102 protein-coding genes, 1 pseudogene and 1 other annotated feature (2 of these 104 running past the window's edge) are annotated in these 115,343 nt (G+C 43.1%); of the genes and pseudogenes, 91 read left to right on the top strand and 12 right to left on the bottom strand.

Annotated elements, in window-relative coordinates:
• From flhF to NST34_RS19680, 74 genes and pseudogenes are all read left to right on the top strand, one after another.
• On the top strand, nt 1-885 hold the 3' portion of the coding sequence (flhF, locus tag NST34_RS20045) for a flagellar biosynthesis protein FlhF (RefSeq protein ID WP_076299239.1). It extends 477 nt beyond the left edge of the window; 885 of the gene's 1,362 nt are visible here — the last part of the coding sequence; the start codon falls outside the window, past its left edge; it ends in the stop codon at nt 883-885.
• Nucleotides 882-1,763: a MinD/ParA family protein gene (locus NST34_RS20040; protein ID WP_341128638.1), complete on the top strand. Its 882-nt coding sequence runs from the start codon at nt 882-884 to the stop codon at nt 1,761-1,763. Before flhF ends, NST34_RS20040 begins: the two co-directional genes overlap by 4 nt.
• 33 nt (nt 1,764-1,796) lie before the next feature.
• Nucleotides 1,797-3,128: a protein-glutamate methylesterase/protein-glutamine glutaminase gene (locus NST34_RS20035; RefSeq protein ID WP_341128637.1), complete on the top strand. Its 1,332-nt coding sequence runs from the start codon at nt 1,797-1,799 to the stop codon at nt 3,126-3,128.
• 34 nt (nt 3,129-3,162) lie between these two features.
• The gene (locus NST34_RS20030; RefSeq protein ID WP_076285424.1) at nt 3,163-5,235 is read left to right on the top strand and encodes a chemotaxis protein CheA; all 2,073 of its coding nucleotides are present in this window, start codon (nt 3,163-3,165) and stop codon (nt 5,233-5,235) included.
• A gap of 27 nt (nt 5,236-5,262) precedes the next feature.
• Complete coding sequence (locus NST34_RS20025; protein ID WP_076285425.1) at nt 5,263-5,724, top strand: chemotaxis protein CheW; 462 nt, start codon at nt 5,263-5,265, stop codon at nt 5,722-5,724.
• Between the two features lie 36 nt (nt 5,725-5,760).
• Nucleotides 5,761-6,354 (top strand): chemotaxis protein CheC, encoded by a 594-nt coding sequence (locus NST34_RS20020; protein ID WP_371915738.1) that lies wholly within the window; start codon nt 5,761-5,763, stop codon nt 6,352-6,354.
• Nucleotides 6,347-6,844 (top strand): chemotaxis protein CheD, encoded by a 498-nt coding sequence (locus tag NST34_RS20015; protein ID WP_076285426.1) that lies wholly within the window; start codon nt 6,347-6,349, stop codon nt 6,842-6,844. Before NST34_RS20020 ends, NST34_RS20015 begins: the two co-directional genes overlap by 8 nt.
• Before the next feature lie 2 nt (nt 6,845-6,846).
• Nucleotides 6,847-7,257: a hypothetical protein gene (locus NST34_RS20010; RefSeq protein ID WP_052404338.1), complete on the top strand. Its 411-nt coding sequence runs from the start codon at nt 6,847-6,849 to the stop codon at nt 7,255-7,257.
• Between the two features lie 188 nt (nt 7,258-7,445).
• A complete protein-coding gene (locus tag NST34_RS20005) occupies nt 7,446-8,234 on the top strand; it encodes a FliA/WhiG family RNA polymerase sigma factor (RefSeq protein WP_042189430.1) in 789 nt (262 codons plus the stop codon).
• A 28-nt stretch (nt 8,235-8,262) separates the two neighbouring features.
• Nucleotides 8,263-9,666: a DUF342 domain-containing protein gene (locus NST34_RS20000; protein ID WP_076299235.1), complete on the top strand. Its 1,404-nt coding sequence runs from the start codon at nt 8,263-8,265 to the stop codon at nt 9,664-9,666.
• A 149-nt stretch (nt 9,667-9,815) separates the two neighbouring features.
• Nucleotides 9,816-10,127 (top strand): hypothetical protein, encoded by a 312-nt coding sequence (locus NST34_RS19995; RefSeq protein ID WP_042189428.1) that lies wholly within the window; start codon nt 9,816-9,818, stop codon nt 10,125-10,127.
• A 39-nt stretch (nt 10,128-10,166) separates the two neighbouring features.
• Nucleotides 10,167-10,745 carry a hypothetical protein gene (locus tag NST34_RS19990; protein ID WP_076285428.1) on the top strand — a complete coding sequence of 193 codons (579 nt, stop codon included), beginning with the start codon at nt 10,167-10,169 and terminating at the stop codon, nt 10,743-10,745.
• On the top strand, nt 10,742-11,386 hold the full coding sequence (locus tag NST34_RS19985) for an endolytic transglycosylase MltG (RefSeq protein ID WP_341128636.1): 645 nt from the start codon (nt 10,742-10,744) through the stop codon (nt 11,384-11,386). The genes NST34_RS19990 and NST34_RS19985 overlap by 4 nt, the downstream gene beginning before the upstream one ends.
• Nucleotides 11,387-11,547: 161 nt before the next feature.
• Nucleotides 11,548-12,249: a 30S ribosomal protein S2 gene (gene rpsB / locus NST34_RS19980; RefSeq protein ID WP_036688493.1), complete on the top strand. Its 702-nt coding sequence runs from the start codon at nt 11,548-11,550 to the stop codon at nt 12,247-12,249.
• Nucleotides 12,250-12,381: 132 nt separating this feature from the next.
• A complete protein-coding gene (gene tsf, locus NST34_RS19975; protein WP_042189425.1) occupies nt 12,382-13,032 on the top strand; it encodes a translation elongation factor Ts in 651 nt (216 codons plus the stop codon).
• Nucleotides 13,033-13,137: 105 nt separating this feature from the next.
• Entirely contained in the window at nt 13,138-13,866 is a 729-nt protein-coding gene (gene pyrH / locus NST34_RS19970) for a UMP kinase (protein WP_036688491.1), read from the top strand.
• On the top strand, nt 13,866-14,420 hold the full coding sequence (frr, locus tag NST34_RS19965; RefSeq protein WP_042189424.1) for a ribosome recycling factor: 555 nt from the start codon (nt 13,866-13,868) through the stop codon (nt 14,418-14,420). The genes pyrH and frr overlap by 1 nt, the downstream gene beginning before the upstream one ends.
• Before the next feature lie 78 nt (nt 14,421-14,498).
• Complete coding sequence (locus NST34_RS19960; protein WP_042189423.1) at nt 14,499-15,266, top strand: isoprenyl transferase; 768 nt, start codon at nt 14,499-14,501, stop codon at nt 15,264-15,266.
• 21 nt (nt 15,267-15,287) lie between these two features.
• Nucleotides 15,288-16,091, top strand: a complete 804-nt coding sequence (locus tag NST34_RS19955; protein ID WP_042189422.1) for a phosphatidate cytidylyltransferase — start codon at nt 15,288-15,290, stop codon at nt 16,089-16,091.
• Nucleotides 16,092-16,111: 20 nt separating this feature from the next.
• Nucleotides 16,112-17,251, top strand: coding sequence for a 1-deoxy-D-xylulose-5-phosphate reductoisomerase (locus NST34_RS19950; RefSeq protein ID WP_042189421.1), 1,140 nt, complete (start codon nt 16,112-16,114; stop codon nt 17,249-17,251).
• 247 nt (nt 17,252-17,498) lie between these two features.
• On the top strand, nt 17,499-18,773 hold the full coding sequence (gene rseP, locus NST34_RS19945) for an RIP metalloprotease RseP (protein ID WP_341128635.1): 1,275 nt from the start codon (nt 17,499-17,501) through the stop codon (nt 18,771-18,773).
• Nucleotides 18,774-18,798: 25 nt separating this feature from the next.
• On the top strand, nt 18,799-20,247 hold the full coding sequence (gene proS / locus NST34_RS19940) for a proline--tRNA ligase (protein ID WP_341128634.1): 1,449 nt from the start codon (nt 18,799-18,801) through the stop codon (nt 20,245-20,247).
• Between the two features lie 369 nt (nt 20,248-20,616).
• The gene (locus NST34_RS19935) at nt 20,617-24,945 is read left to right on the top strand and encodes a PolC-type DNA polymerase III (protein ID WP_339242107.1); all 4,329 of its coding nucleotides are present in this window, start codon (nt 20,617-20,619) and stop codon (nt 24,943-24,945) included.
• Between the two features lie 299 nt (nt 24,946-25,244).
• Entirely contained in the window at nt 25,245-25,712 is a 468-nt protein-coding gene (rimP, locus tag NST34_RS19930; RefSeq protein WP_042128863.1) for a ribosome maturation factor RimP, read from the top strand.
• 26 nt (nt 25,713-25,738) lie between these two features.
• Entirely contained in the window at nt 25,739-26,836 is a 1,098-nt protein-coding gene (gene nusA / locus NST34_RS19925) for a transcription termination factor NusA (RefSeq protein ID WP_042189417.1), read from the top strand.
• A gap of 27 nt (nt 26,837-26,863) precedes the next feature.
• Nucleotides 26,864-27,172: an RNase P modulator RnpM gene (gene rnpM, locus NST34_RS19920; RefSeq protein WP_042189416.1), complete on the top strand. Its 309-nt coding sequence runs from the start codon at nt 26,864-26,866 to the stop codon at nt 27,170-27,172.
• Nucleotides 27,165-27,486: pseudogene (locus tag NST34_RS19915) on the top strand (YlxQ family RNA-binding protein); the annotation flags it as partial. The gene rnpM and the pseudogene NST34_RS19915, both read left to right, overlap by 8 nt.
• Nucleotides 27,481-30,126, top strand: coding sequence for a translation initiation factor IF-2 (gene infB / locus NST34_RS19910; protein WP_042189415.1), 2,646 nt, complete (start codon nt 27,481-27,483; stop codon nt 30,124-30,126). The pseudogene NST34_RS19915 and the gene infB, both read left to right, overlap by 6 nt.
• 18 nt (nt 30,127-30,144) lie before the next feature.
• On the top strand, nt 30,145-30,492 hold the full coding sequence (gene rbfA / locus NST34_RS19905; protein ID WP_042128856.1) for a 30S ribosome-binding factor RbfA: 348 nt from the start codon (nt 30,145-30,147) through the stop codon (nt 30,490-30,492).
• Nucleotides 30,493-30,562: 70 nt separating this feature from the next.
• Complete coding sequence (locus NST34_RS19900; RefSeq protein ID WP_341128633.1) at nt 30,563-31,540, top strand: DHH family phosphoesterase; 978 nt, start codon at nt 30,563-30,565, stop codon at nt 31,538-31,540.
• On the top strand, nt 31,537-32,451 hold the full coding sequence (gene truB, locus NST34_RS19895) for a tRNA pseudouridine(55) synthase TruB (protein WP_042189413.1): 915 nt from the start codon (nt 31,537-31,539) through the stop codon (nt 32,449-32,451). Before NST34_RS19900 ends, truB begins: the two co-directional genes overlap by 4 nt.
• A gap of 37 nt (nt 32,452-32,488) precedes the next feature.
• On the top strand, nt 32,489-33,436 hold the full coding sequence (locus NST34_RS19890) for a bifunctional riboflavin kinase/FAD synthetase (RefSeq protein ID WP_340970902.1): 948 nt from the start codon (nt 32,489-32,491) through the stop codon (nt 33,434-33,436).
• Nucleotides 33,437-33,584: 148 nt separating this feature from the next.
• Nucleotides 33,585-33,854: a 30S ribosomal protein S15 gene (gene rpsO / locus NST34_RS19885; RefSeq protein ID WP_036656390.1), complete on the top strand. Its 270-nt coding sequence runs from the start codon at nt 33,585-33,587 to the stop codon at nt 33,852-33,854.
• Nucleotides 33,855-34,246: 392 nt separating this feature from the next.
• On the top strand, nt 34,247-36,349 hold the full coding sequence (gene pnp / locus NST34_RS19880; protein ID WP_042189411.1) for a polyribonucleotide nucleotidyltransferase: 2,103 nt from the start codon (nt 34,247-34,249) through the stop codon (nt 36,347-36,349).
• A gap of 247 nt (nt 36,350-36,596) precedes the next feature.
• Complete coding sequence (locus NST34_RS19875) at nt 36,597-37,580, top strand: polysaccharide deacetylase family protein (RefSeq protein WP_341128632.1); 984 nt, start codon at nt 36,597-36,599, stop codon at nt 37,578-37,580.
• A 76-nt stretch (nt 37,581-37,656) separates the two neighbouring features.
• Nucleotides 37,657-38,925 carry a M16 family metallopeptidase gene (locus NST34_RS19870; protein ID WP_042189409.1) on the top strand — a complete coding sequence of 423 codons (1,269 nt, stop codon included), beginning with the start codon at nt 37,657-37,659 and terminating at the stop codon, nt 38,923-38,925.
• Complete coding sequence (gene dut, locus NST34_RS19865) at nt 38,900-39,346, top strand: dUTP diphosphatase (protein WP_341128631.1); 447 nt, start codon at nt 38,900-38,902, stop codon at nt 39,344-39,346. The genes NST34_RS19870 and dut overlap by 26 nt, the downstream gene beginning before the upstream one ends.
• A gap of 195 nt (nt 39,347-39,541) precedes the next feature.
• A complete protein-coding gene (gene dpsA / locus NST34_RS19860) occupies nt 39,542-40,438 on the top strand; it encodes a dipicolinate synthase subunit DpsA (RefSeq protein ID WP_341128630.1) in 897 nt (298 codons plus the stop codon).
• A 1-nt stretch (nt 40,439) separates the two neighbouring features.
• Complete coding sequence (locus NST34_RS19855) at nt 40,440-41,036, top strand: dipicolinate synthase subunit B (RefSeq protein WP_042189406.1); 597 nt, start codon at nt 40,440-40,442, stop codon at nt 41,034-41,036.
• A 355-nt stretch (nt 41,037-41,391) separates the two neighbouring features.
• Nucleotides 41,392-42,615: an aspartate kinase gene (dapG, locus tag NST34_RS19850; protein WP_341128629.1), complete on the top strand. Its 1,224-nt coding sequence runs from the start codon at nt 41,392-41,394 to the stop codon at nt 42,613-42,615.
• A gap of 13 nt (nt 42,616-42,628) precedes the next feature.
• Complete coding sequence (dapA, locus tag NST34_RS19845; protein ID WP_341128628.1) at nt 42,629-43,504, top strand: 4-hydroxy-tetrahydrodipicolinate synthase; 876 nt, start codon at nt 42,629-42,631, stop codon at nt 43,502-43,504.
• A 510-nt stretch (nt 43,505-44,014) separates the two neighbouring features.
• Nucleotides 44,015-45,694 (top strand): ribonuclease J, encoded by a 1,680-nt coding sequence (locus NST34_RS19840; protein WP_042189403.1) that lies wholly within the window; start codon nt 44,015-44,017, stop codon nt 45,692-45,694.
• 215 nt (nt 45,695-45,909) lie between these two features.
• Complete coding sequence (locus NST34_RS19835) at nt 45,910-46,689, top strand: ClpP family protease (protein ID WP_445667697.1); 780 nt, start codon at nt 45,910-45,912, stop codon at nt 46,687-46,689.
• Complete coding sequence (locus NST34_RS19830; protein ID WP_042128829.1) at nt 46,686-46,898, top strand: YlzJ-like family protein; 213 nt, start codon at nt 46,686-46,688, stop codon at nt 46,896-46,898. Before NST34_RS19835 ends, NST34_RS19830 begins: the two co-directional genes overlap by 4 nt.
• 78 nt (nt 46,899-46,976) lie before the next feature.
• The gene (locus NST34_RS19825; protein WP_341128626.1) at nt 46,977-49,637 is read left to right on the top strand and encodes an FtsK/SpoIIIE family DNA translocase; all 2,661 of its coding nucleotides are present in this window, start codon (nt 46,977-46,979) and stop codon (nt 49,635-49,637) included.
• A 650-nt stretch (nt 49,638-50,287) separates the two neighbouring features.
• The gene (gene sleB, locus NST34_RS19820; protein ID WP_076299350.1) at nt 50,288-51,154 is read left to right on the top strand and encodes a spore cortex-lytic enzyme; all 867 of its coding nucleotides are present in this window, start codon (nt 50,288-50,290) and stop codon (nt 51,152-51,154) included.
• Nucleotides 51,155-51,290: 136 nt separating this feature from the next.
• The gene (gene yfmF / locus NST34_RS19815) at nt 51,291-52,568 is read left to right on the top strand and encodes an EF-P 5-aminopentanol modification-associated protein YfmF (RefSeq protein WP_405174472.1); all 1,278 of its coding nucleotides are present in this window, start codon (nt 51,291-51,293) and stop codon (nt 52,566-52,568) included.
• Nucleotides 52,569-52,570: 2 nt separating this feature from the next.
• Nucleotides 52,571-53,851: an EF-P 5-aminopentanol modification-associated protein YfmH gene (gene yfmH / locus NST34_RS19810; protein ID WP_076285440.1), complete on the top strand. Its 1,281-nt coding sequence runs from the start codon at nt 52,571-52,573 to the stop codon at nt 53,849-53,851.
• A gap of 39 nt (nt 53,852-53,890) precedes the next feature.
• On the top strand, nt 53,891-54,619 hold the full coding sequence (gene ymfI, locus NST34_RS19805; protein WP_076299349.1) for an elongation factor P 5-aminopentanone reductase: 729 nt from the start codon (nt 53,891-53,893) through the stop codon (nt 54,617-54,619).
• A gap of 136 nt (nt 54,620-54,755) precedes the next feature.
• Nucleotides 54,756-55,019 carry a DUF3243 domain-containing protein gene (locus tag NST34_RS19800; RefSeq protein ID WP_042189396.1) on the top strand — a complete coding sequence of 88 codons (264 nt, stop codon included), beginning with the start codon at nt 54,756-54,758 and terminating at the stop codon, nt 55,017-55,019.
• Between the two features lie 176 nt (nt 55,020-55,195).
• Nucleotides 55,196-55,963: a DUF3388 domain-containing protein gene (locus NST34_RS19795; protein ID WP_042128818.1), complete on the top strand. Its 768-nt coding sequence runs from the start codon at nt 55,196-55,198 to the stop codon at nt 55,961-55,963.
• Between the two features lie 48 nt (nt 55,964-56,011).
• Nucleotides 56,012-56,974: a helix-turn-helix domain-containing protein gene (locus tag NST34_RS19790; RefSeq protein ID WP_076285441.1), complete on the top strand. Its 963-nt coding sequence runs from the start codon at nt 56,012-56,014 to the stop codon at nt 56,972-56,974.
• Between the two features lie 79 nt (nt 56,975-57,053).
• Entirely contained in the window at nt 57,054-57,215 is a 162-nt protein-coding gene (locus NST34_RS19785) for a hypothetical protein (RefSeq protein ID WP_179085813.1), read from the top strand.
• A 201-nt stretch (nt 57,216-57,416) separates the two neighbouring features.
• Entirely contained in the window at nt 57,417-57,908 is a 492-nt protein-coding gene (locus NST34_RS19780; RefSeq protein ID WP_042128814.1) for a YajQ family cyclic di-GMP-binding protein, read from the top strand.
• 153 nt (nt 57,909-58,061) lie between these two features.
• A complete protein-coding gene (pgsA, locus tag NST34_RS19775; protein WP_036688397.1) occupies nt 58,062-58,649 on the top strand; it encodes a CDP-diacylglycerol--glycerol-3-phosphate 3-phosphatidyltransferase in 588 nt (195 codons plus the stop codon).
• Nucleotides 58,650-58,758: 109 nt separating this feature from the next.
• Entirely contained in the window at nt 58,759-60,045 is a 1,287-nt protein-coding gene (locus NST34_RS19770; RefSeq protein WP_341128625.1) for a competence/damage-inducible protein A, read from the top strand.
• Between the two features lie 299 nt (nt 60,046-60,344).
• The gene (recA, locus tag NST34_RS19765) at nt 60,345-61,412 is read left to right on the top strand and encodes a recombinase RecA (RefSeq protein ID WP_042128809.1); all 1,068 of its coding nucleotides are present in this window, start codon (nt 60,345-60,347) and stop codon (nt 61,410-61,412) included.
• 165 nt (nt 61,413-61,577) lie between these two features.
• On the top strand, nt 61,578-62,309 hold the full coding sequence (locus tag NST34_RS19760) for a regulatory protein RecX (RefSeq protein ID WP_341128624.1): 732 nt from the start codon (nt 61,578-61,580) through the stop codon (nt 62,307-62,309).
• 316 nt (nt 62,310-62,625) lie between these two features.
• Entirely contained in the window at nt 62,626-64,167 is a 1,542-nt protein-coding gene (gene rny / locus NST34_RS19755) for a ribonuclease Y (protein ID WP_042128807.1), read from the top strand.
• 142 nt (nt 64,168-64,309) lie between these two features.
• Complete coding sequence (locus NST34_RS19750; protein WP_042189389.1) at nt 64,310-65,104, top strand: TIGR00282 family metallophosphoesterase; 795 nt, start codon at nt 64,310-64,312, stop codon at nt 65,102-65,104.
• Between the two features lie 200 nt (nt 65,105-65,304).
• Nucleotides 65,305-65,565 (top strand): stage V sporulation protein S, encoded by a 261-nt coding sequence (locus NST34_RS19745; RefSeq protein WP_019910496.1) that lies wholly within the window; start codon nt 65,305-65,307, stop codon nt 65,563-65,565.
• Nucleotides 65,566-65,713: 148 nt separating this feature from the next.
• Nucleotides 65,714-66,679: a dipeptidase gene (locus NST34_RS19740; RefSeq protein ID WP_341128623.1), complete on the top strand. Its 966-nt coding sequence runs from the start codon at nt 65,714-65,716 to the stop codon at nt 66,677-66,679.
• Between the two features lie 138 nt (nt 66,680-66,817).
• Entirely contained in the window at nt 66,818-67,390 is a 573-nt protein-coding gene (gene pduL / locus NST34_RS19735; RefSeq protein ID WP_042128797.1) for a phosphate propanoyltransferase, read from the top strand.
• A gap of 333 nt (nt 67,391-67,723) precedes the next feature.
• Nucleotides 67,724-69,079: a DEAD/DEAH box helicase gene (locus NST34_RS19730; protein ID WP_341128622.1), complete on the top strand. Its 1,356-nt coding sequence runs from the start codon at nt 67,724-67,726 to the stop codon at nt 69,077-69,079.
• Between the two features lie 138 nt (nt 69,080-69,217).
• Nucleotides 69,218-69,403, top strand: a complete 186-nt coding sequence (locus NST34_RS19725) for a hypothetical protein (protein ID WP_341128621.1) — start codon at nt 69,218-69,220, stop codon at nt 69,401-69,403.
• 319 nt (nt 69,404-69,722) lie between these two features.
• Entirely contained in the window at nt 69,723-70,037 is a 315-nt protein-coding gene (locus NST34_RS19720; RefSeq protein ID WP_341128620.1) for a hypothetical protein, read from the top strand.
• A gap of 151 nt (nt 70,038-70,188) precedes the next feature.
• The gene (locus tag NST34_RS19715; RefSeq protein WP_341128619.1) at nt 70,189-70,464 is read left to right on the top strand and encodes a hypothetical protein; all 276 of its coding nucleotides are present in this window, start codon (nt 70,189-70,191) and stop codon (nt 70,462-70,464) included.
• Nucleotides 70,465-71,392: 928 nt separating this feature from the next.
• A complete protein-coding gene (locus NST34_RS19710; RefSeq protein ID WP_042189378.1) occupies nt 71,393-71,902 on the top strand; it encodes an endonuclease V in 510 nt (169 codons plus the stop codon).
• 19 nt (nt 71,903-71,921) lie between these two features.
• Entirely contained in the window at nt 71,922-73,250 is a 1,329-nt protein-coding gene (locus NST34_RS19705; protein ID WP_339796738.1) for an SMI1/KNR4 family protein, read from the top strand.
• A 732-nt stretch (nt 73,251-73,982) separates the two neighbouring features.
• Entirely contained in the window at nt 73,983-74,540 is a 558-nt protein-coding gene (locus tag NST34_RS19700; protein WP_341128618.1) for a hypothetical protein, read from the top strand.
• 413 nt (nt 74,541-74,953) lie between these two features.
• Nucleotides 74,954-75,592 (top strand): hypothetical protein, encoded by a 639-nt coding sequence (locus NST34_RS19695; protein ID WP_340970833.1) that lies wholly within the window; start codon nt 74,954-74,956, stop codon nt 75,590-75,592.
• Nucleotides 75,593-75,701: 109 nt separating this feature from the next.
• Entirely contained in the window at nt 75,702-75,875 is a 174-nt protein-coding gene (locus tag NST34_RS19690; protein WP_341060256.1) for a hypothetical protein, read from the top strand.
• A gap of 125 nt (nt 75,876-76,000) precedes the next feature.
• Nucleotides 76,001-76,915 carry a phosphotransferase gene (locus NST34_RS19685; RefSeq protein WP_341128617.1) on the top strand — a complete coding sequence of 305 codons (915 nt, stop codon included), beginning with the start codon at nt 76,001-76,003 and terminating at the stop codon, nt 76,913-76,915.
• Nucleotides 76,916-77,197: 282 nt separating this feature from the next.
• Nucleotides 77,198-77,683 (top strand): CDI toxin immunity protein, encoded by a 486-nt coding sequence (locus NST34_RS19680; RefSeq protein ID WP_341128616.1) that lies wholly within the window; start codon nt 77,198-77,200, stop codon nt 77,681-77,683.
• Between the two features lie 313 nt (nt 77,684-77,996).
• Here NST34_RS19680 and dapA (NST34_RS19675) read toward each other — a convergent pair whose 3' ends face one another.
• A complete protein-coding gene (gene dapA / locus NST34_RS19675; RefSeq protein ID WP_076300560.1) occupies nt 77,997-78,893 on the bottom strand; it encodes a 4-hydroxy-tetrahydrodipicolinate synthase in 897 nt (298 codons plus the stop codon).
• 121 nt (nt 78,894-79,014) lie between these two features.
• Between dapA (NST34_RS19675) and NST34_RS19670 the strand changes: the two genes are divergently transcribed.
• Nucleotides 79,015-79,890: a LysR family transcriptional regulator gene (locus NST34_RS19670; RefSeq protein WP_042189369.1), complete on the top strand. Its 876-nt coding sequence runs from the start codon at nt 79,015-79,017 to the stop codon at nt 79,888-79,890.
• On the opposite strand, the gene NST34_RS19665 is transcribed toward NST34_RS19670, so the two are convergent.
• Nucleotides 79,873-80,283 (bottom strand): VOC family protein, encoded by a 411-nt coding sequence (locus tag NST34_RS19665; RefSeq protein ID WP_341128615.1) that lies wholly within the window; start codon nt 80,281-80,283, stop codon nt 79,873-79,875. The two genes, NST34_RS19670 and NST34_RS19665, sit on opposite strands and share 18 nt — an antisense overlap.
• A 283-nt stretch (nt 80,284-80,566) precedes the next feature.
• Here NST34_RS19665 and htpG point away from each other — a divergent pair, with 283 nt between their 5' ends.
• Nucleotides 80,567-82,447, top strand: a complete 1,881-nt coding sequence (gene htpG, locus NST34_RS19660; protein ID WP_076286274.1) for a molecular chaperone HtpG — start codon at nt 80,567-80,569, stop codon at nt 82,445-82,447.
• Nucleotides 82,448-82,472: 25 nt separating this feature from the next.
• On the opposite strand, the gene NST34_RS19655 is transcribed toward htpG, so the two are convergent.
• Nucleotides 82,473-82,949 carry a DUF4362 domain-containing protein gene (locus NST34_RS19655; RefSeq protein WP_076286273.1) on the bottom strand — a complete coding sequence of 159 codons (477 nt, stop codon included), beginning with the start codon at nt 82,947-82,949 and terminating at the stop codon, nt 82,473-82,475.
• A 128-nt stretch (nt 82,950-83,077) separates the two neighbouring features.
• Nucleotides 83,078-83,339, top strand: a binding site (T-box leader).
• A 44-nt stretch (nt 83,340-83,383) separates the two neighbouring features.
• Between NST34_RS19655 and metG the strand changes: the two genes are divergently transcribed.
• Both metG and NST34_RS19645 read left to right on the top strand, forming a co-directional pair.
• Nucleotides 83,384-85,030 carry a methionine--tRNA ligase gene (gene metG / locus NST34_RS19650; protein WP_341128614.1) on the top strand — a complete coding sequence of 549 codons (1,647 nt, stop codon included), beginning with the start codon at nt 83,384-83,386 and terminating at the stop codon, nt 85,028-85,030.
• Between the two features lie 70 nt (nt 85,031-85,100).
• The gene (locus tag NST34_RS19645) at nt 85,101-85,247 is read left to right on the top strand and encodes a hypothetical protein (RefSeq protein ID WP_179085846.1); all 147 of its coding nucleotides are present in this window, start codon (nt 85,101-85,103) and stop codon (nt 85,245-85,247) included.
• Between the two features lie 257 nt (nt 85,248-85,504).
• Here the strand turns inward: NST34_RS19645 and NST34_RS19640 are convergent, their stop codons facing one another.
• Together NST34_RS19640 and NST34_RS19635 are read right to left on the bottom strand one after the other, a co-directional pair.
• Nucleotides 85,505-87,952, bottom strand: a complete 2,448-nt coding sequence (locus NST34_RS19640) for a glycoside hydrolase family 38 N-terminal domain-containing protein (protein ID WP_341128613.1) — start codon at nt 87,950-87,952, stop codon at nt 85,505-85,507.
• A gap of 28 nt (nt 87,953-87,980) precedes the next feature.
• Nucleotides 87,981-90,104, bottom strand: a complete 2,124-nt coding sequence (locus NST34_RS19635; protein WP_341128612.1) for a DUF5054 domain-containing protein — start codon at nt 90,102-90,104, stop codon at nt 87,981-87,983.
• Nucleotides 90,105-90,259: 155 nt separating this feature from the next.
• On the opposite strand from NST34_RS19635, the gene NST34_RS19630 reads away from it, so the two are divergent.
• From NST34_RS19630 to NST34_RS19605, 6 genes are all read left to right on the top strand, one after another.
• Nucleotides 90,260-91,144, top strand: coding sequence for an AraC family transcriptional regulator (locus NST34_RS19630; protein ID WP_076300565.1), 885 nt, complete (start codon nt 90,260-90,262; stop codon nt 91,142-91,144).
• Nucleotides 91,145-91,234: 90 nt separating this feature from the next.
• Nucleotides 91,235-91,909 carry a GntR family transcriptional regulator gene (locus NST34_RS19625; protein WP_076286268.1) on the top strand — a complete coding sequence of 225 codons (675 nt, stop codon included), beginning with the start codon at nt 91,235-91,237 and terminating at the stop codon, nt 91,907-91,909.
• Between the two features lie 130 nt (nt 91,910-92,039).
• Nucleotides 92,040-93,116: a mannonate dehydratase gene (locus NST34_RS19620; protein ID WP_076300566.1), complete on the top strand. Its 1,077-nt coding sequence runs from the start codon at nt 92,040-92,042 to the stop codon at nt 93,114-93,116.
• A 33-nt stretch (nt 93,117-93,149) separates the two neighbouring features.
• Nucleotides 93,150-93,806 carry an RraA family protein gene (locus NST34_RS19615; RefSeq protein ID WP_341128611.1) on the top strand — a complete coding sequence of 219 codons (657 nt, stop codon included), beginning with the start codon at nt 93,150-93,152 and terminating at the stop codon, nt 93,804-93,806.
• Between the two features lies 1 nt (nt 93,807).
• Nucleotides 93,808-94,803 (top strand): DUF4432 family protein, encoded by a 996-nt coding sequence (locus NST34_RS19610; protein WP_341128610.1) that lies wholly within the window; start codon nt 93,808-93,810, stop codon nt 94,801-94,803.
• Between the two features lie 17 nt (nt 94,804-94,820).
• A complete protein-coding gene (locus NST34_RS19605) occupies nt 94,821-95,591 on the top strand; it encodes a glucose 1-dehydrogenase (RefSeq protein ID WP_076286264.1) in 771 nt (256 codons plus the stop codon).
• Nucleotides 95,592-95,798: 207 nt separating this feature from the next.
• Here NST34_RS19605 and NST34_RS19600 read toward each other — a convergent pair whose 3' ends face one another.
• The 6 genes from NST34_RS19600 to NST34_RS19575 form a co-directional block, all read right to left on the bottom strand.
• Nucleotides 95,799-97,259 carry an ABC transporter substrate-binding protein gene (locus NST34_RS19600; RefSeq protein WP_341128609.1) on the bottom strand — a complete coding sequence of 487 codons (1,461 nt, stop codon included), beginning with the start codon at nt 97,257-97,259 and terminating at the stop codon, nt 95,799-95,801.
• Between the two features lie 51 nt (nt 97,260-97,310).
• Nucleotides 97,311-98,063 (bottom strand): response regulator transcription factor, encoded by a 753-nt coding sequence (locus tag NST34_RS19595; RefSeq protein WP_076286262.1) that lies wholly within the window; start codon nt 98,061-98,063, stop codon nt 97,311-97,313.
• Complete coding sequence (locus tag NST34_RS19590) at nt 98,041-99,792, bottom strand: sensor histidine kinase (RefSeq protein ID WP_076286261.1); 1,752 nt, start codon at nt 99,790-99,792, stop codon at nt 98,041-98,043. The genes NST34_RS19595 and NST34_RS19590 overlap by 23 nt, the downstream gene beginning before the upstream one ends.
• A 138-nt stretch (nt 99,793-99,930) precedes the next feature.
• The gene (locus NST34_RS19585) at nt 99,931-101,430 is read right to left on the bottom strand and encodes an ABC transporter substrate-binding protein (RefSeq protein WP_076286260.1); all 1,500 of its coding nucleotides are present in this window, start codon (nt 101,428-101,430) and stop codon (nt 99,931-99,933) included.
• 69 nt (nt 101,431-101,499) lie between these two features.
• A complete protein-coding gene (locus NST34_RS19580) occupies nt 101,500-102,426 on the bottom strand; it encodes a carbohydrate ABC transporter permease (RefSeq protein ID WP_076286259.1) in 927 nt (308 codons plus the stop codon).
• Between the two features lie 11 nt (nt 102,427-102,437).
• Nucleotides 102,438-103,388 (bottom strand): ABC transporter permease, encoded by a 951-nt coding sequence (locus tag NST34_RS19575; protein WP_076286258.1) that lies wholly within the window; start codon nt 103,386-103,388, stop codon nt 102,438-102,440.
• Nucleotides 103,389-103,891: 503 nt separating this feature from the next.
• Between NST34_RS19575 and NST34_RS19570 the strand changes: the two genes are divergently transcribed.
• Genes NST34_RS19570 through NST34_RS19560 form a run of 3 tightly spaced genes read left to right on the top strand, consistent with a single transcriptional unit; the run spans nt 103,892 to nt 107,413 of the window.
• A complete protein-coding gene (locus NST34_RS19570) occupies nt 103,892-104,839 on the top strand; it encodes an ABC transporter permease (protein ID WP_341129575.1) in 948 nt (315 codons plus the stop codon).
• Nucleotides 104,840-104,855: 16 nt separating this feature from the next.
• Nucleotides 104,856-105,764, top strand: coding sequence for a carbohydrate ABC transporter permease (locus tag NST34_RS19565; RefSeq protein WP_076286257.1), 909 nt, complete (start codon nt 104,856-104,858; stop codon nt 105,762-105,764).
• 35 nt (nt 105,765-105,799) lie between these two features.
• On the top strand, nt 105,800-107,413 hold the full coding sequence (locus NST34_RS19560) for an extracellular solute-binding protein (RefSeq protein ID WP_076286256.1): 1,614 nt from the start codon (nt 105,800-105,802) through the stop codon (nt 107,411-107,413).
• Nucleotides 107,414-107,506: 93 nt separating this feature from the next.
• Here the strand turns inward: NST34_RS19560 and NST34_RS19555 are convergent, their stop codons facing one another.
• On the bottom strand, nt 107,507-109,768 hold the full coding sequence (locus NST34_RS19555) for a helix-turn-helix domain-containing protein (protein WP_341062034.1): 2,262 nt from the start codon (nt 109,766-109,768) through the stop codon (nt 107,507-107,509).
• A gap of 215 nt (nt 109,769-109,983) precedes the next feature.
• Here NST34_RS19555 and NST34_RS19550 point away from each other — a divergent pair, with 215 nt between their 5' ends.
• The 4 genes in view from NST34_RS19550 to NST34_RS19535 are tightly spaced (at most 29 nt apart) and all read left to right on the top strand, a layout consistent with a single transcriptional unit that may run on beyond the window.
• Entirely contained in the window at nt 109,984-111,372 is a 1,389-nt protein-coding gene (locus tag NST34_RS19550; RefSeq protein ID WP_341128608.1) for an alpha-L-fucosidase, read from the top strand.
• A gap of 27 nt (nt 111,373-111,399) precedes the next feature.
• The gene (locus NST34_RS19545) at nt 111,400-112,686 is read left to right on the top strand and encodes an alpha-L-fucosidase (protein WP_341128607.1); all 1,287 of its coding nucleotides are present in this window, start codon (nt 111,400-111,402) and stop codon (nt 112,684-112,686) included.
• A gap of 29 nt (nt 112,687-112,715) precedes the next feature.
• The gene (locus NST34_RS19540; protein WP_076300649.1) at nt 112,716-113,741 is read left to right on the top strand and encodes a carbohydrate-binding family 9-like protein; all 1,026 of its coding nucleotides are present in this window, start codon (nt 112,716-112,718) and stop codon (nt 113,739-113,741) included.
• A 6-nt stretch (nt 113,742-113,747) separates the two neighbouring features.
• Nucleotides 113,748-115,343: the 5' portion of a transglutaminase domain-containing protein gene (locus tag NST34_RS19535; RefSeq protein ID WP_341128606.1), read on the top strand. Its footprint extends 1,020 nt past the window's final position; only the first 1,596 of its 2,616 coding nucleotides appear in the window; its start codon is at nt 113,748-113,750; its stop codon lies off the right edge, out of view.

Below are 115,343 nucleotides of genomic sequence, written 5' to 3'. Positions count from 1 at the left end.
TCGGCGCTGGAGAATGATGTTTTTCGTGAAATTAGAGATATGAAGCTTTGGATGGAACGAATCGCGAGGCAGTCTTCAGGGGCAAGAGAATTACCGGATAGTCTCCAGCAGCTTAGAGATCTTTTGATTGAGCAGGAGATGGATACTGTACTTGTTGAGGAGTGGATCAGTAATATCTCCGAACGTTGGGCGGATGAAGGGCGTACTTGGGGACCTGAGAAATTTCAGGAGTCCTTAAAAGAACAGCTCGATGGATTCCTGTCAGGGCGAATCGCTGATGGAATTGCACCTGATACCCAAATCGTATATATTGCAGGGCCCACAGGAGTAGGAAAAACTACTACCATAGCCAAGCTTGCGGCTGAACAGCTATTCAAAAACGGACGCAAGGTTGGTTTTATCACCTCTGATACGTATCGAATTTCAGCTGTGGAGCAGTTGCGTACATACGCAGCTATCCTGAATGTTCCGCTAGAGGTTGTACAATCTCCCGGAGATTTACAAAGAGCACTCTTTCGATTGGAGAGTTGTGATCTTGTAATTATGGATACAGCTGGACGGAATTATCGTAATGATATGCTTGTAGCAGAACTGCAAAGCTTGCTAGCGAAGGAATTAAGAAGTGAGACCTATCTTGTACTCAGCTTAACTTCGAAAAGCCGTGATATGAAATTGATTGCAGAGCATTTCGGCAGGTACAAGCTGGATAAAGTTATTTTTACCAAGCTAGATGAGACAGGAAGTTATGGACCACTCTTTAACGTCCTGAATGATTTCCCTCTCACATTATCTTATATGACCAATGGTCAAAATGTACCTGACGATTTATTGATGGCTTCCAAAGAACAACTTAGTGAGATGCTTCTTGGAACAGGTGAATCATGATGGATCAGGCACAATCCTTGAGACAGCTTGTATCCAGTCAGGAGCCTAAACTAGCTGAAAAAGGGGAAACATCCGCCCGTATCATTACTGTTTGTAGTGGTAAAGGTGGCGTAGGGAAATCGAATTTTACACTTAATTTCGCTTTAACTTTAAAAGCAATGGGAAAGAGAGTATTGCTGTTCGATGCAGATATTGGCATGGCTAACATAGACGTGTTAATGGGCGTGTCGGCGAAGTATAACCTATATCATCTGTTAAAAAGAGAAGCGGATATTGAGCAGATTATTCAGTTAGGACCGAACGGGCTTCCTTTTATAGCTGGTGGATCGGGCATGGATGAGTTATTTTCTCTTTCGGAATCGGACCTTAATTATTTCACAGCCCAGATAGCCCTTATTACGGACAGCATGGATTATATTTTGTTCGATACAGGTGCTGGATTATCTAAGGAAACGATGAAGTTTATAACCTCTGCGGACGATTGCCTAGTAGTTACAACACCAGAGCCAACTGCTATAACAGACGCTTACGCATTAATGAAGGTTGTGAATCGGACGTATCCGGAGATTTCTTTTAAACTGATTGTGAATCAAGCGGGTGATGAGAGAGAAGCATCAGTGACAAGTGATAAGATCCGTATGGCGGCCAGTCGTTTTTTGCAATTAGATGTTTCCTATCTTGGTCATATAAGCTCAGATGCCCATGTAGTGCAGGCTGTCAAAAGGCAGACGCCATTTTCATTGGCTTTTCCAAACAGTGTTGCTGCAAAAGATATACATCGGCTAGCCCTAAGTTATTTGACCATAGGTGGTAAAAAAGAAACAAAAGTTCAAGGTATTAAAGGCTTTATCCATAAATGGTTAAAGCGAAGTAAATAATTGTTCTGAATCTGGAACAGAGGTGGAAATGATATGAAGCCATATAAAGTTTTGGTTGTTGATGATTCTGCATTTATGCGCAAGATCATTTCCGATTTAATTGAAAATGACGCTGACTTTCAGGTGACGGCAACAGCCACAAATGGTCGCGAGGCTATCGAGAAAATAAATAAACTTCGGCCGGATCTTGTTACTATGGATGTGGAAATGCCGGAGATGAACGGCCTGGAAGCGCTGAAAATAATAATGGCGTCAGATCCGCTGCCAGTGATTATGCTGTCAGGCATCAATGAAGAGGGCATGAAGGAAACCATTCTTGCACTGGAATGGGGCGCTTTTGATTTCATTCGTAAACCTTCAATATCAAATTCCCAGGATATAACGGGCGTAGGGGAATCCCTAAGAGAGCAAATGAAAGAAGCTATGTTGGCTCGAGAGCAACGTGAAGCGCGAGCATCTGCTTTTAGGATGCCTGACATCACGCCTTTAGAGCCATTACTGCCGACTGCACCGAGATTGTTACCGGACAAATCCAAGGCAGCACTTAAATCTTCTCTCAAAGATGAAGAAATGAGAAAACCTCGGGGGAAACAGCCAGTAGATAGTACTATCCCTAAAAAAGCAATCAAACCAATCATCTCTGCTAAAACACCGTTAATCGAAAAGTCTAAACCAAAGACTAAAGTAGAGAATAAACCCATTCCGCCCAAACCGGTGATAGAGTCTTTAGTGGAGGTATCTACTGAGTCTCTGGGACTTTCTCCGGATCGAATGGTTGGTAGCAAGAATTTGCACAAATTAGTTGCTGTCGGTTGTTCTACAGGCGGACCTCGTGCTCTGAAGGTACTCCTGGAGAAAATTCCAGCGGATTTTCCAGCTCCTATTGTCATTGTGCAGCATATGCCGCCTAACTTTACGAAATCACTAGCCCAGCGTCTGAATACATTCAGTCCGCTAGAAGTGTTAGAAGCAGAGCAGGGGATGATATTACGAAAAGGAGCAGCCTACATTGCGCCTGGAGGCTATCATTTACAAGTTACACCCACATCTAAAGGGCAATATGCAGTTGTACTCACGAAGGAGGAGGCGCGAAATGGCCACCGACCTTCAGTGGATGTTTTATTCGAATCATTGCTTCCACTCACATCTCTAGATCGGCACGTGTTGCTGATGACAGGGATGGGTAGTGATGGTGCTAGGATGATGAAATCTCTCTATGACTCAGGGGTTACCTCAACATTTGCTGAAAGTGAAGAGACCTGTGTCGTTTACGGGATGCCGCGATCTGCGGTGGAATTGCAGTGCGTCAAATATGTACTGCCTTTGCAAGAAATTGCTCCAAGGCTAGTGCAAGCCGTTAAATAACGGAAAAGCGAACTCGAAGGGGAGGTGCTCTACTATGGACATGAACCAATATTTATCCATGTTTATTGATGAGTCGAATGATCATCTGCAGTCATTGAACGAGAGCATGATGGGGCTGGAAGCGAATCCTGAGGATCTTAGTATCGTACAGGTCATATTCCGCTCTGCGCACACTTTAAAAGGTATGGCAGCGACTATGGGCTTTGAAGATTTGGCTTCACTTACACACCAAATGGAGAATGTGTTAGATCTTGTACGTAATAACAAGCTGCGCATGCAGGATTTCATTTTTGATACGTTATTCAAAAGTTTGGATGCCTTAGAGTCTATGGTTGAGGATATTACTAGCGGTGGCGAAGGTAAAGCAGATGTATCAGCCATTGTCTCATCCCTACAGGCTATCGTACGGGGTGAGATTCCTGTTGAAGGCGGTACAGCATCTGCTGCTAATATGCCTGCTGCACAAGCAGCTGAAACTCCGATTCATTTAGATGAGTTCCAATTTTCTGTTCTAGAACAATCGATTCAGGAAGGGCATCATGCATTGTATGTGGACGTAACGATCCGTAAGGATTGTCAACTTAAGGCTGTACGTGCATACATGGTGTTTGATCTGCTCGAACGTTCGGGGGAAGTAGTTAAATCCTTCCCATCCGTTCAAGATATAGAACAAGAGAAATTTGACCAAAGCTTCTCACTCTATTACATAACCCAAAAAAACGCTGATCAGATTCAGGCAATGATTATGAATTTGTCTGAGATTGATAAAGTAACAGCAGTAGCACTAGATCAAGAATCCTTGAAAATGCTTGGTCAAGAAACGGCAGCTGCCGTGTCAGAGGTTGCCGCAACAGCCACTGTAGAGGAAACAGCTCCAGCTGCTTCAGTAGCATCTAAACCATTGCCTACCAAAGATGAAGCTAATAAGCCGGGAGCAACTAAAACAGGAGGGGCGCCTTCACGTACGATTCGTGTAGATATCGAACGCTTAGATGTGCTCATGAATCTATTTAGTGAACTTCTGATTGACAGAGTTCGTTTAGAACAGCTGGCTTCTGAGGTTCAGAATGGTGATCTTACGGAAACTGTCGAGCATATGGGCAGAGTAAGCGGAGATCTCCAGAATATTGTGATGAAGCTTCGTATGGTTCCAGTAGATACCGTATTTAACCGGTTCCCACGTATGCTTCGTGATCTAGCTAAGTCGCTGGACAAGAAAGTAGATCTAATTGTAACGGGTGCCGAAACAGAGCTTGACCGGACGGTAATTGATGAAATTGGTGATCCACTTGTACATTTATTGCGTAATGCGGTTGATCACGGAATTGAATCCATTGCTGACCGTATTGCTGCTGGTAAACCAGAGACTGGGACAGTTCATCTACGTGCTTTCCACAGCGGAAATCATGTCTTCATTGAAATTGAGGAAGATGGAACAGGCATTTATCCAGAGAAGGTTTTGAAATCTGCTGTGAAAAAAGGCGTGATCACGCAAGAGCAAGCGAAGAATATGACGGATGATGAAGCTTATCAATTACTATTTGCACCAGGTTTCAGCACGGCAGAAGTTATTTCTGATGTCTCAGGTCGTGGCGTAGGACTGGATGTAGTAAAATCTAAGATTTCTTCCCTGGGTGGTAATGTAACGATCTATTCTTCACCAGGCAAAGGTACGAATTTTTCAGTTCAGTTGCCACTTACTCTATCTATTATTGCAGCCATGCTTATTCGATTGGGTTCTGAGAAGTATGCCATTCCTTTATCCTCTATTGTGGAAACTGGAATCGTGCAGAACACTCAAATCCGTACGATTCATGGCAACAAAATGATAGAGTTCAGGAATTCTCATATTCCACTAGTTTCTCTAAGTCGTCTATTTTCGGTACCTGATTATGATGAGAGTACTGAAGAAGAGACAGAGATCGTAGTTGTACGTAAGGGAGAACGTCTTGTAGCCTTAGCTGTACAGGATTTTATTGGTCAGAACGAGATCGTTATCAAGAATCTGGGTAAATATTTACCTGAAATTCAAGGGATATCTGGCGCAACGATACTTGGAGATGGCCAAGTCGCACTTATTATTGATCCGAACGCTTTTATTAAATAACTAGGATAGAACAGGGAGGTTCGTTCCATGGCTGAAGATATTAAAGTGATAGTGTTCAAATTAGGTTCAGAGGAATACGGTATCGAAGTTGAGAAGGTACAAACCATTGAGCGCATGATGCCAATAACTCGTGTGCCTAAAACGTATTCGTTTATCAAGGGTGTAATTAATTTACGTGGTGTTGTTATCCCTGTGATTGACCTTCGAGGCCGCTTTGGGATCGAAGAGGCGGAGCAAACAGATCAGTCACGTGTAATTATCGTATCTGTTAATGAAATGGAAGTAGGTTTCATTGTAGATTCAGCAAATGATGTAATAGATTTGAACAGGGATTCTATCGATACACCTCCAGATGTTGTTGGCGGCATCAAAGCGAAGTATCTAGATGGGGTGGCCAAGATAGGTGAAGAGCGCTTGCTGATCATGCTTAATCTGTCAGAAGTGCTTAACAAAGGCGAAATCGTTCAATTAGAAAGCCTAGAGGGCTAACCTGTGGAATTATTTAAGCACTATAAGGATTTTAAAATGGATGTGCTTAAGGAAGTCGGGAATATTGGAGCTGGGAATGCAGCCACCGCATTATCACAGCTCTTGAATAAGCCGATTGATATGGCTGTTCCCAAGGTACAGCTTCTCAACTTTGAAGAGATTACGGACAAAGTTGGTGGAGCTGAAGAACTAGTATATGCAGTTTTCTTACGTGTGGAGGGAGAAGCTCCGGGCAACCTGTTTTTCATACTTTCCCCGGAAGCCGCTTTGAACTTACTCAGTCGCATTGCAGGCATCGAGATTTTGAGTGACCAAGAACTTGGAGAAATGGAACTTTCCGCGCTGAGTGAAATTGGAAATATATTAGCAGGATCGTACTTATCTTCTCTTGCAGACTTTACCTCACTTTCTATGTATCCAACAGTTCCTGCACTTGCTATGGATATGGCTGGAGCCATCCTAAGCTACGGTTTGCTGCAATTTGGGCAAATGGGTGACGATGCATTGTTGATCGATACTACCTTTTTTGAGGGGAAAAACGAAATTGAAGGGCAATTTTTCCTTATTCCCGATCCGGAATCATTCCCGAAAATCTTCAAATCGCTAGGAGTTCCGTTTGAAAATGATTGAAGAACAAAGCATCATTAAAGTAGGGATGGCAGATCTTAACATTGGAAGCCAGGATAGTTTGATTCGTACAACGGGTCTTGGCTCCTGCGTGGGATTGACATTGTTTGACCCTGGAAAAAAACTCGCGGGAATGGCGCATGTGATGCTCCCTACTTCTGAGATTGCTAGGGAAGGGCAATTAAACATCGCTAAGTTTGCAGATACTGCAGTGCCGGAGCTCTTATCCCGTTTGCTGGAGCTTGGTGCGGTTCGGAGTCGGATCGTAGCCAAGATGGCAGGAGGATCACAAATGTTTGCCTTTGCCGGGGGGAGCGACACCATGAGGATCGGGCCTCGTAATGTTGAATCTTGTAAACTTGCTCTTGAGCATTTGAAAATTCCGTTAATTGCGGAAGATACGGGCGGTAATTATGGCCGTACGATAGAAATTGCCTGCAACACTGGTGTATTGTTCATCCGCAGTGTGCAAAAAGGCGCTAAGGAAATATAAATATGAAGATGATAGGAAACATTTTTATAAACTTGCTGTTTGGTTTGATAGGTTTTGTATTCACTTTTTTTGTAACCTACAGTAATAATGTTCTCGGTACTAGTTTATTACGAAGCCTATTAGGATTTATCATCTGGTTTCTGCTTGCTTTCCTCCTAAGATGGGTATTGGGTTTTATCGTGTATCAATCATCACCTCCGGATGAACAGGATGTTGAGGGAGAAGAACTTGGTGCAAAGTTAGACATCAGTACCCCTAATGAGGATGAAGAGTTAATTAATCTACTCAAACCGAAGCCAGGACAAGGGAGTGGGAACAGTGAGGGGTTCAAGCCGCTCACACCCCCAAAACTAGTCTCTATGAAAGATCCTGAAGAATTGGCCAAGGCCGTTCGTCACCTGAAAGAAGAATAAGCGAGCGCTGTGGCGGAATCGGTTATCTTAAATATAAGAAAGTATAAGTTTCACTTTATACATTATCCTTATATTTCTCGCTTAAACGCTACCGTCCTCATAAGGATGCCGAAGGCGTTTATGCTTGTGACTAGGCAGGTTTCGCCGCGACAAGCTCTCTGACTAAACTTTGGGAAGGGTGAAAGCTATTGAACGAGCGTAAAGCTTCTCAATTGGAAACTGACGAGCTATGGGAACAGTGGAAAGAACACAGTGACCCTGAAGCCAAAAAGAAGCTGATAGAGAGTTATCTCCATATTGTTGATTATGTATCCAGCCGTTTGGCTGTGGGATTGCCCAAAAATGTATCTAAAGATGATTTAGCCAGCAATGGAGTAATGGGATTAATTGATGCGATTGAAAAATTCGACTACAAACGGGGATTGCAGTTTCAAACCTATGCTTCCTGGCGCGTACGTGGTGCGATTTTAGATTCCTTACGTCAAAGTGATTGGGTCCCTAGATCTGTGCGAGAAAAAGCTAAAAAAATTGAGGACGCTTATCAGCAGTTGGAACAGAAGTATTTGAGATCCGTTAGTGATGAGGAAATGAGTCTATACCTGAATATTAGTGTAACTGAATTTCAAAATATGTTGCAGGATGTGGCTGTAATGTCACTATGTTCACTGGAAGACCCGATTCGTGAAGAGGAATCAGAGACCCGAATGTCCATACTGGTGGACGATAAAGCTAAGAATCCGGATAGCAAGGTAAATGAGTTCTACTTACGCGAAGCCCTCACCAAAGGTATTGAGAAATTAACGGTGAAAGAACGGACCGTTGTGTCCCTTTTATATTATGAAGATTTATCATTGAGCGAAATCGCAGAGGTCATGTCACTATCTCCTTCACGGATTTCGCAGCTTCATTCCAAGGCTATTTTGCGGCTGAGGGGAACGCTTGAGAAGAATCGCGATCTACTTATGCAGAACGATTAACCGTTAGTGGTGACAAGGGGGAGCAAAATTGATCGGTCAAAATGCTTTGGATCAGTACTTAAGTATTACTTTTTCGGATGACAAAGGGATCGCGTATTTGCAGTTCTCCAAAAAGGATGAGAATTTTTCCTGCTCTCCTACAGAATTGGAAAGCTTCCTGCACAGTCACAATATTCGCTACGGGGTCCAGCGTGATATTGTTGGACGTATTTGTAGTCATCCGGAGGAGTTTTTTTGGAGTAAAGTCGCTATTGCTACAGGTGAACCTGCAGTAAATGGAGTCGACGGAAGTATTATGCTTACTGTTGATCTGGAAGAGGATCGCAAGCCGCTTGAAAAAGCGGATGGTAAGGTGGATTATAAAGATTTAGTTCGGCTTCGTAACGTCCTCAAAGGAAAGCTGATAGCTAGAATTATCCCTGCTCAGCCTGGTAAGCATGGTAAGACTGTAACTGGTGATGAGCTTGCTTTCAGAGCTGGAAGGGAAGCTCATTTTAAAGTGGGTAAGAACGTACTCGTTGATAACAATGGAACCTCGATGTATGCCGCAATTGACGGTCTTGTTACTTTAACCGATAGCGGTAAAATCAATGTATTTCCTGTCTATGAAGTGAATGGTGATGTGGACTACAGTACTGGGAATATTGATTTTGTAGGTACCGTTGTTATTCGAGGAAACGTACTTTCAGGATTTTCTGTAAAGTCCGCCGGTGATATTCGTGTGGTTGGTGGAGTTGAAGGAGCGGAATTAATCTCTGGAGGATCCATCGAAATTACGGGTGGAATTATCGGCTATAACAAAGGACATGTAACTGCTGGGAAAAATGTTAAGGTCTCTTTCATTCAAGATGGTAATGTAACAGCTGGTGAAGATGTCATTGTATCCCAGAGCATTATGCATTCCAATATACGTGCGGGCAGAGACGTTCTTTGTAATGGGGCTAAGGGATTGATAGTTGGCGGAACTGTACAGTCTGGGGAAAGAGTCGTAGCACGTACCATAGGCAATACCATGTCCACAGCGACTTCTATTGAGGTAGGAGTAGTACCTGAGCTCAGAAATGAGATTAACGAGCTGCGTCAATCACTGCGTCAATTACTTGAAAATGAGGACAAAACGTCTAAAGCGTTGTATCTATTAAATCAATTGGCAACTAATGGTCAACTCCCTGCAGATAAAGTGGCACTTCGCGTTAAATTGAATGCTACTAAACAGTCTCATCAACGTGAGGAAAAAAGAATTAAAGAACGTGTACTTGAGATTGAAAGAATGCTAGAAGATACAGGCAGAGCTAGAGTTGAAGTGATCAAAACGATCTATGGTGGATCCAAAATTATGATCGGTAGATATACACGATTTGTAAAGGACCCCACAGAACGAGTTGTGTTTGTTTATAGTGAAGGTGATATATCCTTAACGCCATACAATTAATCGGGCGGGCAGCAATAGCGGCCGGCCATTCTTGAAATATAAGAAAGTATAAGTTTCACGTTATACATTATCCTTATATTTTTACGAGAAACGGTTATCGTCTTCATAAAGACGACAACATCGTTTCTTCTTATGAGAAGAGGGTTATGATGAGCCTAAAACCAGTGGAACTGCAAATTGCACTACCTCGGACTACGGAAGCGGGTAAGGTTCAGAATGAATCTCAGCAGCGCCCCGCTATTGATCAGCATCAACTGGCCGGACAAAATGTGAAACAAAGTCAGGAAATGACCATGCGAAGCGCTGAAGTGGATGAATCTTCTGAGTCTGCTTTACGCGATGGCGGAGATAAAGGCAATCATCATTCCGGAGGGAATCCTTCCTCGGAGAAACGTTCGAAGTCAGGTACTCGTGATGCGGAACATCCTTACAAAGGACAGCGCATTGATCTGAGTCTTTAATAAGTAATTATATTTGATATGTTAAAGGAGATAAGGCACTTGCAACCATGGGTGTATATTGTGCTAGTAGGTGTCGCCGCTATTCTTTATGCCCTTTTACTTCCGGCGCGGATGAAGGAAGGAAAAGCAGAGCAGCAAAGCCTCAAAGAAACGGAGGCAGCACTTGAGCTATATATGGCTGACATAGAGCGCGAGAATGAAGAGCTAGCACAGTTGGTCAGCAGTATTAAACAGCAATCACAAACTAATCATGTAGCAATGCAAGGGCAGATTAGTGATTTGCAGCATCAATTGACAGAATTACAGCAAAGCTCTTTATTACTAGAGGGCCGAGTAACTAACGAAGAAAAGCGGTTAAGAGAGTTGGAAGTTTCGGTTGAGAAGGGTTCGTATGTTAAGGTTGCGGCGATCGGAGACCCGTCTGCCGGAGCTGAATTGAGTTCAATACAACCAGAAGTGAAAGCGAAACCCATTAGTTCTATTAAATTGCGGTATCCAAGATTATTTGAACTACATGAGCAGGGGAAATCGATAGACTCCATTGCCAAGACGGCTGGACTTCAGCGGGGAGAAGTGCAACTGATTCTGCAACTCGCCAAACAGGAGGAATCGGTATGATGAAGAACCGTTCTTTTTTGTTCGGTCTTGGCACAGGGCTAATTGCAGGTGCACTATTACTTCAGTTAATGATATCCGGTGGAGCGGCTCCACTCACCAAGGAACAGGTAATACAAGGTGCTGAGAAATTGAACTTGAAGGTTATCGACGAATCTACTGAACCTCCTTCTGATGAGTCTGCTTTGGAGGACGCTGTTCAAGGTGAGAAGACAGACGGCGTTAATGAGGGAAGTACGGAGAACGTGGAACCTTCTAAGCCTACAGTAGCGGCTTCTCCCGCTCCTGTAGTGTCTCCTACAGTATCTGATAACCCCAATAAGGTTGTCCCTCCTAAAGAGCCCTCAACGCCTAAAGAAGGCACTATTGAGAAGCCAGAGGTCACTACTGCACCATCTGCTGTTGCACCTGATAAGCCTAAAGCCACTACGAATGCAGGGGTTGTTGTTCGTATACCTTCAGGTAGCACACTGACAAAAACAGCAGATATTTTGGAGAAGGCTGAAGTCATTAAGGACAAGGCTAGTTTTCTTAAAGCCGCCAATCAACGTCAGATCAATACGAAGATTCAATCGGGTTCTTACACCTTTAATAAAGACGAGAGTCTAGATTCTATACTAGAAAAATTAATAAGTTTTCAATGATCGTTGCATACACTAATAAAATATGGTATAGTAATTGACGGTGTTAAAACACACGCCGGTTGATTTCGACAAGGGGTGCTTTCTTCTGAAGAAAGTCTTGCTGAAAGATGACGCACGGCGGAGGAGACACACAATAAACCAAACTTAGGAGGTGTGTGAAGATGGCAGTAATCTCCATGAAACAGCTTCTAGAAGCTGGGGTACACTTCGGTCACCAGACTCGTCGTTGGAACCCAAAGATGGATCGTTATATCTTCACTGAAAGAAACGGAATTTACATTATTGACTTGCAAAAAACAGTCAAGAAGGTAGAAGAAGCTTACAACTTTGTAAAAAGCGTCGCTGGTGACAACGGCACAATCCTATTCGTAGGAACAAAGAAACAAGCACAAGATTCCGTAAAAGAAGAAGCAGAACGTTCCGGTATGTTCTTCATTAACCAACGTTGGTTGGGCGGAACTCTTACTAACTTCCAAACTATCCAAAAACGTATTGATCGTTTGAAGAAATTGGAATCTTGGGAAGAGGACGGCACTTTCGAAGTTCTACCTAAGAAAGAAGTTATCCTTCTTCGCAAAGAGAAAGATCGTCTTGAAAAATTCTTGGGCGGTATCAAGAACATGAAAGGTCTACCAAGCGCGTTGTTCATCATTGACCCGCGTAAAGAGCGTATTGCAGTTGCAGAAGCTCGCAAATTGGGTATTCCAATCGTAGCTATCGTTGATACTAACTGTGATCCAGACGAAATCGACTACGTAATTCCAGGTAACGACGACGCTATCCGCGCCGTGAAATTGTTGACTGGTAAAATGGCAGACGCTGTTGTTGAAGCTCACCAAGGCGAAGACACAACTACTGCTTAAGTAGCGACTAACACATACAAGAACTTAAATGAAAAGGGTGGTTGGCAGGTGGATAACCTCTCACTGCCCTTTTTTTAGGATAAAAGCCTTGAATAATGTAAGAAAACGACAATTACCTGGAGGGAATAAACAATGGCAGTTGATGCAAAAGCAGTAAAAGAACTTCGTGAAAGAACAGGCGCTGGTATGCTTGATTGTAAAAAAGCGCTTGAAGAAGCTAATAACGATATCACTAAAGCGGCTGAATTGCTTCGTGAAAAAGGTTTGTCCGCAGCAGCAAACAAAGCAGGACGTATTGCTACTGAAGGCGTTGTAGAATCTTACATCCACGCTGGCGGCCGTATTGGTGTACTTGTAGAAATCAACTGCGAAACTGACTTTGTAGGTAAAACAGATTCCTTCAAGGATTTTGCTCGCGATATCGCTATGCAAATCGCTGCAGCAAACCCACGTTATGTTCGTCGTGAAGAAGTTCCACAAGAAGATGTAGAAAAAGAAAAAGAAATCCTGAAAGCTCAAGCTTTGAATGAAGGTAAGCCTGAGAAAATCATTGAAAAAATGGTTGAAGGACGTATTGGTAAATATTACGAAGAATATTGCTTGCTTGAGCAAACCTTCGTTAAAGACCCAGACAAAACGATCTCCCAATTGCTGAACGAAAAAATCAGCACAATCGGAGAAAACATCTCGATCCGTCGTTTTGCTCGTTTTGAACTAGGCGAAGGTTTGGAAAAGAAAGTGGATAACTTTGTTGAAGAAGTTATGGCACAAGTGAATAATTAATATCAGCTTCATCATAAATGTGAAGAATTGAATAAAGGCAAGCATCAGAAGAGCGGAACACGTACACGTAGTGTTCCGTCTTTTGCAGAAAGTGAGGGTATACATTTGGAACAGCCGGTATTTAAGAGAGTAGTCCTTAAGGTAAGTGGAGAGTCTTTGGCAGGACAAAACGGATATGGTATTGATGCCGACATGATTATTTCCATCGCTGAACAGATCAAGGAAGTTGTAGAGCTTGGCGTTCAGGTTGCGATTGTTTGTGGTGGAGGTAACATTTGGCGCGGGATCGCTGGTAGTGCAAGTGGCATAGATCGCGCTACTGCAGATTATATGGGCATGCTGGCAACAGTAATGAATTCACTTGCTCTGCAGGATGCATTAGAACAAATCGATGTGCCAACAAGAGTGCAGACTTCGATCTCAATGCAGCAAATTGCTGAACCATACATTCGTCGTCGTGCGATTCGCCACTTGGAGAAGGGCCGTGTTGTTATTTTTGCAGCAGGCACAGGTAACCCTTTCTTCTCTACAGATACTACTGCAGCACTTAGAGCAGCAGAAATCGAAGCAGAAGTTATTCTGATGGCGAAGAACAAGGTTGATGGTGTATATTCAGCAGATCCGTTTAAAGACAGCACAGCCGAGAAATTTGAACAGCTCACTTACATGGATGTTCTGAACAAAAACCTTGGTGTTATGGATTCCACAGCTTCATCTCTATGCATGGATAATAATATACCGCTCATTGTATTTGCCATTACTGAACAAGGCAATATCAAACGTGTCGTTCTCGGTGAGAAGATCGGAACGATTGTTAAAGGGAGTGTAGATTAATGCCACAATCGGTCAAAAAAAATGCCGAAGAGCGTATGGAAAAAGCGATTTCATCGCTGAAACGTGACTTGGCAACATTGCGTGCAGGACGTGCAACAACATCACTGCTAGATCGCATTCAAGTTGAATATTATGGTTCCCCAACTCCAATCAATCAGCTGGCGAACATCAGTACTCCGGATTCCCGGACACTGTTAATCCAGCCGTGGGACAAAACATCGATGTCTGACATTGAACGGGCGATTATGAAATCGGATATCGGTTTGACGCCTGCTAATGACGGCACAATCATTCGTCTTTCTATCCCTCCGCTGACTGAAGAACGTCGGACGGATTTGGTGAAATTGACGAAGAAATTTGGTGAAGAAGCGAAAGTAGCGATCCGCAACATTCGCCGTGATGCCAATGATGATATTAAGAAGATGGAGAAAAACGGTATCTCGGAAGATGAGTCCCGTGGCCATCAGGAAGACATTCAAAAGACAACGGATAAGTTCATAGCCGAGGTCGACAAAGTGCTTGTATCCAAAGAAAAAGAGATTATGGAAGTATAAAGATATTCTAGAGACTTAAGGCCCCTCCGTTAATGGTGGGGTTTGTCTCTTTCTGATAAGAGCTTGGAGGAAACGGAAATGATCAAACGGGTTCAAGCGTGGCTGAGCCGTAAAGACAGGCAACAGCCAGTCGAGATTTCACCGGATAACATTCCCCGGCACGTGGCTGTTATTATGGACGGCAATGGGCGTTGGGCTAAGCGTCGCGGGTTGCCGCGCGTTGTGGGTCATCAGAATGGCATGAAGGCTGTTAAACGTGCTACAATCGCTGCAGACGAACTGGGTGTTGAGTTTTTGACGATGTATGCGTTCTCGACAGAAAATTGGAAACGACCAAAGGAAGAAGTCGATTATCTGATGCGCTTGCCAGTGGAGTTTCTAGCCATTGAGCTTGATGAACTGATTGAGAAGAATGTCCAAGTACGTATGATGGGGGATACTGATGCACTACCTTCATATACACGCAAGGCTATGGAAGAAGCGGTTTCCCGAACACAGGGCAATACTGGACTTATATTGAATTTTGCTCTTAATTATGGGGGACGTAAAGAAATTGAGGACTGCATGCGCAGCATTGGTAAGGACATCCAATCAGGGGCTTTGTCACCGGAAGATATTACGACTGATCTAATCGATAGCCGAATGTTATCTGGTGGGTTACCAGATCCGGATTTGCTTATACGTACAAGCGGAGAAATGCGACTTAGCAATTTCATGCTATGGCAGCTTGCTTATAGTGAGCTGTGGTTTACTGATGTGTATTGGCCTGAATTTGATAAGGAGCATTTGCATCAGGCAGTTGCTGAATATCAACGCCGTACACGCCGTTATGGTGGACTGAAGTAGCTTGATAGGAGATGGAAACCTTTGAAGCAGCGATTGATTACCGGAATTGTTGCCGGAGCACTATTTTTAGGCTTATGCGTGTTGGGAAACTGGCCATACCAGTTGTTACTTACTGCCATGGCTTTTATCGGGTTTTATGAATTTGTGAAAATGATAGGGATACCTGCGCTTTCCGGTTCTACCGTTCTTGGTTATGCAGCCATTCTAAGTTTTATGATCCCTTGGAATTTGCTTGGGATCTCTGCACCCTTATCGTGGGAACAAGGAATTTGGATTCTGCTGCTGTTGTTCCTTTTAGTTACAGTTTTTACTAAAAATAAATTAGATATTCGAGTAACAGCCTTGCTGTTTACTGGTATAGTATACATTGGAATGGGTTTTTCTTATATGGCCATGGCTCGTGCATCGGATGACGGACATGGTTTGTTCTGGACTTTTTTACTCCTTTTCTGCATTTGGGGTAGTGATGCCGGGGCTTACTTTGTTGGAAGAAGCATGGGGAAGAACAAACTTTGGCCAGCCATCAGTCCCAACAAAACGGTGGAAGGTGCAGTAGGTGGGGTACTGATCTCGATGCTAATCGCGATCGTGTTTGCAATATTTGCTCCTGAACATCTAGCGATAGGACGAGCGCTACTTATAGGGCTTTCTTGTGCGGTCTTGGGTCAGCTTGGTGATCTTGTGCAATCTGCCTATAAACGTGCGTATGGTATCAAAGATTCAGGCACACTTCTGCCAGGTCACGGTGGTATTCTTGATCGATGTGACAGCTGGATTATCGTATTTCCATTCGTACATATCCTAACGCTCATGCCTTACTATTAACGGAAGGAGAGGGTATAACTATGAAAAAAATAAGTGTTCTTGGTTCCACAGGTTCGATCGGCACTCAGACTCTAGATGTCATCGCTATGCACCCAGACTCTTTTCAAGTAGATGGCTTGGCAGCTGGAACGAATACAGCGTTATTGCTGGAACAAGTTCGTCGGTTTAATCCTCGTCGTGTTTCTGTTGCAACAAAGGAGTTGGCAGATGAGATTAGATCCAGTCTGCCTTCTGGCATACAGCTATACAGCGGGAATGAAGGTCTTGTTGAGGTGGCAGCTGGTGGAGATGCCGAAATGGTCGTAACGGCTGTTATGGGTAGTGTAGGTCTCCAATCCACGTTAGCTGCGATCGAAGCAGGCAAACATATTGGACTAGCTAATAAAGAGACTTTGGTAACGGCAGGACACCTCGTCACTGATCTAGCTAATCGTAAGGGTGTTAAGTTGTTACCTATTGATAGCGAGCATTCTGCTATTTTTCAGTGCTTAAATGGTGAGAATCTCGCGGATATTGCTTGCATCACTTTAACGGCTTCTGGTGGATCCTTCCGGGATTTCACTCGTGATCAACTCAAGAATGTAACAGTAGAAGATGCACTTCGTCATCCGAATTGGAGCATGGGCGCGAAAATCACGATTGATTCTGCTACAATGGTGAATAAAGGGCTTGAGGTGATTGAAGCGCATTGGTTATTTGGTCTACCTTATGAACAAGTAAATGTACTTTTGCATCCAGAGAGTATCATTCACTCATATGTGGAGTTCCGCGATAGCAGTATTATTGCTCAGCTTGGTAATCCCGATATGCGTGTCCCGATTCAATATGCGCTCACGTATCCCGAACGCTGGGAATCGCCGGCACAGCGTTTGTCGTTAGCTGAAGTTGGACGTTTGACTTTCCGAGAAATGGACTATGAACGATTCCCTGCGCTTAAGCTAGCCATGGATTGTGGAAAAGCTGGAGGGACAGCTACTACTGCTTTTAATGCTGCGAATGAAATTGCTGTTGCTCGTTTCTTGAGTCATGAGATCCCATTCCTGCGCATTGAGGAGATCATCGGGGAAGTGCTGCATCGTCATATTAACGAGGACAATCCGAATTTGGAACAAATTGAATCCTGTGATAAGCGTGTTCGTGAGCTGGCAGCAACGCTGTAGAAGGTAGAAAGATCTCTTTTTAAAAATATAAGAAAGTATAAGTTTCACTTTATACATTATCCTTATATTTCTCGCGTAAACGCGTACCGTCTCCTTAAGGGACGCCGATGGCGTTATTGCTTGACTGGAAATACTTACTTTGCCCTAAAAATAGGTTGGGACAGTTGATTCTCTTGTGCCTGATCGGAGAATAATGATAAATTAAGAGGACATACTTCGGTCTTACACCTAAAGGGGGATGATACGTTTGGAAATGGTTCAAGTCGTTTTATTAACGGTGCTCATGTTTTTTGTCCTGGTGACTGTACATGAATGGGGTCACTATTATTTTGCCAAACGCGCCGGTATTCTCGTGAGGGAATTTGCTATCGGTTTCGGTCCGAAACTGTTTTCTTATAAACGGAATGAGACACAGTTCACTTTGCGTTTACTGCCTTTTGGCGGTTATGCTCGGATGGCTGGTGAAGATCCAGAAATTATTGAAATTGGCTCAGGACAGACCATTGCAGTAAAACTCGGTCAGGATAACAAAGTGAAAAATATTTATCTGGACGCACTGGATACACGTAAAAATGTAATCCGTGGTGAGGCTTTGCATACTGATCTTGAAAATGATCTGCAAATCCGCTTGGATGTGGATGGCGAAGTTACTACTTATGACGTTCATCCTCAAGCGATGATGATTAAAGGAACGCAACAGACTCAAATTGCGCCTAAAGATCGCCAATTCGGTAGTAAAACCGTGGGTCAGCGTGCATTGGCTATTGTTGCGGGTCCTGTGATGAACTTCCTGTTAGCCTTTGTTCTGTTTGCCATCCACTTGCAAATGGTTGGAATTCCGGTGGAGAATCCTACTTATGTTAAGATCGGTGATGTCTCTGAAGGAATGCCTGCACAAGAGGCGGGATTGCAGAAGGGTGACATTATTGTCTCCATCAACGGTGAGAAGATTGGTGCCGATTACCAAAAAATGATTGACTTAACCTCGGAGTCCAAAGGGAAAGAAATGAAATGGATGCTGCAACGTGGTGATGAGACACTTAATGTGACTCTCGTTCCTCGTAGCATGGAGGGACAAGAAGGCGGTAAAATCGGGATTACACCTGAGCTTCCTACCCGCAAAGCAGGAGTTGGAGAGACGTTGACAGGTTCAGGTAAAGCTATGGTCGATACGACGGAAGCTATCTTTCTGGGCTTTAAACAATTGATCAATAAATTCAATATGGATGATATTGGAGGTCCGGTTCGTACCTTTGAAGTAACCGGTCAAATTGCCCAACAAGGCATTCAGTATCTTACCTATTGGGCTGCTATCCTAAGCTTGTATCTGGGGATTTTCAACCTATTACCGATTCCAGCACTCGATGGAAGCCGTCTGGCGTTCCTAGGTGTGGAGGCATTACGCGGTAAACCTGTAGATCCGAGTCGTGAAGGTATGGTTCACTTTGTCGGATTTGCACTGTTATTTTTATTAATGATTGCTGTTACGTATAATGATATTTTACGTTTGATCAGCGGCTAATTTTCTTCGGGAGGCATTCCATTACATGGCAAAAGATAAGCAATTCGTTACGGAAATCACGCCGCAAAGCGAGGATTTCTCACGCTGGTATATTGATGTTATAAAAAAAGGAGACTTGATGGACTACTCTCCTGTTCGTGGCTGTATCGTATTTAAGCCAGAGGGCTATGAAATATGGGAGCATATTCAGGAGGAAATGAACCGTCGCCTCAAGGAAACTGGGCATCGTAATGCTTATTTTCCAGTGTTCATTCCAGAGAGTTTCTTTCAAAAGGAAAAGGATCATATTGAAGGCTTTAATCCCGAACTGCCATGGGTAACTGAGGCTGGTGGAGACGTGCTTGAAGAACGTCTGGCTGTCCGTCCTACTTCTGAGACCATGTTCGGGCACATGTATTCCAAATGGATTCAGTCCTATCGTGACCTTCCTGTACTTATCAATCAATGGGCGAACGTGGTTCGTTGGGAGAAGCGTACTTTACCATTTATCCGAACTACTGAGTTTCTTTGGCAAGAAGGGCATACTGCGCATGAGAATGAAGCCGAAGCTCGTGAAGAAACCATGAAGATGCTGGATAACTACCGTGATTTTGCCGAGACATTCCTTGCCATTCCGGTGATCACTGGACAAAAGACACCTTCCGAGCGTTTTGCTGGTGCAGTAGATACGTATTCTATTGAAGCGATGATGAAAGATGGACGTGCTGTTCAGGCTGCTACCTCACATTACTTGGGTACCAAGTTTGCAACAGCATTTGAGATCCAGTATTTGAGCCGCGACAATAATTTAGAATATGTGCATACGACCTCATGGGGATCCACTACACGCTTGATTGGTTCGCTGATTATGGTGCATGGCGATGACCGTGGTCTTGTTCTGCCACCTAAGGTAGCGCCAACTCAAGTGATTATGATTCCGATCGGACCTCCTAAAACTCGTGAAGCCGTGATTGGACGGACAGACGAGCTGTTCAAGGAGCTGAAGAACGCAGGTGTTCGTGTACGTGTGGATGATCGTTCGGATGTAACGCCAGGTTGGAAGTTCAATGAATATGAAATGCGCGGTATACCTGTGCGCTTGGAGCTTGGACCACGCGATATGGAGAATGGCGTTTGCGTTATCGTATCCCGTGTCACAGGTGAGAAGAAGATAATTCAGCAGGAGAACCTTGTTGAAGAGGTACAAGCAATGCTCGAGCAGGTTCATAATGAAATGTTCGAACGTGCCCTGAAATTCCGTGAGGACCATTTCTATTCTGTAGATTCCTTGGAAGAAATGAAAGCTTCAATGGAAGAAAAACGCGGCTTTGCACTAGCTGGCTGGTGTGGTTCCGAAGAATGCGAGTCCAAAGTTAAGGAAGAGACAGGTGCGGGTAGCCGTAACATTCCTTTCGATCCGGCGGAGAAGAAACAAGTCTGCATTTGCTGTGGTAAACCAGCTGAGCATACTGTGGTTTTTGCAAAGGCATATTAATCTTTTGGTACCGATCAACAGTCTTGTAGTATTTTAATCTAGCTTCTGGAGAGAGGAGTCAGCGGGCCGAAAAAACCCAATGCTTTTTGAATCCAGAAGCTTTTTAAAATATAAGAATTTATAGGCTTACGTAATAAATTATCCTTTTATTTCTCGCATAAACACTTACCGTCCTCATAAGGACGCCGAAGGCGTTTATGCTTGAAATATAAGAAAGTATAAGTTTCACACTATACTTTATCCTTATATTTTTACGAGAAACAGTTATCGTCTTTAAAAGACGACAACGTCGTTTCTTCTTATCATATTGTACTTTCACTGAATATCATTGATTGTGTTTTACGGAGTTATCAAAGGTGGGAGGAAAGCATGGAACAAAACCAGGAGAGAAGAAAAAGATTCGAGCTCTTGATGAAGCAAGGTGAAATTCCACCTGCAATTATGGATCCCTACTTTTTAGATGGATATATAGAGCGTGTAGAGATCAGCCGTGGTAACCGAGACTGGCAAATTGTGATTGCGAAAGAAAGTCTGGTTCCAGCGCAGGTATACCGGACATTTTGCCTCAGAATGCGCGAGAAGCTACAGCATATAGCCAAAGTAAGCTTTTTATTCGTATATGATCAAAAAGTTAGTAGAGCAGAGCTAGTCCAAGAATATTGGGGATTGTTTCTGGAGTGGGTGACTCGCGAGATCCCTTCGGTTAATGGCTGGCTGACACGTTCTACCCAAGAGCTTAAAGATGACACTTTAATGCTGACGATGAGTGACTCCACTTCTATGGAGCTGGCTCGTAAAAAAGGCATCGATGGGGCAATTATTAAATTTTATGATAAGTATTTCGGTCTCTCCTTAAAAGTTAAAGTGCTAATGGCAGAGAACGAAAATAATAATGTTGAAGCATACGAAGAATTTCAGCAAAAGCTTCAGCAAGAACAACGCGAGATCGTTGAGCAGATGATGACTGCTGTAGAAACAGAAGCTCCTGCTGATGATAGCGATCCTAATGAAGTAATTAAGCTTCAAGTGGGGTATGAAATTAAGGAACAGGCCGTGCCGATTCTTGAAATTCAAGATGAAGAGAAGAAAATTACAATTCAGGGTACCATTTTTGGTCTGGATCGTAAGGAACTTCGCAATGGCAGTACTTTGTTCACCTTCAGTTTGACCGATTTCACGGATTCTCTACAAATGAAGATGTTCGCGAAGACTAAAGATGATCTGAAGGTTATGAGTCAGCTAGCAAACGGTAAATGGGTAAGAGCACGCGGAAAAGTTGAATATGACCGTTTTATGCAGATTCCTGAGCTAGTGATGATCCCTTCGGATTTAACGGAAGTTAAGGCACCGCCTGCGCGTAAAGATACGGCTCCTAAGAAACGGGTGGAATTCCACCTTCACACTACGATGAGTACGATGGATGCGGTCACTCCGATCACTACCTATGTCAAAACAGCTGCCCAGTGGGGGCATCCTGCGATTGCTATTTCTGATCATGGAGGAGTTCAGGCTTTTCCTGATGCGAACCATGCAGCTCATAAGCATAAGATAAAAATGATTTATGGCGTGGAAGCCAATGTTGTGAATGACTCTGTGAATATTGTCGAGAATGCTCAGCCTTTGGACTTGAAGACAGCTACCTATGTAGTGTTTGATATAGAGACCACGGGGTTATCGATTACCCGCAATAATATTACGGAGCTGGCGGCCATTAAAATGTGCGAAGGCAAAGAAGTAGACCGTTATTCTACTTTTGTTAATCCGCATGAGAAGATCCCTTATCATATTCAGCAATTGACCAATATTACGGATGAAATGGTTAAGGATGCTCCTGATCTTGAACCAGTGCTGCGTAAGTTTGTTGAATTTGTGGGTGATAGTATCCTTGTTGCTCATAACGCCAGATTTGATATGGGTTTTATTCAGGCCTCGTTACGTAAAATAGGTGAACCTGTGCTTCCGAATCCATCTCTTGATACGCTTGAGCTCGCTCGATTACTATATCCAAGCATGAAGAATCACAGGCTGAACACATTAGCCGATAAATATAAAGTTCTTCTGGAAAGCCATCACCGTGCGATTGATGATACCATAGCGCTCGGCGGTATATTAACAGGATTGCTCGCAGATGCTGAAAAGATGAAGGGCATGACCCGCCTTGATCGACTAAACGATTATGTGGGTAATGATCTTTCGAACACAAGACCGTTCCACTGTAATATTTATGCACTTAATCAAGTAGGCAAAAAAAATCTCTATAAGCTCATTTCCATGTCACATACGGAATATTTCAAACGTGTACCATGTATTCCGAAATCCAAGCTGGAAGAGCATAGAGATGGACTGCTCGTAATTTCCGGTTGTGAACGTGGAGAGTTTTTTGAAGCAGTACTCAACAAAACGACTGAGGAAGCCATGGAGGTTGCTCATTTTTATGATGTGCTGGAGATTCAGCCATTGACCATGTACATGCACTTGGTGGACAAGGGTTTTGTAGCAGGCCCTGATGAGCTTCGCGATGTAGTCCGCAAGGTTTGCGAAATAGGGGAACAGTTGAATAAACCTGTTATCGCAACGGGGAATGTGCATTATCTTGAACCCCGGGACAAGCTGTATCGTGATATTACCATTAATGGGATCACAGGCTTTAGTCCGCTTAAAGACCAACGCAAACCGGATGCACACTTCCGCACAACGGATGAAATGCTGTCTGAATTCGAATTTCTCGGTGCTGAAAAAGCGATGGAAGTCGTGGTTACGAATACAGTTGAGCTGGCAGAACGTTTTGAAGAACTGGAGCTATTTCCAGACAAGCTATTTACACCAATTCTTGAAGGGGCGGACGAAGAAATTCGCGAGACCTGTTATAACACTGCCAAATCCATTTATGGCGAAGAACTACCTGAAGTAGTTATTGCCCGTTTGGAGAAAGAGCTTGCACCGATTATTAAATTCGGGTTCTCTGCCAACTATTTGATTTCTGAACGTCTCGTTAAAAAATCAAATCGAGATGGATATCTCGTAGGCTCGCGGGGATCTGTAGGCTCTTCTGTAGTAGCTACATTTCTTGGAATTTCAGAAGTTAATCCTTTGCCTGCGCATTATATTTGCCTAAACCCTGAGTGTCGCCATAGTGAATGGTTCCTGGACGGTAGTGTGCGGAGCGGATTCGATTTACCAGATAAAGTTTGCCCGGATTGCGGTCAGAAGCTCAAAGGTGAAGGCCAGGATATTCCGTTCGAGACCTTCCTTGGATTTAAAGGGGATAAAGTTCCCGATATCGACTTGAACTTCTCAGGGGAATATCAGCCGAATGCACATAACTTTACCAAAGAAATGTTTGGTGAGAAAAATGTATTCCGTGCCGGAACGATTGGTACCGTAGCCGAGAAGACAGCCTTCGGATTTGCAAAAAAATACGAAGAACTTCACCAGAAACGTTGGCGTGGAGCTGAAGTTGGCCGTCTGGCGGCCGGCTGTACAGGCGTTAAACGTAGTACGGGACAGCATCCGGGTGGTATAGTCGTTGTTCCAGACTATATGGAGGTAGAAGATATTACGCCAGTACAATTCCCGGCGGATGATGTCAATGCCGAATGGAAGACCACACACTTTGATTATCACGCTTTTGACGCGAATCTGCTGAAGCTTGATATTCTGGGTCATGATGATCCGACGATGATGCGGATGCTGCAGGATTTGACAGGTGTTGATCCAACTTCTATCCCGATGAATGATCCGAAAGTAATGAGCATGTTTAACTCTACAGATGCACTTGGAGTGAGACCTGACGAAATCAGATCACCGGTTGCAACCTATGGTGTGCCCGAAATGGGTACTAAGTTCGTACGTCAAATGCTTATTGAGTCGAAACCATCCAGCTTTGCTGACTTACTGCAAATATCAGGTTTGTCTCATGGTACTGGAGTTTGGCTTGGTAACGCGCAAGAGCTTATAAAGAATAACACTTGTAACATTAAGACCGTTATCGGTTGTCGGGATGACATCATGCTCTTCTTAATTTATAAAGCGGGAATGGATGCGAGCTTGGCCTTTAAAATTACCGAGAGTGTTCGTAAAGGTAAAGGTTTATCTGACGAATGGATCGAGGAAATGAAAAAGTGCAAGGTTCCACAATGGTATATTGATTCTTGTCTGAAGATTCAATACATGTTCCCGAAGGCGCATGCTGCTGCATACGTAATTTCTGCAGTACGTACCGCCTACTTCAAGCTGTATCATCCTATTGAATATTATGCGACTTATTTCTCTGTACGTGCAGCAGATTTTGATATTGAACTGTGCTGTAAGGGATATGAAGCGATCAACCGTCAGATCGTAGAAATTGAGCAAAAAGGATTTCAAGCTTTGCCTAAGGAAAAGGCTATGTTGCCTGTCCTTGAGATGGCTTTGGAGATGACGGCACGTGGGTTTACATTCAAAAACATTGATCTTTACCGTTCGGAAGCGAATAAGTTTATTGTTGATGACAAGAGTTTGATTCCTCCGTTTTCCGCATTAGCGGGAATTGGTGAGAATGCTGCTATCAACATTGCCGCTGCGAAAGATGCCGGGGAGTTCCTTTCTATTGAGGATTTCCAGCAAAAATCCAAGGCGAGTAAGACAGTTATTGAGCTGCTAACCAATATGGGCTGCTTCCGCGGCCTACCGGAGAGCAATCAACTTTCCCTATTTTAAAGGCTTTAACAACACTTATTTCATGGTAAGCAGAACCGGCTTTGCCGTCCTTTTAGGGACGGTACCGGTTTCTGCGAAAAATACAAAACGTATAGGATGACGTGAAACTTATACTTTCTTGTATTTCTAGAAAAGAGAGCTCCAAAGGGGGAGTCAAGGGCTAGCACTTGTCAGTCCAGACTCACTATGGTATAATTTCTTTGGTAATAATGAGATAAGTCCGTTGTGTAAAGAGTGGGGAAACCCACTCTTTATCTTTGGTATATAGCAAAAGACAAGTTCGTGGAGGTAATTTTCTTTTGAGCACACCCAAATCTAAAATTAAACAAACGGTAGAGCAGATGCTCGGGCCCTATCTCGACGACAATGGTTTCGAACTGGTGGACGTTGAATACGTGAAGGAAGGCTCCAATTGGTTTCTGCGTATATTCGTAGATAAAGAAGGCGGCATTGATATTGATGACTGCGGAAGCATTAGCGAATATTTCAGTCAGCAGTTGGATGAGAATGATCCTATCCCTGAGGCATATTTCCTTGAGGTTTCCTCACCGGGAGCAGAGCGTCCTCTCAAAAAAGCTGCGGATGTAGCTAAAGCGGTAGGTAAGGACGTGTATGTGACTGTTTATGAGCCGATTCAAGGACTCAAAGAATTTGAAGGTCGTTTGCTCTCGTTCGAGAACGAGGAACTGCTCATCTCCGCGGGCAAAAAAGAACATGTAGTACCGTATGCCAAAGTCGCAAGCGCGAGATTGGCCATTATTTTTTAACGTCTTGAAAGGGGGGCCGGAAATTCATGAGTATGGAGTTTATTGAAGCAATGAATGAGCTGGAAAGGGAGAGAGGCATCAGTAAAGATGTGCTGTTCGAAGCGATCGAAGCGGCGCTGATCTCTAGTTATAAACGTAATTTCAATGCAGCACAGAACGTGCGTGTTGACATGAACCGCAACACAGGTGTCATTAAAGTGTTTGCCCGCAAGCTAATTGTTGAAGAGGTCCTGGATACAAGGACTGAAATCTCATTGCCGGCAGCCAGAGAAATTAACCCGCATTTCCAGCTTGAAGACATTGCTGAGCTTGAAGTAACACCACGTGATTTCGGGCGTATTGCTGCACAGACTGCAAAGCAGGTTGTAACACAACGGATTCGCGAAGCAGAGCGTGGACTCATCTATAATGCCTTTATTGACAAAGAAGATGATATTGTAACAGGACTTGTACAACGCCAAGATATGCGGAACATTTACATTGATCTTGGTAAAATCGAAGCGGTCTTGCCGCTTAGTGAATTGATGCCAGGTGAGAAGTTTAAACAAAGCGAGCGTATCAAGGCTTATATCACTAAAGTTGAGAACACCACTAAAGGACCGCAAATTATGCTGTCCCGCAGTCATCCCGGATTGCTGAAGCGTCTGTTCGAACTAGAAGTTCCGGAAATTTTTGATGGTGTAGTTGAAATTCGTTCCGTAGCTCGTGAAGCTGGCTTCCGTTCGAAGATTGCTGTGTATTCCCGCAATCCGGAAGTGGATCCAGTTGGTTCTTGCGTAGGCCCAAGAGGAACACGCGTTCAAACCATCGTTACTGAGCTTCGTGGCGAGAAGATCGATATCGTCCGTTACTCTGATCTGGTGCAGGAGTATGTCGCTAATGCACTCAGCCCTTCTAAGGTGCTTGAAGTTCAAGTCTTTGAAGCAGAGAAAATGGCACGGGTGATCGTTCCTGATTATCAATTATCACTGGCTATCGGTATTAAAGGGCAAAATGCACGTCTTGCCGCTAAGCTTACCGGCTGGAAAATTGATATCAAGAGTGAAAGTCAAGCGGAGCAGGAATACGGTAGACCGAGAACTTCTATTGATGAAATGCATCAGGATTCCGTCTCCATTGATTAATTAACCTGCTTGACGGGAGGCGTATGTATGAAACAAAGAAAGGTGCCGCTGCGCAAATGCGTTGCTACCCAGGAGATGATGCCGAAAAAAGAGCTGATTCGAGTGGTTAGAACGCCCGAGGGCGAAGTACTGATTGATCTGACAGGTAAGAAGTCAGGCCGTGGTGCTTACATATGCGGCAAGCTTGAATGCTTTAAGCTGGCACAGAAGAATAAAGCACTTGACCGCGCTTTGAAATGTCAAGTGAGTCCTGAAATCTATGACCAGCTTGCCCGGGAGTTTACTTCCGTGGAAGAGCAGTTTCTAGCAGCAAAGGATAGTGAGGATAATGAGTAAGGCGCTTTCTTATTTAGGGCTTGCCATGAGAGCAGGCAAGATAGTCACCGGCGATGAGGCTGTACTCAAAGCTGTACGGTCTTCAGAGGCGAAGCTGGTCGTTCTGGCAGGTGACGCTTCAGATAATACCCAAAAAAAGTTCCGTGATAAATGCGGAACCTACGATATTCCACTAGTAATCGCATTTCACCGAGACAGCCTCGGTGCAAGTATTGGTAAAGACCAGCGTGTAGTACTGGCCATTACGGATAAAGGATTCGCGGAAATGATCTCCAAGCAACTCGGAGATACTGTCGGAGGTGGATTTATTGACTAAAGAAGAGAACAAAGATAAATTGCGCGTGTACGAATACGCCAAGTCACTAAACATGAGCAGTAAAGAAATTATTACAATTCTGAAGCGTTTGAATGTCCCTGTGAATAATCATATGAGTGTCATGGAGAACGGTTCCGTGAACAAAGTAGAGCAATTCTTCAAGGATATCAAGTCGAACGCTGCAGCCAAACGGGATACCAGCTCTAGCAGCCGTCCGGTGACAACCGGTGCGGTAACTGCCGAACCCCAAAGTGCTCAGAATGCCAACAAAAATCAACAGGAAAAGCAGGTAGGTATGAACAGTAACCAAAACAACAACCAATCGACGACGTCCCCAAGGCCCCAAAGCGGACAAGATTCCCGCAGAACAACAACAGGTTCAACGCAGAATGCACGTCCGCAACAAAGCGGAGCTCCACGTACTAACAGTACTAGCGGAAGCCGTCCGCAAGGAAGTAGCACAGGCGGCAATCGTCCACAAGGTAGCAACACTGGTGGCAGCCGTCCGCAAGGAAGTAATACTGGCAGCCGTCCACAAGGTAGCAGTACCGGTGGTAGCCGTCCGCAAGGTAGCAGCACTGGTGGCAGCCGTCCGCAAGGTAGTAATACCGGTGGTAGCCGTCCACAAGGAAGCAATACTGGCAGTCGTCCGCAAGGACAAAGCAGTGCACCTCGCACTGACAGCCGCCCACAAGGTCAATCTGGCACTGGCGGTGGCTTCACACGCGGTGACGACAGAGGTCCTAAGAAGAACACAACTGGTGGTAGACCAAATACGAACAATAGACGGTTTGATGATGGCAAAGGCGGTAACTACCGCGGTCGTGGTGGTAAGAATGGCCGCGGCAAGAATCAGCCAATGGTTCACCGTGAGAAGATCGATAACACACCTAAGAAGATTATCGTTCGTGGTAGCATGACTGTTGGTGAAACAGCAAAATTGCTTCACAAAGACGCTTCTGAAGTAATTAAGAAGCTGATCTCTATGGGTGTTATGGCAACCATCAACCAAGAGCTGGATATCGACACCATCCTGCTACTCGCTGCTGAATTCGGCGTAGAAGTAGAAGTGAAGATTCCTGTTGATGAGGATAGCTTTGAAACTGTGGAAGAGAATGATGCTGAAGAAGAACTTCAGTCACGTCCTCCAGTAGTTACGATCATGGGTCACGTTGACCACGGTAAAACTACTTTGCTGGATGCCATTCGTTCGACGAGTGTATCTCTAGGCGAAGCAGGCGGAATCACACAGCATATCGGTGCTTATCAAGTTGAAATCAACCAGAAGAAAATCACGTTCCTAGATACACCTGGTCACGAAGCATTTACTGCTATGCGTGCTCGTGGTGCACAGGTAACAGATATGACTATTATCGTAGTTGCTGCTGATGACGGTGTTATGCCTCAGACCGTTGAAGCTATTGCACACGCTAAGGCTGCTGGACTTCCGATTATTGTCGCTGTTAATAAAATCGACAAGCCGGGTGCAGATCCTGACAAAGTGAAGCAAGAGCTTACAAGCTATGAACTCGTTCCTGAAGAGTGGGGCGGAGATACCATCTTCGTTAACCTTTCTGCAAAACAACGTATTAACTTGGAAGAACTGCTGGAAATGATTCTGCTCGTTGCTGAAGTAAATGAGTACAAAGCGAACCCTGACAAACGGGCACGCGGTACGGTTATAGAAGCTGAGCTTGATAAGAATCGTGGACCAGTTGCACGTGTTCTGGTACAGAATGGTACATTGAAAGTCGGCGATGCTTTCGTAGCAGGTAACTGCTTCGGACGTGTACGTGCGATGGTTAATGATAAAGGACGTAAGATCAAGGAAGCTGGACCTTCCACTCCAGTAGAAATTACTGGTTTGACTGAGGTACCACAAGCTGGCGATCCGTTTATGGCTTTCGAAGACGAGCGTAAAGCCCGTGCGATTGCTGATAGACGTTCCACATCCCAACGTCAATCTGAGCTGAATACGAACACCCGTGTAACATTGGATGATTTGTTCCAGCACATTAAAGACGGCGAGATCAAAGACCTTAACGTTATCATTAAAGCTGACGTACAAGGTTCAGTCGAGGCACTTAAAGGTTCCCTGGCTAAGATCGAAGTGGAAGGCGTCCGCGTGAAGATCATTCACAGCGGTGCTGGTGCCATTACGGAATCCGATATTACACTTGCAGCAGCATCTAATGCTATTGTTATTGGCTTTAACGTTCGTCCGGACGCTCAGACCAAGGCAGCTGCTGAACAAGAAAAAGTAGATGTTCGTCTCCATAACATCATCTACAATGTAATCGAGGAAATCGAAAGTGCAATGAAGGGTATGCTTGATCCTATCTATAAAGAGAACGTTATCGGTCACGCTGAAGTACGTAGCGTCTTCAAAATCAGTAAAGTGGGTACCATTGCAGGTTGTATGGTAATTGATGGTAAAATTACCCGTAATGCTGAAATGCGCTTGATCCGTAGCGGAATCGTTGTATTTACAGGTAAAGTTGATACCTTGAAACGCTTTAAAGATGATGCCAAAGAAGTGGCGCAAGGTTATGAATGCGGCATAACTTTGGAACGCTATAATGACGTCCAAGAGGGCGACATTATCGAAGCGTTTCTTATGGAAACTGTAGAGCGCTAAGCGAAGAGGTGAATATAGATGTCTAAAATTAGAGCAGGACGAGTGGGCGAGCAGATCAAGAAAGAGCTTAGTCAACTTATCCAAAGCGGACTGAAAGATCCTCGAATCGGTTTTGTAACTGTAACTGGCGTAGACGTGACTAACGATCTGTCGCAAGCGAAAGTATACCTAAGCGTGTTCGGGGATGAAGAGCAGAAGTCAGGCTCCCTTAAAGCGATTGAGAAAGCTAATGGTTTTCTTCGCTCCGAGCTTGGCAAGGCGATTCGCCTTCGGCATACACCGGAACTGATCTTCAAGATCGATGAATCTGTCGCTTATGGCAGTCACATTGAGAAACTTCTTGGAGAGCTTCATAAGAACGATTAGAAATAGGTACTAAAAGGAGTTCAAAATAGCTTAAGGCTATTTTGAACAACCTTTATAAAGGAGACGGCGAATGCAGAGCTATGAACAAAGTCTCCAGCAGACCCGTGAGTTTCTGCTGGAACACGACGATTACCTTGTAGTGTCGCATGTTCAGCCGGACGGAGATGCAGTCAGCTCCACCCTAGCGGTGGGCTGGCTTCTCTCATGTCTGGGCAAAAAATACACTATGCTGAATGAAGGACCGATACCGAAGCGGATGGAATATTTATGGCATTCGGATGAAATCATCAATATGGCCTCTAGTGAGCCGCCCCGTCAATACAGCAATGTGATCTGTGTGGATTGTGCTGATTTTCAGCGAGTAGGATTGACTCATCGCTATTTTGCGAAGGGTGCTCTAATCCTGAACATTGACCATCATCCCACTAACAACGGTTATGGACTTGTGAATTTAATCAAACCGGATGCTGCTGCGACTGCGGAAATTTTGTTCGATCTGCTGAAGACGTTCGAGATTGAATGGGACATTGATATCGCCACAGCTTTATACACAGGTCTTTTGACAGATACTGGTGGATTTCGATATACCAACACATCACCAAAAGTAATGGCAGCCGTATCTGAACTGCTTTCTTATGGCGTTAACGGTCCTGAACTGGCTGAGACATTACTTGAAGAAATGACATTGCCGCAGATTAAAATTTTAAATAAAGCGTTAAATACTCTTCAATTATCACCCGAAGGGGATATTGCCTGGCTCTATGTTACACCGGAGGATATGATTGAATGTGCTGCTGCTAATGAAGATTTAGAAGGTCTCGTGAACTACCCTCGCAATATTAGAGGTGTGGAAGTAGGGATTCTGTTCAAAGTCATTCATGAACATGCGGTTAAAGTTAGTTTGCGTTCTGCGGGTAAGGTCGACGTGGCTGATCTAGCGCAAACGTTTGGAGGTGGCGGTCATACCCGTGCTGCAGGTGCGCGTATAGAAGCTACACTCGAAACGGCAATAGCGCAGGTGCTCGAGGAGGTAAGACGTCATTTATGAGTGAATTAGAAGGTGTACTGGCGGTTTACAAGCCAGCCGGGTTCACTTCACATGATGTTGTGGCCAAGGCACGTCGTATTCTCGGCATGAAACGGATCGGACATACGGGAACGCTTGATCCACAGGTAACAGGTGTGCTGCCACTTTGTCTGGGCCGTGCTACTCGTGTCGTGGAGTATATTCAGGAGTTGCCCAAAGAATATGTGGCAACACTGAGACTAGGGATGTCCAGTGATACTGAGGACTTAACTGGGACTATTATAGAAACTGTAGATGAGGTGCATGTAACTGAAGAAGAGATTCTATCAGTGCTCGCTTCATTTAAAGGGGTTATTTCTCAGGTTCCACCGATGTATTCTGCGGTTAAAGTTGACGGCAAACGTCTTTATGAGTTAGCAAGAGAAGGTAAAACCGTTGAACGTAAAAGCCGTGAAGTAGAGATTTATGAAATTGAAATGACGGATATGACTTGGGAAGGCAATCATCCCGATATCACATTCCGGGTGCTTTGCTCTAAGGGGACGTACATTCGTACGCTCTGTGTCGATATCGGACGAGCACTTGGACTGCCGGGTGTGATGGTGAAACTAGAGAGAACGATGTCGGCAGGGATTTCTGCCAGTCATTGTCTTACGCTAGAGGATATTGCGACTCACAAGGAAGCCGGAACATTGGAAGATCATTTAATCGCTGCAGACGAAGCCATTTCTCATATGCCAAAGCACACTGTAATGGATGAGAAAAAGAAGGCAGCTTTGCAGGGGCAGCGTTTGTCCTCACGATTTATAGCTCCAGAGGTGAAGACGAACAGTCAATTTCGGCTATACGATCTTCAAGGTGGATTTCTTGGCATTTATGAATTGGAAGATACAGGTGCAATTGCTCCAGTGAAGGTATTTGCACAAGCTTAAATCAATTTTACCAAGTGAATTGTAGGTGAGAAACAGCGTGAGAACCGTAACGTTAACTTATCCGATGTCTCCGGAGACTGCTGCAGAGTGGGCTCAGCCTCAAGTGGCTGCTCTAGGGCAGTTTGACGGATTGCATCGTGGACATGCTAGCGTCATTACATCCGCTGTGGCCCTAGCCCGTAAACAAGGTGTGCCGGCCGCAGTCCTTACATTTCATCCACATCCTAAAGATGTTATGGGTAAGGGTGATTATGAAGGGTATTTGACGCCACCCGTAGAAAAGCAGGAGATTCTTGCTAGTTTGGGTGTCGATATCTTATATGTTATTGAATTTAACGAGCAGCTTTCCCGTGTAAGTCCACAGAATTTTGTCTCTGTTATGCTTTTGCCGCTACATATTGTAACTGCAGTTGTCGGCTTTGACTTTCGTTTTGGTTATCAAGGTGAAGGCGATGTTGAAATGCTTCGCAAGCTGGGTGAAGGTGTTATGAATGTAGAGGTTGCTCCCCCTTTTCTGCTAGATGGTGAGAAGGTCAGCAGCTCCGGCATTCGTAAAAGTCTCCAAAACGGGGATTTAGAGCTGGCAAACTCCTGGTTCGGACGTTGCTACTATCTGCGTGGTGAAGTGGGTCACGGTGAGAAGAGAGGTCGCACCATTGGTTTTCCAACGGCGAATTTGAAACTCAGTGCTCATTTTGTCATTCCGACTAAAGGTGTATATGCGGTCCGAGTCTTTTATAAGGATAAAGTTTTGTACGGGGTCATGAATGTGGGTGTTAAACCTACCTTTCATGAGGGGGTATTGACTCCAAGCTTTGAGGTCCATCTGTTTGACTTCGAAGGTGATTTGTATGATCAAGAGCTCAAGGTGGAATTAGTATCATACATTCGTCCTGAACGAAAATTCGAATCCATAGATGCATTGATCACTCAAATCGGTGAGGATGCAGAAACCGCGAAGAAGATTTTGGGGTATAATCTATAGTCATCCCGGACAAGCCGTTTACTTTTGTTAATGGAGATGCTATACTAATAAACGTTGCTGGCTTACAGCACCATAACCTTAGCTTGGTTGCACGTTCTCACCGACGGTGACGAGGCTAATGGCGATTATATTGAAGGAGGTGAACAGGATGGCATTAACTCAAGAACGTAAACATCAATTGATCGACGAGCACAAAACTCACGAATCCGATACTGGATCCCCTGAGGTGCAAGTTGCTATCCTAACGGAGAACATCGTTAATTTGACTGACCACTTGCGTACGCACAAGAAAGATCATCACTCCCGTCGCGGATTGTTGAAAATGGTTGGACAACGTCGTAAACTTCTGGCGTATTTGAAAAACAAAGACATCAGACGTTACAGCGCCCTGATCGAAAGACTGGGATTGCGTCGTTAATTTTCCATAAGATAACCCTTAAAGCAGCCTGGTTGTATACCGTATGTCCTTCTCGGAGCGACAGCGGGACAGCTGGGTTGCTTTTTGAAAATTTAGGGAAAACTTTATAGCAAGACTGATGAGATTATTCGTAAAAACGGCCACTTTACATCATCTGTAAGACTTAGCCGTTTCTTCTTATATGTATACAGAACAGGCTACATACCTTAAATTATAAGAAAGTATATGTTTCATGCTATACTTTATCCTTATAATTCTCGCATAAACGCTACCGTCTTTATAAGGACGCCGAAGGCGTTTTTAGCTTGGGGACAAGCCTTTCCGATTCATTAGATCGATATGTGAACCTGCAATATTTGACTGCGGGTCTACTACTATTCAAGGAGGTATTTATGGAAAAACGTGTAGAAATGCAGCTAGGCGGAAGACGCCTTGTGCTGGAAACGGGCCGACTAGCTAAACAAGCAAACGCAGCCGTTATGGTGCGTTATGGGGATACTTCGGTATTATGTACCGTTACGGCTTCGAAAGAGCCGAAGGACCTGGATTTTTTCCCGCTTACAGTTAACTATGAGGAAAGATTATATGCGGTAGGTAAAATTCCGGGCGGATTTATTAAACGGGAAGGCAGACCGAGTGAGAAAGCGATTCTGTCCAGCCGTTTGACTGACCGTCCAATCAGACCACTGTTCCCTGAAGGTTTCCGTAACGATGTTCAGGTATTGAACATGGTAATGAGTGTGGATCAGGACTGCGCACCAGATATTGCTGCTATGATCGGTACTTCAGCTGCACTTAGTATTTCCGATGTGCCTTTTGATGGACCCATCGGCGGCGTTGCTGTAGGTCGGATTAATGGAGAATTTGTGATCAATCCGGATATGGCTCAGCAAGCAATCAGTGATATTTATGTAGTGGTTGCTGGAACGAAGGAAGCAATCATGATGGTTGAAGCAGAAGCGAACGAAGTGACGGAAGATGTGATGCTCGAAGCGATTATGTTCGGTCATGATGAAATCCGTAAGATCGTTGCAACCATTGAAGAACTGGTCAAAGTGGCTGGTAAAGAAAAAATGGCTGTGAAGCTGCATGCAGTGAATGCTGACGTGAATACTGAGGTCCGTGCATTTGCTGAAGCTCGTCTGGTGGAAGCCGTTAAAATTGCTGAAAAACATGCTCGTCAGGAAGCGATTGATGTCGTTAATGATGAAGCGGTTGCGTATTTCGTAGAGAAGTACATAGAAGCACCGGAGCTTCTGAAAGATGTTAAAGAAGTCTTACATGATATCGTGAAGGATGAAGTAAGACGTCTAATCACGCATGATAAGGTTCGTCCAGATGGACGTAAACTTGATGAAATCCGTCCGATTGAATGTGATACAAGCCTGTTGCCGCGTACACACGGTTCCGGTCTGTTCACACGTGGACAAACACAAATCCTTAGCGTTTGTACCCTTGGAGCTCTAGGTGATGTTCAAATCCTCGACGGAATCGATCCTACTGAAACGAAACGTTTCATGCACCATTACAACTTCCCGCCGTTCAGCGTAGGGGAAGCTCGTCCACTTAGAGCACCAGGACGTCGTGAAATCGGTCACGGAGCACTTGGAGAACGTGCATTATCCAAGGTAATTCCTAGTGAAACTGAATTCCCGTACACGATTCGTCTAGTATCAGAAGCGATTGAATCTAACGGTTCTACCTCCCAGGCAAGTATCTGTGCCAGCATTCTGGCTATGATGGACGCTGGTGTGCCAATCAAAGCACCAGTAGCCGGAGTAGCAATGGGTCTGATCAAAGACGGAGATCATGTCTCCATCCTGACGGATATTCAAGGTATGGAAGATCATCTCGGAGATATGGACTTCAAGGTAGCTGGTACAGCAGAAGGTGTTACAGCTATTCAAATGGACATTAAGATTGCCGGTATCGACCGCAACATTCTTCAAGATGCACTTCAGCAGGCTAAAGAAGGCCGTCTGTTCATCTTGGACAAAATGAATGAAGCGATCTCTGCGCCAAGACCTAATCTGTCCAAATATGCTCCAAAAATCATTATTATCAACATCAATCCGGACAAAATCCGTGATGTTATCGGTGCTGGTGGTAAGATTATCAATAAAATTATTGAAGAAACCGGCGTGAAAATCGACATCGAACAAGATGGCCGTGTCTTTATCGGTTCTTCAGATGAAGAAATGATCCAAAAGGCTCGTTCGATTATCGAAGGTCTTGTGCGTGAAGTACAAGTCGGAGAAATCTATGTGGGTACAGTTAGACGTATTGAGAAATTTGGTGCATTTGTTGAACTTATTCCGGGCAAAGACGGATTGGTACACATTTCCCAATTGTCTACTGAGCGTGTAGCTAAGGTAGAAGATGTTGTTGCTATTGGTGACACCATTACCGTAAAAGTTACCGAGATCGATCCACAAGGCCGGGTTAACCTGTCTCGTAAAGCAGTGTTGACTTCGGAAACTGGAGCTAAAGCGTAAGATTGATCTTAGTAATAACCTTTACTAAAGGGATCTAATTTCATTATTAAAAGAGACAGAAGCGATTTGCGTTCTGGCTCTTTTTTTATATGAACGAAGCTGGAAAACTGTAGCAAACATTCCTATCTATTAGTCTTGTATCTGTTCATGACATAAATTCCTCCCTTGTCTCATAGATTGGGACAAAGTGTCTTTGTAATCGTGTGGAACGAACCTGAAATTCGTTTCTACCGGGGAGGAAGTCGTCATGAAGACGGAAAAAGTGGCATTAGTGGTTGCTTGTGTAGCAATCGTGATAGGAATTGGTAGCACACAGGGACCAATCAAGGACATGCTTGCGCAATTGAAGCCGCAGGATGATCTTGCGGTGTGGATGGATATCCCTAAGGCGGCGAACAACGATCTTCGTCTGAGGATTGAGACCGCCGCGGCCAAGCTAAATGCACCTCCAGTGGATGCAGTGGTTGACCGGGTGTGGAAAGCCATTCCTGGTTATAACGGACTTGAGATTGATGTAGAGAGTACCTATCGGAATGCTCTTTTGGCACCAAAAGAACCCATAAAGTTAGTGTATCGGCAGATCGAACCAAAAGTATCGTTAAATGAACTGGGAGCAGAACCTATATATCGAGGAAATCCGGCGAAACCGATGGTATCACTGATGATTAATGTGGCTTGGGGGAATCAGTATATCGTGCCAATGCTGGATATTTTGGATGAAGAGAACGTGAAAGTTACGTTTTTTCTGGATGGAAGCTGGCTGAGTAAGAATCCAGAGCTTGCTACAGAAATGTTAAAGCGTGGTCATGAGATGGAGAATCACGCCTATACCCACCCCAATATGAGTACTTTAAGTCGAGCGCGGGCTACCGTTGAGATTGAGAAGACGCAAAAGCTGCTAAAGGAATCGCTTGGAGTCACTAATAAATGGTTCGCGCCTCCATCTGGTGATTTCGATCAAGAGACAGTAGAAATCGCTAGCAGCTTGGGCTTAAAGACTGTACTCTGGACTGTAGATACGGTGGATTGGCGCAATCCTTCTCCTGAATCTATAGTTGCTAAAATCACAAGCAAAGCTGAACCCGGCACACTTGTTCTAATGCATCCTACTGCCTCATCCTCCAAGGCGCTGAAGGCCATGATACGCGGGATAAAGGCAAAAGGGTTACAGCTAGGAACAGTTAGCCAAACGCTGTCAGCGGAGCGTATAATCCCCTCTGATGTTGAGTGAGTGATCTATTTCTGGTAGGATTATAGGCACGTGTATTAATTTAGATAGAACATGGCTATTGCCAGGAGGACATGAAGTGGAAAAAATAGTATTATCCAATGGATTACGAGTAGTGATGGAAAAAATTCCGACCGGTCGGTCCGTTTCATTTGGAATATGGGTGAAGACAGGTTCGCGGAATGAACACCCTGGAAACAACGGGATATCCCATTTTGTAGAGCATATGCTTTTTAAAGGTACGGACCGATATAGTGCTAAGGATATTGCCGAACAGTTCGATGCTATTGGCGGCAATGTAAATGCGTTTACTTCTAAGGAATATACTTGCTATTATGCAAAAGTACTGGATGAGCATCTGCCTATCGCAGTAGATGTGTTAGCAGATATGTTCTTCCGTTCACGTATGGATGCTGAAGAGCTGGAGAAAGAAAAGAACGTCATCCTTGAGGAAATTTCTATGTGCGAAGATACACCAGACGATCTTGTGCATGATTTGATGTGTGCTGCTGCTTACAAGGATCATCCGCTTGCGTATTCTATCCTTGGCTTAAAGGAACGGCTGATGGAGATGAAGCCGGATGATCTTCGTGCCTACATGAAGGAGCAGTATACGATTGAGAATACGGTAATTAGTGTAGCTGGGAACATCAGCGATGGATTGATTGAGCTGCTGGAGCAGCATTTTGGTTCTTTTGCTAATCATGGCACATCTGCGCCGTTGACTCCACCGGATTATTATGGGGACTTGTTGTTTCACCGCAAAAAAACAGAACAGAATCATATCTGTCTTTCCCTACCAGGGGTCCGCTCTGGCGACCCATTGCAATATGCTATGGTGCTTATTAATAATGCCATTGGCGGCGGTATGAGCTCACGGATGTTCCAAGAGATTCGCGAAAAACGTGGCCTAGCCTATTCTGTATATTCATACCACAGTTCTCAAGCGGATTCTGGTTTGTTCACGGTCTATGCTGGAACAGCACCGAAGCAAACTAAGGATGTAACGGAGCTAATTAAGGAAATGATGTACGAACTTGCTACTGAGGGTCTTAGTGAAGATGAACTGAGAAAAGGCAAGGAGCAGCTTAAAGGTAGCCTTATTCTTAGCCTGGAGAGTACTAGTAGCCGGATGAATCGAATCGGAAAAAATGAACTTATGCTCGGAAAACATAACACATTAGACGATATGATCGCCAAGATTCAGTTAGTAACGATGGACAATATCAACAGTGTGCTTGATAATATGTTTGCTGAGCCGCTTTCTTTAGCGATGGTAGGTTCAACAGATAAAGCTATTGCAAATGTTAGGAGAGATGATCTTGTCTTATTACGTACAAATCAATAAACTAGCTGGAAACGAGGATGTTAATCTTCCTTGTAAAATGTCAGAACAGGCTTCCGGGTATGATCTATATGCCGCAGTTAATAGCGAAGTCGTGCTTGCACCTGGAGAACGTGCATTAATTCCAACAGGCATATCATTAGCTATGCCAGACGGATTAGAAGCTCAGATTCGTCCACGAAGTGGACTAGCCTTGAAGCATGGGATTACGTGTTTGAACACACCTGGAACGATTGATGCTGATTATCGTGGAGAGATCAAAGTGTTGTTGATCAATCTAGGGCAAGAGCCATTTGCTATCGCTCGTAATGAGCGCATTGCCCAAATGGTATTTCAAGCGGTTCCAGTGGTCACTTTGGTTGAAGTAGATGCTTTATCCGAAACAGAACGTGGAGCCGGAGGCTTCGGTCACACTGGCAAATAATATGACTTATTAAAAAGCTTGCGAATTTATGCCTAATTGGCGTGATTCGCGAGCTTTTTTTCGTTTAAATATGACAATTTATAAGTTTCATATTTAAGCCTGCATGGTAATTCTTCTCCGCTTTTCACCCATTAAGAATGCCCAGCATAAGATGCTCTATAGTCGATAGTGTATGTTGAAAGGAGCGTCATCCCTATGCTTACTGGCGTCAGGATCGTGTTCCTGGGCGGGGACGCGAGACAGCTTGAAGTGATTCGGAAATGTGTGGAATTGGATGCGACGGTAAGCGCTGCCGGGTTCGATAAATGGGAAGCCCCTTGCCCAGGGGTGAGCCTGGAACAGATGACGGTAGAGCTGCTTAGTAATGCAGATGTATTAGTGTTGCCTACGGTTGGTTGTGATGATGAAGGGAATATCAGTGCTTTATTTTCTTCTGAACGCTTGATGCTCTTGGAAGAACATTTTGCTGCTCTGCCACCCCATTGTTTGGTGTATAGCGGTATGGGTAAAAGCTATTTACGCGGCATGTGCGCCAAGCATTCGTTAAAGTTAATTGAATTGCTTAATCGTGACGATGTAGCCATCTACAACTCCATCCCAACAGCGGAAGGGGCACTGGTTATGGCCATACAGAACACGGATTTTACCATTCACAGTTCCAAATCGATGGTACTGGGCTTGGGCAGAACGGGTTTTACAATGGCAAGAAGTCTGCAAGGACTGGGTGCTAGTGTTAAAGCCGGAGTTAGAAAACAGGAACATTATGCACGTGCTGAAGAAATGGGCTGGAAGCCGTTTATGACCAGTGAACTTTTGCTTCATGTGTCGGATGTTGATCTGATATTTAATACGATTCCAAGTATGATCATCACCGCACAAGTACTCTCACGTATCTCACCGCATTGCTTAATTGTCGACCTGGCTTCCGCTCCAGGTGGATGTGACTTTCGTTATGCTGAGAAAAGAGGAATTAAAGCGATGCTGGCACCTGGACTCCCTGGCATTGTAGCTCCTAAAAGCGCTGGGATTATTATGGCAAATGCGCTGGTTCAGTCGATATCGGACGAGGCTTTAATCAAGGGGGACGAATAAAATGGATTGGCACGGAAAAACAGTAGGGTATGCGATTACCGGATCTCACTGCACATTTGCGGAGGTAATGCCGCAAATTCAACGCTTCGTAGATGGAGGAGCAAACGTTGTGCCCATAGTTTCAGCATCCGTACTAGGCACCGATACCCGCTTTGGAACATCGCAAAATTGGCTAAAACAGTTGAAAGATATAACAGGTAATGATATCATTTCTACAATTGTTGAAGCGGAACCGCTGGGTCCTTCCAAGCTGCTGGATGTGCTGACGATAGCACCTTGCACTGGAAATACAACGAGTAAATTGGCAAATGCTATGACCGATAGTCCAGTGCTCATGGCTGCAAAATCGCAGATGCGCAATGGACGTCCACTTGTTCTCGCGATATCTACCAATGATGGCCTAGGTCTTAATGCCGCAAATATTGCAAAGCTTCTAGTGGCTAAACATATTTATTTTGTGCCATTCGGACAGGATAACCCTGAGGGCAAACCTAATTCGTTAGTAGCGCGTATGGATCTTATCCCAGAAGCTTGCTATGCCGCTTTGCAAGGTAAACAACTACAGCCGATGATTATTGAAAAGTTTCATTCCGTCTAGAATAAGGCGGAATCGGTGGAGCTAGTTGCGGACATAAAAAGGGGAGATGCACTAAATGAGCAATGAGAAGTTAAATGCCGCCTTGGTCGGAGTTACTTCTTAATCAATAGATGCGGTCGTTAACGCTCAAAGCCAAGATCTGCTAAACCCATTGCTGAGATCATTGCCGCCAAAAAATATAAGCTTTACTGCTACCGTCCTCATTTCGAGGGCGGTACAACCATTTTTCAAAATAGAAGAAAATTACTTAAGAAATAAGCTTACGTACTGTAAAGGAATTTCTCATTAGAGACGAAATGAGTTCTATTTACGAACGATTAGTGTGTTTGCTTTGACAATAATGGAGGAATTATACATGGGTATTCTGGTACAAAAATTCGGAGGAACATCACTTTCAACACCACAAGCTAGAGAGCACGTCATTCGTAATGTCAAACGGGAGCTCGCTAGCGGCTATAGTTTGGTCATTGTCGTTTCGGCAATGGGCAGACGCGGAGAACCTTATGCAACAGATACTCTGCTGGATTGGGCTGTTCAGAATGGAGATTCACTCCCAGAGCGTGAGAAGGATCTCTTGATGTGCTGTGGTGAGATTATCTCTGCTACTACACTTTGTGGCCTGCTGGAGAATGAAGGGATTGCTTCTACGGTACTAACGGGAGCTCAGGCTGGTTTTATGACAGATAGCAACTATGGCAATGCAAGAATTCTAGATGTACGTCCTGATCGTATTCTTCGTGAACTGCGTGAAGATAAAGTAGTTATAGTGACCGGGTTCCAAGGACAGACTGAAGCTGGTGATTTGACGACTTTGGGCCGTGGAGGAAGTGACACCTCTGCGACTGCACTGGGTGCTGCCCTTCATGCAGATATGGTTGATATCTATACAGATGTTAACGGGATTCTTACAGCAGATCCGCGGATCGTTGAAGATGCAAAACCGCTAACGTATGTTAGTTATACAGAAATTTGTAATATGGCTCATCAAGGAGCAAAAGTGATCCATCCACGTGCGGTTGAGATTGCTATGCAGGCACAAATTCCAGTACGCGTTCGTTCAACATTTTCTGAGAATGAAGGTACGCTGGTTACGAATCCTGAAGGATTCAACGACATTCAGTCTGGCGGCATTGTAGATCGCTTCGTAACAGGGATTGCTTATGTCAGCAACGTCACACAGATTTCTGTGGAGTGTCCAGATGGAAATGGTACGGGCGTTCAACTGCAAATTTTTAAAAGTATGGCCGACAACGGAATAAGCGTTGATTTTATTAATGTAACACCTACTGAAGCTCTTTATACTGTGTTCGATGACAAATCAGAAAAGGCCATCTCAGTTCTTCAGCAATTGGGCTTGCGTCCTAAGAGTTTATCAGGTTGTGCAAAAGTTTCCGTTATCGGGGGCGGAATTAATGGTGTACCTGGTATTATGGCGCGTATCGTTGAGGCACTTAGCTCACAAAATATTCAGATTCTCCAATCCGCAGATTCGAATACAACGATTTGGGTGCTGGTGAAGAAAGAGGATATGGTGCAGTCCCTGCGTTCGCTGCACGCTATGTTTGAATTGCACCGCTAAGGAGGAATTCAAAGTGGATTTCGGAAGATTAATAACAGCCATGGTAACCCCCTTTGACGGGGATGGAGAAATCAACTGGGATGTAACTTCACAGCTTGTCGATTATTTAATTGAGGAACAGAAATCAGAGGCATTGGTTGTCTGTGGTACAACTGGGGAATCCCCAACGTTAAGTGATGAGGAGAAACTGCAGCTGTTTTCTTTTGTACTAGAGAAGGCGAATGGTCGCTGTAAAATTATTGCTGGAACAGGCAGTAATAACACGAAGCACTCTATTCACCTCACGAAGGAAGCGGAGAAAATAGGTGTGGATGGCGTACTTTTGGTCGTTCCTTATTACAATAAGCCTAATCAGGAAGGGCTCTATCAGCATTTTTCTGCGATTGCTACGGAGACTTCATTGCCAGTCATGCTGTATAATGTTCCTGGTCGCACGGGTGTAACTATGAGCGTGGACACAACCCTTCGACTTGCTGAAATATCGAATATTGTTGCGACAAAAGAATGTGCATCTGTCGATCAAGTAACACTTATCGCTTCTGCGTGTTCCGATGACTTCCGTGTATATACTGGTGATGATTCTGCGGGCTTAGCTAGTCTAGCCGTAGGAGGATACGGAATTATCAGTGTAGCTAGTCATGTGGTTGGTGCACAGATGTCAGAAATGATCTATGCATACACCTCAGGAAATGTTCAGCGAGCGGGAGAGATCCATCGGCAATTGTTCCCTATTTACAAGGGGTTGTTCGAATGTCCACAACCTTTACCGAATCCTTCAGCGGTCAAATATGCTTTAAGTCTGAAAGGTCTGTCTGTTGGAGGCGTCAGATTGCCGCTTATTTCACCTACTGCAGCTGAGGCGGCCTTTATCGAGGCACTATTTCACTAAGTGCTGAACAATGATATTCTAGTCTTTAAACCGGCTTCTCCTGTGGAGAGCCGGTTTTTATATTTATTATATTTTGCTAAAATAATGGGTCACATTTAAGGAAAGAATTTGGATACGAGATAGGGTGACTTGTCTTTTGCCAAAAAAATCATGTATAATGATCTTAAGTGACTGGGTGCGGTTAAAATTAAATATGCGGTAATCTTCCGTCAATGGTATACATTGTGAGACAGGATAGGTCCCAAGATGAGTCTGTGTAAATGATTGAAATGTCTTCGCGCGAGGGGCGCGACGGTGAATTTTGACGGCATTTGTCCGCTTCAATATGAACTTTACTGCCCGGAATCGGGAGCTTTCGCATTGCGCATTTTACAGATATCAGGAATATCCTTGTTAATTAAGGAAGCTATCAGCTGTTTGAAGAATGTGTTCAGCGCCGCTGAAATAATCGAAGTTCAATATTTACCAATAAAAGTATGACGTCCAACATCATAGGAGGGTTAGATTCATTTGTCCAAAAAAAACAACAACGATAAATTGATGATTTTCGCATTGGGCGGAGTCGGAGAAATCGGGAAAAACATGTATGTCATTCAATATGGAGCTGACATTGTAGTCGTGGATTCGGGACTTAAGTTCCCGGAAGAAGATATGCTCGGTATTGATATTGTAATTCCTGATATCTCTTATTTGACAGAGAACCGTGACAAGGTAAGAGGAATTGTACTTACCCACGGACACGAGGATCACATCGGTGGTCTCCCATATGTCCTGAAGAATTTGAATGTTCCGGTTTACGGAACAAGACTTACATTAGGTCTTGTAGAAAACAAATTGAAGGAAGCAAACTTACTGGGTGACACCAAACGAATTCTGATCAATGAAGATTCAGAAATTCAACTGGGAAGTTCGCTCAAAGTTACATTCTTCAGAACCAATCACAGTATTCCTGATTCCGTCGGTGTATGCATAGAAACACCGGAAGGTAACGTAGTTCATACGGGAGATTTCAAATTTGACCACACTCCAGTCAACGGTCAATTTGCAAATCTGCATCGGATGGCTGAAATTGGTCAGAAGGGCGTGCTTGCTCTTTTGTCGGATAGTACAAATGCTGAGAAACCAGGCTTTACCCCATCTGAGAAAAATGTCGGTATCGTTCTGGAAGACATTTTCCGCAAAGCTGAACAACGTGTCGTTGTAGCAACTTTTGCTTCCAATGTGCACCGCATTCAACAAGTGGTTAATGCAGCAGAATCCACAGGTCGTAAGATTACAGTAATTGGCCGTAGTATGGTAAACGTTGTATCCATCGCTTCTGAGCTTGGATATCTGAACGTACCTGACGGTATGCTGATCGAGCCTGAAGAAATGAACAGAATGGCAGCGAACCGTGTCGTTGTTCTTTGCACAGGATCCCAAGGCGAGCCAATGTCCGCATTGACCCGTATGGCACGTTCCAGTCATCGTAAAGTAGATATCTTGCCAGGTGATACTGTTATTATTGCAGCAACACCGGTACCAGGTAACGAGAAATATGTAGGTCGTACCATTGATGAATTGTTCCGTCTTGGCGCTAACGTAATTTATAGCGGTTCCAATTCTGGCGTTCACGTATCCGGTCACGGTAGCCAGGAAGAGCTTAAGCTTATGCTCAACCTGATGAAACCTAAATATTTCATTCCAATTCACGGTGAATACCGTATGCAACGCAAACATGCGCTTTTGGCAGAATCTGTTGGCGTAGAGTCTCAGAACATTTTCATCACTGAAATCGGTGAGATTGTGGAAATTCAAGGCGGTGCCGCTCGTAAAGCTGGTAAAGTAACGGCTGGTAACGTATTGATTGACGGTCTGGGTGTAGGTGATGTAGGTAATATTGTATTGCGTGACCGTAAGTTGCTGTCTCAAGATGGTATTTTGGTTGTCGTGGTTACACTAAGCAAACAGAATGGTGCAATTGTCTCCGGACCTGACATCATTTCTCGTGGTTTCGTTTATGTTCGTGAGTCCGAAGGACTGCTTGACGAAGCGAACCGAATTGTTTCCAGTACATTGCAGCGCTTGATGAGTGAGAAAGTAAATGAGTGGGCATCGCTTAAAACAAGCGTAAAAGATTCACTCGGTCGTTTCTTATATGAGCAAACGCGTCGTAGACCGATGATTTTGCCAATTATCATGGAAGTGTAAGGAGAATTCTCCTTAAATAAATATATAGCTTGGGCATTGGCCCCTTTTCCCCGGAAATATTGGACGGTTTCTACGGGAAAAGGGGTTTTTGTATTGTTTATATTCACATCATGAGGAGAGGTTTGCATAATGCGGGGCCCTGAAATGTCATACTAATGAAAGTTAGTAAGGCTATAGCAGACCAGAGCTGCATAAGAAAAGGGAGAGCTGCGAAAATGAACTACATGAATGGATCAAATGGAGCAAAGAATGAGGAAGTTATACCACCAGAGGGAAATCCAAGTACAAATGAAAACATGCCGCCCACTACAATGGGTGCACTTAAAGAGCTTGGACAAACAGCGGTTCCTACCGGTGAACCGGATATCTTTTGCATAACGATCATCGGTCAGATTGAAGGCCATATTGTAATGCCTCCTCAGAACAAAACGACGAAATACGAACATATCATTCCCCAGCTGGTGGCAGCTGAACAGAATAAGAATATTAAAGGTCTGCTTATTATTTTAAATACTGTTGGTGGAGATGTAGAAGCTGGTCTAGCGATTGCCGAAATGATTTCTTCGCTCTCTAAACCAACGGTAACAGTAGTCATTGGAGGGGGCCATAGTATTGGCGTTCCGATCGCTGTATCCTCTACGTATTCAATTATTGCGGAAAGTGCAACAATGACGATACATCCGATTCGTATGAATGGCTTAGTAATTGGAGTGCCACAGACGTTCGAATACATGGAAAAAATGCAGGAGCGTGTAGTGAAATTCGTTACTTCTCATTCTCGGATTTCTGAAGAACAGTTCCGTGACCTCATGTTTAAGACAGGTGAGCTCAATCGTGATATTGGAACAGCCGTTGGGGGGTTGGACGCCGTTAAATATGGTCTCATGGATGAGGTGGGCGGGATCGGAGCTGCCTTAGCGCATCTTAACCGCATGATTGGTGGAGATTTCTCTGCAGCGCCTACAGCAGCGATTTCGGGAGGGCTTACGCAATGACACTCTATACGATAATGTCGATGGAACAGGTGTGGGAGGGGGCATTTAATAATTACGCTACAACGCGAGAAGTAAGCGTTCAGGGGATGCTCATGCAGGTTGAGCCGATGGAGGAAGGACGCGCGCGCATTGTAAGATTGCTGGATTGTCCTTTGGAGCGATATTTAGATCCGTCGTTCTCTCCTGGAGCTATAATTACGTTAACATAAAGATTCATTTTTTGACAAAAGAGAACATAGGTACGCCACGCCATTATATGGTATAATGTTGTTCCGGGGGTGGCTGGCGTGGCTAAACGAAAAAAGAAAAAGAAAAAAGCGCTGCTCGGCAGCGTTTTAAAATATGAAATTTACGGAATTTTACTAATAACGATATCCGTTATTGCTCTGTCTGGTGAAGCGGCGGTAGGACGGTCACTTTCAAGTATGGCGGGTTATTTATTAGGGAGATTTTATTTTGTGTTGCCGCTTATTGGTATTTTTTATGGGCTTATGGTTATGATCCATCGAAGATGGCCTTCTTCTTGGAACAGTCGACATACAGGCGTGCTTCTGCTTCTGCTATCCATGTGCCTTATGAGCACTATTTCTGCAATGGAGCAGAAGCTTGGCCCGTTGTCCTTGCTCCATCCTGGCAACGTGATGACACAAATACATAATGATCTTTCGGGATCTCTTTCGCCCGGTGTTAACAATAGTAATGTCTATATGCTGGGTAAGGATATAAGTGGTGGATATATCGGCGGATTGGAGTATGCTGCACTGCTGTGGCTCTTTGGTAGTCTGGGAGCTAAGCTGCTCATGATCGTTATGCTTGCCATCAGCTTTATGTTAATTACAAATCTCTCCTATGTAGAGATTATTACTCTTTTGCGAGTTCGTACGGTTAAGTTTGTGGAAGGGATTCGTCTCCATGCGGCAAACCGTCCGAAGGCAGTCCCAGTAGCGGCTAGACCTTCCAAAGCAGCCGCACCCGTAAAGACTCGGCCAGTGAAGCAGCCTGTCTATAACGAAGATGACGAAGAGGAAGAAGACGATCGATATTTACCTAATCGTAAGCAACCTGTTCTATTGAAAAAAATATCCGGTTGGTTCACAGGCTCCACCCGTTCAGAGGCGGAAGCCGATTCTGATGATGATGATCATGGTCCAATTGTAACAAGTGCTTCGCACGGCCCGATCATTTCTGGGCTTTCAGTAGATAGTCGTGTGACTCCACTTGAGGATATCCAACATGATTTTGATGATGCAGATATGGATATGGAACCTGTGACTCCAATTATTCGCGACTTCTTTGAACATATCCGCTCAGAAGGGCTGAATGAGGAAGATCGGGAGGAATGGAGTGAATTCTCTCCAGCAGCTCGTGGTGTTACCGTCAAAGCTCCTGTTGCTGGGGTTAATCCAGTCAGTCAACAGCCTTCAGATGAGCCTGAGGAGAATTTGACTATAGACTTGGATGGATTGCTAAGCGCTACTCCTGATGGACAGATCATTCCTGCTCCACCGGCACCACCTCCACCAAAACCTTATAAGCTGCCATCTTTCCGACTTCTAGCCAAACCTAACAACAGCGGCAAAGCGGGAGATCAGAATGATTATATGCAGACCGCCCGTAAGCTAGAAGCTACCCTAGAGAGTTTCGGTGTTAGAGCAAAGGTTCTCGAAGTAGTTAGAGGTCCAGCGGTTACACGGTATGAGATTCAGCCGGATATCGGTGTCAAAGTTAGCCGCATTGTTAATCTGACGGATGACATTGCGCTTGCTCTTGCAGCCAAAGATATACGTATGGAGGCGCCAATTCCGGGTAAATCAGCCATTGGGATAGAGGTACCGAATTCCGAAGTGTCTATTGTGACCATGCGTGAAGTTATGGAGACACAGATCTTTCAGGAAGCTGAATCCAGATTATCGATTGCTTTTGGACGTGATATTTCGGGTCAGACGATTATCGGTAATTTAGCGAAGATGCCCCATTTATTGGTGGCTGGTGCAACGGGTTCTGGTAAATCGGTTTGTATTAACGGGATTATTACGAGTATTTTATACAAAGCTAAACCTGATGAAGTCAAATTCCTGATGGTGGACCCGAAGATGGTAGAGCTGAATGTCTATAATGGGATTCCGCATCTTCTGGCTCCAGTCGTTACTGATCCGAAGCGGGCGAGCTTAGCTTTAAAGAAGATTGTTGTGGAAATGGAGAAAAGGTATGAACTCTTCTCCAAATCAGGTACACGCAACATGGAAGGCTATAATAAGCTGATGGCTGAGAACCCAGCTGCTATACTTCCGTATATCGTTGTTATTGTGGACGAGCTTGCGGATTTGATGATGGTTGCCGCTAACGATGTAGAGGATGCTATCTGTCGGCTTGCACAGATGGCGCGTGCAGCTGGTATACATCTAATTATCGCCACTCAGCGTCCTTCCGTGGATGTCATTACAGGTTTGATTAAGGCGAATATTCCATCTCGTATCGCTTTCGGCGTATCTTCCAATGTCGACTCACGTACCATTCTGGATATGCCAGGTGCGGAGAAGCTGTTAGGTCGGGGAGACATGCTGTTCTTACCGATGGGAGCTTCTAAACCGATTCGTGTGCAGGGTGCCTTTATGAGCGATCAAGAGGTTGAGACGATCGTTCAATATGTCAGCAGTCAAGGTGAAGCAGAATATGATGAGTCCATTGTTCCAGAGGTTGATGACACAATCGCTGAAGACCAGGAGCCACAGGATGAGTTATATGAGCAGGCCGTAACGATCGTGCTTGAAGCGAAGCAAGCTTCAGTCTCGCTACTACAGCGCCGGATGAGGGTTGGTTACACCCGTGCAGCCCGTTTGATTGACTCTATGGAGGCTCGTGGGGTAATAGGGCCTTACGAGGGCAGCAAGCCGCGTGAGGTGCTTGTATCACTTGAGCAGTATCAGCATAACAAGATCAGTTCTTAAGCTGAACAAGTCAGTTTAAACCTTAAATAGACAGTAAAAAGGGGTCGTCCCCAAGTAGTTTGTACTACTTGGGGACGGCCTCTTACTCATGCTGAAAAAGTGTAAGTGACACTTCAAATAATGGCTTTAGTGAAGCTACGAATGAGGCTCCGAGTGAAGCTTCATTAAAATAATTAGGGAATTTCTCCCTGAAATTCTGTGATTATTGGTTCTCAGACTTATAATTAGGGAAAATCTCCCTATAATTTATTAATTTTGGTAAGAAATAAAGGAATTGGCCTGATTTTTAGGGAGGAATTCCCTAATTCCATTCATTATCAGAGAATATCCACTATTTTCAGGGAGTTTTTCCCTAAAAGTGCGAACTGTTACTTGGATTATTGTGAATTCATATCACTAAAATATTGAAAAGTATGACGTATATCTATAATTTCAATTAATGCGTGGTTCCACAGTAAAATGTGGTCCTTTAAATTCATGATTCATATCAACTACATGGTTTTCTTATTTCGAATATAGTTGATAATTATTCTCAATTATAATGAAAAGCTATTTCTTCTTTTTTAGTAATGCATAGGATGCGCTGACAGTCGTCATAATAACTTTAGCCATCCATGCAGAACTTACAAAAGAAAGGTAGAGCGAACCCTATGAAGAAACAAAAGATGTGGATATTTGCTGCTTTAACTCTTGCACTTGCTGCCGCGCCGTTTGCAGGAACGTTTTTCAAGGGGAATGGCATTGTTCAGACCAAGCAAAGTGCTGCTGCGTCATTTGTCCACGAGTTAAATAATCCTGACGAAGAAGTCTTGCCGGCTTTCAGTACAACACCTATTAAACTTGGGTCCACGGGTCAGGATGTCTATGAATTGCAGGGAAGATTAAAGCACTTAGGTTATTATGCCGGAAAAATAGACAGTCATTTTGGACCAAAAACGAAGAATGCAGTAACCTGGTTTCAATGGAAATTCGGAATGAAGTCTGATGGCATTGTGGGTGCCAAAACTAAGCTGAAGCTGTATAACGCCACGAAGAACTGGAAGCCTACTGAGCCTTCTACGGGCACGGGAAATAAGACAGCACAGAATAACACTGGCAATAAAACAAATACGTCCAATAAAACGAATTCGCCAGGATTGTCTTCAGGTAATTCTTTGGGCTTATCGGAGAATGATCTGAAAATCATGGCTAATGCCGTGTATGGAGAAGCCAGAGGTGAGCCTTTCGAAGGTCAGGTTGCTGTTGCTGCGGTCATTTTAAACCGTGTGAACTCACCTAGTTTCCCGAATACGCCGTCTGGCGTTATTTTTCAACCGGGAGCATTTACAGCTGTGGCCGATGGTCAGATCTATTTGGAGCCCAATGAGCAAGCACGTAAAGCAGTGCAGCAAGCACTCAATGGTTGGGACCCTTCAGGTGGATGTTTGTATTACTTCAATCCTAAAACAGCGACCTCTAAATGGATTTGGACCCGTCCTCAGGTGAAGACGATTGGTCAGCATATTTTCTGTATGTAAAAAGAAGGATAGAGAATTCAGAGAGCAACCGGGAAGAGGCTTCCGGTTGCTTCCTTACTTTGGAATGGTTTAGAATGGTTAATAATTCATAAACATGATGTAGAGCAACTATCCACGCCGTAAAGGAGTTTTGGACTTGACTAATAATGTATTTCAGCATGGCACCGTAGGAGGCTTGCGCATTCACGTTATGCCAACCAAGGCATTTAAGACCTACGCGATCTCACTTTATGCTGGGATCCCACTTGATGAGAATACAGTAACCTCTACTGCACTAGCTCCATTCGTGCTTCGCAGAGGTACCGCGACTTATCCGGAGACCACACAATTCCGCGAGCGTTTGGAGGAACTGTATGGCGCTGGATTCGGGTTTGATATTTATAAAAGAGGCGATTATCAAATCGTTCAGTTCCGCATGGATACTATTAATGACTCTTTTGTGCAAAGCAAGGAGAGCTTACTTGAACAATCCTTCGCTTTCTTAGGTGAAGTACTGACTCGTCCATTAGTTGAAGACGGCAGCTTCCGACCTTCGTATGTTGCAACGGAGCGTGAAACCGTTCGCAAGAAGCTGGAGTCCATCGTAAATGACAAGATACGTTACGCTGCTGAGCGCTGTATTGAGGAAATGTGCCGTAACGAGCCATATCGTCTTCACCCTCTGGGGCAAAGAGCGGATCTGGATCAAATCACTCCGAAAAGTTTGTATGAATCGTATAATTCCTGGCTGGATGATGCCATCCTTGATCTCTATGTAGTGGGTGACACTACAGCTGAGGAAGTAGAAAAGCTTGTACAGCGTCATTTCGGTCGGGTTCAGTCCGAGGTGGGCTTATATAGCTCTAAGTTCGTACCTGTATCAGTTAATGAGGTGCGGACTGTAGAAGAGAAGCTGGATGTCAGTCAGGGCAAGTTGAACCTGGGTCTACGCACCTCTATTACTTATAAGGATGATAATTACGCGTCCGCACTTATGTACAACGGAATATTAGGAGGGTATCCCCACTCTAAACTCTTCGTTAACGTACGTGAGAAGGCAAGCCTTGCATATTATGCTTCGTCTCGTTATGACGGCCACAAGGGCATTGGAACGATTCAATCAGGCATCGAAACGCAAAATTACGGCAAAGCCGTGGACATTATAGAGAAACAATTGGAAGAGATGAAAGCTGGCAATATCAGTGATCTGGAACTGAGTCAGACCAAAGCTATGATCCGCAATCAGCTTTCCGAGATTCCGGATTCTGCTTTTGAAATGATCTCTTACGACTTCAACCGCCAGTTGTCAGGAAAAGAACGGACAGCTGATCAGCTATTGGAGCAGGTGGAACAAATCGGTGCTGAAGATGTAAAAGCTGCCGCCGAAACCTTTCAGCTGGATACGATATATTTCTTGACAGGAAAGGAGGAATAACGATGGAACAAATTCATTACGACAGACTTCAAGAGACCATTTATCATGAGGTCATGGATAACGGACTTCAGGTATATGTGTTGCCGAAACCAACCTTCAAAAAGACCTATGCTACATTTGCAACTAAATACGGTTCCGTTGACAATCATTTTCATGTCGCAGGTGGAGAAGAAACCACTGTTCCTGATGGTATAGCTCACTTTTTAGAGCACAAAATGTTCGAAGAGCCAGAAGGCGATATTTTTGCTACCTTTGCATCAAATGGAGCCTCGGCCAATGCTTTTACAAGCTTTGATCAGACCGTTTATCTTTTCTCAGCAACAGAGAATATAGAGACCAATCTTAGTACGCTCGTTGATTTTGTTCAGCGACCTTATTTTACAGATGAGAATGTAGAAAAGGAAAAGGGAATTATTGGTCAAGAAATTAATATGTATGCTGATAATCCGGACTGGCGCGTGTATTTTGGCCTTATTGAAGCGATGTATTCGAAGCATCCGGTTCGTATTGACATTGCAGGTACGGTAGAATCGATTAGTACGATCACGAAAGAAACGCTGTACACATGTTATAACGCTTTTTATCACCCTAGCAATATGTTGTTGTTCGTGGTTGGGGGTGTGGACCCGGAGAAAGTATTTTCCTTGATTCGCGCTAACCAAAAGGGTAAAACCTACGGCAAGCAGGGTGAAATCAAGCGTATTTTTGAAGATGAACCCGAACAAGTCGCTACAAAACGGCTAGAAAGCAAGCTTGCTGTTTCGATGCCGAAAATCATGTTTGGTTTCAAGGAAAAAGTAGAAGATCTAACAGGTGAAGCTTCTCTGAAACGCGACCTGATAACGAAGCTAATGCTCGATTTGTTGGTAGGTAGTAGCACAGCATTGTATCAAAAGCTTTATGATGAGGAATTGATCTCGGACAGCTTTGGACATGAATTTAATAGTTCTCCGCAGTATGCTTTTTCTGCAATGGGTGGGGATACAAAGGATCCGGACTTGCTTTTAAAACGAATTAAAGAAGAAGTAGATCTAATCTTAAAGTCTGGCTTTGCGGAGAAGGATTTCGAGCGGGCACGGAAAAAGAAAATTGGCGGTTATTTGCGCATGCTGAACTCCCCTGAAAGTATCGCACATGAATTTACACGCTACCAGTTCCGTGGTGGTGACCTGTTTGAAGTTCTGCCTATGTATGAATCGATCACTCTGGCAGAAGTAAATGAGCGTCTGCAAGCCCATGTAAACTGGGAACAGCTTGCCGTTTCATTGGTGGTGAGTCCTTAGGTGAGCGTTTTGGGAGAGAGCAGCAAACCACTAGGGGAAATGACAGTGCTCATTACAGGGGGAAGCGGAGGGATCGGCGGCGCCATTGCGGAACGATTTGCTTCTGTGGGGATGAATATAGTTATTCATTACAGACACTCACATGAAGCTGCGAATGATGTCGCTCGGCGTTGTATGGCCCTTGGCGCAAAGGTAATGACAGTAAACGCGGATATGAAGGATCGTAGTCAGATTGTACGTATGGCGGAAAAGCTTGAGAGTAATGGGATGCAGCCGGATATTCTCGTCAATAATGCCGGTAAATCGCATTACGGAATGTTAGCTGATGTGACCGAAGAGGAATGGGATGACATTATGTCCATTAACTTGAAGGGAACCTTTATGTGCAGTCAGATCTTTATGCCGTACATGGTGTCGCAACGTTATGGTCGTATCATCAACGTTTCTTCCGTATGGGGAATCACTGGAGCTTCTTGCGAAGTAGCTTATTCGGCTAGCAAAGGTGGAGTGAATGCCTTTACAAAGGCTTTAGCTAAAGAGCTGGCTCCATCTGGTGTAACGGTTAACGCGGTAGCTCCAGGAGCGGTTAATACGAACATGCTGTCCAATTTACAGGAGGATGAAGTCCGTATGCTGGAGGATGAGATTCCAGTAGGGCGTTTGGCTACGCCTAATGAAATATCTTCACTAATTTATTTTTTGGCTTTGCCTGAGTCCGGGTATATCACTGGTCAGATTATTAGTCCAAATGGTGGATGGATTACCTGATCTTCAGTTGGAGAAAAACTCCAGCATAATAACTTAGCTTCTAAGACATATTATAAGTGTTGTTTTTAAATCTCACGTAAGGCGGCTTACAGCCTGTATGCAGGTGTTTGACCGTAAACATGAAGGAGGATTTAAGATGACACAAGAAGATAGCGTAATCAAAAATTTTGACACCTGGAAGAAATTTCTAGGAAAACGAGTTGTACAGGCGGAGAAACTTGGGATGAGTGAAGACACAATCTCAAAGCTGGCTTTTGAAATTGGGGAATTCCTCGATGAAAAAGTGGATCCAGCAAACACTCAAAACCGTGCAATCAAAGAGCTATGGGACGTCGGCAACGATGAAGAAAAGCAGACGATTGCTAAACTCATGGTCAAGTTGGCGAAAAATCACGCCTAAGCTTGCGGAAAAGCTCCCCTTGTGGGAGCTTTTCTGCAATTATTACAGGACTGACCTTGCCTTTCATTTTTATTTTATATATCATTAACATGACCCGTGTTTCAGACCGCTTTGTCTGAACGGCATTTTTTTGATGTATATCAAAGTGCGGGAAAAGGAATCTATGAGGTGTACAAGTGGAATATAAACAATGGTATATGGAATACAAGATTCACAAGAACAGACCCGGTCTGCTTGGTGATATCGCTTCAATGTTAGGGATGCTAGAAGTCAACATTCTGACGATTAATGGCGTTGAAGGAAAGACTCGCGGAATGTTGCTGGAGACCAATGATGATGACAAAATAATGCTGATGGGCGAAATGCTCAAGAAAGTTGATAATATTACAGTTTCAGCTCTGCGGTCTCCAAGACTCGTAGACAAGCTGGCTGTGCGCCATGGGCGATATATTGAACGGGATTCAGATGATCGGAAGACGTTTCGTTTTACTCGGGATGAGCTTGGTCTATTGGTCGATTTTCTCGGGGAACTGTTTAAAAAAGATGGAAATCAGGTAATAGGACTTCGAGGTATGCCCCGTGTAGGAAAGACGGAATCAATCATTGCTGGCAGTGTCTGCGCGATGAAGCGTTGGACATTTGTCTCCTCGACACTTTTACGTCAGACGGTTCGAAGTCAATTAGCAGAAGATGAGATGAACCCACATAATGTATTTATTATTGATGGTATTGTTAGTACGATCCGCTCTAATGAGAAGCATTATAATTTATTACAAAATGTTATGAGTATGCCAAGCACGAAAGTGATCGAGCATCCAGATATTTTTGTGCGGGAATCTGAGTACACCTTTGATGATTTTGATATTATTATCGAGCTTCGCAATAATCCAAATGAAGAAATATTGTACGAGTCGTTTACGACTAGCTACAGTGATGATTTATAGAACAAGAATGAACAATGATATTCATTGAAATTTACAGGAGGTGATGGTATGTCGGAACTGGGCCGGCAATTGAAAGAGGCGCGTCTGCAAAAAGGGATGAGTCTTGACGATGTCCAGGAAGTAACGAAAATTCGCAAAAAGTATTTGGAAGCCATCGAGTCTGGAGACTATAAGGTGCTTCCAGGAAGTTTTTATGTTAGGGCGTTTATCAAAACGTACGCAGAGGCAGTAGGGATGAGTCCTGACGAACTGCTAGAGGAGCATGGGAATGTACCTGCCCCTCCCGAAGACACAGCCATGGAAACGGTGATTCAAAAACGCAGCCGTAGACCAGAAACCGAACGGAATGCAAAATGGCTGCCAACAGTGCTAATGTGGACATTTCCAATATTAATTATTGTTGTGATTTACATTTATGCATCTAGTTTGAACAAACCGGATCCTGATCAGATTGATCAGACGAATCTGACGAATGAACAGCAGGATCCTACGACTGCTCAAACATCTCCACCGGCTTCAGGAGGTGGAGTTGTGGCGCCAACTTCTTCGGCAGGAACAGAAGCAACAACTGAACCTACTGCAGAGCCAACGCCATTACCAACACCTACGCCTTCCCCGCAATCCATTACAGTTACACCGGATGGGAAAGCAGGAAAAACAACAAAATTCAAGGTTTCAGCTCCGGCTGGAAGTGAAGTGAAGGTTGAGATTTCTGCTACTGGGGTAAGCTGGCTTGAGGTGTATAAAGGTGAGAACTCTAAAGGTGAAAAGCTCTCATTTGGTAACACAGCGGCAGGAGATCGTATGAGCTTTGTACTTGGAAGTGAAGGAATGTATATTAAATCTGGTTATTCACCAGCTACTGAGATTACTGTCAATGGACAAGTGATTACGGATGAAAAGACCTCATCTCGTCTGCTACTTAATCTGGATGATGGTACTGGAAGTGAAACGACCCAGAATGAAGGTACCACCGATACTACTGACCAGACTAATGAAACAGGCCAATAAGAAAAATGATGCATAGACTTTGGCTTTGCGGGGAACATAAGACTGTTTCTAGTTCTTAGCCAAAGTGGGGTGTACATTCATGATTGTTAGCTGGGTTGTAGCTGGACTTGGGGTTATTGTCAGTCTTATCGGATACTATATGACACCAAGTGCTTGGGGTTATGGAATTCTCGGGTTCGGTCTTGCACATATCGTGCTTGGAATTCTGGATATGTTTCGAAGCCCGCTTCGAAGCAGATAGAGAATTTAGAATGTGCGTCTCCGAGGATATATTCCTTTGGAGACGTATTTCTACCTGAAACACAACTCATTTCGAAGGAAAAGCTCCACTATGTGGGGCTGTTTTCTGTGTCGGGTGAGGTACATATTATCCAATATTAGACTTAAGGGTATCATTCTTTTATAATAGTAGCAGACTAAAAAGTACAAAGGACGTGTAGTTATGAGTTCAGAAAGTTCATTTGATATCGTATCTAAAATGGATATGCAGGAATTAACCAATGCGATCCACCAAACAGAGAAAGAAATTGACAACCGCTTTGACTTTAAGAACAGCAAGAGTAGTCTGAAGCTGGAGAAAGACGCACTTATTATCGCCTCTGAGGACGAATATAAGTTAAACGCTGTTATTGATATTTTACAATCGAAGATGGTGAAGAGAGGTATCACGCTGAAAAACTTGGATTTCGGCAAAGTGGAGCCCGCTTCTCTGGGTAGTGTTCGTCAGCGTTTAGGTCTTAAGCAAGGGATTGATCAGGAGAACGCAAAAAAAATTAACATCCTGATTCGTGATTCGAAATTGAAGGTGAAGAGCCAGATTCAAGGAGATCAGATCCGCGTAACTGGTAAGAGTCGCGATGATTTACAACAAATTATCCAGATTTTGCGTAAAGCTGATTTGCCGCTGGACCTGCAGTTCAACAACTTAAAATAGCATTTTGTACCCCGCAGTGCTTATCAGCGCCATTATGCGGGGTGCTTTGTATTTTTTTTGACACCTATTTATAGCTATAATATACTTGCTTAAGTAGAAATAGATGAGCCTGACTCAGGCAATTTGTATGAACGATTTAGGGGAGGAACTTCAGTGAATTTGCCCAACCGCATCACGCTAGCACGTATTTGCCTGATCCCGATTATGATGTTTTTCTTACTGGTGGATTTCAGTTTTTATCCAGAACCGATACATTGGGGCTCTTTTCAGCTATCTGTTAATCATTTGGTGGCAGCTGTAATCTTTTTGCTTGCAGCGAGCACAGATGGAATAGACGGCTACATAGCAAGGAAATATAATATGGTCACCAATCTCGGTAAGCTCCTTGATCCGTTAGCGGACAAGCTGTTAGTTTCTGCAGTTCTGATTTCACTTGTGGAATTGGGCAGATGTGATTCATGGATCGCAATTGTTATCATTAGTCGTGAGTTCGCAGTAACCGGGCTTCGCCAGATAGCATTGTTAGAGGGAAAAGTGGTTGCCGCCAGCAAATGGGGTAAGATAAAGACGGTTGTACAAATTGTAGCGATCTCACTGCTGTTGTTAAATAATTTCCCATTTCAATTCGTCAGCATTCCTGTAGATGATATTGCCATCTGGGCTGCAGCCTTGATCACTATTTACTCTGGAATTGATTATTTTGTGAAGAATAAGGATCTATTACAGCTGCATAATGCTTAAGCGTTTTAGGCAGCTACATATAGGAGAGGTAATAGGTAAAGCACCTATTACCTTTTTTAAACCCTAAAAGCAGTGTATCTACATTATAACGAGGAGGCGAAAGCCAGGTATGAAAGCGGAGATTATTGCAGTAGGCACGGAGCTTTTGCTCGGTCAAATCGTAAATAGTAATGCCCAGTTTTTGTCTATTGAGCTAGCTGCTATTGGGATTGATGTATATTTTCAAACCGTAGTTGGGGATAACAGCAGTCGCTTGCAGCAAGCCATTGAGATCGCTCAAAGCAGAGCGGATGTTATCATATTTACCGGTGGTATTGGTCCTACAGAAGATGATCTAACGAAGGACGCGCTGGCTGCTTCCTTAGGTCGCACACTTCATATAGATCGCTTGGCAATGGATCATGTACAACGTTTCTTTGATGATCGAAAGATTGTAATGACGGAGAATAATCGTAAACAGGCACTTATAATTGAAGGAACTACACCGTTGCCAAATGAGATTGGTCTTGCTGTTGGCATTGCTTTTGAGCATGAAAAGAAATATTATATTGTGCTTCCTGGTCCGCCTCGCGAGATGAAGCCGATGTTCGTAGATAAAGCTGTACCGTGGCTTCAGCAGCACGCTCTAACGACAGAAATGCCACTTTATTCTAAAATGCTTAAATTTGCCGGTATCGGAGAATCACTGCTTGAGGATAAGCTCATTAATCTTATTCACAGCCAGACAGACCCAACCATAGCTCCTTACGCTAAAGAGGGAGAGGTAACCGTTCGTATTTCGACAAAGGCGCCTTCCGAGCATGAAGCTTACAAGAAGCTGGAGATTCTGGAGAAACAGATCAAAGAGATTTTGCCAGAACATTTATATGCAAATATTGATGTGCCACTGGAGCAATTGATTGTGGATTGGATGGCGGATGCAGGTCTGACTTTAAGTGCGGCAGAGAGTTGCACGGGAGGCTTGCTGATGGAGAGTATAACTAACATTCCAGGCAGTGCTTCGATGTTTGAGGGAGGAATCGTCTGTTATTCCAACGACCTGAAGAAAAAACTTCTGAATGTGCCAAGTGCTTATTTGGAGGGGCCAGATGCTCCAGGGGCAGTTAGTCGTGAAGTTGCCGAGGTGTTAGCTGATCAGGTGAGAATGATCGCAGATAGTGATTTCGGTTTATCTGTAACTGGTGTAGCAGGACCAGGCTATTCTGAACGTAAGCCAGTTGGACTTGTATTTATTGGTTTAGCTGAACGCGGGCGTAAGACAGAAGTATACGAGCTTAATCTTAAAGGTACACGTGAAAATATACGACTGCGTACTGTTAAAGCTCTGTTGTATCGTCTATGGCGCAGACTTGAGGAACGGAAGGTGGAGACACCTCTTGAAGGCTCAGACTTGTAATGGGAGATTAGCCCAGTTATAATTGAGACATACGGAAGAACCGTGGCACTGAGATTTCTTTGCTGCGGTTTTTTGTATATCTGCGGAGATTTTGATCGCTGTTTTGGTTTTGATCATAAGTCGTTGATGTCCGGTGAAGTAGAGAAATCAGTTAACTTCTATGTCCGGAGGGAGGCTTACAATAAAAGGGATAATTAACGCTTGAGACAAAAAAAACGAATGTATGTTCGAAAAAAAGCTTGGCAAGACCTCAAAAACACGTTATTATATTATTATAAACAGTGAAGGAAGTGGTCTGATTGTCAGATCGTCGTGCAGCGCTTGATATGGCGCTTCGTCAAATAGAAAAACAATTTGGTAAAGGTTCGATCATGAAACTGGGAGAATCCACTCATATGCAAGTGGAAGTTGTACCTAGCGGATCTTTGGCACTTGATATTGCGTTAGGTATAGGCGGACTTCCAAAGGGACGTATTATTGAAGTATACGGACCTGAATCCTCCGGTAAAACGACTGTTGCTCTTCATGCTATTGCAGAAGTGCAAAAACAAGGAGGACAAGCTGCATTTATCGATGCTGAGCATGCGCTCGATCCGAAGTATGCACGTAACTTGGGCGTAAACATTGATGAATTGTTGCTATCTCAGCCAGATACGGGTGAACAGGCACTTGAGATTGCTGAAGCACTTGTCCGTAGTGGTGCAGTAGACATTATTGTCGTTGACTCCGTAGCTGCGTTGGTTCCTAAAGCGGAAATCGAAGGTGATATGGGTGACTCTCACGTCGGCCTACAGGCTCGTTTGATGTCTCAAGCGCTTCGGAAGCTATCTGGTGCCATTAGTAAATCGAATACAATTGCTATCTTTATTAACCAGCTTCGTGAGAAAATTGGTGTTATGTTCGGTAACCCTGAGACAACACCGGGTGGTCGGGCGTTGAAATTCTACTCTTCCGTACGGTTGGATGTTCGCCGTGTCGAAAGTATTAAGATGGGTAACGACGTTGTAGGTAACCGAACCAAGATCAAGATTGTGAAGAATAAGGTAGCACCTCCATTTAAACAAGCTGATGTTGATATCATGTATGGTGAAGGGATTTCCAGAGAAGGAAGTCTTGTAGACATCGGTACTGAAATGGACATCGTGAATAAGAGTGGTGCATGGTATTCCTATGAGGGTGAGCGTCTCGGTCAAGGACGTGAGAATGCCAAACAGTTCTTGAAAGAACATCAAGATATTGCACTTATCATTGAGAACAAGATCCGTGAAGCAAGTAACCTGTCCACTATTGTTGCTGCACCAAATGAAGCGGAAATCATTGCAGAGCAAGAGGAAGAAGAAAAGCTACTTCTCGAAATCGAACAATAGAATTTACTAAGGAATAGGACGCCCTGTGATTCATTGTTGCAGGGTGTCTTTTCTTAACAGTGTAAGAACATATATATTTGGGGTCCCCCCAAAGTACCTGAGTACGCACCGAAGTTAAGCCGCACTTTGTGGGGATATTTTATTGCTATGAGGTGACAAGCAACTATGGTAATACAGCTGGATATGGATTTTGAATCGGATGAGCAGAACGTACAGGTCCTATCTGATTTTCCTGATGGAGAACTTTTAGAAATTACTAAGGTAGAACGTCAGAAGAAGTCGGACCACCGCTACATCATACATTTCGGAGCCTATAACATGACTGTACACGAAGACGTCATGATTAAATATCGGATGATTACTGGAAATTCTTTTATGAAAGCCGATTTGGAGGAAATTGTTGTTGCTGATGAGCGACAACGAGCTTATGTAGAAGGACTTCGTTATCTAGAACGGAAGCCACGTACCGCTATGGAAATGACTCGCCGTTTACGGCAGAAGGAAATAGGGGAGACTATTATTGCGGAAGTGGTGCAACGGCTACAGCAGGAAAGATTTCTTGATGACCCCTTGTATGCAAAGCAATGGGCCGAGCAACGCATTACGAACCAGCGAAAAGGGAAAATGTGGATTCGCCAAGAGCTACGTGAGAAAGGAATCGACAAAACCTTGATCTCGGAAGCACTGGAGAATGTCAGTCCTGAACAAGAACTAGAGAGTGCACTTCAGATTGGTCGTAAGAAATGGAATCTTATTCGTGGTGAAGCCACAGATAAGCGCAGAAAGACTGGAGCCTTCTTAATGCGGCGTGGATTCTCGGGTGATATGGTGCGACAAGTGATCAATACTTTACTTGAGGAAGACAATTATGAGGGTGAAGATGAGGAATTTTACTAGACTCACTGATTCTCTTGACATTAATGCGCATATCGACTCTCTTGACAATGTCTTTTTATAAATAATAAAATATAACATGAATCGGCATAAAGTAAGAATCCTTTTTCCTTCCCAAAAAGGTGACTTTTTAAAACGGTTCGCGTACAACTCATATGAAATGTAATCGCCGGATAAGGCGGGCAGTGTGCATGTGCAGCATGTGCAGTATGGCAATCGGTTATTTACCGGTTTTTTGTATGGTGATGAACGGATAGTTTAACAACTGCACAATTCCCAGGGATATACCTTGGAGAGGAACCAACGAGGAGGTGAACAGATGCAAGCATGGATCTGGGTCATTATCGTTCTCGTTGTAGCTGCATTATTCTTTGGGTTCGGTTATTTTATTCGTAAATCCCTTGCAGAAGCTAAAATTCAAAGCGCAGAAAGAGAAGCCGTAGTCATCGTGGAGAACGCGAAGAAAGACGCAGAGGCGCTGAAGAAAGAAACAGTATTGGAAGCTAAGGACGAAGTCCATAGAATCCGTACTGAAGCTGAGAAAGAAACTCGTGAACGTCGGAATGAAATCCAACGGCAAGAGAGACGTTTGCTGCAAAAGGAAGAATCTCTGGATAAAAAAATGGAATCGCTTGAAAGAAAAGAAGAACAAGTAGCTAACAAAGAGAAACGAATTGATGAAACCCAACAGCAAATTGATGTTATTTACAAAAACCAAGTCACTGAATTGGAGAGAATTTCCAATTTAAGCATCGAAGATGCAAGAAGTATTATTCTTAGCAATGTTGAGCAAGAAGTTCGCCATGAAACGGCTCAAATGATCAAAGAGATTGAACAGCAGGCGAAAGAGGAAGCGGATAAGAAATCCCGTGAAATCATCACACTCGCTATCCAACGCTGTGCAGCTGATCACGTAGCGGAGACAACAGTTTCAGTTGTAACCCTGCCGAATGAAGAGATGAAGGGGCGGATTATCGGTCGTGAAGGCCGTAATATTCGTGCACTCGAAACTCTTACAGGTATCGACCTCATTATTGATGATACGCCGGAAGCAGTTATTTTGTCGGGATTTGATCCGATCCGCCGTGAAGTGGCCCGTACGGCACTTGAGAAGCTTGTGGCAGATGGACGTATCCATCCCGCTCGAATTGAAGAGATGGTGGAGAAATCCCGCAAAGAAGTGGACGAACGAATTCGCGAATATGGTGAACAAGCTACTTTCGAAGTGGGTGTTCACGGATTGCATCCAGATTTGATCAAGATTCTGGGTCGTCTGAAATTCCGTACAAGCTATGGTCAAAATGTATTGAAGCACTCCATGGAGGTTGCTTATTTAACTGGACTGATGGCCGGTGAGCTTGGGGAAGACATCGTGCTTGCAAAACGTGCAGGATTGCTCCATGATATCGGCAAAGCGCTGGATCATGAAGTAGAAGGATCGCATGTTGAGATCGGCGTTGAACTAGCGAAGAAATATAAGGAACATCCGGTTGTTATCAACAGTATCGCGTCTCATCATGGAGATTGCGAAGCTACCTCGGTTATTGCTATGTTGGTTGGTGCAGCTGATGCATTGTCAGCAGCAAGACCTGGCGCTCGCCGTGAAACACTGGAAACGTATATTAAACGTCTAGAAAAACTGGAAGAAATCTCAGAGTCATTCGAAGGCGTTGAGAAATCATTTGCTATTCAGGCGGGCCGTGAGGTACGCGTGATGGTACAGCCAGAGAAGATTGACGATGCAGAGGCATTCCGTCTTGCTCGCGATATTACGAAAATGATTGAAAGTGAACTGGATTATCCAGGACATATCAAAGTTACCGTTATTCGTGAGACACGGGCTGTTGAATACGCTAAATAGGTGGAATATAAGGTTAAGGGATAAGATGTAACTTATACTTTCTTATATTTGTTGAGAATTGGCCCCTAAGCGGGGCCTTTTTTCTTTTGAATATGAGGTCTTATCCATTAGATATAGCGGTTAAGATTAGGAGGAGAGAATCATTAAAGTACTATTTATTGGAGATATCGTTGGAAATGTTGGCAGAAAGGCTCTTCGTGAGATGTTGCCCTCACTAAAAAGTAAATATCAGCCACATATCATTATTGTTAATGGTGAAAATTCTGCTGCCGGTAGAGGGATCACCAAGGCGATCGCTAATGAGTTTTTTAACTGGGGCGTTCACGGTATAACTATGGGAAACCACACATGGGACAACAAAGATATTTTTGAGTTCATCGATGATGAGGCTCGGATTATTCGTCCCGCTAATTTTCCGCCAGGAACACCGGGAAGAGGTTATACAGTCGTTAAAGGGAACGGTAAAGAACTGGCAATAGTAAATTTGCAAGGCCGGACTTTCTTACCTGCTATCGATTGTCCTTTCCGTGTCGGGGAAGAAATTGTGGAAGAGCTTCGCAGAGATCACAAATGTATTTTAGTCGATTTCCATGCAGAGGTAACCTCTGAGAAAATCGCCATGGGATATTTTATGGATGGTCGCGCATCGATTGTTGTTGGGACACATACTCATGTTCAGACAAATGATGATGTGATTTTACCAGGAGGAACTGCGTATTTGACCGATGCGGGAATGGTTGGTTCAAGCGAAGGAATTCTGGGTATGGAAAGAGATGCAGTACTTTATAAGTTCACAACTCAGCTTCCAGCACGATTTGTTGTCGATGAAGGCAAGTGGCAGCTTCACGGTTTATTTGCAGAATTAGATGAAAATACTGGTGCGGCAACTCGTCTGGAGAAGATACGGTTACGTGAAGATGAATGGGTTATGAGCTAAACGTAGAACAGAGTATGGTTTAATCCGGGTAGTTTCGCTGAGTTAGGGTAAAGTGTGATATTTTTAATATCATAAAAGAGTATCTTTAATACCGTTTTTGGAAGACGTGGTCCGTAAAAAGAAGGAATTATTTCTTCTCTCGCGAATAACATCTAAAGTAGTGGAAGAACACCATTATTTTCCCAGGGGAGGTACTTACTATGGATGTATTAAAAGTATCAGCTAAATCCAATCCAAATTCCGTCGCCGGCGCATTAGCGGGTGTTCTTCGTGAACGTGGATCGGCCGAATTACAAGCTATTGGAGCTGGAGCACTGAATCAAGCAGTCAAAGCAGTTGCCATTGCCCGGGGATTTGTTGCACCAAGCGGAGTAGATTTGATCTGCATTCCTGCGTTCACTGATATAGTGATTGATGGGGAAGATCGAACCGCGATTAAACTGATTGTTGAACCCAGATAATAGACCTATAGAATGATTGAACCTGTTTACTTTTGTAAACAGGTTTTTTGCTTTTGATTTATAGTCTGGCGTTTTTTTGCATAGTATCTGAAATAGGCATTTGGAAATGAAATGAACGGCTGGGACAGTGAGAAAGTGGGGTTGTAAAATGAGGGCTGATAAGTTTAAAGTAGCGGATTTCCATTGTGATGTGCTAAGCAAAATGCAAGCCTCCCCGGATATAAATTTTGACAATGATCCTCGATTAGATGTTACTGCGGAGCGGCTGGCTTCTGGCGGAGTGGAGTTGCAATGTTTTGCAATATATCTTTCAACTAACAGAGGAAAACCAAGCTTTGAACATGTTCTAGGGCAAATTGATCTCTTTAGGCAAAAGATAGTGAACACAGATGGGCTTCAGTGGTTACAGTGGAAGGAGCAAGTAGGGAATCGATTAGTAGGCGCACCTCCACAAGCAATGCTCTCTCTGGAGGGCGTAGACGGCTTAGAAGGGAACTTGTTTTATGCTCAGCTCTGTTTCGAACTTGGAGTACGGTTTCTTGGTGTGACTTGGAATTATGCGAACTGGGCAGCAGATGGTGTGCTAGAGAAGCGTAATGGTGGATTTACGGAAAAAGGGAGAAAGCTGATAGAATGGTGCAACGAAAGTGGAATGCTGCTTGATGTGTCGCATTTGTCGCAAGCGGGGTTCTGGGAGTTGGCCGATTTAAGCAATCGTCCGTTTATTGCCTCCCATTCGAATGCTGCAGCTATATGTGGGCATGCTAGAAATTTAAATGATGAACAGATTAAAGCATTGATTGCAATGGATGGAAGAATGGGCCTGACCTTTTATCCGTGGTTTGTACGTGATGATGGGAAGGCTCGCATGGATGATCTGCTAAAGCACATTGAACATGTATGTAGTCTCGGCGGAGAGAAGCATATGATGTTTGGCTCGGATTTTGACGGCATTGATACTTGGGTAGAGAAGTTGGAACATCCGGGAAAATACCCTGATCTTATAGAGCAGCTGCTTCGTTATTATTCAGAGGATACTGTGAAAGGCTGGATGTATGAGAATGCGATCTCTTTTTTAAGCGCAAACTTGCCCTCTCAGGTGTCTAAACCATGACAATCTTGTGCAAAAAACATAAATTGTCGAAAAAAGGGGCTTCGTTATGATGCAGCCCTTTTTATTTTTGGGTAAGAAGATGTATAATGGTTAATGGCTTGTACAGATACTAGAGAAAATACAAGGAGTGACTTTACAATGAGTAAGACTGTACCCGTAGGTGTGTCGGCTAGACATATTCACCTTACGCAAGAGCACGTGGAGGCTCTGTTTGGCCCAGGATATCAATTAACTGAGTTCAAACCACTTTCCCAACCAGGACAATTTGCAGCAAATGAACAAGTAGCAGTTATCGGTAGCAAAGGTAAATTTGACAAGGTGAGAATTTTGGGACCTGCTCGTCCGGCTTCCCAATTAGAAATTTCCCGTACTGACTCCTTCGCACTTGGCGTGAAAGCTCCAGTTCGCGAATCTGGAAATATTGAAGGAACACCTGGCATTACGCTCAAAGGACCTGCTGGTGAAGTTGAATTAGAACAAGGCGTTATCATCGCAGCTCGTCACATTCACTTCCACACTTCTGAAGCTGAAGCTTGGGGCATTGCGGATAAGCAATTGCTTAAAGTCCGTCTCGGTGGCGACCGCGGTCTCGTATTGGAGAACGTAATTGCTCGTGTATCCGACAGCTTCAAACTTGATATGCATATTGATACTGACGAAGCTAATGCTGCTGGTGCCAACAATGGCGACACTGCTGAAATCGTAGACTAGTCTTCATACGAATGATAAGAAGCGGGGGAGAAATCCTTCGCTTTTTTTGTTGTGTGTTGGGAAACGTTATTTGGCTGATACGCATACTTAAACATTTTTCGAACTGTATAGCAGCTATTTCGGTATTTTGATGTGTTTTGCTAAGGTATCGGACTGCATAGTTCTTATTAGCTATTAATTGTACTGGTATCCTGAAATGGATTTTTAATGAAAATTGGTGTGATGATAAAGAATATCTATTATTATGTGACTAATTGTGTTATGATTATTGTTTATGACGTGACAAATGGATTTAATGTTAAGAATATATGTATTAGAAATTAAGGAGACCCAATGACATTTAACGAACTGAATATTATGCCTGCGATTTTAAAGGCTTTAACCAAAGAAAACTATACATCACCTACACCTATACAGGAGCAATCGATCCCAGCTGTATTAGCAGGTAGAGATTTACTTGGATGTGCTCAAACGGGAACAGGAAAGACAGCTGCATTTTCTGTACCTATTATTCAATTATTAAGCGAACAAACAAGTCCCAATAAATCAAGCAATGTGCGACGCATTCGCTCGCTGATCTTAACACCGACAAGAGAACTAGCGATTCAAATTGCTGATAACATAAAAGCGTATAGCCAATTCACAGATATCCGCTCTGCTGCCATCGTTGGCGGTGTATCACAGAAAGTGCAAGAGCGTGCCTTGAATCAAGGTGCTGATATTCTAATTGCTACTCCAGGTAGACTTATCGACCTGATCAATCAAAAACGTGTAGACTTACAGTATGTCCAAATTCTTGTCTTGGATGAGGCTGACCGCATGCTAGATATGGGCTTCATCCATGATGTGAAGCGAATTATCGCTAAAATGCCAACGAAGAAACAAACACTGTTCTTCTCGGCAACGATGCCTACTGAGATCTCCAAATTGATCAAAACCTTGCTTGTGAATCCAGTGAAAGTAGAAATCACACCCGTGTCATCTACTGCGGATAGAATCGATCAATCGATCTATTTATTAGAGAATGGAAATAAGCAGAATCAATTGAATCTTTTGTTACAGGATAAATCAATCATTTCTGCTCTGGTATTTACTCGTACAAAACGTGGTGCGGACCGTGTTACACGCGATCTAGCGAAAGTGAACATTTCTGCACAAGCCATTCACGGCAATAAATCGCAGAATGATCGTCAGAATGCATTGCGGAATTTTAAAAGTGGTGCAACCCGCGTTCTTGTAGCTACGGATATCGCCGCGCGAGGAATTGATATTGATGAGCTGTCTCATGTAATCAACTTCAACTTGCCGAATATTCCAGAAACCTATGTGCACCGGATCGGTCGTACGGGTAGAGCTGGGTTAAGCGGAACGGCAATATCATTTTGCGAATCTGAAGAGCTTCCGTTCCTTAAAGATATCGAGAAATTGATCGGAAAATCGATTCCAGAAGTGAAGGATCATCCGTATCCGATGTCTCGTAAAACGCAAATGAAGACAGAAAGATCTTCTAAACCGTCAGGTTCGAGATCTGCATCTTCTAAACCATCGACTTCCAGACCATCAACAGCTAAACCAGCGGGGGCAAAACCAGCGGCATCAAAACCTGCCAAAGCAAAACCTAAGTCTAACCCTCCATTAAAGCCAAAGTCCGAGTGGTTCACTAAAGGAAGACAAACGAGCAGCAGATAAGTTACTTTGAACGCTGTACGTTTTTTATAGTAAGACCTCAAAACCGTCAGAGAAATCTGATGGTTTTTTTGTTAGTTGATGATAAGGGGAATTCAAGATAGGGTATAGTTTTTGTAATATTAGGGTGGGGTGGAAGTTATGAAGAAGATATTTAAGGCACCTAATTCGATCGTATGCGAAGAAATCATTCCGAGTATTTTTAACTCATGGGACAAGGATGCTTTGTTACTTCGAGTAAATAATGGGAGTGGAAAGTTAATAACTAAATTTGGGGTGGATAACTCTGGTGAGCGATTGATGAAGTTAAAGATTCACAACAGGTAGGGAATGACCTTAGTACTGCATTTGAAAAGGTTAAACCTCTACTGAGTATTCTAGAAAATGGTTATTACCTGATGTCTTATATAGAAATGATACCAACTAACGGAGAAGGAGAGTTTTTTTGGAACTTATTTACTAAGAGGAGAACGTATAATGCGTCAGCTGATGTTTTTTACAAGTACCATTCAAGCACGGTGATTCCAAAATTCCTTTTAGCTTCTCAACGAATCGATTGTTTAAACATTGAAAGAGTTATGAATATAGGGAGCAAATTAAAAATGGGGAGATCATGACTGGGCTCGCATATTTTTATGAAGGTTTTATGAGTACATTAATTGACGGACATCATAGGTCCATTGCTGCATACATAGAAAATAAAACTTTAGAATATCTAACTATACTTAAAGTTTCGGGTTATGGAATTGATAGTCATGAGCCAAAACATTTTTATGTTAGTAGTATGGGATATGAGTTCAAATTGCTCAAAAATAATAAGAAAGTCTACAACAATTTAAAAAAGGATTTTTCTTCGAAAAAAGCTAAGCTTACAGCGGATGAGATTCAGTTCATTATTGAAGACTGCGAGAAAATTAAATGTGAGAGAGAAGTGTCAAATGAAAATAGCGTTCTAGACTGAAAAATAAAGTGTTAGACTCGGCAAATAAGTATTAGACTGACACTGCGTTATTAAGCTAACGGGCAGGTTAGTTCAATAGGACACGACATAAATTTGTTTAACCAGACATCTTCATTTAGAATAAAAGAAGAGATAGAAGGGAGTGTCGCAAATGGATTACCTATCAATTACGATATCACTTGTGTCCTTAGTTGTATGTTTAACTGTGTATAACAAAGTAAGTGCCATGGAAGCTCGTATCAAAACAATGCAGGTAAACGTTGACCAAATTGCCAAGTCTGAAGGTCTGCCCCCACATCTTGTTCAAAATGAGGTTCTCCAGCTCGTACGTAACGGCAAGGAAGTAGCAGCTGTTAAAAAAGCGAGAGAAGTGCTTGGTTTGTCACTATTAGAAGCGAAGCAATATGTAGATGCCCTAAAGGAATAGCTGCAACAATGCGTCCATTCAAATAATAGCCCAAAAAAGACTATCGACAAGTCCATTCGATAGTCTTTTTTATGATATATTATCAAAAATTAAACAGGAGTAGTAATATTGCTGTCGATGGTACCTTTGCGGTAATGGCTTTAAGCTAATGGGCAGGTTAGTTAAAAGGGCGTTTTATTGAAATTAACCGAAGTAAAGGAATAGTGAAATGTTTACGATTCTTCTTGAACTAACGGGACACGTTAGTCTAGAGATCCTGGGAGCAGTTTGCCACCGCGGCAGCTGCTCCTTTCTTCGTTAAGTTAACGGAGGATAGTTTGTAAATGCTGATATAAGGATGTACATATTTGCTTGTGTAAGAATGTTCTAAAATGATTGGTATAATCCTTAAAAACAGCTGCTAAGCGCTTTTCTAGGATTATATGCGTACAAGTGAGCTTCTTGTACATAGTTTTCTGTGAATATTACATGTATAGAAGTGAATGGTTTGTGAAACAAAACCATTCCAACTCTATATATGCCAACAACTGAAGCGAGAGCGGAAGGCGTTAGTTAGAGCCAAAGATTCTTAATTCTTTGTTATTATTCAAGCGTTTTGTACAATCTTATCCAAGCGAAACTGTACATTTAGATTCAATCATTTACACCCTATCCTATTCTTTGGAGGAGGCCGGGGGCAGGATAAAATCCTGTTCCCCGTTGTCGGCGGCGAAATGGCACGTCAAAAATCCAGCCTGTCAAGGGTTTTAGGGTGGAGATTTTTTCTGTGCTGCGCCTGCGGCAGAATAAATACTACCCGCCCCTTGATAGGTTAGATTGGTGGAGTGGTGGTATTGGGATAATCTATAGATCATCCTGCACGGCAAAATGTGATATATTGGCTATAATCTATAGCTTAAAATGAGCTTAAAGGAAGGAATCGCTATCAATGATCATCGCTGTCGATGTGTATTATGAGGAAAATAAAGCGAAATCAGTGGGGGTTATTTTTCAATGTTGGGAAGATTCTAAACCACTCGAAGTCATCATGTCTTATACGGAAAATCCTCACAAATACGAAACGGGTTTTTTCTATAAACGAGAGCTCCCTTGCATACAGGAACTGTTGAAACTTACTGACATAAATCAAATACATACCATTGTTGTGGATGGCTATGTGTACTTAAACAATGAGAAAAAGCCCGGGCTCGGACATTATGTTTACACAAATTTTTCAGGGGAAATTCCAGTGATCGGTGTTGCAAAAAATGCCTTTCACGACAACGAAGCCTTTGTCAAAAAGCTTTACCGAGGCAACAGCTCCAAGCCTTTGTATATAACCTCTGTCGGCATGGAGCTAGCAGTCGCTGCCGAGCACATACAGAGTATGTACGGAGAATACCGATTTCCGCATCTGCTGAAATTGCTGGATAAGCAAACGAAGGAAGCCCGGCTATAATCAACAGGGGGGATTCAATATGTTGTTTTGGAAGAAAGAAACACAACTTGATCGAATAAAAAACAAACTCGAAAAGGCCATGCGCAAAGATACGGCTTTTTTGGTGTTTGGAGCATCTTCACATAAATACAAGGTTTATGAAGTGCTTACAGCAAAAGAGCTTGCGGACTGGCAAGCAAAGAATCAAGTCACACTTCCGGAGCCTTATGCCCAGTTTTTAACGAAAGTCGGAAATGGAGGTGCCGGGCCTTATTACGGGATTTATTCGATTGAAAAAGCAACTTCCTATACCGAAAGAAATGCATTCACTACAAAATGCGTTCTACACCCGAGAATGACAAAAGAAAAATGGAACCATCTGATCGAGCCACTGATCAGTGATGAAGACATCTCCGACCCGGAATACGACGCCGCCCGTGATAGGGTGATGGGCGGCATGTTGTGCATTGGCACACAAGGCTGTGAATACGATATGTATCTCGTACTTGAAGGGAAACACAGGGGGAAAATCATTTACACTGCAGTTTTTTATCCTGATCATCCCTTTTTCTTTGTCTATGAAGACAACTTTCTGGACTGGTATGAGCGCTGGCTGGACGAAATTATTCTGGATTATGATATCGCGTGGTTTGGCAGTAGAATGCCGGGCGATGAAAATGCGTTGATACAGGTTTATCAAAACGCCCCAAACGAAGAAATCAAATCAAAAGCGCTTGATGGAATGTTCAAGTTTAAGAAAATCTCGCAGCCAACCATTGATTTTTTAAGGAGCGTTGCTGAGCAAAGACAAAATGATCGCACCACAGCCATTCAGCTAATCTGCAAAACCTCTTTTGATGCGGGAAGAGACTATCTTCTGGAGCTGTTGTATTCTGAAAGAAATGAAGATTTTTTACAAGCTTTAATGATTCTGAATTGGTACGGTAAATCTTTTGATTTAGCGGAATTTATAAAAGTGATATTGCAAAGTCTTGACAGGGTTCACGATTCGGAAACGTTACGTCATGTGGGGTATGTTTTGGAATCTTCCGGCGCGATTACACTTCAGAACTTTGCGTCCTTTTTGTGCCACACCGACTCGAATATTCAATCTGCCGCAATCTATGCCACACGCAATTGCAATGACAAATCGGAAAGTTGGGAAATCATTGAACAGATGTTAGTGGGTGGCGATAAGGAGGTTGTGAAAAACACTATTTTATTTTGGGGCGTTATCCCTCATGAGAAGTTATTGCGTCATTATAAGGTTGCATGGCCGGAATATAAAAGCAATATTAATTTCAGAGAAAAATTTACAGGTTGTTTGAAAAAATTAAATTTGCCAGATGATTATTTTGACAAAGAATAATTACTCATTATTCATACAATGCGGATGCATGACCATAAATCAAACTTTATCCTATAAATATTAGTGGGTCTAATATCTACAAGACCAACAACCAATTAGTTTTAGGCAGGTCACGGTTTACACCGTGGCCTTATTTTTCTGTCGAATGACAAGAATATAAGCCGATTAATTACCGCGTAAATCGTGGTTTTATTGTTTTATCGGTACATATTCTTGTCAATGTACAATGTCAAGAATATGTACCGATTGCCAAAGAGCTATTAAGTTTTCTCACGAAGGCTCATTTATTCGTGAAATTTGTCAGCTTGATAAGTGACGATAGATAACGCTCTACAGGAATGCTAACGGGAAACGATAGTTCAACCATGACAAGGCTGCCAGCACGATTGGCAGCCTTGCTGCGCTAACGGGCAGGATAGCTCAGTAATTTCGCGAATACTCAACATACGGAATTATTCACGAAGTTCGCGAATAAGACGTTGTCTGAAACCCCTGATTATATAAACACAGAAACAAGAACGCTAGTTTGCATTTCTGTTTTAGGATAGAATGAAAGTACACTAACGTGTACGTTAGTGGAATAGCGGTTGCTTCGGCAGCCGTTTTTTATTTATTCAACTAACGGGCAGCAGAGCGTAAGCATTTCGACGAATACTTCATACATAAGAAAATTCACGAAGTTCGTAAATAAGGCGTTATATGAAACCGCGGTGCAAGGAAAGGATTGAAATCATGGATCTGATCAATGAAGAAATTATAGAATGGTTTCACTCAGTCTTGAGGAATAAACTTTCAACAAAGGAATTTGAACAGTGGCTTTATGACAAAGAAGAGATACTTGAAGAATCATTAGGTAAAGATGTCTATTTTAGATTGATTAATCTAAATTATAATTCTAAATATGTGATGGATGAATTAGAAGGGCAACTTACAAAAATTCTTAATTATAGGTCAGTTGAAGAGTTTAAGATCAGAGATCTATTAAATCGATTTGTTTATATTGAGGAGGAATTCATTAGTTCTTGTTCACACATTTACAGGGAGTATTGTAATGGATATTCCTTTTTTAGGATGATAGCCCTTAAATATATTGTATTTGATTACGATGATCAACTTGCAGACCCAGTTAAAAGGTCAGAGTTTTCCCGACAATATAAAGATGAATTGTTAAATGAAGGATTGAGATTGCTTAGTTTTTTTGATTCTAATGAAATAGAAATAATTAGTGAGAATGAGTACGTAGATAAGAGACATAAGGATCTGAAGATTGAAGAGCAATATTGGACGTAATTCAAGGCTTAAAAAAAGATGTTGTTATATTGCTTGAATCAATTGTTTTTTTCGCTATTGGCTTGTTACTTACTGTAAATGTAGCAAGTAAAATTTATGAGAGTTTTGGAATTGAATTCTTTACTCAACTCTCAGAAGCCCCCTTTTAATGCTAGATTGATGACTTTCAAACTTCCAACAACACTGTACCATATATTGGGATTTTTATGTTATCGTGTCGTTAAGCTAACGAGGAACTAGAGTTCAATAATGAGGGCTGCCGAGAGGTAGCCCTTTGTTCAACTAACGGGCAGATTAGTGGAGTAAAGATATGGTAAAATATATAACATGCCCCCTTGATGGTTAAGGAGACTGACTTGGAATATTCTTAAGTCAATCGATAGCAAATTATACAAGGATAAGGTGTGCTGCGGATGACTGATTTTACAATGATTAAAAAGCTGTTTCATATTACGAAACGAAACGGGTTTAGTCATGACGAGATACAAACCATTAAAAATAATTTTGGTGAATTGCCCCAGGTGTTTATAGATTATTATTTGGAACTCGGTAAAGACGAGCGGCTGAACCATACGCAAGATAGTTTGATCAAGCCCGAGCAATTCCAATACTTCAAGCATAGCGAATATTTAATTTTTTATTGCGAGAATCAGCGTGCCTGTGTCTGGGGAATCCATAGGAACGATTTATCCAGGTCCAATCCCCCTGTCTATATGAGTTACGATGAAAAGGTATGGAAAATGGAATTTGAAACATTGACCGATTTTTTTCAGGCGATGGCCTATTTGCAAACCGTATTCGCTCTTGAATACGGCTGTGTATCGTTCTATTCCATTGAACAAACCGACTTGGATTTTATTCGTGAAAATTTTAAAAACAAAGGTATTTCCTTTCGGCATTGGATTGGCATCGAATTTTATGGGAATTACGATGACAGCATAATAACGGTGATGAATAATGACGATAGTTTTGATTTGATTTATGCTTCAAGCGACAAAGAACATTTTGATAAAATGGATCGGGTTCTCTCAAAACTAGGAGTAGTACTTTGAAATTTTCTGTTTCAAGAAGTCAACAAAATAGGGACTTCAGAATGTCATCAATAAGTTAAATAGCTTGGAATAGTTTTACAGAAGAAGTGCGAAAATAGAGTTAAATCCAGTGGGGCAAGCATCTGTTGTACTGTTTGGAATTGAGGATGAACGAAATGCTAATTGGATAAAAAATAATTGTTCAAATCAGATAAAAGATGAATTTGTTGCAGTTACCTTAAAAACTAAAGACGATGAAAGGCTTGGTCCAATTATTATATATATTGATGTCCTGAGAAAATAAAGTTGTAGACTGAGAAAAAAAGTATTAGACTAGCGGACGCTTCATTAAGCTAACGGGCAGTTATGAGTAACTTCCAGGGAATGTAAACGTCTAAATAAAGTAAGGAACGAGGAGGCAGACATTTCATGAGAGGTACGAATGTATGGGAGGCGGAGTGGGAGGTTAACGAAGAGCAGGCGCGGACGCTGATCGGCAGACAATTCCCTCAGCTGTCATCGAAGCAAGTGAAACGATTGGGCTGGGGCTGGGACAATACGGTTTTTCTCATCGGTGACGAGTACGTGTTCCGGTTTCCAAGAAGAACGATTGCAGTTGGCTCGATTCGTATGGAAGGGAAGCTGCTGCCGAAGCTGGAGGCATATATGACCATCCCCTATCCGAAACCGTTGTTTTATGGCGAAGCAAGTGACGAATACCCGGCACCATTTCTTGGCTATGCCTACGTGCCAGGAGATTTCCCCATCGGTTTGACGGAAGAACGCCGGGCTTTATCGGCAGAGACGCTGGCGAAATTTTTGCGGAGATTGCATGAGTTTCCGGTGCAGGCGGCGCTGAACTGCGGAGTTCAGCAAGATCATCGAAGCTTGACGGACATAGCATCGCGCAAAGTGAAATTGGAGGGCTTTCTATCGAAGGTGGTTGAACACTTGTCGCCGGAGGAGTCCGGTGTGATCGAAGCGTATATTAGCAGGCTGCAAACGGACCATGTCGAGGCGGTGAATGCACTGCTACATGGCGATCTTCATTTCAAAAATATGCTTGTGAATGAGAACGGGATCGTTTCCGGCATCATTGATTGGGGCGATCTGAGCGTAGGCCATCCGGCTTGCGATTTGAGCGTTGCTTACAGCTTTTTACCACCTTACGCTCGCGGCGTGTTTTTCGAAACTTACGGAGGAGCGGACGAGGAAACGAAGCTGCTGGCGCGGCTGATCGCGGTATACATCCCCGTACTGATCTTGATGCAAGCGGTCGATGACGGGAATGAAGCGATTGCGGCAGAGGCGAAATCCAACATCATGCGAGCACTGTCGGATTAGGCTCATTATTTCATTGCAGCTATGGGGCTAGGGCTATCGGCACCATTTTGTCGTTTAAAGGCCGCGATAAGGTACGATTCGCCTTCTCTGATGCCGCTTTATGTTGAGGAACACGAAATTCAACAGAGTAAGTCGTTGCGCTAACTGGGAACGATAGTTGAATAATACAAATTGATTTGCAGGAGCTACGGTATCCTGCTTTTTTCATTGAACTAACGGGCAGTTTAGTTTAAGAATGTGGTACATTTTATAAATAGTCGGTTAGTAAAGGAGCATTATCCTGTGAATAGGGAAGAAAGAAAAAAGCGTTTAGAATATCTAGTTCAAGAAAGAAAGAAACATGAAGAAAAATTGGAAAAAGAGAAACGAATTTCAGAGATGTTAGAGCTGTTCCCAGAAAAGGACAAAGTGGATATATTAGATGAGAGCGAAAGTGATAAGATTGAAAGTAAAATGACAGATTGTTTTCCGATTGGATTTTGGGGAAGAATTGATTGGGAAAAGGTAAATAAAAAAATTATTCTTACTAAAGAAGACATATTGAATATCCCTACCGTCCTATCTAATCAATCTTTGGACACTTCAGTTCCTGTTTACCTTATTGTTGGGATATATAAATACCCATTGGTAAAGACCTCCTTATTTACAATACTAGAAAGCATTGAGGATATTATGGATATGGGACCAGACCAATGGATTTATAGTCCATCGTTAAGATATGTAATTGAATTTTGTCATGATGAGGTAATAACAATAGGCTGGATTTGAGGTGCTTATTAAGCTAACGGGGAACGTTAGTTCAATAACAGCGTCAGTCTTAGACTTTATTTATCAAGTCTTGTTCTGCCGCTGCTTCTTTTAATGAATCAGTCTAAAACTAATTTTTTAAAAACTGAGTAATCTCCAATTCAACCCCCCGTTAAATCAACAACTCCAGTCTAATACTTTATTTTCACCGAACAAGAAGATTGAAGAGGGGTAAGAATAGATAATATCAGAACATTAGTTACAGAGAATTTAAATTTACAAAAAAATAGCCGCTAAACAGTTCCTCACTGTATAACGGCTGTTATCTTTTCTCTTATGCAGTCGCTTCAATTGCATTGTCCTGAACATAAGAACTAAGCTCTTGCTGAAGCGCCGTGCTGATGGAAGTCATTGGGAGGCGAAGCGTATCCGAATTGATTAGGCCATTCTGGCTAAGCATCCATTTGATTGGAGCGGGGTTCGATTCCTTGAACAAGAGACGGATGATCGGCAGTAGTTGTTCAAAGTTTTCTTTTGCCAAGTCGAATTGACCCGATTTGAAGGCTTCGTATATACGGATACATTCTGCTGGATAAACGTTCGCAGTAGCAAGCATGCCACCAGCTGCTCCAGCGCTAAGCATTTCATAAAAGAGTGAATCGTCGCCGCCAAGCACAGGTTTGGAACCTGTACGAACTAGCTCAGTAACCATTTTGGTGCTACCTGAGCAGTCTTTTAATCCGACAACATTATTCATTTCTAGGATTGTGCGTGCAGTATCTAGAGTCATAGCAGTACCAGTACGACTTGGAATGTCATAAGCCATGATCGGAATACCTACTTCTGCTGCTTTGCGGAAATGGGCAATGATGCCCTCTTGCGAAGGACGACTATAATAAGGGACGACTACTAGTGCGCAATCTGCACCAAGGTTAGCTGCGATCTCTGTGCGTGCTACCGTAGAAGCTGTGTCATTGGTTCCTGTACCGACTACTAAGGGGATAGATGTAGATTGTAAAAGCTCACGAGAAGTGTTTACTAGAAGCTGCATTTCATTTACGGTTACAGTTGGCGATTCACCGGTGGTTCCATTAACGACCAGACCTTGTATGCTGTTGTTAATAATGTTCTTTACATAACGCTGATACGAATCCAGATCGACTTCACCAGCAGCATTGAACGGGGTGACCACGGGGACATAAATTCCATAAATCTGTTGTTCTGTAAGCATAAATTATCGGCCTCCAAAATATTTTAATTCCTCTACATACACTTTACCATGGAATGTTGCATCGTCGTTAGCTATAATAAATGATGTGTATCATCAAAAATATTGATGTTAGGGTGAGGTTATGGATTTAACCTATTTACGAACATTCCGCGAGGTAGCTAAACGCCAGAGCTTTACACGGGCTGCTGAAGAGCTGGGTTACGCGCAGTCGAGCGTTACGATGCAAATACAGAAAATAGAGAAGGAATACGGAGTGCCATTAATAGAAAGGCATGGTCGACAGCTGCGACTTACCCCGCCTGGAGAAGAGTTGTTGAAGCTATTTGTGGAGATTTTGGATCTGTATGATCGTTCTAAAGAAACCATCGCCCAGCAAATTGGAGGTACGCTAACGATTGGAACGATTGATTCATTAGCTGCATTCTACTTGCCACCCTACCTACAGCAGTTGAGGACGAAATTTCCGAAACTTGATATCCATCTACAAACGATGCAGGAAGCTAACCTCTTGGCCAAAATAAAAGATGGGGAAGTAGACATCGGTTTGATGCTCGATCGTACCACTACGGATTCTTTACTTGATCGTACGATCATTAGAGATGAACCGCTCGTGTTGATAGCCCCCATTAACCATCCCCTTGCCCAGATGGATACAGTAACGCTACAGGATCTAAATAACTGCGAATTAATTGTTTCTGAAGAGAGCTGTATTTACCGGAGTCTGTTCGAGAATTTGTTAAAAGAGCACGGGATTATATTCCGCATTGGTTTTGAGCTTTCGAATCTAGAAGCGATCAAACGATGTGTTATGAATGGGTTAGGGATTGCATTATTACCTAAAATTGTTGCAGAGGAAGAAATTGAGCGGGGGAACTTGGCTGAGCTGCCCTTCGCACATCAAGAAATTCATTTTGATCTGCAGCTTTTGATGCATCCTAAGAAGTGGAAGTCTCAGCCATTGCAATTTCTAACGCAAATGTTACTTGCAAATCATTAGTTTATTCCCATTAGGGTCTTTCACCACAAACCATTGTTGATCTTGAATTTCGGTTACTATCTCTACACCGAGCTCCTTCATATAGTTGAAAGAGGCTTGCAAATCATCGGTTATAAGCATAAAAGCAGGTGTTGTAATTGGAGGAGCCCCTTCAGGCTCTAAACCTCCCCACATGGGCATGGTGTCCAGAATGATCCCAGTGCTTCCTTGCATAGTTAACGGGCATAAATGACCGTTCATAATCGGATGATTTGCTTCATGGAGTCCTAGGACTTGGCAATACCAGCTGCGGGCTTTTTCAATATCGTGTACGGGGATAAATACACTGCCAATCAAATTCTTAATGGGACTTGTTGCTGAAGAATTTACAATGGACTGCGCTTGTTTATTCATTCGAATTCCTCCTAGGTCTGATAATGATAACCCTTTATTTGGAATTTATGCATCTAGTCTATTTAAAACATAGAATCAGCCTACGCGCAAGTGAATCATTAATGATCAATAAAATCTTAAATTTGTATACAAAAGATAGCATTCTTTAAAGAAAGTCGCTGTAAATATTGACATTCAAAATCAGTTTATGTTATATAAAAAGAAGAATTAGCACTCATCTAACAAGAGTGCTAATCACGAAATGTTGGACAAGATGTTATTTTGAAAGGAGATTTACTTATTCATGGCCAAAAAAGAGTTTAAAGCCGAATCGAAAAGATTGCTGGAAATGATGATTAACTCCATTTATACACAACGGGAAATTTTTCTGCGCGAGTTGATTTCCAATGCAAGTGATGCAATTGATAAGATCTATTACAAAGCATTAGCTGATGAAAGCCTGGTCTTCAATAAAGAAGATTATTATATTAAAGTGACTGCCGATAAGGCGAACAGAACTTTGACGATCTCCGATACAGGTATCGGGATGACACAAGAAGAGCTAGAGAATAACTTAGGAACAATCGCGAAGAGCGGATCTCTTGCATTTAAGAAAGAGAACGAAGCCAAAGATGGTCACAATATCATCGGACAGTTCGGTGTTGGCTTCTATGCTGCGTTTATGGTAGCAGATGACGTAATTGTGATCAGTAAGGCGCTTGGTAGCGACGAGGCCTTTAAATGGGAGTCTAAGGGCGCTGATGGCTATACTATCGAGCCTGTCGAGAAGGATTCTGTAGGTACTGAAGTGATTTTGAAGATTAAAGAGAATACCGAAGAAGATCAATATGATGAATATTTGGAAGAGTATCGCCTGAAATCCATCATTAAAAAATATTCTGACTTCATTCGTTTCCCAATTAAAATGGACGTGAAGGAGCAGAAGCCAAAAGAAGGCACAGAGAACGAGTTCGAGGAAGTTGTTCAAGAACAAACCGTGAACAGTATGGTGCCAATCTGGCGGAAGAACAAAAACGAGCTGACTACAGAAGATTACGATAACTTCTATGCAGAGAAACGTTACGGCTTCGATAAGCCGCTTAAACATATTCATATCAGTGCAGATGGTGCTGTAGTGTATAATGCGATCTTGTTTATCCCAGAAAATACACCATTTGATTATTACACAAAGGAATATGAAAAAGGTCTTGAGCTCTATTCCAATGGTGTATTGATCATGAACAAATGTGCGGATCTGCTGCCTGACTATTTTAGCTTTGTAAAAGGTATGGTAGATTCAGAGGATCTTTCGCTGAACATCTCCAGAGAAATGCTCCAGCATGACCGTCAGCTGACTCTGATCGCTAAGAACATTAAGAATAAAGTGAAGAGTCAACTGCAAAGCTTGCTGAAGGATGAAAGAGAGAAATACGAGCAGTTCTATAACGCTTTTGGCAGACAGCTTAAGTTTGGTGTGTATAACGATTATGGAATGCACAAAGATACACTTCAAGATTTGCTGATGTTCTACTCCTCCAAGGAGAAGAAGCTGGTAACACTGGACGAATATGTATCAAGAATGCCAGAAGATCAGAAGTACATCTACTATGCATCCGGAGAGTCGATCGACAGAATCGAAAAGCTCCCACAAACCGAGCTTGTATCGGATAAAGGGTATGAAATTCTCTACTTCACTGATGATATTGATGAATTTGCGATCAAGATGATCATGTCTTATAAAGAAAAAGAATTTAAATCCGTATCCAGTGGTGATCTGGGTATCGAAGCAGACGAAGCGGACAAGCCAACGGAAGCGGAAGAGAACGAAAACAAGGAGCTTTTTGAAGCGATGAAGGACATCTTGTCCGGCAAAGTGAAGAATGTTAAAGCTTCCAAACGTTTGAAGACTCATCCGGTATGCCTCTCTGCTGAAGGTGAACTGACAATCGAGATGGAAAAAATCCTGAAATCGATGCCGAATGGGCAAGAGGTTCAAGCGGATAAGGTACTCGAAATCAACATCCATCACGAAGTCTTCCAGTCTTTGAAAGCAGCAGCTGAGAACGATAAAGAGAAGCTCGGTTTATACACGAACCTGCTGTACAACCAAGCACTGTTGATCGAAGGTCTACAGGTTAGTGATCCTGTTCAATTCACTAATGATATTTGCAAAATCATGAAATAGATATTAGAAAAGCCATCCTATCGTATTACGATTGGGTGGCTTTTTTTGTGCGGAAAAGGTAGTAATCGATTTCAGAGTCATTATTTGTGCAACCGCTGATCGAATAGATTATTTCACCTTGTGTGTTTTTTTTACTCGTCACTTCGGAGCAGGTATCGGTTCTGACTCCTGTGTTGCTTCCACCGAATGCATCATTAGAGGTATCGTAGCTATAACTAATTACATTGCCATCAAACTTCAAATCCTTAAATATGGGATCGCCCTCATCTGTGTAACTTGTAACTCGTATATTGTCTGCTTTTTTGCTGGAGAGATTAGTTATAAATTGCTCAAATTTATCGAGGTTGTACACTTTTTCAAAAGAAACAATATCCCCTCTACTGATGGCTTTTTCGGAAGTATAGGGTTCACTTTTGGGAACAGAATTAACCTTATTATCGGAACAACCCCATACCCCTGCTAGTAAAAGAACAGAGAGTATAAGCAAGTTTACTTTTTTCATTGAAGGACCTCCTCCTTGTAACTTATTTATATAAAAGACGAAAATTAATTGAAAAAGTTACAGTGAGCTTGATGTTTCACATTGACAATAAACAGAAAATTAAGTATCATTTCCAGTAACTTGAATATTTAAAGGCAAAGAAGAGAAAGAGTACCACGGCAATTCTTTCTACAGAGAGCTCCGGTCGCTGAAAAGGAGTAAAGAAAAACCTTGGGAATATGGTCTCAGAGCTGCGCATCGAAACCTTTTGGGTTGTAGGCTGCGCCGGAACCTGCATCCGTTACAGTGCTAGGGTATAAACGTTTATTAACGTCGTACCTGAAGAGGTAAATGTCATGAGGCATTTATAAAATTAGGTGGTAACACGTGAGTAGAACTCTCGTCCTTTGTGGATGGGAGTTTTTTTGTTGTCTAAAAAAAGGAGGAGAAGGTTAATGAGTAATGTGTTTATAGGTGGTGCTTGGCCGTATGCGAATGGATCTTTACATCTTGGAAGATTATCAAGTGTGTTGCCTGGGGATGTGCTGGCACGCTATTTTCGCAGCAAGGGGGATAACGTTTTATATGTGTCAGGCAGCGATTGTCATGGCACACCTGTAGCGGTTCAAGCTGCTAATGAAGGGATCACACCCGAAGCTTTTGCCAGTCGATACCACGAAGAGTTTCTGCAGTGTTTTGAACAGCTGGGATTTAGTTATGATCTTTATACTAGAACGGATCAACAGCAGCATCATAAGGTTGTGCAAGATTTGTTTGCGAAGCTACTAGAGAATGGTCATTTATATAAAAAAACCATTGCGCAATGTTACTGTGAGGTGGATCAGCGCTTTTTGCCAGACAGATACGTGGAAGGGACTTGTCCAGTATGTGGCCAGCGGGCGCGTGGAGATCAATGCGATTATTGTTCTACGATTCTAGACCCTGCCGATTTATTGGACAGAGTCTGTAAATTATGTGGGAATACACCGTCAGAACGACCGACAGAACATTTTTATCTTAGCTTATCTAAATTTCAATCTGAATTAACGGAATATGTAGAGGAAGCAGTACACTGGAGGGAAAATGCAATAAAACTGACCAAACGTTATTTAAAAGAAGAACTGCAGGACCGCGCGGTAACAAGAGACTTATCTTGGGGTGTAGATGTTCCTATAGCTGGATTTGAAGACAAGAAGATTTATGTTTGGATTGAGGCGGTAAGTGGTTATTTATCAGCCAGTAAGCAGTGGGCTGCACAGTCTGGGCGGAGCTGGGAGGATTTTTGGTCAGAGGAGCAAGAGGACATCACCGCTTATTATGTCCATGGTAAAGATAATATTCCTTTTCACACCCTGATATGGCCAGCCGTCTTATTAGGAGCAAGAGAACTACATTTACCGGATCGGATTATATCCAGCGAATATTTAACCCTTGAAGGGCAGAAGTTCTCCACTAGCCGTAATTGGGCAGTCTGGGTACCTGATATTCTAGAGCGGTATCATCCTGACTCTATTCGTTATTTCTTAATTGCCAACGGGCCTGAGAAGCGGGATACGGATTTTTCCTGGAGAGAGTTTATTTATAGTCATAATGGTGAGCTGCTTGGAGCATTTGGTAACTTTGTGAATCGCTCATTGGCTTTTGTAGAGAAGTTTTATGATGGGATCGTGCCAAGTGGAAAGTTAGATAAGGGGTGGAGCGACAACATTGACCTCTTGTATCTGGAGTCAGGACGCCTAATTGAAGCGGGAGATTTGAAGGATGCGCTCGAGTATATTTTCTTTTATGTACGTAAGGCAAATCAGTATTTTGATCGGCAAAAACCTTGGATTCAGGTAAAAGAAGATCAGGAGTCCTGTGGTTCTACAATATATACATGCGTGCAGATTATAGCTAATTTGGCGAATTTGCTGCATCCGTTTCTACCGTTTTCTTGTGAGAAGATCAGGGGATTCTTATCGCTTGAACTACCGAATTGGAAGCCCCGCTCGGTTCCCCCTTATCAACAGGTAACTGATTTGCAATTGTTGTTTGAACGAATTGATATAAGTCAAATTAAAGAAGAAGAGCAAAGATTAGAACAACAAAAAGTCAATAAATAGGAATGGTTAAGACAAGCTCCGGGCAGGATCCTTAACCCTTTCACGAACTCCAAAAAGAGGAGGTTTCCGAATGGATATCGAATGGATTAATGAGCATTACAAGGAAGCAAATAAAATATTGGACTCTACCCGAGAAGTCTATGAATGGGCTGATTCTCTCTATCCTGACTTCTCAGGTGGACTAAGAGTTAACGTTGGGTATACGCAAGAGATTTAATAGATTTATTATTTTCTACAGAGGTTACTAAAGAATGAACATTTATATAAAAACATCCCTGCTGATTAACCAATAAATTACATCACAGCATAGCAAAAAGGACGCCTTTTTTTGTGGAATCATTTGTACCATCAAATGACTCTGTAACAGAAAGAGGCGACCTCATGTGAAAGTCTAAAATGCTTCCAAATCTTATTCAATCCGTACTTCTCGAGGAAGACTTTGTGATTCGTCTAACTGATAATATGATTATTCTCTTACTTACTTGTTCTCCATGCAAGGATACCCGCGTTCATACTCTTACAAGCCTCTAATGCTACTTCTGACGTATTAAGCTCATCCCCCCAAGCGATGTAGTAACGGAATTCATAGAATCCACCTAGTGTCGCCTTAAAGTTCGTTTCCCAATAATTATTCATGGGCCATGAGTAGAGATGGGCTGGATCATGCGCGAGTCCAGGGTGTCCGCTCAATAGTCGATCCTCATAGTCTAAGGAGCCGAGTTGGATGAGAGGTGTATCTGGCATCGCAATGGCAACACCACGTGTGTCACGGACAAAAGCTACACCTTCATCGACACAATAGAAATCTGCTAAGGATCCAGGCAATTGATCAATTCGTGGACGTAAGGCTGCGCCTGTCTTTTCTATCCACAGCGCATCTTGCCCAGCAGCGGGAGCACTCCCAAACGGAAGTGAAATGTACACATTTTCTGGATCCCATACACTTTCCTTATGCATGCGTACGGCTACATCAGCACGTGCGCGATCACCGTATACGGTGACGAGTAAGGAATAGTGACTGCAACCATTCACGCGATATGTCAATTGAACTTTTCCATAAAGGGCACCCTTTTCAACGATATTGACATCAACTAATGCTCCGACAGAGGTTATTGCATCAGCGCCTCTACGATTACGTCCCATCTTACGGCGTACATCATACATGCCAAATTCATTAGGTGCTTCTGTTACGTTGTAGACAGGGGAGAATGCATTGTGATTACGATCAGACCGCAGTAAATCTTGTTGACTGCTCTTGTCAAACCACTTCGTAATCCCTGCCCCGAGTTCCCATTCGATTCGAACGAAAGGTGACTCGATAAATTTAGGCGTCACATGTAGCTTCGGTGGAACCGGAGGAATAATATCCAGCATGCGATCGGATCCAACATAATCTGTTCGATATGCTGTTACGGGCGGATGCTCTTCGATTGCCTTAATCGTCAATTGTACCTTTTGATTAGGCTGCAAAGTTACTGGAATTGTAATGACGACCCCGCGGTGTCCCGTCACCATTTGAGCTTCGTAGACGGTTCCAGTCACTTCATCGATCACTTCAAAGCCATTTTTCAGCTCTGTAATGTACCAGCCCTCCATAATTAACTGGGCATAATCGGTTTGTATAAATTCACTTGGGTTATACAATTCAAATTTCATAGGACGATCTGGTCCTAATAGTGCATCTCCTTGTGCCTCAAGGATATCGTATAATGCGGTATGGGCAAGTGAACTCGCATTTGCGGCATAAGCTTCTTTACGACAGCCCAGCTCTTGTACGAATGGGTTCCAAGGTTCTGTCACAGAGGAATGGTATCCCCATGTATGTTCAGCAAATAAAGCCAACTCGTATTCAATCGCCTCAAGCCGCACTTGGTCAACAATCTCACGGGTAGGATCTAATTGCTTCACTTTCGTGTACACGCGTTGCGCCTCTCGGAAGATCTGAACATGCATCGGAGTAGTAGCTGAGCCATCTGTCCACCAATCCGGCCAATCTCCTCGAAAAGTCTCGATCTCATCCGGATGCTCGTTCGCATATGCTCTTAAATCTGTAAAGAAATCATCCAGTGTCGCTGGTTGAATCAAGATCCGATCACCATGCAACGCATTCCAATGGTTTACAAAATCCATTAATGCGGCATTCGGTGAGCCATTATCTGTAGGGAGCCCAGATACCATGACAGGTACTAACGGGAAGGTATAGCCATCTTCAACTAATTGCTCTAAATATCGATCAAACCGCGCTTCAGCGACTTCCAAGGACACGCCTTTTCGCACGTCATGCTCATCACGAATCGTATAGGAACCTCCTATACCAGGAATCAAGCCGAGGTCATTTCCGAACATATAATGCTCGCCACTCCACGTTAGAATTCGATCACCTTTTGGTGTTTCCCACCAGAATGGAATTTGTTTCTTCCATAATGGAAACATGGAGTGATGTGTATGAATACAGGTTATTAAATTCTCGATACCAGCATCGGCCAAGACTTGACTATATCCCCAACCAAAGCCAGTGATGTCTGCAGTCATAGCAGAACGTACGGGGAATTGAATCGATTGACCATAGTCAGTAATCCGTTGAATCATGACGGAGAGCATCTCTTGATTTAATTGCTCGCCGAAATTGAGATAGGTTCCAGATAGACCGATATAGCCTTTTTGTACCGCTTGCGCGAATTCTTCTTTTTCTGTTGGTGTCGCTTTTAAGAGGAAGGATTCAACAGGCCAGAACGTTTCGCATACCCATTTGTAGCCCTTCCAATCTAGGCGAGCACCGCTTTCGATGTCACGTACAATTTGTAACGCTTGCCGAATGTAATTGACATGATACTGCCGGATTTTCTCTTGACGTTCTGTATAGCCAACATCCGTATGGGAATGTTGAATGACGTAAATTTTCCATGGTTTGTGGGTGTTCATTGTAAAGCTCCTCTCAGGTATTTTATGATTAAAGATGAGATTGGAATTTCAGCTTGAAGCGGAATAACGCATCTTCTTCGTACCAAGCCTGGAAATTTGTACCCCAGACATTGTTGTGTAAATTGACATGCATTCCTCCAGTAAGTGAAGCAAATGTATGATCAAATTGCACAAGCCGTGGTTCTCCAGGAGATACGAGCGCGGCATCTAATGTCGTGATATCCACTTGACCGTCCGCTGCCGCATAATACATGCCCTGATCTACCGCATGCAGATTGCGATTTCCCCCTTTAACAACGTCTAGTGGGGAAGTGAGTTGTCCGATTTTATCAAGCTTCCATTGATTTGGATTATTGACGATCGGATTGAAGCTCATCCATGCTGCTTCTGGGAGGCGATATGCATCCTTATGGAACCATTGAAGCTTACATTCTACGGTAGCAGTGTGCTTCTTAAATATATATTCGATGGTCAACTCTCGTGGAGCACCCATTCCTTCACTAGCTGCTCTAGGCATCTTTAACGTAGCAAGGACAACATCCTGTTCTTCTCCACATAATGCTTGCAAGGATAATAGTTTGGGCTTCGTCACGGTATGCATTATCCATTCTTTCGTCAGATCCATACCTGGTTTCCCGAAATCTCCGGTTGCCCATACATGCGTATTTTTCCATCGCACGTGATATTCACAGTACCAACGATCATAATCCGCTTGGGAGAAAGTCTCATATGAGAATAATCCGATCGGGTTGTTCGGCCCAGCCCACTCTCGATTACGTTGGTCTAGCAAACTGATAATAGAACCGTTATCCTCAAACACGACCTCAAAGTCTCCTAAAGTATAGGATTGATCCGTGTACAGGATTGTCGCATCCGCATTAGCAATCTGTGGACGAACCGGTCGTAATGCGGCTAGAGCAGCTCGTGCTTCGATCTGACGTTTTACGCCCAGAGTAGATACGGCATTTTCTAAATATTCCCTTTGCTCTTGCCAAGACTGCTCCATGAGACTAAATGAGCGGGCACTAAGCTTCTCCACGGCTTCCACGCCGAACATCTCGATCATTTCAGCGCGTGAATTTTTTTCGTAAAAACGATATTCAAGTGGGTTTAAGTTCACATCAACCTTGTCTCGAGCTCGTGCTTGCTGAAAATCTTCCTTATCATAATGAATGTAATCTGCCAGATAACGCTTAATATCTACACCCCACGTATGCTCAGGAATCATAATTAATTCATCGCAGAAGTTGTGATATTCCTCGTTGGCTGCAGCAAGAGATCCTTCTAGTAGCCATTTACTCTTTAAGCGAAGTAGTTCACGATAACAAGCTAATTTGTAGGGATCAGTCGAAGATCCATGGATCCAGCTATCCCCAATCTCTTCTTCGACGATCGGTAACGTATCACGAATGGCCCATACCTTCTCCGCATATTGATCCAACGTGGATGCTCTGATATCCGCATGTGGATATGCCTCACGAAGTTGAGTGAATTCCGCTTTAATTTGTTCAACGGTGGAAGGACCATGATTATCATGCGTATGAGCAAAGTATAAAACATCATTCAAGCCTTCTGTTTCGAAGGTTGTTCCATAATCTTTACTATATTGAACGACGATTTCAGAACCATCTGGATTTCTCCACAAAAACATCTCAGGAACATGAGGAACATGGCTTGATGGGTTTACACCTAAATGAAGATACTTCATACCCGCCTTGGCCATATGTGTAATCAGCGCACGTGTATGACCAGGGACATCCGTCATTTTGGCTGCAATGGTGTGGATACCAAAGCGTTGGTCAAGACGTGTGGCCATTTGAATACCGTAATCTAGAAGCTCGGCATCGTATAATTCGGTATAGGTCGTGAAAGGGAGGCCATGCCATCTTAAATAGCCTTTTGCAATAGCTTCCTCTACTTGCTGTTTCTCCTCGGTTGTTCCATGTTTGAGTAAGTGATGAATTAACCAAGAACCCGTTGTCCAAATAAAAGAACCTTGATCAGGATGTTCATCAAAGTACTGTGCTGTTGTGATCGCACTTGGGAAAAATAGTTTCATATAACGATCAGTAACATGTTTAGCGAGATCGGTATATCCGATATCTAAATGTGTCTTGAATACAACATGGATCTGTGGTGTGCTGTGTGGCACGTTTATCACTCCTTATTCGTGTTTACGCTTTCAGTTTAAAACAATTTATATCATTTGACTTTTCAATTTGTATCTAATAGGATCAGAAACATAAATGAGCAAAAATACGATTCGGAGTAAGCTAATGTGATCAAAAGAGAGGCAGCGTGTATACGATGACAGACGCTATAAAGAGTGAACGCTGGGTATATTTAATCGATTGGGAAGAGGGTCCTGCAGCCCATGTTAAAGATCTGATCCTTCTGGGATACGACCATTTCAGTAGAGCCATGCCTTTGACAAATCACGTGCACGAAGATGCTTATGAGTTTGTATATATGGAGCAAGGAACCGCAGTGTGGGAAGTTAATGGACAATTTCACCCAACGAGCGCACAGCATATCATTTATACACGACCTGGTGAACGTCACCGTGCTAGTTTTGATTATATTGGGCCATGTAGGATCTGGTGGATCATCGTTCGTGATCCGCTGCAGCATGGTCATTGGTTCGGACTGGATGATGCTGAACGCCAAGTATTTGCACAATGGATACATCGCTGTCCTCGTATTCAGTTGGTTAGCAAGGAAATCGTAGATTATTTCAAAAGGGTCCAACAGTTAATTAACCAGCAGGATACAGAGCTTGTGGAATTTCAGATTCGTCATGGAGTTCTGGAAATTCTACAACGCATTTTGCATAACACTCCACTCAAAGCGCAGTCGCATGATATGCACGCGTATACGCTGGAGCTTAAGACAAGACTGGAACAGAATCCATCTGAACGCTATACGATAGGACAGCTTGCGTCGGAGATTGGTTTAAGTGAGTCGCACTTTTACCGTATATTTCGTGAAATGAACGGACAATCACCAACAGCGTTTATGGATCGGATTCGAATGGACTGTGCTTGTCGTATGTTAGAGGAATCGAAGGTGAGCATAACGGATGTTGCTATGGAGCTTGGGTTTAAGACGAGCCAACATTTCGCGACGGTCTTCAAGAAATTAATTGGTGTAACGCCGAAGGCATGGCGCACACATTCGAAAGTCTGCAATTAAGTATTGAATTTCTGTAAGATGCATCTTATAATAAACTTAAATCTAATATCTGATATTTCAGTTTGAACTTGAATCAATTGGAGTTGTCCTATGAATGTAAAAATTGAACGACTAGATTTAAATGAGCAAGTGTACCAAATTTTGAAGAATCAAATCCTTACGCGGGAATATAAAGGTGGTGCACGACTGGATCTCAATGATTTAAGTGAGAAGATGGGGGTTAGTAAAACTCCTGTGAAGCTTGCGATCCATCGATTGGCGAATGATGGACTTATTGAAGTCGTATCACGGTCAGGTACCTATGTGAGTCAATTAACGAGTGGGCGAATCGCTGAAGTGATGGATGCTCGCATCATGATTGAGAAATGGTGCATAGAACACCTATCGCAGGAAGATCGTGAGCATCTTGTTACGAAATTAACAGAGTTTGTGGAGCGTGCAAGTACCCATCTGAATAGTCCCCAATTTTTGTATGAACAATTTCTAGAAGCAGATGTTCTGTTTCATAAAGCTATTGTGACGATGAGCCATAATCAGTTAATTCTAAATCAATATGAGCTCTTAAATAGCTTTCTGTATATTTCACGTATATTTCATTTCCAGAACTTCGATCGATCTAATGAAGGTTTGCTAGAGCACGAGCAGATTATTGAGGAAATAAAGCAAGATCGCCTGGAACAAGCGACTCATTTACTCGTGTCGCACTTGGAGAAGAGTAAGAAACACATGATGTTTCTAATAGAAGAGAATGGTGGGGCTATCTAAACTGACTGGTATTTCCTGCACAAACGCTATTCGTTCTTAAAAGGACGACGTAGTCGTTTATGCTTGTTTAAACTGATATTTCAGATTTTAGATTGGATGATCTAACCAAGCATGTAAAGGAGCAAAAGAAATGCGATTAGGTATTGGTTTATATCGTCATATGTTACATACAGATTATTATCGATTTGCGAAACAGGCAGGCTGTGAGGCGGTTGTTGTCCATCTCGTAAATTATTATGGAGATATTGATGATGAGGGACTTCCTTCAACAGATGGGCAACGAAATTATGGTGTAGCACGCTTAAATGACCCAATCTGGGAATATGAGAATCTTGTGAAATTAAAAGAAGAGCTCAATCAAGAAGGACTTGAATTCGCAGCGATTGAAAATTTTAATCCATCGGATTGGTATGATGTGTTACTTGCTGGCCCAAAACGAGACGAACAAATTGAACAGATTAAGCAGATCATCCGGAATGTAGGTCGAGCAGGGATTCCTGTAATTGGATATAACTTCAGTATTGCTGGTGTGTGGGGACATATTCAAAAGCCATCTGCACGAGGAGGAGCGCTAACATCGACGTTTCTTCCTGACAGCAATGAGTTAAATCATCCAATCCCACTGGGCCAGGTGTGGAATATGACGTATGACGCGAGTTTGTTAGATAAGGGATATCTCCCACCAACCTCGGAGCAAGAAATATGGGATCGTTTGGCCTATTTTCTAGAACGTGTTCTACCTGTTGCGGAAGAAGCTGGGGTTAAATTAGCATTACATCCAGATGATCCGCCGATGCCGCAAATCCGTCAGCATGCTCGATTAGTGAATGAGCCTGATAAATATCAGAAAATGATAGACCTTGTTCCTAGCCAAAGTAATTCGATTGAGTTCTGTATGGGCTCTATTCAAGAAATGGTGAGTGGAGATGTGTATGAAGCGATTGATCAATATGCTTCACAGGATAAAATTTCATATGTTCATTTTCGTAATGTTAAAGGGAAGGTGCCTCATTACACAGAGGTTTTTGTCGATGAAGGTGATATTGATATGTTGAAAGCATTACGTGTATTGAAGAAGCATCAGTTTACAGGTGTACTTATACCCGACCATACGCCACTAATGACTTGTGATGCGCCTTGGCATGCGGGGATGGCGTATGCGTTAGGTTATATGCGTGCCATTATGCGTCAAGTTGAACAAGAATAAGAGCATAAATATTATAGAAAAGGGATGAATCTTATGAAAAATCAAGCCTATTTAGATCAATTGCAAGAAAAACTATATTCTGCTGTCATATCTGATATTTTGGATAGTCTAGAGCTACGTAATCAGGCATTACCACAGCATATTCGTCCCCTAGACCCGGATATGGTCGTATGCGGTTACGCCAAAACAGTCCAAGTAGCAGACGTCTATCGAAAACCGGCTCAAGCCTATAAAAAGCAAATTGAAGTGCTAGATGGTATGCAGCCTGGTGAAGTTTTTGTTGGTGATGTCGGGGGTTCCGAGCGCTCTGCCTTCTTCGGTGAGTTAATGTCCGCAGCTACGAGAGTGGCTGGAGGTAGAGGTGCTGTTATTGATGGCCTGTGCCGTGATGTAAAGAAAATCAAACAACTAGGCTTCCCTGTGTTTGTAAAAGGGACGCGTCCAACCGATTCTTATGCCCGCAATGAGGTGATTGATTTTGATGTACCGATCAAAATTGGTGACGTACAGATACAGCCAGGTGATCTTATTTTCGGAGATATAGATGGTATTGTTGTCGTTCCGAAGGATGTCGAGGATGAAGTCATTGCAAAAGCATTCGAGAAGGTGAACGGAGAGAATATGGTTCGTGAGCATATTTTGAAGGGGATGAAAGTTTCCGAGGTATTTGAGAAGTTCGGGATCCTGTAATATGGACATTCAAACGATTTCAAACCCTGGTCACATGGACGTGTTACAGGTCGTGGGAGACGGATTAATCGTAGAGTTTCTGCCAGAGAAAGGTGGAGATATCTATAAAATTTGTATTGATCGTACGAATATATTATGGGAAAGCCCTTGGGGAATCTCCAAGCTAGGGAATCGCATCGATTTCTGTCATACGTCCAAGGAGCGCTGGTTACAAAGCTACCCGGGGGGCTGGCAAATTTTATTCCCCAATGCAGGGGATGATAGCTATAACTATGGAGTTATGCATAATTTTCACGGCGAGGCTTGTCAGGTACCCTGGACATATAAGCTCGGAGAAGTAACGGATACAAAGGTTCAGATTATATTCTCCACACTACTCTATAAATCACCTTTTGCGATGGAGCGAAATGTAACGATAGACCAAGTAGAGCAGTGCATTGAGTTGAAGGAATCCGTTACGAATCAGGGGCAGCAAGCTTTGTATGCCGAATGGGGACAGCATATCGCGTTCGGTGCGCCATTCATTGGACCTGGAACACGGCTTGAAGCACCTGCGAGATCGGTCGAATCGTATGAGCGGGATTCGGAATTATCTCGTTTGAAAAAAGGTGTATTTTCATGGCCGATCGAAGATATGGGTTGTGATCTAGGACATGTCCCTTCAGGAAAGGCTACAGATTTTGCGATTCTAAAAGAGTTGACGATGGGATGCTATACGATTATAAATGATAAAATGGATTTACGTGTTCGTGTAGAATGGGATGTAGACACGATGCCAAACCTGTGGTTGTGGCAAGAATTTAATGGTCTTCAAGACTATCCATTCTACGGGGCCTGTTATGTCATGGGTGTAGAACCAAATTCGGCTTCACATGAAGCGGGGTTACAGGAATCGATCCAACGTGGTGAAGCCATTGTGATCAAGGCGCAGCAGACAAAGTCATTTGCATTGAAATTATCATGGAGTAGCTCGATGAATGGAAGTCATACGACGTAGTGTAAGGAGATGTTCCTATGTTTGACGATTTACAGGGAAAGGTATTTATTGTCACAGGTGCAGCGCAAGGCATTGGTAGAGGGATCGCGCTTCGCTTGGGCAAAGAAAAATGTAAAGTCGTTATCAATTTTACGAGTGATCAAAGTAAAGCTTTAGCCGAGGAAGCGATTGCGCTCATTGAAGCCTCAGGCGGGCAAGCTGTTGCGTGCCAAGGTGATGTAGGACAAGTGGATACCGCCAATAAATTAGTTGATGTGGCGGTAGGTCATTTCGGAACATTACATGGAATTGTTAATAATGCAGGGGTACAGTCTCAATATCCATCGGAGCAATTACCTATAGATGAGTGGAATCGGATCATGGATGTGAATCTGCGCGGAACATTCCTAGGGTGCCAAGAAACGATTAAATATCTCCTGAAGAAAGATATGCAGGGAAGTATTGTGAATGTATCGAGCGTGCATCAACAGATTCCTAAGCCTCAATATGTACATTATGCTTCGTCCAAAGGTGGGTTAAAGCTACTAACTGAATCATTAGCACGTGAATATGCCGATCGAGGAATTCGGATTAATGCCGTTGCTCCTGGAGCGATTGATACGCCTATGAACGGTAAATTACTCAGTGATCCGCAGATTACTGAACAAATATTGAACAAAATTCCTTCACGTCAAATTGGAACACCGGAACAAATTGCTGCACCTGTAGCTTGGTTACTGTCTCAAGAAGCAAGCTATGTGACGGGAGTTACGATATTTGCTGATGGTGGAATGGTCCTGTATCCGTAGAATATTTGATGAATATGGATGTGAAAAAGAGGCTGTCCCAAAAGCCATAGAAATGGCTACTTGGGACAGCTTTGATTTTATCTAGGATTAACGTCACCGCTCCGCTTTTCCACAATCTGTCGTTCTCTTCACTGTTTAAGCGGAAATAGCAACCAATTCGTTAGTCTAGAAAGTTCTTCAGCATCGGTTAAAGATGCTAACCTCACCTTACTTGGAATGATGCTTCTGCCAAGTATTTAACTGCGCTTGAATGGCTTTGCGTACGTCGTCAATACCTGCTTCGTGCAACTCTTGATTGAATTTGGGCAGAAAGGTGTCTACATCGACGCTGCCGGTCATGAGAATCGGATAATATTTATTCCAGACGATTTCGATCTCATCGACTTGCTCAGATAGCGAGGAAAGGTCTGGATTAAAGCCGAGTACTTTAGATTCCACCACTTTAGCATTGTACGCTCTGTATTGTTCCCATTTATCTAGCGGATCAGGATATTTTCCACCAAGTGTTTTTAAGATAAACCAATTGCCTTGTGTATACTGTATCCCAGTATAATTTGGTGAAACGAGGACAACCTGGCCCACTTTGTTTAAATTGTAATGGACTCCTTCGATCCCATAGTTGAATAAATTACGTAATTCGGGATCGGTATTTAATAAATTTAGAAATTTAATACTTTCCTCCGGATGCTTCGTATTTGCATTTACAGTCATCATGCCACCAAGAACGGATTCTGTCGTTGCCACTTCTTGTGTTACCGGATGAGCGACCACTTGATAGCCCAGATCCTTACTCCAAACACTCTCGGATAGCGGGCCTCCGCTTGCGGATTTCCAGAAAACTTTCAACCCGCGTTGAAGTGAACTTGGTTCACGCAGCGCAGCATCTTTATTAATGAAACCAAGTTGATAGTATCGTCGAACGGTCTTTAAAATTTGTTTGGCTTCATCCGTTTCGAAAATATTGACGATCGAAGCATTTGATTGTGTCGATTGAATCATTAATGGAATTTTATAGTTCGTTATATATTCATATCCATACATCTTAAAGAAATTATGAGCATCCCGGTTAAATTCCATGGGCAAGTAATCGGGCTCATTTATTTGAATCATACGTAACAGTGGCTCTAGCGATTCTAGCGTGTTGTATTTCGTAATATCAATGTGATATTTCTTTACAAGATCAGCGGGATACATCCAATGCTCAACTACGGCTAATTCTTTATTCGTCGGTATGCCGTAAATGCTGCCATCAGGTAAACGGACACCTTTCCAGAACATTGGATCAATTGCATTATACATGTCCTTGCCTTGGTTCATTAAATAGTCATTCAGCTTCAACCACTTTCCCTGTTTTGCATACGTAGAGTAATCCGGCGCAAAGGCAATATCAAAGGGGGTATCGGATGAAATAATTGTATTTAATCGGCTATCGTATTCTTGCCAGCCAATTTTGTTATAGGTGATCGTAATGCCGATTTTACGCAAAAGGACTTCATTTATTTTGTCATTCACCTTACGTAGATCATTGTCCGGCTCGCCGATCGTATAATAAATAAGGTTAACGGGCGTTTCATTATTAGATATTGGAGCCTCTGTATGTTTGGTGCAACCGATTAATTGAATGATTAGTAATAGAAAAAGGCCAAAGATAAACCAACGTTTATACATGACATGCATCTCCTTGACTCGTTCTTGGTAGCAAATCGTTGTCTAACTTTTTTAGCGCAGATCGGAAGGAGATTTTCCGTAATAGCTATGGAAATGTGTGTAGAAATAATTCATATTATTATATCCGACTGAACATGCGATCCAATGGATTTTCTCATTCGTGGTCTGGATAAGCTCTTTAGCACGTTGCATGCGATACAGCATTAAATATTCGGAAAGCTTCATATTCGTTTCTTTAATGAACAATTGCCCGAGATAGGTGCTATTCATTTGAAAACGATCGGCGACAGATTTTAAGGTAATATTCTGATTAAAATCTTCTCTGACCATGAGCAAAATGCGATTTACTAGCTTCGATAACGAATCGTAAGGAACACCCATGACTGGATCCAAGTGGGCAGTGCTCGTCTGTGGATCCCCAATGCTACCATGAAGATCGTCAACAATTATTTTCTCGATAACTTGCTGGAGCTTTTCTTTCTCTAATGGCTTTAATAAATAATCTTTGACCCCACATCGGATAGCCTGTTGAGCGTAGCTAAAATCACTATACCCGCTCATAATTATATATTTCGTAGGAAGTTGAACTTCATTGAGTTGTCGAATGGCATCATAACCAAGATTTTTACCAATACATACATCAAAAATAGCGATATCAGGAATTAATTGTACGGCTCTGGATACAGCAGCATCCGTCGAAACACAGGTTTCGACATAATCAAATCCATAGTGCTTCCAATCTAGAATTCGTTTCATGCCTTCTAAAATTTGTGGCTCGTCATCAACGATTAAAAGTTTGTACATCTCTAGTCACCTCTTTAGAAATCTGTACAGAAATCCTTACGCCTGCTTCATCATTGTTCTCAATGTGCATTGAAAAACCTTCATCATAGTAAAAGCTTAATCTTGCATAAACATTATATAAACCAATACTCTTGGTCGATATTTCATGTTTACTAGACAGTATTCGTCGTATATCGGCTAAGCGTTCTTCCTCAATCCACACCCCGTTATCAATAAATTCCAATCTGTAGTAATGCTCATCTTCGCTACCCTTGACGACAAATAAATTAAATTCTTTCTCTTTGTCAAAGCCATGAATGAAAAAGTTCTCCGCCAAAGGCTGCATCCAAAATTTAATGGTGGGTACATCGAGTAACGAATCTTCCATATCAATTTGGTAATAAAAGTGGTCAGGATACTTGAACTCCATAATTTTTAAATATTTTTCGAGTAGCTCTAACTCGCTTCCAATAGAGATAATGTTCTCTTTTTTTACCATTTCACGATAAAGGGCACCTAAGGTAGCAATCGCATCGGCTGTATGCGCATCTTGATTGACTAATGCGGTAGAACGAATGACCTCCAAGGTGTTATATAGAAAATGAGGATTAATTTGATGCTGTAGCGCTTTCATTTCAGCTTCTTGCTGTTTCAATTTTAGCAAATATTCATTACGAATATGTTTATCTAACTTGTGAATCATGTCATCCACTTCACGTGCAATCATACCATATTCATTTCGACGATAGCGTGCAGGTTTGTTTGGAGTGAAGTTCGCTGTCTTCACGCGTTTTATAGACTGAATAATACGGTGCAGGAATCGTGCGTCATCTCGCAGGTTATAGACAACGAGTAAAAGAACACAGGTCATGGCTGTTAAAATAACTAGAAATAATAAAATAAGCGTAGACGCATGCTGCTGAACCAATACCTTTAATTCAATGGTGCTAACAAACTTATAATTAAATTTGGTAGATGGAAAAGTGACATAGAAAATGGGAGACATCCAGTTTTTTAGTATTACACCATGCGTATTTTTATTGGCAATGGCCTGCTGAATGATCTGCTCAGACATTGTATTGTCGTTGCCAATCAGATACACTTCTCCTGATTCATTAATCGCTGCTGCATGGCCAAGCTGATAATTATTAACGATGCTAAAAATTCGCTCACTGCTAATTTGAAAGCGAATTTCGGCGGAACCCTCCGCAAGCTGAAGCAATTTTTTGCGATATACAAACCCCCGTTGATTATTCTCAGTAAACATAAGATCATCATTGGATAGACCAAACTGGAAGTGGGGAATGCCATTACTATTAAAGTCTATAACATTGCCTTGCTTCACTGTATGAACACTAATTTGTGTAATATCTCCTTGCGCCCAATTGTACAGATAAGTTTTCACATCTTCAGGAAAAGAGATAAGCGGTCGTTGATTGAATGTACTGTTCTTTAATCGTTTAGTAAGATACTCATCAATGGTTGGACTTAGAAAATAGCTAGCATCGTTCATCAAATCTTGATTTGAATAAATACGCTGCATATAAGCTTCAATACGATCTGCGTCATTCTGTAAGTTGTTCTCTGTGCGAGAAAAGGCATTTGCAGCCTCGATGCGGGCATTACCAACGGACTGATTGATGACGATGGCACTGGTTAGTGCTCCTAACGTCAGTCCGATTAACAGAATGAATATCACATAGGTCCAAAATTTACTACGATAAATTTTAATGCGTAGAAACGTATTCATGTGGCACCTCAATACATGTTGGTTGTAATTGAATATAGTACAAAAAGATCTATATAATCAATTACAACTTGCCTATTCTACAACAAAAGCACATGGTATAGTTGTCAAACTATACCATGTGTCGTATTGGTGTATGGCTTACTTGAAATAATTATCGATTTCTTCCTGCGCTTTTTGAATTATTTTATCCAGTCCGGCTTTTTTCAATTCGTCTAACATTTTTGGTACAATCTTCTCTGGGTCAGAAGCACCTGTTAGCAATTCGTATTTATATTTATCAAATGTAGATTGTGCGTTCGCAACTTCTGTCTGAATTTCGCTGATATCGAGTGCGAAGCCTAGAACAGTGGAGGCTACAGCTTGTTCATTTAATTTCTTCACTTGGTCCCATTGATCTTCAGGTGCGCCTTTGGTTATAGCCATATTGAAGAAGGTACCTTGTGAGTAAGCAGCTAGCGGCCATGTATCCGATGTGCGCTCGATAACGTTATCTTTACCATCTACATATTTGAAATCAACGCCTTCTTCACCAAATGCTAGCATATTACGGAGCTTTGAATCTGTGTTTACTAATTGCAGATATTTCAAAGCTTCATTTTTGTACTTGGAATTCGCAGAGATTGCGTTTAAGGAGCCTTGAATTGTACTTGTCGTATAAAGAGGACCAAATGTTTTGTTCATAACAAATTTTTCTACGCCCGCATTGATTTGCATCGCGATCTCTGCACCTGGGAAGGCTTGTTGCGTACCAAATGGGTTATATTTTTCTTTTTCTGTTTTGGTTGGAGCATCTGGGTTGATGATTCCATCCTGATACCATTTATGAAGCAATTTCAAATTTGCCATGACATCAGGCTGTTCGAAAACAGAGATCACCTTGCGAGAAGGATCATCTACTTTTACACCTACAGGGAAGAATCCTAGCGTTAAATCATCATAGTTATTGAACATTCCGGAGAAGGCTTCACTTTGAATAAGTCGTAGTGGGTAGAAGCTTTTTCCTTCACCAGCTTTTATATCATGAAGTGGCTTATCTAAATCTTGCATCGATGTAATGTTCTGGTAATCGATGTTGTATTTCTGTACGAGCTTGTCATCATAGCTCCAATATTGAGAAACAGATGAGTCTTTATAGGTTGGTACTGCGTAGTATTTCCCGCCAATTTTTGTGCCATCCCATACTTCGGACGGAATGGATTTGTACAGATCAGGGGCTTCGCTTTGGACTAAATCCGTGATGTCCGTAAGAGCTCCCATCGCGACTTGTTTACTGTACTTCGTGTTATTCGTGAACATCATGTCGAACGGCTCACCTGTGTTCACAATGGTGTTCATCTTCGTATCCCATTCGCCCCAGCTGGCCACACGAAGATCGACTTTTACCCCGATTTTCTCCGCAGTATATTCATTCATCTTGTCAATTGCTTTACTAAAGTTCGCAGGAAGTGGCGTATTACCGATCTGCCACCATACCAGGGTCGGAATATCCTTTTTACCTGCTGCTTCTGTTGATGTAGAGTTGTTTGATGGTTCATTCGTCGATGAAGCCGAGTTGTTGGAACTACCGCATGCTGCTAAGGCGGATCCCATTAATGTCAGAATACAGAGTGTTGAGGCAATCTTGAAGATTTTCTTCACTTTAACTCCCCCTATGGATTGGTTGTTTGCTATATCATAAACCAGTATAAATTTGGCTTACTTCGTAATTTAGCCTTTGACTGCGCCGACTGTCAGACCAGAAATGAAATATCTCTGGAAGAATGGATATGCACAAGCAACAGGCAAGATGATGAGGATGGCGACCGCCATACGCGCGGACTCTTTAGGCATTTTCGCGATGAGCTCTGCAGAACTAACGCCCATACTTGAAGCATTTCTGGCAAGTGCATCGGCATTGGTCATTAGATTGTTAAGCAACGCCTGTAACGAGTAGAGATTCGGGTTATCAATATACAACATGGATTGGAACCAGTCGTTCCAATAGTTGAAGCATAGGAACAATCCTATCGTTGCGAGAACAGGTAGCGATATAGGCAATATGATCGAGAAGAAGATCCTAATTTGATTAGCACCATCAATTTCTGCCGATTCGATTACACCATCTGGAATCGTGCTTGTGAAAAAGGTTTTACAAATAATGACGTTAAAGGATGAGACTGCAAGCGGTAAGATCAGAGCCCAGAAACTATCCTTCAGCCCTAGTAAGTTTGCATTGATGAAATAACTGGATACGAGACCACCATTGAAAACCATCGGAATGAATACGATCCAAGTCAGAAAGCTTTTTAACTTGTAAGACGGGCGTGAAATAACATAACCCATCGATGTTGTAAGAAGGACGCCAAGTACAGTACCTACTACAGTGACAAGGGTCGAGGTGCCTAGAGCACGTAGAATCATCTTTCCTTGCTTAGCAATAAAACTGTAAGCTTCAAAAGAAAAATCGGCTGGAAAGATACTGTAGCCAACGTCTCGGATATAAGATTCATTGGTTAATGAAATCGATAATACGACGATAACGGGCACAACACAGGCAAGTGCGATGACCAGAAAAATGGAGTTAAATAGGATGTTAATTCCTTTACTTGTTCGATTAAACTTATCAAGCCCGGATTCATAGGTTTTTGTTGCCATGTTCTTACCTCCTAAATCATTGCGCTATCTGGATCAATCTTCTTCACAATCCAGTTGGCGGACAGAATCGTAATACATCCCAAAACGGATTGAACAAATGCAGCAGCAGATGCCATACCGATCGTTGCGCTTTTCAGTTGCTTATAGACGAGGACATCAACGGTCGTGGCCACATTATATAAGGAGTTAGAATCACGCGTGACCTGGAAGAAGAGACCGAAGTCGGTATAGAATATCCGTCCGACCGACAGGATGAACATCATCACGATCACCAGTTTGAGTAAAGGTAGTGTGATGAATCGAGTCTGTTGCCAAATTGAGGCTCCATCAATGACAGCGGCTTCATAATACGAACTATCGATCGCTGTAATGGTAGCGAGATAGATAATCATGCCATAGCCGATACCTTTCCATATATTTAATAGAACGAGAATGTAAGGCCAATACTCAGGCTGCATGTACCAATTCACGGGATCATGTCCGATGTTACCGAGAAATTGATTCAGGATCCCTTTGTCAAAGCTGAAGAATGCCCAACCGACTGCAGAGATGACGACCCAAGAGAGGAAATAAGGGAGGAACATCATCGTTTGATACACTTTGCTGGCTTTGCGATTATGGAGTAATCCAATCATGATCGCGAACAACACTGGGAGTACGATGCCCGTAATAATAAAAATGATGTTATACCCAATCGTATTGCGGATAATAATCCAGGCATCATTGGATTTAAATAAAAATTCGAAGTTTTTAAAACCGACCCAAGGACTATTTACTACATTGCTAATAAAGCCCCCAGAAATTTTGAACTGCTTGAAAGCGATGATAATGCCGAACATGGGTAAGTAACAGAACAGAATGTACCAAATCGTTGTGGGAATGGCTAATAGTGTTAATTCAAAATCTTGTTTCCTCCAAGTAAAGCGCTTTCTACGCTTCAGTTGTTCAGGTTTTGCGCTCATCTCGTTCACTCCTTCATGTAAGTCATTTGTAAATTGACACGCTCTTGAAACCGCTTTACGCAAGTTCATTGTATAAGAGCAATGCGATTATCATCCAGATAACAAACATGATTTATTAGTCAACAAACGTTAGATTATGTGTGAATTGAGTTGTACTACGCAAAAAAAACACATGTTGTGGAGATTTACATACACTGCCCTGTGTGCAGGTGAGCATGGTAATACAACGAAATGATCAACGAGAAAGCACAAGAATGACATACTGTTATGATGCCCACATAGCGTTGTGACGCGGTTATTCCCGCACTACAACACGTAATTTTTGACAAGCGAGAATGACATATTTACGATTGGGTCAATTGTTTATATTGTAAATGTAAGCGCTAACAACAATGCGATAGATAACAATGCAACAGATAATGATGCTCACTCGATGATCTGAGTGTTCTCATCATTACCTACAAGGAGGGGATGTCGCGATGCATGAAACGGAAAGCGTACACATGCGAACTGTGAACTCAGAACCGAAAGAAAAGCGTAAGGGCAGAAACGAGACATGGAAGAAGATTTGGCAGAATTGGGAGCTTTACATTTTTATCGCACCCGCATTCTTTTACTTCCTCATTTTCAGCTATGGACCGATGTATGGGATTCAGATTGCTTTTAAGAACTACATTCCGTCAAAAGGCTATTTTGGCAGTGAATGGGTAGGCTTTGATCATTTCATTCGATTTTTTAACTCGTACTATTTCTGGGATTTGCTGTGGAACACGCTCAGTATTAGCTTGTATGAATTAGCCATTGGATTCCCAATCCCAATTATTCTGGCGCTTGCGTTTAACGAAGTGAAGGATGGCTTCTTCAAGCGACTTGTTCAGACCGTTACGTATGCACCTCATTTCATTTCTGTCGTTGTTATGGCGGGGATGATTATTACCTTCTTGTCTCCATCGAACGGAATGATTATTCATGCCATTGAAAGCTTAGGCTTTAGTGCACCGCAGTTTCTGACAAGCCCTGGTTGGTTTAAGACGATGTATGTATTCTCAGGCGTGTGGCAGAGTGCGGGGTGGGGGACGATTATTTATTTGGCGGCACTCTCGGGAGTAGACCCAGGCTTGCATGAAGCGGCAATTATTGACGGAGCCTCTCGCTTCCAGCGTGTTCGCCACATCAATATTCCAACGCTTATACCGACCATGACCATTCTATTAATTCTAAATATGGGTGGCTTGTTAAGTGTAGGTTTTGAGAAGTTATTACTTCTGCAAAATTCATTGAATATGTCAAGCTCTGACGTGATTTCAACCTTTGTCTATCGATCTGGTCTTGTCGATGCGCAATATAGCTTCTCAACAGCTGTTGGTTTATTTAACTCCATTGTGAATTGCATCCTGCTTATTACGGTGAATCAAATTGTCCGCCGTACGAGCGAGAACAGTCTATGGTAGAAGGAGGTTGGAATTTATGGTATCAGGTATAAAGCTATCTAAGCGAGATCGAATATTTCTAATTTGCACCTATACGTATGTGACAATTGCATTGTTGTTAGTCGCATATCCCATCTTATATATTATTAGCGCATCTATCAGTGATCCGAAGATGGTTGCTTCCGGTGAAATGTGGCTTCTTCCAAAAGGTATTACCTTTAAGGGGTATGAAATTGTATTTCAGAACTCGAAGATTTGGACGGGTTATGGAAATACGATTTTGTATACATTGCTAGGCACAACGATTAACTTGGTCGTTACGATGCCAGCGGCATATGCACTCAGTCGTAAGGACTTTGTAGGTCGTGGGTTTTTCATGGGGATGTTCATGGTAACGATGTTCATTGGAGGGGGTCTCGTCCCTACATACATGTTGGTAAAAGGGCTAGGCATGGTCAACACGATGTGGGCACTAGTACTTCCTGGCGCAGCGTCAATCTGGAATATTATTGTCTCTCGTACCTTCTTCGCGAACTCCATTCCAGCTGAGCTACAAGATGCGGCTCAAATCGATGGCGCGACGAATATTCGCTTATTCCTGCGGATTGTTCTCCCGTTATCGATGCCAATTATCGCAGTTATGGCCTTATTCTACGGGGTAGGGCATTGGAACAGCTATTTCGGCGCCATGATCTACCTGAATGATGATGCGAAGTATCCATTGCAGCTTGTGCTTCGTCAGATTCTCGTGCTTCAGGAAATGCAATCTCAAGTAGGTGGCATTATCGATGCGACAGCTGCAGCAGCCCAGAACAACAAGGCAGAAATTGCTTCACTTGTGAAGTATGGGGTCATTATCGTATCTACGCTTCCGATTATTGTTGTCTATCCATTCTTACAGCGTTATTTCGTGCAAGGTGTCATGATTGGCTCTGTTAAGGGTTGATCTTAAGATACAAATAACAAAGGGGAGGTTTTTGTATGACGATTTATCGTAAAGCTGGACTCATGTTGTTAGTTCTTTCCATGTCAATGTCTATTCTTACTGCATGTGGATCAAGTAGCGATAAGGGGACAGCAAGCACAGAAGGCTCAGACACAGCCACAGAGGTTCATAAGACGGGCTTTCCTATCGTGGATAAACCGATTGAGCTATCCATTATGGCACCGGATATAGGACGTCAGGATTGGAACAAGATGCCTGTTATTCAGGAATACGAGAAGATGACGAATATTAAGTTAAAAATTCAAAACGCCCCACAAGACAGCTTTGAGACGAAAAAGAATTTGGTATTTGCAAGCGGTACGCTTCCCGATATTTTCTATGCGGCGGATCTAAAAGGATCGGATCAAGTTACCTACGGAAGTCAAGGATTGTTGCTGCCTTTAGAAAAATACATTGATGAGGGCTACGCACCTAATTTAAAAAAAATTCTCGATGCAAATCCGGATATTCGCAAATCAATGACAACACCAGATGGACATATCTATGCACTACGCAATATTCAGCCATCTGCGGTATGGTATCGTGGACCGATGTGGTATAACGGGAAGTTCTTGAAGAAGTTCGGCATGGAAAACAAATTACCGCAGACAACAGAAGAGCTATACAACTATTTGAAGAAGGTTAAAGAGGAAGATGCGAACGGAAACGGTAAAGACGATGAGGTTCCTCTATCCTCTGTGAAATTAGATGATTTACGGATGTTCTTCCTCGGATTCTGGGGGATGTATAACGAGGATATCTACGTAGATAAGGAGAACAAAGTACACTTTCCACAAGCTGAACCAGCCTACAAAGAATATTTAACCTTCTTGAATCGCTTATGGAACGAGGATTTGCTGGATCATGAAACATTCTCTCAAACCGATGAGCAGAAGAAAGCAAAAGGGAAAAACAATCAAGTGGCCTTATTCTCCGATTATTTCCCATACTTCACGCTTGGTGGTGAACCGAGTGAAGATAACCCGATGATGCAGCCTGTATCTAGTGATATTGCTGGAACACCTGTATACGGCAAGCATCCTGGTATTAACACCATTGGCGGTTTCGCGATTTCAAACACGAACCCGAACCCGGAAGCAAGTATGCGCTGGATTGATTACCAATTTAGCGAAGAAGGGTATTCCTTCTGGGCGTATGGACCTGAAGGTACGTTATTTAAATACAAAGATAAAGCAACAGGCGAGAAAGAATGGCTGCCAGTTCCAGATGGTACGGATCGTGAAGAATACCGCGGTACAATCACGCCAAACTACGGGATTAATACACCAGGTTCCTATGAGAACAGCTATGTTTTAGGTCTTCGTACTAGCTTTGATGACTGGATTGACAAAGAAACAGCTACAAAGCTTACACCTATTGCAAAGACTCCCTTCCCATCGGTATTCCTGACGGTAGACCAACAGACGGAAATCAAAACACTCCGTTCCGATTTGGATAAATACGTGAAGGAAATGGAAGCGAAATTCGTTACAGGCGCAGAGCCATTATCCAATTGGGACAAATATATCGCTCAAATGAAAAAAATGGGGTATGAGAAGCTCGAATCAACGTATCAACAAGCATACGATACATGGGCTGCTAGCGAATAATTTGTGAAGCTTATACATTCTCATATTTTGAAAAACTTCCCGGTCATCCTAGGCATGACCGGGAAGTTATGATGAACCCTAAGCGAGGAAGGATTATACGGTATCGTTAGGCTCAGTATTGGGATGATTACTATTCATCTGTCGATACTGGCCCGGGGTATAACCGGTTTCCTTTTTGAATTTTCGAATAAAGTTTGGTGTGTCGAGGTAGCCGACGCGCTGGATAATATCTTTTAACGAATCACTTGTTATTACGAGCTGTTCCTTGACCTTATCTAATCGTTTTTGCCAAATATATTGGACGAAGTTGATGCCGACCTTATCCTTGAATGAACGACTGAGATGGGAAGGTGAAATCGTAAACGCAGCAGAAACAGATTCAAGGCTAAGTGAATGATCAACATAGTGCTGGTCGATAAAAGCAACGATATGATCCATGAGTGAATGTTCTTCTTTTTTATGCGTCTGCTCTACCTGTGTACAAATCTGAGTGGCTAAACGGTAGAAATTCTGCTCTATAAGATGGACGGGACCATTCATGAAATGGGGAGAAGCAGACTGCATCATGTTATCCATCTTTAGCTCAACTGCAGTTTTGAGCATGGTATTCAGCAGGTCGAACAATACGCATCGCATCAGCAGGGTAGATCGTTGTTTATTATCAAGCCCATGGATGGCTGTGTGAATAATTTGTTTGGCGACTTCGTAGTTGCCCTGCTTCAAGCTTTGTGCAAGCTTTAATAGCTCGTTACTAGGGAGTAACACTGTTTGATCATGGGCACTGGATAGCTTTTCAAAATACACGGTGGTTCCATGCTCGGTCGATTTACGCAATTCGAAGGCGGAGCAAGCCTCAACAAAGGATTGATTAAGCTGCTGAGGGCTCTCATAACATTTGCCTACACCGATCATCGGGTGGATATCCATTATGCCTAACGTATATTCACGGATCGCATCCACGATGTGAACGATTTGTGCAGCGAGTGCCTCATCATCTTCGAGCTGTAAGCTCACAATGAGTGCGAGCTGATCCAATTGCGGGAGCTCTACACCGTATACTTGTGTAGCAAGCGCTGGAAATTCAATAAACGCAAGCTTGCGATGTACTTCTTGTCGCGCCTGAAGATGCTGTTGTTCTAAGTCATCCCAGCCCATCATCATGACAAAATGATGACTTTGGTCGAAGTGCAGATGAAAGGTATCGAATATTCCATGCGTCATCATTTGTGCATGTCCATGCTTTAATAGCATGGAGAGAACATGGTTGCGTGCATAGGGCTCTTGGAGATCAACCTTGGAGCTATACTGCTGTAATGTTGTTCGTATATACTCGAGCTCATTTCCGGAGGCCGGTGTATCTGTTTTTTTGTTCGTGAAGCGAACGAGCTCAGCAATCGGAAGATATTGCATCCGAGCGAATAATAGAGCGATGGCCGTTCCTACAATGGCGATCACAATGAATAAAATAATGATGAAGCTCCGAACATTAAGTACGCTACTGAAAAATTGATTACTCGCCATTAAAGTCACATATGACCAGCCATTGACATCCGATGTGACGGAAATAACCGAATGATCTTCGTTGTTTATCGATAGATTATGTATGCCGGGTGGAAGCTCTGATAACCGTTGGATATCCTGTTGGCTAGCTGTATCTCCATGGCCACTATAGGATAAAACACGTCCATGATTATCAAAAATATACGTTAATCCTCGATAGTTACCGAGAACGGAATCGATCAGATATGCCAACTCTTTCTCTTTAATGAGGTACATGACAGAAGCATATGGATCTGAGGTGTTGGGAATGATCGGCAGGATATAGGTTAATACAGATTGCTCGAGTGGTGAATTTTGATTCAGCATGTTCGTAAGTCGAATAGATGGAAATTTGGACGAGTTTAAAGCAGTCACAAGTTCATCATTCTTCCAGCTTCCAAACTGATAGGAGCTACGAAATACATCCAGGCTATACATGCCATGGTTGGAATAAATATTAGGGTCATGATGATAGTACAGAAATATATCCTCCACAATGGAATTGGAAGACTTGTAGCTATCTAGTGCCGCTATGGCATCACGACTTTCATAAGGATCCAGTATGCGATAATGAGCGAGACGAGCGTCGTATGACATCCGTGACGCCATATCTCTTAAATCATTCATGCGTCCATCCACCACCGTTTTAATTTGGGTGAGCTGATTAAAGTGAGCATTTTCAATCTCCTTTTGTAAATTATCGGTAGCATTTCGGTAAATGAAAACGATTACAAATATAAGCGGAATAAGAAGGATAAGTAGATACGAACCGGTGAATTTCAGAAACAATTTCGATTTGAAATAGTTATAGTTCAAAGTGTTTTCCCCCTTTTTATGGCGTATACATGGAGATGTTCCTATCAAGCTATGAATACAGCAAGATATAGAACGGCGCTTGAATACTTATTTATATTCCATAATAGGATGTTTATAGCGGATATTTATTATTATGTCAAATGTTTTTTGAAAATATATCATACTAAATCAATAGAATCGCAGCCTCAGAAGAGCTGCATGGAGGTCGTGCAAAAATGAGTGACGCTAATGTTGTCGAGGAGCAAATTGTTGTTGAAGGAGTTCACAATTACAGCACAGAGGAGGAGTACGTTAAGCCGGAGGATTCGCAGCTATTAGATCAGCTGGAATGGTTCAAGGATCAGAAGCTGGGCTTGATGATGCATTGGGGACCTTATTCGCAGCTTGGACTTGTTGAATCGTGGGCGCTTAGTGATAAGGATGGAGATTGGTCACGAGATGATATTGATTGGGGAGTTGATTCGGCGGAATTGAAGCGGCAATACTTCGGGCTGAATAAAACCTTTAATCCGCTTCGTTTCGAACCTGAGAAGTGGGCAGAGGTTGCGGCAGAGGGTGGCTTTAAATATTTGAACTTTACGACGAAGCATCATGATGGCTTCTGTATGTGGGACACGCAGACAACAGACTATCGCATTACGGGCAAGGATTGTCCTTTCCATGCACATAAGTACGCGGATATTTGTAAGAACGTATTTGATGCTTTTCGGGCCAAGGGACTTGGGATCTCCGCCTACTTCTCCAAAGCCGATTGGCACACACCAACATACTGGGCCCCAGGTATGGAGACGGGGACGTTCATGAATCGAGGTCCTTCGTATCCAACACAAGATTATCCATGGCTATGGGAGCAATTCGTACAGTTCACACATGATCAGATCATGGAATTGATGACGAAATATGGCCGGATTGAAATGCTCTGGTTGGATGCGGGGTGGGTATGTCCACAGAATAAGAATAATCCACAGGATATTCGGTTGGGTGAAGTGGTGGAGAAGGCACGTCAGCAGCAGCCATGGCTGCTAAGTGCAGACCGTACCGTTGGCGGCCCGTATGAGAATGTCGTTACACCTGAACAAACGTTGCCCGAGCATCCCCTGCTTATTCCATGGGAGAGCTGTATTACGATGGGGACAGCGTTCTCTTATCGGTACGAGGATCACTACAAGACGACACGTCAATTAATCCATTTGCTCGTTGAAGTTGTAGCTAAAGGCGGAAACCTGGCACTTAATGTCGCTCCACAACCAGATGGCCGCTTGTCACCAACAGCGTTGGATCGGATGAAAGGAATGGGCGCTTGGCTCAAAGTCCATGGTGAGGCGATTTATGGAACGCGCGTATGCGCGCCATACTCTGCTGGAAATACACATTTCACGAAAAAAGGCGATATCACCTATGCCATTCATTTGTACCCGAAAGAGCAGGAAACGGTGAGCAAAGTAATTTGTATTCCACTCGAGCAGGCTGTAACGCAAATGGATCTTGTTGGCGGACAAGAAAATCTAACATTCGAACGAACAACAACCGGATTGATCGTTCATTTACCAGAGAGCGAGCTTACGGGAGTTGCCCCAATTGCACATGTATTTCGCATAAAATAACGAGTTGAACTATGGGAGGAAGAGCAGATGCAACAATGGTTTACGGACGCAAAGCTAGGAATTTTCATTCACTATGGGATTTATGCGGTGCAAGGTATAGCGGAATCATGGTCGTTTTATAACGGGAAAATGTCACATGGGGAGTATATGAAGCAGTTGGATGGTTTTACAGCGTCCAAATTCGATGCGAAGCATTGGGCAGATATCATTGCGAGGTCAGGTGCAAAATATTCTGTGCTTACAACCAAGCATCATGATGGTGTTGCGTTGTTCGATACGCAGTACAGTGATTTGAGCGTCATGAAGGCGACACCAGCCAAGCGGGATATTGTAAAAGAATGGTCCAATGCGATCCGTGAACGTGGTCTGCATGTAGGCATGTATTATTCCTTAATTGACTGGTCTCATCCCGATTATCCTTCCGTATTCGAGAGTGGTATCGTACCGGCTGATTTGAGTCAGGTGAATCGTTTCTCAAGTCCGGTAGATGGCATACAGGATGAAGAGACATGGCAGAAATTCCTCGCGTTTAACAATAATCAGCTACGTGAAATCATGACGAATTACGGTACTGTCGATTTATTATGGTTCGATGGTGACTGGGAGCGTAGTGCAGAACAGTGGGGGCTGCCAGCATTCAAGCAATATTTGAGATCCTTGTCTCCGAATGTGATTATCAACTCACGCTTGCAAGGGCATGGCGATTATAAGACACCAGAGCAAGGCATTCCCATTACTCGCCCAGAAGGCGCTTGGGAATTCTGTACGACCATTAATACATCTTGGGGCTATGTCCACGATGATCATAAATATAAATCCTTGAACCAAATTATCCGCATGTTCTGCGATTGCATCAGTATGGGCGGAAATATGTTGCTGGATATTGGACCGATGGAGGATGGCACCATTGATCCAAGACAGGAGGACATTCTTCTGGGACTAGGTGACTGGATTCGTGCACACGAGGAGGCAATCTACGGTACGCAGGATGGAATTATGACACGCTATTATCTGGGTGGGAGTACCTTATCCGCGGACAAGAAGACCTTATATTTATTCGTCTACGATGCGCCGAAGGAGAATATCTGTCTCAAGGGACTATGCAATCCGATCAAGAAAATTACGGTACTACACTCGGGCAAAGAGCTGACTCACGAAATTCATGGTGGTGTACCCTGGTTCGATATTCCGGGAACGACTTGGATTCATATGACGCCAGCGGACACGCATGAGCAGGTAAGCGTGCTTAAGCTGGAATTTGATGAAGAGGTTAGGATGTACGGTGGGGCTGGCACTGTTGTTACGCATAACTAAATGCCGAAGGGAGGGAGAGGTCAACGATGATGAACCGAAGTGGAGTACCAGAACCGCAAGTTGTGACATATGCGCCTAAGCATTATTTATGCAAAAGAGCGACGGAGTCGCTTGTCTTAGATGGGAAGCTGGATAAGCCCTTTTGGCAGCATGCAACATGGACGGATGATTTCGTAGATATTGAAGGGGACCAACGTCCGCTACCCGCGAAGCAGACACGTGTAAAGATGCTATGGGATGATGAGTATTTTTACTTTGGTGCAGAGCTGATGGAGGATCAGATCTGGGGCACGCTGACTGAACGTGATTCCGTTATTTTCTATGATAATGATTTTGAGATCTTTATCGATCCAACAGGGGATTCACATCAATATTACGAGTTTGAGATTAACGCTTTGAACACGGTGTGGGACTTACTGCTTGTGAAACCATATCGTGACGGGGGACCTCCAATTAATGGATGGGATATCCAAGGTCTGAAAACAGCTATTCATATCGAGGGGGAGTTAAATAACCCGCATGCTGATCATCGGAAATGGACGATTGAAGTTGCCATGCCATGGCGTAGTTTGAAAGAATGTGCTGCGAATAGACAACCACCTGTTGCAGGTGAATTCTGGCGTGTTAATTTCTCTCGTGTTGAATGGCGGACTGAGGTTGTGGACGATCAGTACCGCAAGGTTATGAACCCGGATACTGGAAAGCCTTATCCGGAAGACAACTGGGTATGGTCACCTCAGGGGATTATCAATATGCATTATCCAGAGCTATGGGGTTATGTGATGTTCGTAGGTGTTGATGGCCCGCAGTCATTCGACATGCCTACGGATGAACTGGTGAAATGGCAGCTCCGTAAGCTGTATTATCGTGAACGTAATTATTTTGAAGCACATGGACACTATGCAGCAACGTTCGAGCTGCTGCGAGGTGAAGATGATTGGAGCATTGAGCCTCACATGGAGATAACGAGTAAATCATTCCATATCTCAGCTCTAACAACCGATGGAACCGCTCGCCTATATATTCGCGAAGACGGCTTACTGTGGAAGGAGTAATCATTCATGACCATGTTGACCCCTACCTCAGTATTTTCATTGTCGCAGGAAGCCTTAGCGTTCATTGAGCAGAAGTTTCAGGCCAAGAAGCAGCTCGCCAGATCACGTGAGCAGCAGCTATTCCATGTATTCGAGCACGAGCTAACGGCAGAAGAAGCTTGGGCATTAAAGCTACTCTTCGCGTATATGCCAGCCAATGACTTGGCGGATTATAACGGGGAGCTTTTCTTCAATCATGTAAGAACGATGCTGCAGATTCGCCGCGATATGCCATGGCAAGTACCTGATCATTTATTTTTACATTTCGTGCTACCGTATCGAGTGAATACTGAGAACATTGAAGAGCATCGCCATATTATTTATGAACAGTTAGCGGAACGAACACGTAATCTTCCCATGAAGGAAGCGATTCTAGAGGCCAATTACTGGTGCCACGAAGTGGCGACGTACATTGGGAGCGATCTGCGGACGATTTCACCATTAACGATGATGCGAAATGCACGCGGTCGTTGTGGGGAAGAATCTACGCTAGCTGTAGCAGCGCTTCGTAGTATCGGGATCCCTGCACGTCAAGTGTATACCCCGCGTTGGGCGCATTGTGACGATAACCACGCATGGGTGGAGGCATGGGCTGATGGTGAATGGTATTTCATTGGGGCTTGTGAGCCGGAAGCGCGTCATAATCAAGGATGGTTTGGCCCACCAGCGCGCCGAGCCATGCTCATTAACACACGTATTTTCGCGAATTATGAAGGACCCGAAGATATTACACTCGCAGATGAATGGTTTACTGAAATTAATGTACTAGAAAATTATGCGCCTACGAAGACAATTACGGTACATGTAAAAGATGCATGCGGACAGCCCGTGCACGCTGCAGAGGTGCAATTCCAGTTATATAACATGGCGGAATTTTACCCAATTGCCAGCATTCCGTCTAATGCACAGGGGGAAGCTTCGTTCAAGACAGGTCTTGGTGACCTCATCATTCGTGCAGCGAAGGACGGCATTTGGGGAGAAATGAAAATATCCATGGCTGATTGTGAGCACATTGAGCTTGTATTGAATCAAGAGGATCAGCCACTTGTAGGAACGATCGTTGACTATGATATGGTTCCACCACCAGCGCGTGAAGGCGAGGTCATGGAGGACTTGTCCGAGGCACGGATAGAGCGACACAATAAGCGTTTGGAGGAAGGAATCGCGATTCGTGCACATTATGAAGCGACGTTCTTGAATGAAGAAGCTGCGAGGAAGCTCGGAGAATCGCTTGATCTATCAGCGGATCGAGTATGGAACGTACTTCAGACAGCACGTGGCAATAGTGCTGAGATCGCAGCTTATCTAAGTAAAGCAACACCTCTATATGGAGAATGGGCATTACGATTATTGGAGTGTGTTCATGACAAGGAGCTCATCGATACATTCCTTCCAACCCTTATAGATCATGTGGCTGGTGCGCTTGCTGTACGTGGTGAGCTCACGGAGGACGTCTTCATTCCCTACATTTTGTGTCCTCGCGTTCATTACGAGATGATTACACCGTATCGTACATTTTTCCAACAAGCCTTCACTTCAGAAGAAGTGGAATTGTTCCGTGAG

The sequence above is a fragment of the Paenibacillus sp. FSL H7-0714 genome (assembly GCF_038003765.1).
Lineage (GTDB): Bacteria > Bacillota > Bacilli > Paenibacillales > Paenibacillaceae > Paenibacillus_AQ.
Note: the sequence above shows the minus strand (reverse complement) of the source record. Positions and strands in the feature narration are given on the sequence as shown.

Bases quoted from the DNA above. Each gene is read 5' to 3' on its own strand.
- NST34_RS20040 (WP_341128638.1), top strand. From the start codon at position 882: ATGATGGATCAGGCACAATCCTTGAGACAGCTTGTATCCAGTCAGGAG.
- NST34_RS20035 (WP_341128637.1), top strand. From the start codon at position 1,797: ATGAAGCCATATAAAGTTTTGGTTGTTGATGATTCTGCATTTATGCGC.
- NST34_RS20030 (WP_076285424.1), top strand. From the start codon at position 3,163: ATGGACATGAACCAATATTTATCCATGTTTATTGATGAGTCGAATGAT.
- NST34_RS20025 (WP_076285425.1), top strand. From the start codon at position 5,263: ATGGCTGAAGATATTAAAGTGATAGTGTTCAAATTAGGTTCAGAGGAA.
- NST34_RS20020 (WP_371915738.1), top strand. From the start codon at position 5,761: ATGGATGTGCTTAAGGAAGTCGGGAATATTGGAGCTGGGAATGCAGCC.
- NST34_RS20015 (WP_076285426.1), top strand. From the start codon at position 6,347: ATGATTGAAGAACAAAGCATCATTAAAGTAGGGATGGCAGATCTTAAC.
- NST34_RS20010 (WP_052404338.1), top strand. From the start codon at position 6,847: ATGAAGATGATAGGAAACATTTTTATAAACTTGCTGTTTGGTTTGATA.
- NST34_RS19995 (WP_042189428.1), top strand. From the start codon at position 9,816: ATGAGCCTAAAACCAGTGGAACTGCAAATTGCACTACCTCGGACTACG.
- NST34_RS19985 (WP_341128636.1), top strand. From the start codon at position 10,742: ATGATGAAGAACCGTTCTTTTTTGTTCGGTCTTGGCACAGGGCTAATT.
- rpsB (WP_036688493.1), top strand. From the start codon at position 11,548: ATGGCAGTAATCTCCATGAAACAGCTTCTAGAAGCTGGGGTACACTTC.
- tsf (WP_042189425.1), top strand. From the start codon at position 12,382: ATGGCAGTTGATGCAAAAGCAGTAAAAGAACTTCGTGAAAGAACAGGC.
- frr (WP_042189424.1), top strand. From the start codon at position 13,866: ATGCCACAATCGGTCAAAAAAAATGCCGAAGAGCGTATGGAAAAAGCG.
- NST34_RS19960 (WP_042189423.1), top strand. From the start codon at position 14,499: ATGATCAAACGGGTTCAAGCGTGGCTGAGCCGTAAAGACAGGCAACAG.
- NST34_RS19950 (WP_042189421.1), top strand. From the start codon at position 16,112: ATGAAAAAAATAAGTGTTCTTGGTTCCACAGGTTCGATCGGCACTCAG.
- proS (WP_341128634.1), top strand. From the start codon at position 18,799: ATGGCAAAAGATAAGCAATTCGTTACGGAAATCACGCCGCAAAGCGAG.
- NST34_RS19935 (WP_339242107.1), top strand. From the start codon at position 20,617: ATGGAACAAAACCAGGAGAGAAGAAAAAGATTCGAGCTCTTGATGAAG.
- nusA (WP_042189417.1), top strand. From the start codon at position 25,739: ATGAGTATGGAGTTTATTGAAGCAATGAATGAGCTGGAAAGGGAGAGA.
- rnpM (WP_042189416.1), top strand. From the start codon at position 26,864: ATGAAACAAAGAAAGGTGCCGCTGCGCAAATGCGTTGCTACCCAGGAG.
- rbfA (WP_042128856.1), top strand. From the start codon at position 30,145: ATGTCTAAAATTAGAGCAGGACGAGTGGGCGAGCAGATCAAGAAAGAG.
- NST34_RS19900 (WP_341128633.1), top strand. From the start codon at position 30,563: ATGCAGAGCTATGAACAAAGTCTCCAGCAGACCCGTGAGTTTCTGCTG.
- truB (WP_042189413.1), top strand. From the start codon at position 31,537: ATGAGTGAATTAGAAGGTGTACTGGCGGTTTACAAGCCAGCCGGGTTC.
- rpsO (WP_036656390.1), top strand. From the start codon at position 33,585: ATGGCATTAACTCAAGAACGTAAACATCAATTGATCGACGAGCACAAA.
- pnp (WP_042189411.1), top strand. From the start codon at position 34,247: ATGGAAAAACGTGTAGAAATGCAGCTAGGCGGAAGACGCCTTGTGCTG.
- NST34_RS19875 (WP_341128632.1), top strand. From the start codon at position 36,597: ATGAAGACGGAAAAAGTGGCATTAGTGGTTGCTTGTGTAGCAATCGTG.
- dpsA (WP_341128630.1), top strand. From the start codon at position 39,542: ATGCTTACTGGCGTCAGGATCGTGTTCCTGGGCGGGGACGCGAGACAG.
- NST34_RS19855 (WP_042189406.1), top strand. From the start codon at position 40,440: ATGGATTGGCACGGAAAAACAGTAGGGTATGCGATTACCGGATCTCAC.
- dapG (WP_341128629.1), top strand. From the start codon at position 41,392: ATGGGTATTCTGGTACAAAAATTCGGAGGAACATCACTTTCAACACCA.
- NST34_RS19835 (WP_445667697.1), top strand. From the start codon at position 45,910: ATGAACTACATGAATGGATCAAATGGAGCAAAGAATGAGGAAGTTATA.
- NST34_RS19830 (WP_042128829.1), top strand. From the start codon at position 46,686: ATGACACTCTATACGATAATGTCGATGGAACAGGTGTGGGAGGGGGCA.
- sleB (WP_076299350.1), top strand. From the start codon at position 50,288: ATGAAGAAACAAAAGATGTGGATATTTGCTGCTTTAACTCTTGCACTT.
- yfmH (WP_076285440.1), top strand. From the start codon at position 52,571: ATGGAACAAATTCATTACGACAGACTTCAAGAGACCATTTATCATGAG.
- ymfI (WP_076299349.1), top strand. From the start codon at position 53,891: ATGACAGTGCTCATTACAGGGGGAAGCGGAGGGATCGGCGGCGCCATT.
- NST34_RS19800 (WP_042189396.1), top strand. From the start codon at position 54,756: ATGACACAAGAAGATAGCGTAATCAAAAATTTTGACACCTGGAAGAAA.
- NST34_RS19790 (WP_076285441.1), top strand. From the start codon at position 56,012: ATGTCGGAACTGGGCCGGCAATTGAAAGAGGCGCGTCTGCAAAAAGGG.
- NST34_RS19785 (WP_179085813.1), top strand. From the start codon at position 57,054: ATGATTGTTAGCTGGGTTGTAGCTGGACTTGGGGTTATTGTCAGTCTT.
- NST34_RS19780 (WP_042128814.1), top strand. From the start codon at position 57,417: ATGAGTTCAGAAAGTTCATTTGATATCGTATCTAAAATGGATATGCAG.
- NST34_RS19770 (WP_341128625.1), top strand. From the start codon at position 58,759: ATGAAAGCGGAGATTATTGCAGTAGGCACGGAGCTTTTGCTCGGTCAA.
- NST34_RS19760 (WP_341128624.1), top strand. From the start codon at position 61,578: ATGGTAATACAGCTGGATATGGATTTTGAATCGGATGAGCAGAACGTA.
- rny (WP_042128807.1), top strand. From the start codon at position 62,626: ATGCAAGCATGGATCTGGGTCATTATCGTTCTCGTTGTAGCTGCATTA.
- NST34_RS19745 (WP_019910496.1), top strand. From the start codon at position 65,305: ATGGATGTATTAAAAGTATCAGCTAAATCCAATCCAAATTCCGTCGCC.
- NST34_RS19740 (WP_341128623.1), top strand. From the start codon at position 65,714: ATGAGGGCTGATAAGTTTAAAGTAGCGGATTTCCATTGTGATGTGCTA.
- pduL (WP_042128797.1), top strand. From the start codon at position 66,818: ATGAGTAAGACTGTACCCGTAGGTGTGTCGGCTAGACATATTCACCTT.
- NST34_RS19730 (WP_341128622.1), top strand. From the start codon at position 67,724: ATGACATTTAACGAACTGAATATTATGCCTGCGATTTTAAAGGCTTTA.
- NST34_RS19725 (WP_341128621.1), top strand. From the start codon at position 69,218: ATGAAGAAGATATTTAAGGCACCTAATTCGATCGTATGCGAAGAAATC.
- NST34_RS19720 (WP_341128620.1), top strand. From the start codon at position 69,723: ATGAGTACATTAATTGACGGACATCATAGGTCCATTGCTGCATACATA.
- NST34_RS19715 (WP_341128619.1), top strand. From the start codon at position 70,189: ATGGATTACCTATCAATTACGATATCACTTGTGTCCTTAGTTGTATGT.
- NST34_RS19710 (WP_042189378.1), top strand. From the start codon at position 71,393: ATGATCATCGCTGTCGATGTGTATTATGAGGAAAATAAAGCGAAATCA.
- NST34_RS19705 (WP_339796738.1), top strand. From the start codon at position 71,922: ATGTTGTTTTGGAAGAAAGAAACACAACTTGATCGAATAAAAAACAAA.
- NST34_RS19700 (WP_341128618.1), top strand. From the start codon at position 73,983: ATGGATCTGATCAATGAAGAAATTATAGAATGGTTTCACTCAGTCTTG.
- NST34_RS19695 (WP_340970833.1), top strand. From the start codon at position 74,954: ATGACTGATTTTACAATGATTAAAAAGCTGTTTCATATTACGAAACGA.
- NST34_RS19685 (WP_341128617.1), top strand. From the start codon at position 76,001: ATGAGAGGTACGAATGTATGGGAGGCGGAGTGGGAGGTTAACGAAGAG.
- dapA (WP_076300560.1), bottom strand. From the start codon at position 78,893: ATGCTTACAGAACAACAGATTTATGGAATTTATGTCCCCGTGGTCACC.
- NST34_RS19670 (WP_042189369.1), top strand. From the start codon at position 79,015: ATGGATTTAACCTATTTACGAACATTCCGCGAGGTAGCTAAACGCCAG.
- NST34_RS19665 (WP_341128615.1), bottom strand. From the start codon at position 80,283: ATGAATAAACAAGCGCAGTCCATTGTAAATTCTTCAGCAACAAGTCCC.
- htpG (WP_076286274.1), top strand. From the start codon at position 80,567: ATGGCCAAAAAAGAGTTTAAAGCCGAATCGAAAAGATTGCTGGAAATG.
- NST34_RS19655 (WP_076286273.1), bottom strand. From the start codon at position 82,949: ATGAAAAAAGTAAACTTGCTTATACTCTCTGTTCTTTTACTAGCAGGG.
- metG (WP_341128614.1), top strand. From the start codon at position 83,384: ATGAGTAATGTGTTTATAGGTGGTGCTTGGCCGTATGCGAATGGATCT.
- NST34_RS19645 (WP_179085846.1), top strand. From the start codon at position 85,101: ATGGATATCGAATGGATTAATGAGCATTACAAGGAAGCAAATAAAATA.
- NST34_RS19640 (WP_341128613.1), bottom strand. From the start codon at position 87,952: ATGAACACCCACAAACCATGGAAAATTTACGTCATTCAACATTCCCAT.
- NST34_RS19630 (WP_076300565.1), top strand. From the start codon at position 90,260: ATGACAGACGCTATAAAGAGTGAACGCTGGGTATATTTAATCGATTGG.
- NST34_RS19625 (WP_076286268.1), top strand. From the start codon at position 91,235: ATGAATGTAAAAATTGAACGACTAGATTTAAATGAGCAAGTGTACCAA.
- NST34_RS19620 (WP_076300566.1), top strand. From the start codon at position 92,040: ATGCGATTAGGTATTGGTTTATATCGTCATATGTTACATACAGATTAT.
- NST34_RS19615 (WP_341128611.1), top strand. From the start codon at position 93,150: ATGAAAAATCAAGCCTATTTAGATCAATTGCAAGAAAAACTATATTCT.
- NST34_RS19610 (WP_341128610.1), top strand. From the start codon at position 93,808: ATGGACATTCAAACGATTTCAAACCCTGGTCACATGGACGTGTTACAG.
- NST34_RS19605 (WP_076286264.1), top strand. From the start codon at position 94,821: ATGTTTGACGATTTACAGGGAAAGGTATTTATTGTCACAGGTGCAGCG.
- NST34_RS19600 (WP_341128609.1), bottom strand. From the start codon at position 97,259: ATGTATAAACGTTGGTTTATCTTTGGCCTTTTTCTATTACTAATCATT.
- NST34_RS19595 (WP_076286262.1), bottom strand. From the start codon at position 98,063: ATGTACAAACTTTTAATCGTTGATGACGAGCCACAAATTTTAGAAGGC.
- NST34_RS19590 (WP_076286261.1), bottom strand. From the start codon at position 99,792: ATGAATACGTTTCTACGCATTAAAATTTATCGTAGTAAATTTTGGACC.
- NST34_RS19580 (WP_076286259.1), bottom strand. From the start codon at position 102,426: ATGGCAACAAAAACCTATGAATCCGGGCTTGATAAGTTTAATCGAACA.
- NST34_RS19575 (WP_076286258.1), bottom strand. From the start codon at position 103,388: ATGAGCGCAAAACCTGAACAACTGAAGCGTAGAAAGCGCTTTACTTGG.
- NST34_RS19570 (WP_341129575.1), top strand. From the start codon at position 103,892: ATGCGAACTGTGAACTCAGAACCGAAAGAAAAGCGTAAGGGCAGAAAC.
- NST34_RS19565 (WP_076286257.1), top strand. From the start codon at position 104,856: ATGGTATCAGGTATAAAGCTATCTAAGCGAGATCGAATATTTCTAATT.
- NST34_RS19560 (WP_076286256.1), top strand. From the start codon at position 105,800: ATGACGATTTATCGTAAAGCTGGACTCATGTTGTTAGTTCTTTCCATG.
- NST34_RS19550 (WP_341128608.1), top strand. From the start codon at position 109,984: ATGAGTGACGCTAATGTTGTCGAGGAGCAAATTGTTGTTGAAGGAGTT.
- NST34_RS19545 (WP_341128607.1), top strand. From the start codon at position 111,400: ATGCAACAATGGTTTACGGACGCAAAGCTAGGAATTTTCATTCACTAT.
- NST34_RS19540 (WP_076300649.1), top strand. From the start codon at position 112,716: ATGAACCGAAGTGGAGTACCAGAACCGCAAGTTGTGACATATGCGCCT.